At 45.8% G+C, this 115,343-nt stretch carries 117 protein-coding genes, 1 tRNA gene and 2 pseudogenes (1 of these 120 running past the window's edge); 50 read left to right on the top strand and 70 right to left on the bottom strand.

Annotation, left to right across the window (positions count from 1 at the left end):
- The 19 genes from ppk1 to rpoE all read right to left on the bottom strand — a co-directional run.
- Nucleotides 1-94: the 5' portion of a polyphosphate kinase 1 gene (gene ppk1 / locus LPA26_RS14185; protein WP_229008848.1), read on the bottom strand. 1,949 nt of this gene lie to the left of the window's left edge; 94 of the gene's 2,043 nt are visible here — the first part of the coding sequence; it begins with the start codon at nt 92-94; its stop codon lies off the left edge, out of view.
- Between the two features lie 76 nt (nt 95-170).
- Nucleotides 171-1,709, bottom strand: coding sequence for a cryptochrome/photolyase family protein (locus tag LPA26_RS14180; RefSeq protein WP_229008847.1), 1,539 nt, complete (start codon nt 1,707-1,709; stop codon nt 171-173).
- Nucleotides 1,706-1,867 (bottom strand): DUF2256 domain-containing protein, encoded by a 162-nt coding sequence (locus tag LPA26_RS14385; RefSeq protein WP_370634388.1) that lies wholly within the window; start codon nt 1,865-1,867, stop codon nt 1,706-1,708. Before LPA26_RS14385 ends, LPA26_RS14180 begins: the two co-directional genes overlap by 4 nt.
- A complete protein-coding gene (tpiA, locus tag LPA26_RS14170) occupies nt 1,864-2,694 on the bottom strand; it encodes a triose-phosphate isomerase (RefSeq protein ID WP_229008845.1) in 831 nt (276 codons plus the stop codon). The genes LPA26_RS14385 and tpiA (LPA26_RS14170) overlap by 4 nt, the downstream gene beginning before the upstream one ends.
- Nucleotides 2,695-2,834: 140 nt before the next feature.
- Nucleotides 2,835-3,869: a class II fructose-bisphosphate aldolase gene (gene fba, locus LPA26_RS14165; RefSeq protein ID WP_055827484.1), complete on the bottom strand. Its 1,035-nt coding sequence runs from the start codon at nt 3,867-3,869 to the stop codon at nt 2,835-2,837.
- Between the two features lie 11 nt (nt 3,870-3,880).
- Nucleotides 3,881-4,858 (bottom strand): class 1 fructose-bisphosphatase, encoded by a 978-nt coding sequence (locus LPA26_RS14160; protein ID WP_229008844.1) that lies wholly within the window; start codon nt 4,856-4,858, stop codon nt 3,881-3,883.
- Nucleotides 4,859-5,124: 266 nt separating this feature from the next.
- Nucleotides 5,125-5,919 carry a ThiF family adenylyltransferase gene (locus LPA26_RS14155; RefSeq protein ID WP_229008843.1) on the bottom strand — a complete coding sequence of 265 codons (795 nt, stop codon included), beginning with the start codon at nt 5,917-5,919 and terminating at the stop codon, nt 5,125-5,127.
- On the bottom strand, nt 5,916-6,302 hold the full coding sequence (gene acpS / locus LPA26_RS14150) for a holo-ACP synthase (protein ID WP_055827493.1): 387 nt from the start codon (nt 6,300-6,302) through the stop codon (nt 5,916-5,918). Before acpS ends, LPA26_RS14155 begins: the two co-directional genes overlap by 4 nt.
- Nucleotides 6,303-6,412: 110 nt before the next feature.
- The gene (pdxJ, locus tag LPA26_RS14145) at nt 6,413-7,141 is read right to left on the bottom strand and encodes a pyridoxine 5'-phosphate synthase (RefSeq protein ID WP_055827495.1); all 729 of its coding nucleotides are present in this window, start codon (nt 7,139-7,141) and stop codon (nt 6,413-6,415) included.
- Nucleotides 7,142-7,256: 115 nt separating this feature from the next.
- The gene (recO, locus tag LPA26_RS14140) at nt 7,257-8,009 is read right to left on the bottom strand and encodes a DNA repair protein RecO (RefSeq protein ID WP_229008842.1); all 753 of its coding nucleotides are present in this window, start codon (nt 8,007-8,009) and stop codon (nt 7,257-7,259) included.
- Between the two features lie 23 nt (nt 8,010-8,032).
- Complete coding sequence (gene era, locus LPA26_RS14135; RefSeq protein ID WP_055870393.1) at nt 8,033-8,935, bottom strand: GTPase Era; 903 nt, start codon at nt 8,933-8,935, stop codon at nt 8,033-8,035.
- Nucleotides 8,932-9,603 (bottom strand): ribonuclease III, encoded by a 672-nt coding sequence (rnc, locus tag LPA26_RS14130; protein ID WP_055870390.1) that lies wholly within the window; start codon nt 9,601-9,603, stop codon nt 8,932-8,934. Before rnc ends, era begins: the two co-directional genes overlap by 4 nt.
- Nucleotides 9,604-9,608: 5 nt before the next feature.
- The gene (locus tag LPA26_RS14125) at nt 9,609-9,986 is read right to left on the bottom strand and encodes a DUF4845 domain-containing protein (RefSeq protein WP_055870387.1); all 378 of its coding nucleotides are present in this window, start codon (nt 9,984-9,986) and stop codon (nt 9,609-9,611) included.
- Nucleotides 9,987-10,034: 48 nt separating this feature from the next.
- Entirely contained in the window at nt 10,035-10,850 is an 816-nt protein-coding gene (gene lepB / locus LPA26_RS14120) for a signal peptidase I (protein ID WP_055827507.1), read from the bottom strand.
- 32 nt (nt 10,851-10,882) lie between these two features.
- On the bottom strand, nt 10,883-12,676 hold the full coding sequence (gene lepA / locus LPA26_RS14115; RefSeq protein ID WP_229008841.1) for a translation elongation factor 4: 1,794 nt from the start codon (nt 12,674-12,676) through the stop codon (nt 10,883-10,885).
- Nucleotides 12,677-12,814: 138 nt separating this feature from the next.
- Nucleotides 12,815-14,239 carry a DegQ family serine endoprotease gene (locus tag LPA26_RS14110; protein WP_229008840.1) on the bottom strand — a complete coding sequence of 475 codons (1,425 nt, stop codon included), beginning with the start codon at nt 14,237-14,239 and terminating at the stop codon, nt 12,815-12,817.
- Between the two features lie 290 nt (nt 14,240-14,529).
- Nucleotides 14,530-15,483, bottom strand: coding sequence for a MucB/RseB C-terminal domain-containing protein (locus LPA26_RS14105; protein WP_055870381.1), 954 nt, complete (start codon nt 15,481-15,483; stop codon nt 14,530-14,532).
- Nucleotides 15,484-15,500: 17 nt separating this feature from the next.
- A complete protein-coding gene (locus LPA26_RS14100) occupies nt 15,501-15,956 on the bottom strand; it encodes a sigma-E factor negative regulatory protein (RefSeq protein ID WP_229008839.1) in 456 nt (151 codons plus the stop codon).
- A 111-nt stretch (nt 15,957-16,067) separates the two neighbouring features.
- Entirely contained in the window at nt 16,068-16,697 is a 630-nt protein-coding gene (rpoE, locus tag LPA26_RS14095) for an RNA polymerase sigma factor RpoE (protein WP_055827520.1), read from the bottom strand.
- A 209-nt stretch (nt 16,698-16,906) separates the two neighbouring features.
- On the opposite strand from rpoE, the gene nadB reads away from it, so the two are divergent.
- The 3 genes from nadB (at nt 16,907) to LPA26_RS14080 (ending at nt 19,534) form a co-directional block, all read left to right on the top strand.
- Complete coding sequence (gene nadB / locus LPA26_RS14090) at nt 16,907-18,517, top strand: L-aspartate oxidase (protein WP_229008838.1); 1,611 nt, start codon at nt 16,907-16,909, stop codon at nt 18,515-18,517.
- 1 nt (nt 18,518) lies between these two features.
- The gene (locus LPA26_RS14085) at nt 18,519-18,992 is read left to right on the top strand and encodes a thermonuclease family protein (protein WP_229008837.1); all 474 of its coding nucleotides are present in this window, start codon (nt 18,519-18,521) and stop codon (nt 18,990-18,992) included.
- A 62-nt stretch (nt 18,993-19,054) separates the two neighbouring features.
- Nucleotides 19,055-19,534, top strand: a complete 480-nt coding sequence (locus LPA26_RS14080; RefSeq protein WP_055827529.1) for a peptidylprolyl isomerase — start codon at nt 19,055-19,057, stop codon at nt 19,532-19,534.
- 11 nt (nt 19,535-19,545) lie between these two features.
- On the opposite strand, the gene LPA26_RS14075 is transcribed toward LPA26_RS14080, so the two are convergent.
- The 7 genes from LPA26_RS14075 to ybeY form a co-directional block, all read right to left on the bottom strand.
- On the bottom strand, nt 19,546-20,208 hold the full coding sequence (locus LPA26_RS14075) for an ATP-binding cassette domain-containing protein (RefSeq protein ID WP_229008836.1): 663 nt from the start codon (nt 20,206-20,208) through the stop codon (nt 19,546-19,548).
- A complete protein-coding gene (gene modB, locus LPA26_RS14070; protein WP_229008835.1) occupies nt 20,208-20,897 on the bottom strand; it encodes a molybdate ABC transporter permease subunit in 690 nt (229 codons plus the stop codon). Before modB ends, LPA26_RS14075 begins: the two co-directional genes overlap by 1 nt.
- An 18-nt stretch (nt 20,898-20,915) precedes the next feature.
- Nucleotides 20,916-21,698, bottom strand: coding sequence for a molybdate ABC transporter substrate-binding protein (modA, locus tag LPA26_RS14065; RefSeq protein WP_229008834.1), 783 nt, complete (start codon nt 21,696-21,698; stop codon nt 20,916-20,918).
- 108 nt (nt 21,699-21,806) lie between these two features.
- A complete protein-coding gene (locus tag LPA26_RS14060) occupies nt 21,807-22,154 on the bottom strand; it encodes a winged helix-turn-helix domain-containing protein (protein WP_229008833.1) in 348 nt (115 codons plus the stop codon).
- A 6-nt stretch (nt 22,155-22,160) separates the two neighbouring features.
- The gene (scpB, locus tag LPA26_RS14055; protein WP_055870360.1) at nt 22,161-22,709 is read right to left on the bottom strand and encodes an SMC-Scp complex subunit ScpB; all 549 of its coding nucleotides are present in this window, start codon (nt 22,707-22,709) and stop codon (nt 22,161-22,163) included.
- Nucleotides 22,710-22,720: 11 nt separating this feature from the next.
- Nucleotides 22,721-23,506: a ScpA family protein gene (locus tag LPA26_RS14050; protein ID WP_055827545.1), complete on the bottom strand. Its 786-nt coding sequence runs from the start codon at nt 23,504-23,506 to the stop codon at nt 22,721-22,723.
- Nucleotides 23,507-23,543: 37 nt separating this feature from the next.
- Nucleotides 23,544-23,978, bottom strand: a complete 435-nt coding sequence (gene ybeY / locus LPA26_RS14045) for an rRNA maturation RNase YbeY (protein ID WP_229008832.1) — start codon at nt 23,976-23,978, stop codon at nt 23,544-23,546.
- 63 nt (nt 23,979-24,041) lie between these two features.
- Between ybeY and tpiA (LPA26_RS14040) the strand changes: the two genes are divergently transcribed.
- The gene (gene tpiA / locus LPA26_RS14040; RefSeq protein ID WP_229008831.1) at nt 24,042-24,824 is read left to right on the top strand and encodes a triose-phosphate isomerase; all 783 of its coding nucleotides are present in this window, start codon (nt 24,042-24,044) and stop codon (nt 24,822-24,824) included.
- 83 nt (nt 24,825-24,907) lie between these two features.
- Here the strand turns inward: tpiA (LPA26_RS14040) and LPA26_RS14035 are convergent, their stop codons facing one another.
- The 5 genes from LPA26_RS14035 to LPA26_RS14015 all read right to left on the bottom strand — a co-directional run bounded on the left by LPA26_RS14035 (nt 24,908) and on the right by LPA26_RS14015 (nt 29,726).
- Entirely contained in the window at nt 24,908-25,126 is a 219-nt protein-coding gene (locus LPA26_RS14035) for a hypothetical protein (protein ID WP_055827555.1), read from the bottom strand.
- Nucleotides 25,127-25,336: 210 nt separating this feature from the next.
- On the bottom strand, nt 25,337-26,494 hold the full coding sequence (locus LPA26_RS14030) for a cupin domain-containing protein (protein ID WP_229008830.1): 1,158 nt from the start codon (nt 26,492-26,494) through the stop codon (nt 25,337-25,339).
- A gap of 15 nt (nt 26,495-26,509) precedes the next feature.
- The gene (locus LPA26_RS14025) at nt 26,510-27,250 is read right to left on the bottom strand and encodes a hypothetical protein (RefSeq protein ID WP_229008829.1); all 741 of its coding nucleotides are present in this window, start codon (nt 27,248-27,250) and stop codon (nt 26,510-26,512) included.
- A complete protein-coding gene (phoR, locus tag LPA26_RS14020) occupies nt 27,247-28,545 on the bottom strand; it encodes a phosphate regulon sensor histidine kinase PhoR (protein WP_082504840.1) in 1,299 nt (432 codons plus the stop codon). The genes LPA26_RS14025 and phoR overlap by 4 nt, the downstream gene beginning before the upstream one ends.
- A gap of 92 nt (nt 28,546-28,637) precedes the next feature.
- On the bottom strand, nt 28,638-29,726 hold the full coding sequence (locus tag LPA26_RS14015; RefSeq protein WP_229008828.1) for a TIGR03790 family protein: 1,089 nt from the start codon (nt 29,724-29,726) through the stop codon (nt 28,638-28,640).
- A 107-nt stretch (nt 29,727-29,833) separates the two neighbouring features.
- On the opposite strand from LPA26_RS14015, the gene LPA26_RS14010 reads away from it, so the two are divergent.
- The gene (locus LPA26_RS14010; protein ID WP_229008827.1) at nt 29,834-30,529 is read left to right on the top strand and encodes an SDR family oxidoreductase; all 696 of its coding nucleotides are present in this window, start codon (nt 29,834-29,836) and stop codon (nt 30,527-30,529) included.
- A 31-nt stretch (nt 30,530-30,560) separates the two neighbouring features.
- Here LPA26_RS14010 and LPA26_RS14005 read toward each other — a convergent pair whose 3' ends face one another.
- Together LPA26_RS14005 and LPA26_RS14000 are read right to left on the bottom strand one after the other, a co-directional pair.
- Nucleotides 30,561-31,721: a GNAT family N-acetyltransferase gene (locus LPA26_RS14005; protein ID WP_229008826.1), complete on the bottom strand. Its 1,161-nt coding sequence runs from the start codon at nt 31,719-31,721 to the stop codon at nt 30,561-30,563.
- Between the two features lie 119 nt (nt 31,722-31,840).
- Nucleotides 31,841-32,407, bottom strand: coding sequence for an EF-hand domain-containing protein (locus LPA26_RS14000; protein WP_229008825.1), 567 nt, complete (start codon nt 32,405-32,407; stop codon nt 31,841-31,843).
- A gap of 476 nt (nt 32,408-32,883) precedes the next feature.
- On the opposite strand from LPA26_RS14000, the gene ompR reads away from it, so the two are divergent.
- Both ompR and LPA26_RS13990 read left to right on the top strand, forming a co-directional pair.
- A complete protein-coding gene (gene ompR, locus LPA26_RS13995; RefSeq protein ID WP_055827575.1) occupies nt 32,884-33,609 on the top strand; it encodes a two-component system response regulator OmpR in 726 nt (241 codons plus the stop codon).
- Between the two features lie 27 nt (nt 33,610-33,636).
- Nucleotides 33,637-34,950, top strand: coding sequence for an ATP-binding protein (locus LPA26_RS13990; protein ID WP_304437668.1), 1,314 nt, complete (start codon nt 33,637-33,639; stop codon nt 34,948-34,950).
- 13 nt (nt 34,951-34,963) lie between these two features.
- On the opposite strand, the gene cysG is transcribed toward LPA26_RS13990, so the two are convergent.
- Nucleotides 34,964-36,352 carry a siroheme synthase CysG gene (cysG, locus tag LPA26_RS13985; RefSeq protein WP_229008824.1) on the bottom strand — a complete coding sequence of 463 codons (1,389 nt, stop codon included), beginning with the start codon at nt 36,350-36,352 and terminating at the stop codon, nt 34,964-34,966.
- 120 nt (nt 36,353-36,472) lie between these two features.
- Here cysG and miaB point away from each other — a divergent pair, with 120 nt between their 5' ends.
- Nucleotides 36,473-37,810, top strand: a complete 1,338-nt coding sequence (gene miaB, locus LPA26_RS13980; protein ID WP_229008823.1) for a tRNA (N6-isopentenyl adenosine(37)-C2)-methylthiotransferase MiaB — start codon at nt 36,473-36,475, stop codon at nt 37,808-37,810.
- Between the two features lie 3 nt (nt 37,811-37,813).
- A complete protein-coding gene (locus tag LPA26_RS13975) occupies nt 37,814-38,764 on the top strand; it encodes a PhoH family protein (RefSeq protein WP_229008822.1) in 951 nt (316 codons plus the stop codon).
- 270 nt (nt 38,765-39,034) lie between these two features.
- On the opposite strand, the gene LPA26_RS13970 is transcribed toward LPA26_RS13975, so the two are convergent.
- Together LPA26_RS13970 and LPA26_RS13965 are read right to left on the bottom strand one after the other, a co-directional pair.
- Nucleotides 39,035-39,649, bottom strand: a complete 615-nt coding sequence (locus tag LPA26_RS13970) for a glutathione S-transferase (RefSeq protein ID WP_255659352.1) — start codon at nt 39,647-39,649, stop codon at nt 39,035-39,037.
- Complete coding sequence (locus tag LPA26_RS13965; RefSeq protein ID WP_229008820.1) at nt 39,649-40,665, bottom strand: quinone-dependent dihydroorotate dehydrogenase; 1,017 nt, start codon at nt 40,663-40,665, stop codon at nt 39,649-39,651. Before LPA26_RS13965 ends, LPA26_RS13970 begins: the two co-directional genes overlap by 1 nt.
- A 149-nt stretch (nt 40,666-40,814) precedes the next feature.
- Here LPA26_RS13965 and LPA26_RS13960 point away from each other — a divergent pair, with 149 nt between their 5' ends.
- On the top strand, nt 40,815-40,943 hold the full coding sequence (locus LPA26_RS13960) for a DUF3149 domain-containing protein (RefSeq protein ID WP_082488045.1): 129 nt from the start codon (nt 40,815-40,817) through the stop codon (nt 40,941-40,943).
- Between the two features lie 84 nt (nt 40,944-41,027).
- Here the strand turns inward: LPA26_RS13960 and LPA26_RS13955 are convergent, their stop codons facing one another.
- Nucleotides 41,028-44,897 carry a DUF3683 domain-containing protein gene (locus LPA26_RS13955; RefSeq protein ID WP_229008819.1) on the bottom strand — a complete coding sequence of 1,290 codons (3,870 nt, stop codon included), beginning with the start codon at nt 44,895-44,897 and terminating at the stop codon, nt 41,028-41,030.
- A 92-nt stretch (nt 44,898-44,989) separates the two neighbouring features.
- Between LPA26_RS13955 and LPA26_RS13950 the strand changes: the two genes are divergently transcribed.
- From LPA26_RS13950 to LPA26_RS13915, 8 genes are all read left to right on the top strand, one after another.
- The gene (locus LPA26_RS13950; RefSeq protein ID WP_229008818.1) at nt 44,990-45,496 is read left to right on the top strand and encodes a TlpA disulfide reductase family protein; all 507 of its coding nucleotides are present in this window, start codon (nt 44,990-44,992) and stop codon (nt 45,494-45,496) included.
- A gap of 3 nt (nt 45,497-45,499) precedes the next feature.
- Nucleotides 45,500-45,910, top strand: coding sequence for a CopD family protein (locus LPA26_RS13945; RefSeq protein WP_229008817.1), 411 nt, complete (start codon nt 45,500-45,502; stop codon nt 45,908-45,910).
- 3 nt (nt 45,911-45,913) lie between these two features.
- Nucleotides 45,914-46,660 carry a hypothetical protein gene (locus LPA26_RS13940; RefSeq protein WP_229008816.1) on the top strand — a complete coding sequence of 249 codons (747 nt, stop codon included), beginning with the start codon at nt 45,914-45,916 and terminating at the stop codon, nt 46,658-46,660.
- A gap of 70 nt (nt 46,661-46,730) precedes the next feature.
- The gene (locus tag LPA26_RS13935; RefSeq protein ID WP_055827604.1) at nt 46,731-47,297 is read left to right on the top strand and encodes a TetR/AcrR family transcriptional regulator; all 567 of its coding nucleotides are present in this window, start codon (nt 46,731-46,733) and stop codon (nt 47,295-47,297) included.
- Between the two features lie 115 nt (nt 47,298-47,412).
- A complete protein-coding gene (locus LPA26_RS13930) occupies nt 47,413-48,384 on the top strand; it encodes a carbohydrate kinase family protein (RefSeq protein WP_229008815.1) in 972 nt (323 codons plus the stop codon).
- Nucleotides 48,385-48,429: 45 nt separating this feature from the next.
- Nucleotides 48,430-48,888, top strand: a complete 459-nt coding sequence (locus tag LPA26_RS13925; protein ID WP_229008814.1) for a glycine zipper 2TM domain-containing protein — start codon at nt 48,430-48,432, stop codon at nt 48,886-48,888.
- Nucleotides 48,889-49,046: 158 nt separating this feature from the next.
- Complete coding sequence (locus LPA26_RS13920; protein ID WP_055870312.1) at nt 49,047-49,832, top strand: GNAT family N-acetyltransferase; 786 nt, start codon at nt 49,047-49,049, stop codon at nt 49,830-49,832.
- Nucleotide 49,833: 1 nt separating this feature from the next.
- Entirely contained in the window at nt 49,834-50,643 is an 810-nt protein-coding gene (locus LPA26_RS13915; protein WP_229008813.1) for a 1-acyl-sn-glycerol-3-phosphate acyltransferase, read from the top strand.
- A gap of 17 nt (nt 50,644-50,660) precedes the next feature.
- Here the strand turns inward: LPA26_RS13915 and LPA26_RS13910 are convergent, their stop codons facing one another.
- The 5 genes from LPA26_RS13910 to LPA26_RS13890 form a co-directional block, all read right to left on the bottom strand.
- Nucleotides 50,661-51,422, bottom strand: coding sequence for a TSUP family transporter (locus LPA26_RS13910; protein ID WP_229008812.1), 762 nt, complete (start codon nt 51,420-51,422; stop codon nt 50,661-50,663).
- Nucleotides 51,423-51,452: 30 nt separating this feature from the next.
- Complete coding sequence (locus tag LPA26_RS13905) at nt 51,453-52,289, bottom strand: symmetrical bis(5'-nucleosyl)-tetraphosphatase (RefSeq protein ID WP_229008811.1); 837 nt, start codon at nt 52,287-52,289, stop codon at nt 51,453-51,455.
- 120 nt (nt 52,290-52,409) lie between these two features.
- Nucleotides 52,410-52,913 (bottom strand): cytochrome c5 family protein, encoded by a 504-nt coding sequence (locus LPA26_RS13900; RefSeq protein WP_055827616.1) that lies wholly within the window; start codon nt 52,911-52,913, stop codon nt 52,410-52,412.
- Nucleotides 52,914-53,089: 176 nt separating this feature from the next.
- Complete coding sequence (locus LPA26_RS13895; RefSeq protein WP_229008810.1) at nt 53,090-54,574, bottom strand: choice-of-anchor I family protein; 1,485 nt, start codon at nt 54,572-54,574, stop codon at nt 53,090-53,092.
- Nucleotides 54,575-54,732: 158 nt separating this feature from the next.
- Nucleotides 54,733-55,872 carry a sugar phosphate nucleotidyltransferase gene (locus tag LPA26_RS13890; protein WP_229008809.1) on the bottom strand — a complete coding sequence of 380 codons (1,140 nt, stop codon included), beginning with the start codon at nt 55,870-55,872 and terminating at the stop codon, nt 54,733-54,735.
- Between the two features lie 155 nt (nt 55,873-56,027).
- On the opposite strand from LPA26_RS13890, the gene LPA26_RS13885 reads away from it, so the two are divergent.
- Nucleotides 56,028-56,104, top strand: a tRNA-Arg gene (locus LPA26_RS13885).
- On the top strand, nt 56,077-56,223 hold the full coding sequence (locus tag LPA26_RS13880) for a hypothetical protein (protein ID WP_229008808.1): 147 nt from the start codon (nt 56,077-56,079) through the stop codon (nt 56,221-56,223). Before LPA26_RS13885 ends, LPA26_RS13880 begins: the two co-directional genes overlap by 28 nt.
- Nucleotides 56,224-56,282: 59 nt before the next feature.
- Here the strand turns inward: LPA26_RS13880 and LPA26_RS13875 are convergent, their stop codons facing one another.
- From LPA26_RS13875 to LPA26_RS14380, 4 genes are all read right to left on the bottom strand, one after another.
- The gene (locus LPA26_RS13875; protein WP_229008807.1) at nt 56,283-57,473 is read right to left on the bottom strand and encodes a hypothetical protein; all 1,191 of its coding nucleotides are present in this window, start codon (nt 57,471-57,473) and stop codon (nt 56,283-56,285) included.
- Nucleotides 57,470-57,919 (bottom strand): hypothetical protein, encoded by a 450-nt coding sequence (locus LPA26_RS13870; RefSeq protein WP_229008806.1) that lies wholly within the window; start codon nt 57,917-57,919, stop codon nt 57,470-57,472. The genes LPA26_RS13875 and LPA26_RS13870 overlap by 4 nt, the downstream gene beginning before the upstream one ends.
- A 4-nt stretch (nt 57,920-57,923) precedes the next feature.
- Nucleotides 57,924-60,800, bottom strand: coding sequence for a hypothetical protein (locus LPA26_RS13865; protein WP_229008805.1), 2,877 nt, complete (start codon nt 60,798-60,800; stop codon nt 57,924-57,926).
- 92 nt (nt 60,801-60,892) lie between these two features.
- Entirely contained in the window at nt 60,893-61,117 is a 225-nt protein-coding gene (locus LPA26_RS14380) for a helix-turn-helix domain-containing protein (RefSeq protein ID WP_370634387.1), read from the bottom strand.
- A gap of 127 nt (nt 61,118-61,244) precedes the next feature.
- Between LPA26_RS14380 and LPA26_RS13860 the strand changes: the two genes are divergently transcribed.
- Genes LPA26_RS13860 through LPA26_RS13850 form a run of 3 tightly spaced genes read left to right on the top strand, consistent with a single transcriptional unit; the run spans nt 61,245 to nt 63,507 of the window.
- The gene (locus LPA26_RS13860; RefSeq protein WP_229008804.1) at nt 61,245-61,478 is read left to right on the top strand and encodes a hypothetical protein; all 234 of its coding nucleotides are present in this window, start codon (nt 61,245-61,247) and stop codon (nt 61,476-61,478) included.
- Nucleotides 61,471-62,685, top strand: coding sequence for a site-specific integrase (locus LPA26_RS13855; protein ID WP_229008803.1), 1,215 nt, complete (start codon nt 61,471-61,473; stop codon nt 62,683-62,685). Before LPA26_RS13860 ends, LPA26_RS13855 begins: the two co-directional genes overlap by 8 nt.
- A 30-nt stretch (nt 62,686-62,715) precedes the next feature.
- Entirely contained in the window at nt 62,716-63,507 is a 792-nt protein-coding gene (locus LPA26_RS13850; protein ID WP_229008802.1) for a hypothetical protein, read from the top strand.
- Between the two features lie 20 nt (nt 63,508-63,527).
- Here LPA26_RS13850 and LPA26_RS13845 read toward each other — a convergent pair whose 3' ends face one another.
- Entirely contained in the window at nt 63,528-63,764 is a 237-nt protein-coding gene (locus tag LPA26_RS13845; protein WP_229008801.1) for a helix-turn-helix domain-containing protein, read from the bottom strand.
- 77 nt (nt 63,765-63,841) lie between these two features.
- On the opposite strand from LPA26_RS13845, the gene LPA26_RS13840 reads away from it, so the two are divergent.
- The 4 genes from LPA26_RS13840 to LPA26_RS13825 are packed head-to-tail and all read left to right on the top strand — an operon-like array spanning nt 63,842 to nt 66,226.
- A complete protein-coding gene (locus tag LPA26_RS13840) occupies nt 63,842-64,675 on the top strand; it encodes a hypothetical protein (protein WP_229008800.1) in 834 nt (277 codons plus the stop codon).
- 47 nt (nt 64,676-64,722) lie between these two features.
- Nucleotides 64,723-65,346, top strand: a complete 624-nt coding sequence (locus LPA26_RS13835; protein ID WP_229008799.1) for a hypothetical protein — start codon at nt 64,723-64,725, stop codon at nt 65,344-65,346.
- Between the two features lie 19 nt (nt 65,347-65,365).
- Nucleotides 65,366-65,620 (top strand): hypothetical protein, encoded by a 255-nt coding sequence (locus tag LPA26_RS13830; RefSeq protein ID WP_229008798.1) that lies wholly within the window; start codon nt 65,366-65,368, stop codon nt 65,618-65,620.
- Nucleotides 65,621-65,647: 27 nt separating this feature from the next.
- Nucleotides 65,648-66,226, top strand: a complete 579-nt coding sequence (locus LPA26_RS13825) for a DNA-binding protein (RefSeq protein WP_229008797.1) — start codon at nt 65,648-65,650, stop codon at nt 66,224-66,226.
- Nucleotides 66,227-66,327: 101 nt separating this feature from the next.
- Here the strand turns inward: LPA26_RS13825 and LPA26_RS13820 are convergent, their stop codons facing one another.
- Nucleotides 66,328-66,759 (bottom strand): ProQ/FinO family protein, encoded by a 432-nt coding sequence (locus LPA26_RS13820; protein ID WP_229008796.1) that lies wholly within the window; start codon nt 66,757-66,759, stop codon nt 66,328-66,330.
- A 280-nt stretch (nt 66,760-67,039) separates the two neighbouring features.
- Between LPA26_RS13820 and LPA26_RS13815 the strand changes: the two genes are divergently transcribed.
- The 4 genes from LPA26_RS13815 (at nt 67,040) to umuC (ending at nt 70,034) form a co-directional block, all read left to right on the top strand.
- The gene (locus tag LPA26_RS13815) at nt 67,040-67,342 is read left to right on the top strand and encodes a helix-turn-helix domain-containing protein (protein ID WP_255659350.1); all 303 of its coding nucleotides are present in this window, start codon (nt 67,040-67,042) and stop codon (nt 67,340-67,342) included.
- Nucleotides 67,343-67,482: 140 nt separating this feature from the next.
- Nucleotides 67,483-68,067: an SOS response-associated peptidase gene (locus tag LPA26_RS13810; protein WP_229008794.1), complete on the top strand. Its 585-nt coding sequence runs from the start codon at nt 67,483-67,485 to the stop codon at nt 68,065-68,067.
- A 100-nt stretch (nt 68,068-68,167) separates the two neighbouring features.
- Complete coding sequence (locus tag LPA26_RS13805) at nt 68,168-68,761, top strand: LexA family transcriptional regulator (RefSeq protein WP_229008793.1); 594 nt, start codon at nt 68,168-68,170, stop codon at nt 68,759-68,761.
- Entirely contained in the window at nt 68,739-70,034 is a 1,296-nt protein-coding gene (gene umuC, locus LPA26_RS13800; protein ID WP_229008792.1) for a translesion error-prone DNA polymerase V subunit UmuC, read from the top strand. The genes LPA26_RS13805 and umuC overlap by 23 nt, the downstream gene beginning before the upstream one ends.
- A 14-nt stretch (nt 70,035-70,048) precedes the next feature.
- Here the strand turns inward: umuC and LPA26_RS13795 are convergent, their stop codons facing one another.
- Nucleotides 70,049-70,441 carry a DUF6232 family protein gene (locus LPA26_RS13795; RefSeq protein ID WP_229008791.1) on the bottom strand — a complete coding sequence of 131 codons (393 nt, stop codon included), beginning with the start codon at nt 70,439-70,441 and terminating at the stop codon, nt 70,049-70,051.
- A gap of 148 nt (nt 70,442-70,589) precedes the next feature.
- Between LPA26_RS13795 and LPA26_RS13790 the strand changes: the two genes are divergently transcribed.
- Nucleotides 70,590-70,877, top strand: a complete 288-nt coding sequence (locus tag LPA26_RS13790) for a nucleotidyltransferase family protein (protein ID WP_229008790.1) — start codon at nt 70,590-70,592, stop codon at nt 70,875-70,877.
- A 368-nt stretch (nt 70,878-71,245) separates the two neighbouring features.
- Here LPA26_RS13790 and LPA26_RS13785 read toward each other — a convergent pair whose 3' ends face one another.
- The 3 genes from LPA26_RS13785 to LPA26_RS13775 form a co-directional block, all read right to left on the bottom strand.
- The gene (locus tag LPA26_RS13785; protein WP_229008789.1) at nt 71,246-71,701 is read right to left on the bottom strand and encodes a hypothetical protein; all 456 of its coding nucleotides are present in this window, start codon (nt 71,699-71,701) and stop codon (nt 71,246-71,248) included.
- A gap of 213 nt (nt 71,702-71,914) precedes the next feature.
- The gene (locus LPA26_RS13780) at nt 71,915-72,406 is read right to left on the bottom strand and encodes an HNH endonuclease (protein WP_229008788.1); all 492 of its coding nucleotides are present in this window, start codon (nt 72,404-72,406) and stop codon (nt 71,915-71,917) included.
- 441 nt (nt 72,407-72,847) lie between these two features.
- Nucleotides 72,848-73,258 carry a hypothetical protein gene (locus LPA26_RS13775; protein ID WP_229008787.1) on the bottom strand — a complete coding sequence of 137 codons (411 nt, stop codon included), beginning with the start codon at nt 73,256-73,258 and terminating at the stop codon, nt 72,848-72,850.
- A 170-nt stretch (nt 73,259-73,428) separates the two neighbouring features.
- Here LPA26_RS13775 and LPA26_RS13770 point away from each other — a divergent pair, with 170 nt between their 5' ends.
- Both LPA26_RS13770 and LPA26_RS13765 read left to right on the top strand, forming a co-directional pair.
- The gene (locus LPA26_RS13770) at nt 73,429-74,016 is read left to right on the top strand and encodes an energy transducer TonB (protein ID WP_229008786.1); all 588 of its coding nucleotides are present in this window, start codon (nt 73,429-73,431) and stop codon (nt 74,014-74,016) included.
- A 1,723-nt stretch (nt 74,017-75,739) separates the two neighbouring features.
- Complete coding sequence (locus LPA26_RS13765) at nt 75,740-76,201, top strand: hypothetical protein (protein WP_229008785.1); 462 nt, start codon at nt 75,740-75,742, stop codon at nt 76,199-76,201.
- 172 nt (nt 76,202-76,373) lie between these two features.
- Here the strand turns inward: LPA26_RS13765 and LPA26_RS13760 are convergent, their stop codons facing one another.
- Nucleotides 76,374-76,979, bottom strand: a complete 606-nt coding sequence (locus tag LPA26_RS13760; protein ID WP_229008784.1) for a TetR/AcrR family transcriptional regulator — start codon at nt 76,977-76,979, stop codon at nt 76,374-76,376.
- Nucleotides 76,980-77,201: 222 nt separating this feature from the next.
- Here LPA26_RS13760 and LPA26_RS13755 point away from each other — a divergent pair, with 222 nt between their 5' ends.
- Nucleotides 77,202-77,504: a hypothetical protein gene (locus tag LPA26_RS13755; RefSeq protein WP_229008783.1), complete on the top strand. Its 303-nt coding sequence runs from the start codon at nt 77,202-77,204 to the stop codon at nt 77,502-77,504.
- Nucleotides 77,505-77,683: 179 nt separating this feature from the next.
- Here the strand turns inward: LPA26_RS13755 and LPA26_RS13750 are convergent, their stop codons facing one another.
- The 3 genes from LPA26_RS13750 to LPA26_RS13740 all read right to left on the bottom strand — a co-directional run bounded on the left by LPA26_RS13750 (nt 77,684) and on the right by LPA26_RS13740 (nt 82,529).
- Entirely contained in the window at nt 77,684-80,737 is a 3,054-nt protein-coding gene (locus LPA26_RS13750) for an efflux RND transporter permease subunit (protein WP_229008782.1), read from the bottom strand.
- The gene (locus LPA26_RS13745; protein ID WP_229008781.1) at nt 80,734-81,843 is read right to left on the bottom strand and encodes an efflux RND transporter periplasmic adaptor subunit; all 1,110 of its coding nucleotides are present in this window, start codon (nt 81,841-81,843) and stop codon (nt 80,734-80,736) included. Before LPA26_RS13745 ends, LPA26_RS13750 begins: the two co-directional genes overlap by 4 nt.
- A gap of 74 nt (nt 81,844-81,917) precedes the next feature.
- Nucleotides 81,918-82,529 (bottom strand): TetR/AcrR family transcriptional regulator, encoded by a 612-nt coding sequence (locus LPA26_RS13740; RefSeq protein ID WP_229008780.1) that lies wholly within the window; start codon nt 82,527-82,529, stop codon nt 81,918-81,920.
- An 83-nt stretch (nt 82,530-82,612) separates the two neighbouring features.
- Between LPA26_RS13740 and LPA26_RS13735 the strand changes: the two genes are divergently transcribed.
- Entirely contained in the window at nt 82,613-84,100 is a 1,488-nt protein-coding gene (locus LPA26_RS13735) for an efflux transporter outer membrane subunit (protein WP_229008779.1), read from the top strand.
- A gap of 158 nt (nt 84,101-84,258) precedes the next feature.
- On the opposite strand, the gene LPA26_RS13730 is transcribed toward LPA26_RS13735, so the two are convergent.
- The gene (locus LPA26_RS13730; RefSeq protein ID WP_229008778.1) at nt 84,259-85,173 is read right to left on the bottom strand and encodes a LysR family transcriptional regulator; all 915 of its coding nucleotides are present in this window, start codon (nt 85,171-85,173) and stop codon (nt 84,259-84,261) included.
- Nucleotides 85,174-85,472: 299 nt separating this feature from the next.
- Here LPA26_RS13730 and LPA26_RS13725 point away from each other — a divergent pair, with 299 nt between their 5' ends.
- From LPA26_RS13725 to LPA26_RS13695, 8 genes are all read left to right on the top strand, one after another.
- Entirely contained in the window at nt 85,473-85,922 is a 450-nt protein-coding gene (locus tag LPA26_RS13725; protein WP_229008777.1) for a cyclophilin-like fold protein, read from the top strand.
- A 39-nt stretch (nt 85,923-85,961) separates the two neighbouring features.
- A complete protein-coding gene (locus LPA26_RS13720) occupies nt 85,962-87,029 on the top strand; it encodes an alpha/beta hydrolase (protein WP_229008776.1) in 1,068 nt (355 codons plus the stop codon).
- A gap of 32 nt (nt 87,030-87,061) precedes the next feature.
- Complete coding sequence (locus LPA26_RS13715; protein WP_229008775.1) at nt 87,062-88,243, top strand: MFS transporter; 1,182 nt, start codon at nt 87,062-87,064, stop codon at nt 88,241-88,243.
- Nucleotides 88,240-88,494, top strand: a complete 255-nt coding sequence (locus tag LPA26_RS13710; RefSeq protein WP_229008774.1) for a LexA family transcriptional regulator — start codon at nt 88,240-88,242, stop codon at nt 88,492-88,494. Before LPA26_RS13715 ends, LPA26_RS13710 begins: the two co-directional genes overlap by 4 nt.
- Nucleotides 88,472-89,299, top strand: coding sequence for a Y-family DNA polymerase (locus LPA26_RS14375; protein ID WP_370634386.1), 828 nt, complete (start codon nt 88,472-88,474; stop codon nt 89,297-89,299). The genes LPA26_RS13710 and LPA26_RS14375 overlap by 23 nt, the downstream gene beginning before the upstream one ends.
- Entirely contained in the window at nt 89,296-89,781 is a 486-nt protein-coding gene (locus LPA26_RS14370; RefSeq protein ID WP_370634385.1) for a DUF4113 domain-containing protein, read from the top strand. The genes LPA26_RS14375 and LPA26_RS14370 overlap by 4 nt, the downstream gene beginning before the upstream one ends.
- Before the next feature lie 58 nt (nt 89,782-89,839).
- The gene (locus tag LPA26_RS13700) at nt 89,840-90,307 is read left to right on the top strand and encodes an RDD family protein (protein ID WP_229008773.1); all 468 of its coding nucleotides are present in this window, start codon (nt 89,840-89,842) and stop codon (nt 90,305-90,307) included.
- A 367-nt stretch (nt 90,308-90,674) separates the two neighbouring features.
- Nucleotides 90,675-90,815, top strand: coding sequence for a hypothetical protein (locus LPA26_RS13695; protein ID WP_229008772.1), 141 nt, complete (start codon nt 90,675-90,677; stop codon nt 90,813-90,815).
- Here LPA26_RS13695 and LPA26_RS13690 read toward each other — a convergent pair.
- From LPA26_RS13690 to cadR, 10 genes are all read right to left on the bottom strand, one after another.
- Nucleotides 90,808-93,090 carry a nitric-oxide reductase large subunit gene (locus LPA26_RS13690; RefSeq protein ID WP_055828607.1) on the bottom strand — a complete coding sequence of 761 codons (2,283 nt, stop codon included), beginning with the start codon at nt 93,088-93,090 and terminating at the stop codon, nt 90,808-90,810. The genes LPA26_RS13695 and LPA26_RS13690 overlap by 8 nt on opposite strands.
- Before the next feature lie 95 nt (nt 93,091-93,185).
- The gene (hmpA, locus tag LPA26_RS13685) at nt 93,186-94,439 is read right to left on the bottom strand and encodes an NO-inducible flavohemoprotein (RefSeq protein WP_055828610.1); all 1,254 of its coding nucleotides are present in this window, start codon (nt 94,437-94,439) and stop codon (nt 93,186-93,188) included.
- 63 nt (nt 94,440-94,502) lie between these two features.
- Complete coding sequence (locus tag LPA26_RS13680; RefSeq protein ID WP_082488117.1) at nt 94,503-94,973, bottom strand: Rrf2 family transcriptional regulator; 471 nt, start codon at nt 94,971-94,973, stop codon at nt 94,503-94,505.
- 953 nt (nt 94,974-95,926) lie between these two features.
- Nucleotides 95,927-97,318, bottom strand: coding sequence for a multicopper oxidase family protein (locus LPA26_RS13675; protein ID WP_229008771.1), 1,392 nt, complete (start codon nt 97,316-97,318; stop codon nt 95,927-95,929).
- A 1-nt stretch (nt 97,319) separates the two neighbouring features.
- Complete coding sequence (locus LPA26_RS13670) at nt 97,320-98,699, bottom strand: TolC family protein (protein WP_229008770.1); 1,380 nt, start codon at nt 98,697-98,699, stop codon at nt 97,320-97,322.
- Nucleotides 98,689-99,954, bottom strand: a complete 1,266-nt coding sequence (locus LPA26_RS13665; protein WP_229008769.1) for a DUF2231 domain-containing protein — start codon at nt 99,952-99,954, stop codon at nt 98,689-98,691. Before LPA26_RS13665 ends, LPA26_RS13670 begins: the two co-directional genes overlap by 11 nt.
- A 560-nt stretch (nt 99,955-100,514) precedes the next feature.
- Nucleotides 100,515-100,931, bottom strand: a complete 417-nt coding sequence (cueR, locus tag LPA26_RS13660; RefSeq protein ID WP_229008768.1) for a Cu(I)-responsive transcriptional regulator — start codon at nt 100,929-100,931, stop codon at nt 100,515-100,517.
- Nucleotides 100,932-100,991: 60 nt separating this feature from the next.
- Nucleotides 100,992-101,186 (bottom strand): heavy-metal-associated domain-containing protein, encoded by a 195-nt coding sequence (locus LPA26_RS13655; protein WP_229008767.1) that lies wholly within the window; start codon nt 101,184-101,186, stop codon nt 100,992-100,994.
- Between the two features lie 68 nt (nt 101,187-101,254).
- Nucleotides 101,255-103,762, bottom strand: coding sequence for a heavy metal translocating P-type ATPase (locus LPA26_RS13650; RefSeq protein ID WP_370634384.1), 2,508 nt, complete (start codon nt 103,760-103,762; stop codon nt 101,255-101,257).
- Nucleotides 103,763-104,098: 336 nt separating this feature from the next.
- Entirely contained in the window at nt 104,099-104,506 is a 408-nt protein-coding gene (gene cadR / locus LPA26_RS13645; RefSeq protein WP_009403731.1) for a Cd(II)/Pb(II)-responsive transcriptional regulator, read from the bottom strand.
- Nucleotides 104,507-104,601: 95 nt separating this feature from the next.
- Here cadR and LPA26_RS13640 point away from each other — a divergent pair, with 95 nt between their 5' ends.
- The 6 genes and pseudogenes from LPA26_RS13640 to LPA26_RS14365 form a co-directional block, all read left to right on the top strand.
- Nucleotides 104,602-105,498, top strand: a complete 897-nt coding sequence (locus LPA26_RS13640; RefSeq protein WP_004364974.1) for a cation transporter — start codon at nt 104,602-104,604, stop codon at nt 105,496-105,498.
- A 3-nt stretch (nt 105,499-105,501) separates the two neighbouring features.
- A complete protein-coding gene (lspA, locus tag LPA26_RS13635) occupies nt 105,502-106,014 on the top strand; it encodes a signal peptidase II (protein ID WP_003821921.1) in 513 nt (170 codons plus the stop codon).
- 21 nt (nt 106,015-106,035) lie between these two features.
- A complete protein-coding gene (locus tag LPA26_RS13630; RefSeq protein WP_229008765.1) occupies nt 106,036-107,325 on the top strand; it encodes an ISL3-like element ISPpu12 family transposase in 1,290 nt (429 codons plus the stop codon).
- A 260-nt stretch (nt 107,326-107,585) separates the two neighbouring features.
- Complete coding sequence (locus LPA26_RS13625) at nt 107,586-108,080, top strand: DUF305 domain-containing protein (RefSeq protein WP_229008764.1); 495 nt, start codon at nt 107,586-107,588, stop codon at nt 108,078-108,080.
- A gap of 29 nt (nt 108,081-108,109) precedes the next feature.
- Nucleotides 108,110-108,313 (top strand): annotated as a pseudogene (locus LPA26_RS13620) (Tn3 family transposase); the annotation flags it as partial.
- Between the two features lie 61 nt (nt 108,314-108,374).
- Nucleotides 108,375-108,589, top strand: a pseudogene (locus tag LPA26_RS14365) (ATP-binding protein); the annotation flags it as partial.
- 505 nt (nt 108,590-109,094) lie between these two features.
- On the opposite strand, the gene LPA26_RS13610 reads toward LPA26_RS14365, so the two are convergent.
- The 3 genes from LPA26_RS13610 to LPA26_RS13600 are packed head-to-tail and all read right to left on the bottom strand — an operon-like array spanning nt 109,095 to nt 114,377.
- Nucleotides 109,095-109,835, bottom strand: a complete 741-nt coding sequence (locus LPA26_RS13610; RefSeq protein WP_229008762.1) for a hypothetical protein — start codon at nt 109,833-109,835, stop codon at nt 109,095-109,097.
- On the bottom strand, nt 109,825-112,389 hold the full coding sequence (locus LPA26_RS13605) for a hypothetical protein (RefSeq protein ID WP_229008761.1): 2,565 nt from the start codon (nt 112,387-112,389) through the stop codon (nt 109,825-109,827). The genes LPA26_RS13610 and LPA26_RS13605 overlap by 11 nt, the downstream gene beginning before the upstream one ends.
- The gene (locus tag LPA26_RS13600) at nt 112,389-114,377 is read right to left on the bottom strand and encodes a hypothetical protein (RefSeq protein WP_229008760.1); all 1,989 of its coding nucleotides are present in this window, start codon (nt 114,375-114,377) and stop codon (nt 112,389-112,391) included. Before LPA26_RS13600 ends, LPA26_RS13605 begins: the two co-directional genes overlap by 1 nt.
- Nucleotides 114,378-115,343 lie beyond the last annotated feature (966 nt).

Genomic DNA, 115,343 nt, shown 5'->3' with positions numbered 1-115,343 from the left:
GGTAATCTTCGCGTTGCGCCAGGGATAATACGCGCGCATTAAAACTGAGGATACTGAGGTCTCGGTCTAATAAAACAGAGGGGTTATTTTTCATGTCAACTATTGTAGCGCTTGGCGACCAGCCATTTATGACAGTTTTATGAAATCGTATGAATCGAAAAATTCCTCGTTTATAACTGCTGTATTTGTTTCAGTCGCTGACTGGCAAATGCCTTGATCGCAGATTGTTCGCTGGCCGTCATTTTGCCCACATGTTGCACCATCAGGCGGGTGCGTTGATTACCAGCCAGCAATGTTTCATGCTTGATTAAAAATGCCCAATACAAAGTAGTGAATGGACAGGCAGCCTCACCTGCTTTCAGTGTCGGGTCATAGCGGCAGTTTGCACAATAATTACTCATGCGTTTGATATAGGCACCACTGGCGACATAAGGCTTGCTGGTGAATCTGCCACCGTTGGCATACAAGGCCATGCCCGCCACATTTGGTAATTCCACCCACTCGACGGCGTCGACATAGACAGCCAAAAACCAGTCTGCGACCTGCTGGGGCGACAATTCAGCCAAAGTTGAAAACAGGCCTATGACCATCAGGCGCTGGATATGGTGTGCATATCCGGTTTCCAGGGTTTGGCCTATACATTGCGACAGGCATTGCATCTGCGTTTGTCCGGTCCAGAACCAGGCTGGCAAATCACGTTCATGCTTGAAATAGTTGGCTGACTTTAATGCCGGCATTTCCAGCCAGTAAACGCCACGTACAAATTCGCGCCAACCCAATACCTGCCGTATAAAACCCTCAACACTGGCAAGCGGCGCCTGGCCTTGCTGGTAGGCCTGCTCGGCAGCGGCAATGACTTCTCGCGGATTCAACAGTTTAAGATTGAGCGCCGAGGCCAGCAGAGAATGCCATAAATAAGGGCTGTCTTGCCACATGGCATCCTGGTAAGTGCCAAACTGCGGTAATTTTTCTGCGATAAAATGCGAGAGCAGTTTAAGTGCCTGTGCACGCTTCACCGGCCATGGAAACTCATCCAGTTTGCCAGGATGATCGGGAAACCGTTTTTTGACTAAGGCGATGACCGCTTGAGTAAGCGCATCGGGTGCAAACCTTGGCGATGGCTTTAAATTTTGCGGACCTTCTTTACCTAAGTGTTCCCGGTTCTGCTTGTCATAGTTCCATTCACCGCCGGCTGGCGCGTCGCCTTTCATCAGCAACTTGTATTTTTTGCGCATGCCGCGGTAAAAATTTTCCATTCGCAAAGAACTACCTTTTTGCTGCTCTGCCCAACGCTGGAACTGCGGGATACTGCACATATAATGCGTGTCCTGCGGAACATCCAGCGCTACATGATGTTCCCTGGCTGTGGCCTGTAATGCCTGCAATACCCGCCAATCACCAGGCTCGCATACTCGCACAGCTTCAGGCTGATGTTGCTGCAACATGGCTCGCCACACTGCAGCCAGGTCCGGGTAATCATGTGATTCGAGTTTGAAATAGGTAAGCGGAAAATGCCTGGCTTGCAAAGCCTCGGCAAAATGGCGCATAGCGGATAAAAACAAGGTAATCCGCTGCCGGTGTGACCAGACATGCGTACTCTCCTGCATGACTTCTGCCATCACAATATGATCCTGAGATGGATCGAATGCTTGCAGGGCGGGGTTATCCAGCGTGAGCTGGTCACCCAAAATGATGACCAGGTTTCTCATGCTGCTGCTAATTTCGCTTGTCGCCGGCAACGTTCGGAACAGTATTTGACTGCTTCCCAGTTATTCTCCCAGGATTTTCGCCAACTCATCTCCCTGCCGCATTGCTGGCAGGGTTTGCTGGGTAAGTGACTTTTGTTGCCTTTAAACGAAGAGATCATGCAACATAGACTGGTGCAGACCTGCTGGATTCCTTTAAGGCCTGTTTTTGCTGGTAGCAACGGCTGGCGGTTTTGCAGATATCCACGAAATCTTCAGCAACCAGCGCCGCACGCCCCAGCAGTCCACCATCGATATCCGGCATCACTAACAGACTTTCAGCGTTTTTAGGCGCCATACTGCCGCCATACAGGATGCGGATCTCATCAGCAAACTCGCGGTCACGCTCGGCAATCATCATGCGGATAAACGCATGCATACGTTGAGCATGTTCAGGCGTAGCATGTTCGCCGGTACCAATCGCCCATACCGGTTCATAGGCAATCACCATATTCAGTTTTTTTGCCAGCGCAAAAGCCTTATCGTCGAGGCCATACACTACATTCAGCATCTGGTTACGCACAATTAATTCGGCCATGCCGCCATCGCGTTCATCCAGGGTTTCGCCTACACAGAAAATCGGCGTCAGTCCGGCATGCAAAGCATTCAGCAAGCGTTTGGTCGCTACCTGGTTACTTTCCAATTTGAGGGCGCGACGTTCCGAGTGACCGACGATAGTGTAAGTGCAGCCAAATTCGGCGACCATTTTTGCCGAGATGCAGGAGGTGAAAGCGCCTTCAGTAAATTGGCTGACATTTTGTGCGCCCCAGGCAATCGCGGAGCCTTGCAAGGCCGACTGCGCCTGGTATAGGTAAACATAAGGGATGCACACAGCCGCATCAACACCTTCAAGATGATGCAGTTCTTGTTTGAGCCGATTCAGCAGGCCCTGATTTTCCAGCAAGCTGCCATGCAGCTTCCAGTTACCGACAACTAATTTTTTGCGCATGATGTAAACCTTTCTATCATGCCCCCTTGATTAGGATTATATTTTTAAGAGCAAGCGGGTAAGTTGGATGATGTTTTCGGTGCCAGTTAGCTGGCAACGTTATCATCTATGGCAGCTTTACCCAACAACCGTTCAATCATTTAATAAATGGCGGCCATTTTTTCCAGGGAAACCACTTTGATTTTACCTGCCTGCCCTGCACTGCCAAAGGCTTCAAAGCGTTCCTTACACAGTTGTTGCGCCGCGTTGGTAGCCTCTTTAAAGTAACCCCGTGGATCGAACTCTTCCGGATGTTCTACGAAGTATTCCCGAATGGCTGCAGTCATTGCAAGGCGGATATCGGTATCAATATTGACTTTGCGCACACCGCTCTTGATGCCTTCCACAATCTGGGAAACCGGTACCCCATAGGTTTCCTTGATGTTACCGCCATAATGGCGGATTCTTTCCAGGAATTCTTGCGGCACACTAGAGGAACCGTGCATAACCAGATGTGTATTGGGAATCTTGGCGTGAATTTCCTGGATACGCTTGATGGATAAGGTATCCGCTGACGGCGGACGTGTGAATTTATAAGCACCGTGACTGGTGCCAATCGCTATAGCCAGCGCATCTACTTTGGTCGCTTCAACGAACGCAGCCGCTTCGTCCGGGTCGGTCAATAGCTGGGATTCATCCAGCTTTCCTTCGGCGCCCACACCATCCTCTTCTCCAGCCATGCCGGTTTCAAGTGATCCCAGTACACCTAATTCGCCTTCTACAGAAACACCCACTGCATGAGCAAACTCTACGACGCGCCGCGTCACATCCATGTTGTATTCATAACTGGCCGGGGTTTTGTGATCTTCTTTTAACGATCCATCCATCATCACGCTGGAGAAGCCACTACGGATCGCCATCTGGCAAATTTTGGGAGAAGTGCCGTGGTCCTGGTGCATACACACCGGAATATGTGGAAACTGCTCGATGGCTGCTTCTACCATCTTGCGCAGAAAGGACTCGCCAGCATAGCCACGTGCCCCAGCCGAAGCCTGCAAAATAACCGCACTGTTTACTTCGTCAGCAGCTTTCATAATGGAGATGATCTGCTCCATATTATTGATATTGAAAGCAGGATAGCCGTAACTATTTTCGGCGGCGTGATCGAGTAACTGCCTGAGGGAAATCAATGCCATGCAAAACTCCTTTATTCTGTGGCTTGCTGGTGATATTCACGCAAGCGCTGGATTTCTTTTTTGGACCCCAGTAAAACCGGGACCCGTTGGTGGCAGGACGTGGGTTGTATTGCGAGGACATCTTCCAGGCCAGTGATGCTTTCACCGCCCGCCTGTGCCACTAGCAGGCTCATCGGGTTGGCTTCATACAATAATCTTAAACGCCCGGCCTTGATCGGCTGTTTATTGTCGCTTGGATATAAGAACACACCACCACGCGCCAGGATGCGATGCACATCCATCACCATACTGGCGCACCAGCGCATATTGAAATCACGGCCGCGTTCACCTTCTGCGCCTTGTAAACACTCATCTATGTAACGCTTCACTGCTGGCTGCCAGTAACGTTGATTGCTGGCATTGATGGCGAATTCGGAAGTCTCAGCCGGAATTTCGACCGTTTGCTGGGTAAGTACAAAGCTGTCATTTTCATGGTCAAGCGTAAATACATGTGTACCCTGGCCTAGCGTCAATACCATTAACGTCGCTGGCCCATACATTATGTACAGCGCTGCCCGTTGTGCCTGTCCTGGTTGTAGAAAAGCCAGCTCGCCCTGGGTTGCAACACCGGTATTCGGTAATATAGAAAAAATACTGCCGACCACGCCATTGATAGATAAGTTGGAAGAGCCATCCAGCGGGTCCATGCAGACCAGAAACGGTGCATCCACGGTTTCAAAAACAATCGCTTCTTCTGTTTCTTCAGAGACTACACCGGCTACCACGGCAGAAGCACGAAATTGTTCAAGAGCGACTTCATGACTACGGATATCCAGTTGCATCTGGGTTTCACCCTGCACATTCGTGCTGGTGGTTTTCTCGGTCACCCCTTGTAATGCGCCTTGCTTGACCAGGTCAGCAATCTCAATACCAGCCTGGGCTGCGTGCCATATCAGCACGTTCAATGCATGATTCAGTGAAACCTGTTTCAGAAATACATCCAATTGCATGGCAGATACCTTTGTTATGGTTTTAGCGATACTTGCAGCGAAACTTTAACCCACCTTCATGCGGCCCTAAATAAAGAAGACAGACTGGAAACCCCTGCACTAACCTCAATCAGAAGTTTAACTATGCAATGTCTATGCCTGTTTTCTATTCGCTGTTTTCTATTGGGTAGACGTTACATCTTAAAGATTGTTCAACAATCTTATAACAGTAGTGTGTCAATTTACGCCAAACTCACTGCGAAGCGCAAATTGAATTGAAAAGAGGATTAGTGCGAAAACACTAATTGTTGCAGGGCATGCTGCGCAGCGATAAAGCCGAAACTGGCAGTGACACAAATACTCGAACCATAACCGGCGCAATTGAGGCCGGTCAATCCTGCCTGGGCATCACAGGCTTCGGCTGGTTTTTCCACCGGCTCATCGGAATACACCGCAGTGATGCCGAATTTGGCTGATTTTTTGTTATTACTGGCTTTGGGGAAACCATGATCACGACGCAACTGATTACGGATTTTTGCCAGCATACGGTCGCCATGCACATGTGCCAGATCCGCCAGTTGGATACGCGTCGCATCGAGCTTGCCGCCAGCACTACCCACCACAATCAGCGGCAATTGCTGCTGATGGCAATAATTGGCCAGTGCAATTTTCGATTTGGTATCATCCATGCAATCGACCACCATATCCGGGTGCATTGCTAGCACCGCTGCCATATTTTCTGCTGAAATAAAGTCCTCGATCTCGACCACGTCACAGGCCGGATTAATCTGCGCAATCCGCTCATGCATGGCAGTGACTTTGGCTTTACCTACACTTTCATCCAGCGCATGGATTTGCCGATTGATATTAGATACCGAAATATTATCCAGGTCGACCAGGGTCAGCTTGCCCACGGCATTGCGCGCCAGTGCTTCTACTGTCCATGAGCCAACACCGCCCAGGCCTATCACCAATACATGCGCCGCTTGTAGTTGCTGCAAGCCTTGCTCGCCATATAACCGACGCACGCCGGAAAAGCGGCGTTCATTATCTTCTGCCACGACTGTATTTGCTAATGTCACTTGCTTACGGTTTCCAGTACGACATAAGCCAGCGCCAGATTTTTCTCGTCGCTGATACTGATATGTGACTGGTGGATATGATGTTGTTTGAGGAAGCCTTGTAATGTCGCGGCCAATTGCAGCAGTGGCCGACCCAGCGCATCGTGGGTGACAGCAATATTATGAAAGCTGACATCGCCGCGAATGCCGGTGCCAATCGCTTTGGCAAAGGCCTCCTTGGCGGCAAACCGCTTGGCAAGAAAGCGCGCTTTTAACTGGCTGGCCTGGTAATCCGCCCATTCAGACTCGGCCAGAATGCGTTTGGCAAATGGCTCACCAAACTGGTCCAGCGAGGCTTGAATGCGCTCGACTTCAACAATATCAGTCCCTATTCCAAAGATCATTTGACCACCTCGCAAAACAATTTTGCATTGATATTAGGCATCGCCAAATACTTTTAACAGACGCATTCGTATGAATGACTCACTGCAATTATAAAACTGGATGGGCTGCATTACCTGGCTGAAAACTCTTTCATCAGGGATTTCATCTCACGCACCGCATTATCCCAACCGACAAACAAGGCATGCGCGACGATAGCATGGCCGATATTCAGCTCTTCAAACCCCGGTAAACGCGCGATGCGGTGTACGTTGTGATAATGCAGGCCATGCCCCGCATTGACTACCAGGCCACTGGCTTTCGCATGATGCAGGGCTGCCTCTACTCTGCGTAACTCTTCAGTTTGCGTTTTTTCAGTGTCGGCATCGGCAAATGTACCGGTATGTATTTCGATCACCGGCGCACCGATTTTCACTGCGGCATCGATCTGCGCCAGATCCGGCGCGATAAACAATGACACGCGTATCCCCTGGTCGGACAGTTTCTTGACCGCATGTTCCACTTTGGCGTAGTGTGTGAGCACGTCTAAACCACCCTCGGTGGTGCGCTCTTCGCGACGTTCCGGCACCAGGCAAACATCCTGCGGTTTCACCTGGATCGCGATATCCAGCATTTCATCGGTCACCGCACATTCAAGATTCATCTTGGTCTGGAGCAAAGGCCGCAAAGCAAAAATATCCGCATCCTGCATATGGCGTCTATCTTCACGCAAATGCAACGTAATACTGTCCGCACCAGACTGTTCAGCACGCAATGCTGCCTGCACTACACTGGGGTACCTGGTACCACGTGCCTGGCGAATTGTGGCGACATGGTCAATATTCACACCTAATTTCAACATATGTTCTTTCGATTGCTTTGGCTGGCTGCCACGTTTTTTTTGAATTATAAACTTAGCCAGCGGATGCTCTCAACAATCTGGCTATTTAAGGCTTTTTATTTCACGCTAGATAAGCTTAGAAGCTTTGCAGATCGACCAGCAACTGGCGGGTATGCAAGGGCTTTTCACCAAGGTAATGCTGTAACAAATAGCGCATCAATTGCTTGCTTTGCACCTGTGTGGTTGTGTTGCTGTAACTTCCACGGGCCATATCCAGCAAGGACCGGCCCTGAATCAGCACACCATTCTTGGTAACGTTTAAGGCACAAGCGCCATAGTCGGCTTCGAATCGATAGGTTTCTTCGGCATGAATAATCTCGCCATTTTCATCATGCGTCAGTGGCACGGCATAACCCAGCTCTTGCAACATTTTCAATTCAAACCGGCGCATGATTTCTGCCAGTTGGCCACTGCCGGTTTCGTGGGTAAGCGTAGAAAGTATTTGTACGGTTTCGGCATAATACTCAAACAGTTGCACATGCGCATCGTCGCGCGGCAGCAGGCGCAACAGCAGCTCATTCATGTAAAAACCGCACATCAGCGCGTCGCCTTTAAGTAAGGTCAGGCCAGTCAGCCATTCCAGGCCGTGCAAGGTTTTGAGTTCATTTTTACCTGACCAGGTGCCAGCCAGTTGCTGAAAGGATTGCAACATACCACGCATGGCTGAAAGCGGACGACGGGCGCCTTTTGCTACGCCTGCAATCCGTCCAAAATCGCGGCTGAACATTTCAACCACCAGGCTGGTTTCTTTGAAAGGATACGTGTGGAGAATAAAGACTGGCTGTTGCGATTGCTTGAGTGCAGCAACATTAGGGATGCTCACAGCCATGATGCGACCGCCAGTGCAGGCGACTAAAACCCTAGGCTTTTTAATGCACGCTCGTCATCTGCCCAGCCACCTTTAACCTTGACCCAGGTTTCCAGGTAAACTTTGGAGCCGAACAGCTTTTCCATATCCTGGCGCGCTTCTGTGGAGATTTGTTTGAGTTTCTCGCCACCCTTGCCAATGATCATGGGTTTCTGGCTGTCTTTATCGACAATAATCACAGCAAAAATGCGACGAAGTTTTTTGACGGTTTCAAACTTTTCAATTTCTACCGTCATTGAGTAAGGCAACTCATCACCTGCCAACCTGAATATTTTTTCGCGAATTAACTCGGCGGCTAAAAAGCGTTCATTCTTGTCGGTGAGTTCATCTTCACCATATATCGCTGGCTGTTCCGGCAAATGCTCCCGCACCGCGTCCAGCAAGCCATCCAGATTCTGGTTCTTTTTTGCACTGACCGGGATGATACCGGCAAACTCAAACAGCAGATCAAAGTCCTGGATCAATGGCAATAAATTACCTTTATCCCCCATCAAATCTGCTTTATTCACTACCAGCAAGACCGGCTTGTTCTTAGGTAACAGTTTCAGGACCAGCTCATCTGCTTCGCCCAGCTTCATCGGCTCGATCACGAACAGCACCACATCAACCTCAGACAATACCTGGGTCACTGTTTTGTTCAGGGTTTTGTTTAAAGCATTGATATGTTTCTGCTGGAAGCCCGGCGTATCCACAAACAGGAATTGAGTATCCTCAGTGGTATGGATGCCGAGTAAACGATGGCGTGTGGTCTGCGCCTTGCGTGAAGTAATGGCTAACTTCAGGCCCAGGATATGATTCAGTAAGGTAGATTTACCAACGTTTGGCCGGCCAACGATAGCAACGGTGCCGCAACGGAAATCTTCAGTAGGTTCTATATGTTCTGTCATGATTGAATTTTTTCCATGGCGAGCTTGGCCGCCTGCTGTTCTGCCACGCGGCGGCTAGTGCCGGCACCAGTAGTAGTGATATTTAGTTTCTTGATAAAGCATTGCACGGTAAAGGTCTGTGCGTGTGCCTCGCCTTCGATAGACGCTACCTGATACTCGGGCAGGTCCATCTTTTTACTTTGCAGGTATTCCTGCAATTGTGACTTGGCGTCTTTATCAATCACCTTCGGGTTGATAGTGGTGAGTGTTTCGCGGTATAGCAACGCCACCACTTGTTCGGCGGCTGCAAAGCCGCCATCCAGGTAGACTGCACCGACAATGGCTTCCAGCGCATCCGCCAGGATAGAAGGCCTGCGCCAGCCTGCGCTCTTCAATTCACCTTCACCGAGTTTGAGTGCGTCGCCAAGATTCAGTGTAATAGCGATCTCGGCGAGGCTGGCTTCTTTTACCAGCTTGGCGCGCAAGCGGCTGAGGTCTCCCTCTGGTATATCAGGGAATAAATTAAATAACTGATGCGCAATAATAAAGTTGAGCACGCTATCGCCTAAAAATTCCAGGCGTTCGTTATTGCTGGCCGAAAAACTGCGATGTGTGAGCGCTTGCTGCAGCAACTCAGGCTGCGTGAAGCTGTAACCGATGCGGGTCTGTAAGACTGGAAGCGCGCTCATCTCACCTACTGTGATGCTTTGCTGGCCGCATCAAAATCGATCAGCAAACTGATAGTGTCTGTGAGGGGAATCGTTTTTTGGTAACGCACAGCTACAGCACCGCTGGCGATAGTCAAATCGCGGCCTTGCACGGTCTTGATCATATCCACATGCATCTGGCGGTCAAACGCGGCACGGATATCGGCATCACTTTGCAGCATAGGGTCATGCGCCAGGCGGTTGACAGTCGATTGAATCGAGAAATATTCCATATAGGATGGCAACGCTTTCAGTGCCACCATGCCCAGAATACCCACTGCAGTTAACACCAGCAGAAAACCGATCAAGCCTAACCCGCGTTGCGGCTTTGCTGAAGTCTGCGTTGAAATATGAGAACGTTTCATATGCCATCTCTCCACAAATGGTGATTGCCTAAACGATGACGACCGACATTAACCGATACTTTGCCCGATACGACGCCACTGGTCAAAGTTAAACCAGATAAAAAACGCCCGACCAACCAGATATTTCTCTGAAACAAAGCCCCAGACACGGCTATCAGAACTATTGTCGCGGTTATCGCCCATGGCATAGTACTGGCCTTCAGGCACAGTGATCGCTTCGCCTTGCATTAAGCGGTCACCCAGGCTGCCAGGGCTATACTGATTCATGATGTCATGGATCAGTACATCATGTTTGACATCGCCCAACTGCTCCGTCAGGCGTGAAGCAGTCACATCCACCGCGCGTGAACTGCCACTTTCGTCGTTCACATTCAATGCATATTTATAGGGCTCAATGAAATCAAGGTTAATGACTTTGTCATTGATAGTCAGCTGTTTGTCACGGTATTGAATTTTATCGCCCGGCAAACCCACCACACGTTTAATGTAATCAATCGATGGGTCTGGCGGGTAATGAAACACGAATACGTCACCACGCTTAGGTTTATCCACCGGATAAAACACATTGTTCAGGATAGGCACACGTAAGCCATAAGTGAATTTGTTAACCAGAATATAGTCGCCAGCCAGCAATGTCGGCATCATGGAACCGGAAGGAATTTTGAACGGTTCAACGATAAATGAGCGCACCGTGAACACCAGCAGGATGACCGGGAAAAAGCTTTTGCTGTATTCCACATACCATGGATCAGGCACATCACCCAAGGCACTTGCCTGGCGTTTTTTGCGCAGGACCAGGATATCCAGCAACCAGATAGCGCCGGATACCAGCAAAATCACCAACATAAAAATTGCAAAATACATGCTCGTTCCCTGTAGAAAGCGGGGTTTCCCGTTTATTTATCTTCAACGCGCAGAATCGCCAGGAAGGCTTCTTGTGGAATTTCCACATTGCCAACCTGCTTCATGCGTTTTTTACCTTCTTTTTGTTTATCCAGCAATTTGCGCTTACGCGTAATATCGCCACCGTAGCACTTGGCAATCACGTTTTTACGCATGGCCTTCACGGTTTCACGGGCAATGATGTTAGCCCCAATTGATGCCTGGATGGCAATATCAAACATCTGGCGAGGAATCAGTTCGCGCATTTTGGAGACCAGTTCACGGCCACGATAAAGACTGTTTGCACGATGCACAATCAGGCTTAAAGCGTCGACGCGCTCTCCGTTGACCATGATATCCAGCTTCACCAGATCGGCGGCACGGAACTCCAGGAATTCATAGTCCATCGATGCATAACCGCGTGAAACAGATTTCAATTTATCAAAGAAATCCAGCACCACTTCGTTCAGCGGCATTTCGTAACTCAGCATCACCTGGCGGCCCATATACTGCATATTGCGCTGGATGCCGCGTTTGTTATTACACAAGGTCATCACCGGCCCGACATAATCTTGCGGCATCAACAGATTGACCACAATCATAGGCTCGCGAATCTCTTCAACCCGGGAAGGCTCAGGCAGGCGGGACGGATTTTCAATCTGCACCACTTCACCGGTTTTGAGCAACAGCTCGTAAATCACGGTAGGTGCAGTGGTGATCAGGTCCATATCGTACTCGCGCTCCAGGCGCTCTTGTACGATCTCCATATGCAGCAAGCCTAAGAAGCCACAACGGAAGCCAAAGCCCAGTGCAGTCGAGTTTTCCGGCTCAAACTGCAGACTTGAGTCATTCAAGCTCAGCTTTTCCAGTGCGGTGCGCAGACCTTCAAACTGGTTGGACTCAACAGAATATAAACCGGCAAACACTTGTGGCTTAACTTCTTTAAAACCAGGCAGAGGCTCAGAAGCCTTTCTACCAGCTAAAGTGACCGTATCGCCGACTTTAGCGGCTGCAAGCTCTTTAATACCTGCAATAATAAAACCTACTTCACCTGCGCTTAATTGCGGGCGTTGCAGCGACTTTGGTGTAAACACACCGACTTGCTCACACAAGTATTCAGCGCCGGTTGCCATCAGGCGGATTTTATCTTTGGCGCGCAATACGCCATCAACCACGCGCACCAGCATCACTACGCCTACATAGTTATCAAACCATGCATCAATCACTAACGCTTTTAAAGGACCATCGACATCACCTTTTGGCGGCGGGACTTTGGCAACCACTTCTTCGAGCACATCGCGTACGCCTTCGCCGGTTTTGGCGGAGCAACGCACAGCATCGGTGGCATCTACGCCAATCACATCTTCAATCTCTTGGGAAACGCGTGCCGGGTCGGCAGAAGGCAAATCTATTTTATTCAGGACAGGGGTAACTTCAACCCCCAGTTCAATCGCGGTGTAACAGTTAGCTACACTTTGCGCCTCAACACCTTGTGAGGCATCTACGACCAGCAAAGCGCCTTCACAGGCAGAGAGCGAACGGCTGACTTCATAGCTGAAATCCACATGCCCTGGCGTATCAATCAGGTTGAGGAAATACGTTTCACCGTTGTTGGCTTTGTATTGCAGGGCGGCGGTTTGCGCTTTAATCGTAATACCGCGCTCACGCTCGATATCCATACTATCCAGCACCTGCGCTTCCATTTCGCGCGCCTCCAGCCCACCGCACATTTGAATGATGCGATCAGCCAGTGTCGATTTGCCATGGTCGATGTGGGCAATAATCGAGAAATTACGAATATTCTTCATGTTCTGCTATAGGTTGATTACAAGCAAGAAAGGCGCTTTACGCGCCTTTCCGAATTTGCTGGCATTTTACAGCAAACGCCTATTTATCAGGGATTTATTTTAAAACACTGAATGTTTGCTGCGCTTTAAAACCCATATTTATTTGCTTACCTTGATAGGAACATACAAAGTATTTTCGCCTCTCAGCACCAGCACTGCCACCGTTTTTCCGGAAGGCACAGCGTTGATCTGCTTATTGAACAAATCTACACTTTGGCTTTCATTGTTGTTCAGGCCAAGAATCACATCACCACGGCGGATACCTGCTTGCGCCGCTGCACCGACGCTTTCAATCACCAGCAAGCCATTTTTTCCATTCAGCTTTTTCTTTTGCTGTGGTGTTAATTCACGCAAGGTAAGGCCGATTTTATTGGATTCTGATTTAGAAGGCTCTTTGCTCGAAGCAGGGGCTTCGGCTTGCTCGTTTGGCATTTCACCAACGCCTAACTGCAGTGTCTTGCTGGTGCCTTTACGCACAATTTCCACTGGCACGACTTTACCAGGTTTGATTGAAGCGACAACACGCGGCAGATCACCGGAAGTTACAATTGGTTTACCGTCAAACTTAAGGATAATATCGCCAACTTCCAGACCACCTTTGTCTGCGGGACTATTTTTTTCCACGCCGGCAATCAGTGCGCCACTGGTTTGTTTCAGGCCAAAAGAATCCGCCAAATCTTTAGTCACCTCCTGAATACCAATGCCTAACCAGCCACGTGAAATACGGCCAGTCGCCTTCAACTGATTGGAAATATCAATAGCTACATCAATCGGGATGCTGAATGACAGCCCCATGGAGCCACCACTTTTGCTATAAATCTGGGAGTTCACACCAACCACTTCACCGCGCAGGTTAAATAGCGGACCGCCTGAGTTACCAGGATTAATCGCAACATCGGTCTGGATAAATGGAACATAATTTTCTTGTGGAAGGGCACGACCTTTGGCACTGACAATACCGGCTGTCATGGTGTTTTCAAGGCCGAAAGGAGAACCAATCGCTGCTACCCATTCGCCGACTTTCAATGCACTTGGATCACCCACGACTACTTTAGGTAAGCCAGTTGCTTCAATTTTAATCAGGGCAACATCGGTACGTTTGTCGGCACCAATGATTTTTGCCTTGAATTCGCGCTTGTCAGACAGCTTTACCAGCACTTCATCAGCTTCACTCACCACGTGCGCATTGGTCAAAATATAGCCGTCACTGCTGATGATAAACCCTGAACCCAATGACTGCGTTTTGTAGTCCTGCCCGCCTTCCTGGCCCGGCATACCAGGCATACCCGGAATACCGAACCGGCGCAGCAATTCTTGCAGATTTTCATCATTAGGCATGCCAGGGAAACCCATCCCACCGCCACCGTGAACTACCGAGGTAATGCTTATATTAACCACTGTAGGTCCTTGTTTTTCTGCTAGCTCTGTAAAGTCAGGCAAATCCTTGGCCTGCGCCGGCATGACAAACATACTCACTGACATGGTGCATGTCAGAAACACTGCAGAAATCCATTGCTTCATCATGATTTTTCCTATTATTTAATCAATTAATTCAATATTTTCAAAGACTTATTCATAGCAGCCAAACAAGAAAGCCTCGTCACTGTTAAAACACTTTCTACATATGGTGATTACACGCACAAAAACAAAGAGCTTTCATTTGACAATCACTCCACAACAATACGCCAGACGTTACCAGCTCATCCAATATTGATTCATTAGAGGAATTTGTCATGAATGAGGAAATATCAGGGATGAAAATAATTCTGGGAGTGCATGCAGCAAGGAGGACAGATAGAAATCATCAAGTTTGATTACTTCTTAAAAGTCACCTGCTGCGCAATTTGCTCAACGGTTTGCGCCGGCACTTCACCTACAACCACCAATTGATAGCCGTTTAAGACATGGGCGTATACATTGGTCGAACCCATGGTTTTTTTGCCAATGCGAGGTTGCATGCCTTTGATCACAGGCTCAACAAACAGCGACACTGAAGCAAGGCCATCAGAAAAAATTAATTGTTGGACTGGCACCGTACGACCCGGGACCCGCAAGCGGATCTGGTCTACCTTTTTATACCCGGCAGGCAGGTTTGCGATTACCAGATTATTTTCCACATGGGTCAAATCGGTGGTGTCATCCATCACATAAGGTTTGGAAGCGTCGATCTTGGGTTGGAACCAATCCAGGTCTTTGGTTTGCAACATGGATACCTGATTGAAACCGATTTGTTCCAGGGTATGACCTTGCACATCCAGCATGCTCATCTTCAACAACAAGCCATATTCGCTATCAGACCAGACGCGGTATTGATAACGCAGGTTGTCATTGGGGATCATGTCGATTACTTGAGCCAGACGCCCGGCAATCCGCTCCTGGCCAACGAATTTCAACTTGTAGTTTTGCTTAAGAGGTTGAAGCTGGGTCGGCAGCATGGCCGGAAAGAGGTTCTGACCACGCCGCTTTTCGATCACTACCTTGTCATTTTTTGCATTAAAAATAACAATATCGTCACCTTCGCTAAACACTTCACGCGGACGGCCATCAAGGACGACATTGCGGGTAAATTCACGGCCGGCTTCATTGATATGGGTAATTTGAACGGAGCGAATAATCGCTCCGTTATGATAGATAAATAATCCCTGGTAGTTAAGCTCCCTGGCTGCAGAAGCTGTTTTCTGCATAGTGACCCATAAATCTTCATCTGCGACTGCCTGTTGGCAGAGCACTAACGCAAATACCGCACGAATTACAAACTGCACAGACATACCAATCACAGTTAAAGCTATTCGCCAGCGTAAGTTACATTATGAATATAGTACGTCGCACTATTAGGTGAGTAATTGTGATGCGCCATGACATATTGATCAGTTTCACTGTCAGCAATTTGCACCGAATCAACAGTTGCAGGCTGGTTGAGCACAAACATACCGACAAAAAAAGCAGCTGCTACAGACGCTGCAATAGACCAAACGTATTTACTGGGTCGTGACTTTATTGGAACCACTGACTCTGCAGCAGCTCTTGGTGCCAATACCACAGGCTCATCACTCAGTTCTGCCATGATGCGGCTGGTCATATCGGGTTGCACCCAACACTCTTCACGCATCACATCGCGAATCACATGATACTCCTGCCAGGCTTGCGCTACTTCGCCAGTAGATTTGGCCGCGAGAAATATATGTTCACAGCGTTCAATATCGGCTTCGCCGTCGATTAAAGCGGATAATTGCTGCTTCATAATAACCCCAAGTCAATCAATGTTTTTATGTTAGCATTTAACAAATTGTTTGTCATAACACCCATTATTTAAAAGTTTACATCAAATGGCTGCACTAATAGTGTTACCGGATTACCAACGTTTGTGGTTTGGTGTGTCCAGCAATGGTCTTAATTTTGCAGCAATAGTCTCACGTGCACGGAAAATACGTGAGCGGACAGTGCCAATCGGACATTGCATCACTGTCGCAATATCTTCATAGCTTAAACCTTCAAGTTCACGCAATGTAATCGCTGTGCGCAACTCTTCAGGCAACGCGGCAATCGCATCATTCACGGTTTGCGCGATTTCTTTAGTCATGAGAGAGGTTTCAGGCGTCTCCATCGTACGCATGTCCTGACCCTCATCGAAATTTTCTACGTCTTCAATTTCAACGTCCTGCATCACCTGTGGCTTGCGTCCCATAGACACCAGGTAATTTTTGGCAGTGTTAATGCCAATACGGTATAACCACGTATAAAAGGCACTATCACCGCGAAAACTATGCAATGCGCGATACGCTTTAATAAAGGATTCCTGTACCACATCCTCTACTTCAGCCTGGTCGCGGATCATACGCGACAATAGTCTTCCGAGCTTACGATTGTACTTTTCGACCAACAGGCCAAATGCACGTTTATCGCCCTGCTGGGCACGTTCAACCAACAGTTGGTCGAACTCTCTATTCTCAAGCTGTTTGGCGTTTGCCGCCTGAACAGTCATATCGCGATGACTCCCTTGGGTAATTTTATGATTGGGAGTAGTATACGCTTTTGTATTGCTTTCGACGAACCCGGTGCGCGTTAACGCCTCTAATTTTGTTGTGTGTAACATCGTCTCATCCCTTATTTTTGCCTGCGATTGCAACATGCAATACAGACAAATTTCTGACACGGCTTTTTCTACAAAAGTTCCTCTGCCTTTACAACAATATGAATAAAGTATTTGATGTCCTCATAATTGGCAGCGGATTGGCTGGTCAATCTCTGGCCCTGCGGCTGGCTGATAATTACCGTATTTGCATATTGAGTAAACGCGAGCTTTCTATGAGCGCCAGCAACTGGGCGCAAGGTGGCATTGCAGCGGTACACAATAGTGAAGATTCAATCGAAGCGCATATTCAGGATACTTTAGATGCCGGTGCCGGACTGTGTGATAGCGAAGTCACCCGTATGGTGGTCAATAATGGCCGTGCCAGTATTGAATGGTTATTGCAGCAAGGGGTTAACTTTACCCGCGAGCCTGAAGATGACCGCCTGCACCTGACGCGCGAAGGCGGCCATAGTTACCGCCGGGTCGTGCATGTGGCAGATGCCACCGGTCAGGCGGTACAAACCACCTTAACAGACCGCGTACGTGAACACCCGAACATCACCGTTCTCGAACACCATATTGCAGTCGACTTGATCACCACGCACAAGCTGTTCCAGCAAACGGCCACTGATGGCCCTAATCGTTGCCTGGGTGCGTATGTACTCAATAGCCAGACCGGGCATGTGACTACGCTTTCGGCGCAATATACAGTGACTGCAACGGGTGGCGCAGGCAAGGTTTATCTTTACACAACCAACCCCGATATCAGTACCGGGGACGGTATTGCCATGGCATGGCGGGCTGGTTGCCGCGTCGCAAATATGGAGTTTGTGCAGTTTCATCCGACCTGCTTGTACCACCCGCACGCCAAATCTTTTCTGATCTCGGAGGTATTGCGCGGAGAGGGCGGATTGCTGACCTTGCCAGATGGCACACGCTTTATGCATTTGCATGATGAGCGGGCAGAACTGGCGCCACGCGATGTGGTCGCGCGTGCGATTGACTTTGAGATGAAAAAACGCGGGCTGGACTGTGTTTATCTGGATATCAGCCATAAGCCGCTGGAGTTTATCCAGTCGCACTTCCCCAACATTTACAAACGCTGTTTACAACTTGGGATAGATATCAGCAAGCAGCCGATCCCGGTCGTGCCCGCTGCGCATTACACCTGTGGTGGCGTCATGACTGATATGCATGGGCGCACCGATATTGATTGCCTGTATGCAATTGGCGAAACCGCCTGCACTGGCTTGCATGGCGCGAACCGCCTGGCAAGCAACTCGCTGCTTGAGTGCCTGGCATTCAGCGAAAGTTGCGCGCAAGACATTCAAGCCTCTGGTCAGCAGCCTACCATTTCACTACCGGACTGGGATGAAAGCCGCGTCACTGATGCCGATGAAGAAGTACTGATTACGCACACCTGGGATGAATTGCGTCGATTCATGTGGAATTACGTCGGCATTGTGCGCACCACCAAAAGGTTAAGCCGGGCTTTACATCGCATTCACATGTTGCGCGACGAAGTACACGAGTTTTACAGTAACTTTAAAGTAAGCCACGACCTGATTGAACTGCGTAATTTGTTACAGGTGGCAGAACTCATCGTCCGCTGCGCAATTGAGCGCCAGGAGAGCCGTGGACTGCATTACAGCAAAGATTATCCGGAGCTGCTGCCCGAGGCGATCCCCACCGTATTAACGCCAGAAAACTACACCAGCCTGCTGGATTAATATGCCAAATATCTGGCTGTTATTACTGCCTTTTGTGCTTAGCATTCACGCGCAAGCTGAACCCGTTTTGAAAAAAGTCATTGATGGCGATACCGTTATCATTCTGGACCAGGGTAGAACTTACCACCTGCGGTTGCTGGATATTGACGCGCCTGAATCCGAGCAAAGCTTCGGCAAACAATCGAAACGTACCCTGATGGCACTTTGCAATAGCAAGATTACAGTGCAGGCCATCGGCACAGATCCTTACGGACGCACCCTAGGCCATTTATACTGTAATCACACAGACGCCAGCCAATATCAAGTTGCACAAGGGATGGCCTGGTTTAACAGCCGCTACTCATCTAGGGCAGAATTAGCATCATTGCAACAACAAGCGCAGCAACAAGCATTGGGTCTATGGCAACAAACCAACCCGACTCCCCCATGGCTCTGGCGCAAGCATTTTGGTCAACATTATCAACAGCGAGAGTGACACCATTCCGGCAATATCCTTTAGAATAATGTTTTATTACCGGATAACCTAGGACATTTCACATGCAAGTAGCAATGAACACCGTAGTCAGTATGACTTACAAACTACAGAACACTGATGGCGAAACACTGGAAGAAAGCCAGCAACCGGTGGCCTATCTGCACGGCGGTTACGACAATATTTTCCCTAAAGTTGAAGAAGCCATGCACGGTAAAAATGTAGGCGATGTGATTGAAGTGAGCCTGGATCCTGAAGATGGCTTCGGTGAATACGATGACGGCCTGGTACAAATCGAGCAAGCCAGCGCTTTCCCAGCTGAAGAGTTAAAAGTCGGTATGCAGTTTGAAGGTGAAGACGAAACAGGCGATGTGATTTTGTATACCATTACCGATATTGCGGATGGCAAAGTCGTCGTTGACGGCAATCATCCTTGGGCGGGTCAGCGCCTGCTGTTTACCGCGACGATTAAAGATGTGCGTTCAGCAAACAAAGAAGAAATCGAGCATCAGCACGTACATGGTGCCGGTGGTCATCATCACTAAGCTTTAAAGTTTCAACCCGGCTGGCGCAATTGCCCTTGCGCCAGCACTAATACTTCGTTGGCAATCTCTGTCACTTCCTCCCGCACATGGCTGACATACACAGTCGGCAATCCAAAAGTAGTGATTACTTTTCTGATGTAAGGCAGTACCTGCTGTTTCAATGCATCATCCAGGCCACTTAACGGTTCATCCATAAGCAGTACAGCAGGCTGGCTTAGCAAAGCGCGGCCAATCGCAACGCGCTGTTTTTCACCGCCGGATAACTGGCCAGGTTTGCGTTTGGTGAGCGTGCCGATATCCAGCACATGTATGACTTCTTCCATTGAAATGGAAATTTTTCGTTTCGGCATGCCATACACTAGATTCTGCTGCACATCCAGATGTGGAAATAAACGCCCATCCTGAAATACGATACCTACCTGCCGCTGCCATGGGGGACGTTTGATCGCTTTTTTTGAATCAAACCATACCTGCTGATCACTTTGAATGATGCCGGAGGCAGGCATTAACAAGCCAGCGATGTTATGCAACAAAGTAGTTTTTCCGCAGCCGGAGGCGCCCATAATGCCGAGGCAGTCGCCAGGCTTCAAATCAAACCTGGCTTCAACGGTAAACACAGGCTGTGTCGCCGCGACAGCATAAGGCTTGTTGATCTGAATATCTACATGCAGCATCAGCGTTGGCTCCTGATCAGCCGTCTTTCCAGCCATTGACTGGCGAGCAACGCGAAAATAGATACCAATACACTCAAAATTACCAACCTGAGCGCAGCGGCATCTCCCTCGGGAGTTTGCGTCAAACTGTAAATCGCCAATGGTAAGGTGCGGGTTTCGCCTTCCAGATTGCCGGCAAAGGTAATAGTCGCGCCAAATTCGCCCAGGCTACGGCTAAATGCCAGGATGCTGCCCGTGAGCAGTCCATGGTAAGACAATGGCAAAGTGATAGTCAGGAATACCCTGATTGGAGATGCACCCAGTGTTTGGGCGGCCTGCTCCAGAAGCGGATTTACCTGGAGCAATGCCTGCCGGATTGAGCGCACCATCAAGGGAAACGCCATCACCGCCGAGGCAATCACGGCACCCCACCAATTAAAAGTGAATTGAATATGAAACTGTTCATATAGCCAGGCACCGATCCAGCCTCTGCGGCCAAGCAATACCAGCAACATATAGCCCAATACAACAGGTGGTAATACCATAGGTAAATGCACCATCGCATCCAGCAGCGACTGTCCCCAAAAACGTTTTTTGGCTAATAGCCACGCCATTGCCATTGCCGGTAAAAGCAAAATAACCACGCACCAGGCCGCTACTTTCAGCGAAAGCAGCACGATGGAAAGTTCGGCAGGCGACAGTGTCCACATGGTAATTAGAACAATGGCTTACTCTGCAACGACTGGCTTGAAGCCATAAGAAGCAAGTAATTTTTTAGCCTCGACTGATTGTAGATACTTATAAAACGAGGCAGTTGCGGCGGATGCCTGCGGCAATAATGCCATCGGATACACAATAGACACATGGCTGTTTTCAGGGAATTCACCAGCAAATTTTACCTTGTTTGAAGATTGTGCATCGCTGGCATACACGATACCCACATCACACTCATCCCGCTCGACCAGGTTCAATGTGGCACGTACATCTTGTGTACTGACCAACCTGTTTCTTACTTTTTCCCACCAACCCAGACTGGTCAGCGACTGCTTGGCATAAATCCCGACCGGGACTGACAGTGTATCGCCGGTGCACCAGTAGCCAGGCGCCTGCTGGTTCACATCTACAGATGCCTCGGCTTTTATGTTCAATGGCTTGGCTAGTGGCGTGATCAGCACCAGGCGATTACTCAGCCATGGTTTGATAGTGGCATTTTGTAGCAATTGCTTGTCTTTCAGGTATTGCATCCATTTTTCATCGGCAGAAATAAACATATCACCAGGTGCACCCTGTTCCAGTTGCTTGGCAAGAGTACCCGATCCACCATAGACTGGCACGACTTGCACGCCAGCTTGCTGGCTATAATGCTTGACCAATACATTCATCACATCGGTCAAGCTGGCTGCGGCAAATACTTTAATTTTCCCCTCTTCTGCGTGCGCCAATGCATTGACCAGGCAAAGACCTACCAAAGCGCTCACATAAGACAAGTGCAGCCAACCGCATTTTTTCATATTTCCATCCCGTTTAATCATTAAGAAAATGCTCTTGCGCAACAATTGTCAACATTCAGTAATGCTACCATCGTTATATCCGTACATGCATTACGACACTCAAAAAAATTACGCTTTTCTCAGGTGCCGTGTAATCAGGTCAAGTTCATCTGCGGATGCCTCTGCCGATTTTTTTAGAATCTGTTGATATGCACCAATAAGCGATTTGCCGAATTCAGTTACTTGCGCACCACCACCATGCGTACCTCCCGTAGAGCTCAGCACAACAACCTGGTCAAAGCAGCGATTCATGACATCCACCAGTTCCCAGGCCCTGCGGTAAGACATCTGCATTTGCTTGGCCGCAGCTGAGATGGAGCCATGTTGTTCTATCATCAGTAACAATTCTATTTTGCCGGGGCCAAGCGCTGTATTACCTTCATGACTAATACGGATTTTAAGTAATGAATCCCGCATCACAAGTTATTCCAGCGGAATTTCTGCTTGTGCAAACGCTTCAAAGGGCGGCAATTCTGCCAGCGAACGCAAATCCAGGTCATCCAGAAAATGTTTGGTAGTTGCATATAATGATGGCCTGCCGGGCACTTCACGTTGGCCGACCACGTCGATCCAGTCGCGTTCCTGCAACTGGCGAATCACATTCGGGTTTACCGCCACACCGCGGATCTGCTCAATATCGCCACGCGTTACGGGCTGGCGATAGGCAATAATAGCCAGGGTTTCCATCACTGCGCGTGAATATTTTGGTTGTCGTTCAGGGTTCAGGCGCGAGATATACTCGCTGTATTCCGGCTTGGCCTGAAAGCGGTAGCCGCTGGCCACTTGCACTAAATCCAGTGTTTTATCCAGCCAATCTGCTTTTAGTTCGTCCAGCAGCATGCGCAGCGTAGCGCGTTCCATGCGTCCGGCAAACAATTTAAGCAAATCATCTAGCGCCAACGGCTGCGGCGATGTCAGCAACGCCGCTTCCAGAATCTGCTTCATCTCCTGGATATTATCCGGATCACGCACTATATTCCTCCTCAATCATGCGCATTCGCCTGCACATAAATGGTCCCGAATGCTTCTTGTTGCGTGATACGGATCAGGCCTTCTTTTGCTAGTTCCAGCATCGCCAGGAAACTCACTACCAATTTAGGCACGCCATCCGTTTCAAGGTCAAACAACTCATCAAACCGTAACACCGTTGCCGTGCTTAAACGACGCAATAACAAACTCATATGCTCACGCACCGAAAGTTCTGCCCTGCCAAGTTTGTGGTGCTGGTTTAGCTTGGCGCGTTTGAGTACATTACGCCAGGCCTCCACCAGGTCATCCAGGCTGACCTCGGGAGGTTTTACCTGGCTGATATGCTGGTAATACGCGGCGGCGACATCAATCTCTTCACCCACTTTGGGCAATGCATCCAGCCGTTGTGCAGCCAGCTTGATGGCTTCGTACTCCATCAGGCGCCTGACCAGCTCCGCGCGTGGATCATCCTCTTCTTCCACTTCAGTTGGTTTAGGCAACAGCATGCGTGACTTGATTTCAATCAGCATGGCTGCCATCAGCAAATAATCTGCGGCCAACTCGAGTTTAATGGCTTTCATTTTTTCGACGTAAGCCATGTATTGGGCGGTCAGCTGCGCCATCTGGATATCCAGGATATCCAGGTTATGCTTGCGGATCAGGTAAAGCAATAAATCCAGTGGACCTTCAAACGTGTCCAGGTAAACTTCCAGCGCATCCGGCGGTATATACAAATCCTGCGGCAGCTCAGAGAGCGTTTCACCTTTGATTTTTACCTGGCTGTTTTCCAAGATATCCATGTGGAGATTGTAACGATTTAAGTACGCAGATTAAAGACTATTCAACATAGGGGTTGGCAAAGCCCAGCTTCTGCATGGCGGCCATTTCCATCGATTCCATCAGCGCTGCTTGCGCATCTACTTCATGGTCATAGCCATGCAAATGCAAAACGCCATGCACAGTCATATGCGCATAATGCGCCAGCAACGTTTTGCCCTGCTCGATAGCCTCTCTCGCAACCACTGGCGCACAAATAACGATATCACCCATCAAGTGCGGATGTTCGGTAAGCGGAAACGTCAGCACGTTGGTCGCATAATCCTTGCCGCGATAAGTCGCATTTAATACACGCCCTTCTTCTGCATCCACAATCCGGATAGTCACGCTGGTATCTACACGTAAAGCCGCACGCACCCAGCGCCTGAATTCTGCCTCGGTAGGCAGGTTGTTTTCTTGTGAGGCGAGTTGCAAGGAAAAATCAAGTTGCGGCATAGGGTCAAGTTTTCCGAAAAATATCCGTCATTATAAGAAGAAAACCCTTATAGGAACCGTGTGATGTCGAATCGCCCGAAACTGGTGGTTGCCAATCGCAAAATGCACGGCAGCTTGCCCGATAATCAACAATTCATGCAGAGCCTGCTGCTGCATACCCAGCAGCATCATGCCCGCTATGCGGTTTGCCCGCCGCACCCGTATCTGTATCAGGCACAACATATCCTGCAAAACAGCCATATTGCCTGGGGCGGACAAAATATGAGCCGCTTTGAGAAAGGTGCTTATACAGGCTCGGTTTCTCCGGTGATGCTGAAAGAGTTTGGTTGCACCTATGTGATTATCGGCCACTCAGAACGCAGGCAGCGGGGGCATGACAGTGATGAAAGCTGTGGTGAACGGTTTGAAGCGGCGCTCAAAGCCGGGCTGACACCCATATTGTGCATAGGTGAAACGCTGGAGGAGTATGAACAAGGTGAAACCGACCTGGTGGTCGTGCGTCAATTAAATCCGGTGATTGCGCATGTAGGGATTCAGGCATTATCCAAAGGCGTGATTGCCTATGAACCGGTATGGGCGATCGGTTCTGGCAAAGCCGCTACACCACAACACGTGCAAGCTATCCTGTCATTTATCCGTGGGCATATTGGATTGCTGGATGAACAGGTAGCAGAAAAAATGGATCTGCTTTATGGCGGCAGTGTAAATCCGAGTAACGCAGCACAATTACTGAGTATGCCGGATGTAGATGGCGGTTTGATTGGCGGCGCTTCTCTGGTTGCAGACGACTTTATTCGCATTTGTCAGATTGCTAACGAGTTAACCGACTTGAAAACTGCAGCTTAAATATTTAACTGATGTGGCACAAAATAAAAAAGCCGACTTGCGTCGGCTTCTCTATCATCAGGTAATTCAGATTACTGTCTGAATTACTTAGCTTCTTCAGCAGGAGCAGCTTCAGCAGGAGCAGCTTCAGCTGGTGCAGCCTCAGCAGGAGCAGCTTCAACTGGAGTTTCAGCAGCTGGTGTTTCAGCAGCTGGAGCTTCAGCAGCAGGAGCCTCAACAGCAGGAGCCTCTTCAGCTGGTTTTTCACCACAAGCGGTCAAAGCCAAAGCCAACAATGCAGCCAACAATGCAGAACGTGTCATCTTTATTTCCTTAGTATGTATGAGCAAAATTTTGTGTACGGCACAATTCTGATATGCAAGAACTCGCCGAGTAGAAAAATTGTATCAGTAATTTATTAAAAAAAGAATGTAAGTACAATCAAAAACAGAGGATTTTTTTGCATAAGAACAACAACTCTGCATTTTTTGACAAAAATATGTCGCAATTGGTTCAAATTAGCGCTGCGAGGATCATATTTCGCCCAAATGCAGATAGCCAAGCAGGTACATATCACGCAGCCAGGCAAGCAACATCTTGGCATTCTCTGAATGAAAAAGCCGTGCGCCCAGTTGTCGTTGATTAGCCAGTGAATTGAGTAAATGCCCACATTCATCAGCCAACTCAACAACTTCACCATTGATAAAATACTGGCCTTGCCAATGCAACATCTGTGTTTGCAGGTCCAGTGTAACACCTGACTCGCGTACTTGGTCAGTAAACTTGGCCAGGCTCAGTTTGCGGTTTGGCGTAAAAACCACATAGGATTTCGGCTCAGTGAAATAGCGGGCCAGAAATGGCCCCAACGCTTCCGGCTGCCAGGTCAGCCGTTGCAGCATGCCACTTACCCGCTTCACCATTGCCTGGTCAATTGCCGTAGCATCTAAAACTGGTTGCAATTCGGGATCCCGGTACAGCTCATCCGACAATCCTTCCTGGCGGCAGGCATCCAGGAATTCCACTGCCAGTTCTCTTGCTGCCGGTGCACGAAACCCAATCGAATAGGTCATGCAATCATCATCTTCAGCCACGCCCCAATGGGCTATATTTGGCGGCAGATACAGCATATCGCCAGGTTCCAGCACCCATTCCTGCTCGCTGACAAAATGTGAAAGGATACGCAAGGGCGCATCCGGAATCAGGCGCAAGTCATCCTGCTGACTGATAGACCAGCGTCGCTTACCCGCACCTTGCAGGAGAAAAACGTCATAACTGTCGATGTGCGGCCCCACGCCTCCACCAGTCGGTGCATAGCTGACCATGACATCATCCAGCCTGGCTGTTGGTATAAAATTAAAATGTGCCAGTAAAGCTTGCGCTTCGGGCAGGATGTGATTCATGCCCTGAACCAATAATGTCCAGTGCTGCGAGGGCAGCGCCGCGAAATCATCTTCTTCAAACGGGCCGTGCGCCACCTGCCAACCTGCTCCTGCATCCGCATGTTCTGGATCAAACTGAATCAGCCTTGATGGTACTTCTGTTTCACAAGCCAAACCAGCCAGTTCATCCGGTGTCAGCATGCCTTTAAAACCGGGGATTGCGCCACGGATCAGTAACGGCTTTTTTTGCCAGTATTCCGTCATAAATTGCGTCGGGGTCAAACCGTTAAGTAGGGTCAGTGCTTCTTGCATGGCAGTATCTAATACTTATCTAAAAGGGAGGAAAGGCATAGTGCTAATGCTTTGGGTCAGCCTTGAAATAAAGCGTTGCGATTTTTCCGCCAGCATGAAAGCCAGCAAATCGGTGCGGGCTATCAGCTTGCTGAATTCACGCTCAAAACTCAGGTTCTGGCCATCCGTTTGCATGCTGTTGGTCAATAACAATAGTTCGCCGCGCGCATTTTTGGCGGTGCCTAGTTTCCATACAGCAATTTCAATATTGCGCGCTGCATTGTACAAGTTTTGCGGCTCAATACTATCGATCAGGAAAAAAGCGGATTTATTGCCGTGCGCTCGGTATAACATGGATTGCATGCCCACGATCAGTGCCAGCACACGGTCACCACTGAATTGTGGATTCAAAGCCAGCTTGATTGCTGCTGTGTCTTGTGCACCACCTAAGGCCTCAAACCGCCATTGATGTGTACTTACCTGATCAAATACCTGTGTGGCAATCTGGTCCGGGGTGCCTAGCCCAGATTTGTGCGCTTCTGCAGGGTTGCGTTTGTAGAGCTTCAGCATTAACAGGCGCATGCTGGCTGCATTTTCGCTATATTCAATATCCGCCAGCCGGTCAGTGTCATTCTTAATTAACTGATGCAGGGTGTTGCGGTCCTGCCGGATGGGTAGCGGCTTACCATTTGGGGAATCGACATAACCACCGCCAGGATTGGTACTGCAGGCGGCAAGCAACAATATGCTCATCCAGCTGCAGCCCACCCATTTCATGCCACAAGCACCCTTTGGGCCGGGAATATAATGCTGAAACGGCTGCCGTGCCCCGGTTCACTTTCCACTTTCAAAATCGCCTGGTGATGATGCAATATGTGTTTTACGATCGACAAGCCAAGACCTGTGCCGCCGGTATCACGGCTGCGCCCGCTATCTACGCGGTAAAAACGCTCGGTTAATCTGGGTAAATGCTGGGATTCGATGCCGATGCCGGTATCCTGCACACTAAATACCACTTGCTCATCCTGCATCTGCCAGAAAATATCAATATTGCCGTGCTCCGGCGTGTAACGCACCGCGTTGCTGGTCAGGTTGCTCATGGCGCTGAATAACTCACTGTAGCTGCCGCGGATATTCACATTGGCATCATTATGTAACGTCACTTTATGCTGGCCATGACTTAACGCCTTCGCATCTTTCAATAACTGATTGAGCATAGGTTCCATCGCAATATCGATTTCATCCTTGAGCGTGACATTATTCTCCAGACTGGACAATGTCAGCAAGTCTTCAATGATGCGCCGCATGCGGGTGGTTTGCGCCTGCATCATCTCAAAATAAGGTTGTATATCGGCGGAAATCTCGCCTTGCATATCGCCGATGGTTTCCAGGAAACCACCCACCACGGTCAAAGGTGTGCGTAACTCATGCGACACATTCGCAACGAAATCGCGGCGCATGATTTCAGTTCTTTCCAAGGCTGAGATATCGCGGCAAATCAGCAACCGCTGCTTGCTGGCAAAAGGGATAATTTGTAATTCTAGCGACACATCCGGGCTGCGCCAGGATTTGAGCTTCAGTGGCTCGCTGTAATCTTCGCTCTGCAAATACTGCACGAACTCAGCCTGACGTAATAAATAATAGATAGGCTGATTTTCATCATGCTGGCGTTTCAGGCCCAGGCGTTGTACAGCTGGCTCGTTAAACCACTCGATTTCATTGCGGTGATTAAGCACCACCACGCCATCGGGCAAGGCACTTGTAGCGTGGCGTAATCTTTCCAAGGTACTGCTGAGCTGGCTTTGGCTACGCGAATGACGGCGCATTTCCTGGTAAAGGTTGGCAAAGATGTCTTCCCATATACCTTTGCCATTGGGCATGAAGTTGAGGCCGGGTTTTAGTGACCATTGATATAGCCGGTGCATCCAGTAAAGATGCCCCGCCTGGTAAGCAATAATACCTGCTGTAAATACTAGCCACGCAGTGTCGGCGCTAGTGGCCCAACCCAGGATCAGGCAGCAGAAAGACCAGAAGAACAGCAGCCAGAACGCTTTCCAACGAATATCTTGCACAGGCAACACCCAGAATACAGATGGCTGGGATTATACGACACATACGCGACAGGATTGTGACGTGCATCATTGGCTTGAGAAACGTCTGTTTTTTACTCCAGCGTCATGGGCGCAACTTTGGCATAAGGTTTGGCTAATGGCTCGCCTACAAACACGCCTTGCATAGGCCATTTCACGCTTTTCCAGTAAGCCTCTATCAATGTTTCACCTGCCAGGTAATGTGCCATGACCACCTGGGGATTAGGAAATTTCTGCCAGTAATTACACGGCTCTGAAACCGTGCCATAACTACCGGTCACGCCAGCATCCAGCCAACGGGTGGCAGGCATTTGGTAAGTGCTGGTCAACATTCCACCGGTCGAGGTTAAATGATCCGCAATCGCTCCAGGCAAGTAGCTATTGGTCAGCATGTAATCCACATTGGCCTGACCGGTAAAGTAGAACATCACGTCTTTTTCTTTTTCCAGCGCTTCCTGGCTCACTGTGTGCAAAGTGAGACGCTTGGATTTGATCGTCATACCATCCGGGGGGAAAAACGGTTCCCGCGGCTTTGAGCGAGCTGTATCCTTGGTTTTGAGGAAATAGCCGTTCGCTTCATTCAAGCTGAATTCACTTAAGGTGCCGCGGTCAATCAATGCTTTGGCTGCATCCACACTGGTAATCGGCAGTAGCATGGATAAACGGATATGATGATCTGCCCAGGGGCGCAAGGATGAACTGTTGAAATAAGGACTGTCACGCCCCGGATCGCAGGTTTTCTTACATTGTTCAAGATCCAGGCCTAGAGTCAGTGCACCAGTGAGGCTATTACACTGCACAGCAAACGGGGTTTTCCAGACTAACAAAAGCACTTGCTGATCTTGAAGTTTACCTTCAATCTGGCTTTTTAAAGATTCAAATTCGGCCACAGTCAGGGAGTCTTTGGCACGTTTAGGCAGCTCTATGCCTATCAGGTTAGCGACTGGCACCTGGCGTGCCTGCAAGTAATATCTGGCGACTTCTTCGCTTTGCGCATCATTGATATTGTAAATAACGGCAACATCTTCGGACTTCAACAGGGACGGACGGGATCGCAACTGACGACTGATATCCGCTGCACCTGCAATAGCCTCTACAACCATCAACATGCCTAATAGACACAGCCCAAAAGCATGAGCACCCATTCTTCTGTTGAAACGCATCAATACCAACCACTCCATTTATGCTTATAAATATACAACTCAGGCAAAACTAACCACGTAAAATTCAATCATATCCCAGATTAGCTTAATTTCAGGAGATGAAATCAATGACGACTTCGCAAACTGTTTTGATTACCGGCGCTAACCGTGGTATCGGGCTTGAGTACGTCAGGCAATATGCGCAAGAGGGTAAGACGGTTTACGCCACCGTTCGCGATATGGCTCAAGCTGTTGAATTACAGTCACTCGCCGCCAACTATGCCCGGATTCATTTGCTGGCATTAGATATTGCAGATATCAGCGCCATTCAAGCACTGGCTCGCGAACTGTCGGATGTATCTATTGACATCCTGATCAGCAATGCCGGTGCTTACCCACCAAGCCGCTTTGGTAAAACCGACCCACAGACCTGGCTGCAAACCTTTCAGATAAACACACTGACCACTTATTACCTGGCGGAAGCTTTTCTGCCGCATTTGCAACGTTCCGATCAGGCCAAATTAATTGCCATGACCAGCAAAATGGGCAGCATGACGGACAATAGCAGTGGTGGTGAATACATATACCGCAGTACAAAAACGGCACTCAATATGGTGGTAAAAAGCCTGTCGCTGGATTTGCAACCATTCAACATTATCGTCGCGGCGCTACATCCGGGCTGGGTGCGGACTGATATGGGTGGCCCGAATGGATTGATCGATACTAAAACCAGCGTGGCAGGTTTACGGAAAGTGATTGCCGGGTTGGACCGGGCACAATCCGGTGAATTTATTGCTTACGATGGCAAACTGGTACCTTGGTAATCATAAAGTCGCGCAGACTTTTTCATTTTCATTATATTGCCTCAGGCAATGCTTTATATGGGCTGCGCTCTTCAAGCTCATCCACATAATGCTGCATGGCAGTTTCTTCTCTGGATAAAAAGCGCGCCACACTCTGGTGAAATTCTTCATGTGCTAGCCAGTGATAAGAGCAGGTGGTATATGGCAGGAATCCACGTGCTAATTTATGCACGCCTTGTGCGCCACCCTCAAAATAACGTATTCCTTGCGCGATGCAAAAAGCTTGTGGCTGGTAATAACACAACTCAAAATGCAGGCACGAAATATCTCGCAGGCTGCCCCAATAGCGGCCATACAGCGTGCTATCGCCCTGTATACACAGGCTAACGGCGATATCTTCATCTGATTGCGCCGCAATAAATAGCAACACATTGTCAGGCATATCGCGCGTAATCTGTTCAAAAAAAGCAAAGGTAAGGTAAGGCTGGCTGCCATGCCGATGATAAGTGTTGCTATAACATTGATAAAACAATACTAAATCCGCTTCAGACAACTGATGGCCGTTGAGCACACGGCATGTCACACCTTGCTGGGCGACCTTGTTACGTTCCTGCCGGATTTTTTTACGCTTGTTATGGCTGAGTACTGCCAAAAAACTTTCCCAATCTTTGTAGTTTTGGTTTTCCCAGCGGAATTGCACACCTTCGCGGCGCAGAAGGCCTTGCGTTGCACAATACGTTGCCGACAATGCATCCGGAAAAAGAATATGCGTTCCAGACAACCCATGCTCTTCACAGAGTTTGCGCATGTGCCTCAACATTTCTGCTACCAGCTGTTCAGGCTCTGTAATATCCGGATGCACTAATAAGCGGGGGCCAGCGACAGGTGAAAAAGGAATGGCAGAGATCAGCTTGGGATAATAAGTGCCACCGGCTTGCTGGTAGGCATCTGCCCACGACCAGTCAAATACATATTCGCCATACGAATGGGTTTTAATGTAGCAAGGTGCGGCGGCTACCAATTGTTCACCATCAAGCACCGTCAGATGGTAGGGAATCCATCCACTCTCATGGTCTACTGATGAAGAAGATTCAAATGCGTGCAGAAACCTGTAATCGAGCATCGGATGCTGTCCGGCCAATGCCTGCCAGGCCGCAGGTAAAATATCCTGCAATCCACGAGACCAGGTAAAAGATAAACGGCTTAGAGACATGATCAGTGGCGGGTAGATGTAATTTCCAGTGAAGGAAAGTATACCCTTATAACCAAGGTTGTCAGAAGATTATAGGCAAGCCAGAACAACTCACATGGCACATGCAAGCTGAGTCAATATTAACTTGGGCGTTTACGCTGGCTTGAGCCGTCTTTGCCAGAAGAATTCACGGAACTACTTGCTGGAATCACTGCAGAGTTAGATTTTGACTTGTTTTTGGCTTTGCTATCGAGATCGGCATCGGTAGATGCAGATTGCTGTGCTTCGGTTTTAGATTCAGCTTCACGTTGACGCTCGACCATTTTCGCGTAAGCATTTTCAAGCTCATCGAGCGTAATCACACCATCACCATCGAGATCTACATAAGAGAAATGGCGTGCTACCTGAGGCAGACACAAAGTCGCTTCTTCACGATCCAGCGTATCATCATTGTCACGGTTACATTCATTAAAGCGCTGGGAAATGCTGTCATGCATCGCTTTACGCTTTTGTAACATCAATTGATGGTCGGGGTCGGTATTACGCGCATATTCACTCAGCGCTTTGCGCAGTCGCGCACGGTCTTCGGGGCTGAAGTTGTGTTCTAATGTTTTGGTAAGTCCGGTATCTTCATTGTCTATCACCCGGTTATCACTTAACCGGATTGGCAGTTTGAGATCGGCAAAGGCAGGTAGTGCTAGCAACATGGTCGTTGTTAGCAAAAAAACCTCATTGAAATGTTTTATCGCTCTAAACATCCACACCTATACATAAGATCGTATCTTTACCTTTTCGAGACATTTTAAAGCCGCAAACGCTAGACTTAAAATTTACTTAAAAAGATAAGTTGGAAAAATGCCGGATGACTTAAAAAGTCAGGCTGCATACCATAACGCAACTAAAGTCCGTTCATCAACAGATTTAACACAAAATAGCGCTTTTCAAGCCACTACTGTTAATAAATGGGCATTTATCATGCATTACGATTGTAAATGCAATATTTCATTGCCACCGCTATTTGTAACCAATTTGTAACCGCCCCATTTCATGCTCCATGCAGCTTGGAGTATAATAGCAGTCGATAAGTTTAATCACTTCAGCCGTTTTATCATCCAGTCTCCTGTAACCGTTATTTCGGCTTAACGCGTTAATTGAGACGCCAGTTTTTGTGTAAAAGGTTCGTATGGCAGAACAGTTTAAAAAAATATTGATGGTCGATGACGACTTGCGCATGCGCGAACTTTTGCAGCGTTACCTGACTGAACAAGGGTTCAATATCAAGTCTGTGTCTGATGGCAAAGAGCTGGATAAAGCCATGGCAGCCGAAAGCTTTGATCTATTGATACTGGACTTGATGTTGCCGGGCGAAGATGGCCTCGCCATCTGCCGTCGTTTACGCGGCGCTAACCATGTGACACCGATCATCATGCTGACTGCCCGCGGCGATGAGGTAGACCGTATTGTCGGCCTGGAAATGGGTGCGGATGATTACCTGCCAAAACCTTTTAATCCACGCGAGTTGCTGGCAAGGATCAATGCCGTGCTCCGCCGCCACGAAATCACGCCCAAACTGGCAACTGAAGATAAAAGCTCAGCATTTCAGTTTGGTGAATTTGTGTTTGACGTCAACACCCGCAGCCTGAGTAAAAATGGCACGGCCATTACCATCACCAGCGGAGAATTCACTTTATTGAAGGTATTTACCGAGCACCCTAGGCAACCACTTTCACGCGACAGGCTCATGCAGCTTGCGCGCGGCCGCGAACTGGATGTATTTGACCGCAGCATTGACGTGCAAGTCTCACGCTTGCGCCGCATTATTGAACCGGACCCGGCACATCCACGCTATCTGCAAACCATGTGGGGCTTTGGTTATGTATTTATTCCTGATGGCGAATCGCCGCAGTAATCTACTGCATCACTCGCCATAGCCCTCGTGCGCTTACTGCCCCGCAGACTACTCTCCCGCATCATGTTGCTGATTGCCATTTTACTGGCAGTCAGCATCTATGCGTCGCTCAAGATTTTTGATTATTTCGATCGCGAACCGCGTGCAACTGCAGCCGCATTACAGGCAGTCACGATTGTCAATTACACACGCGCTTCGCTGATCGCCTCACACGAAAACCGCCGCCTTGCCCTGCTTTCAGAACTATCTGGGCGAGAAGGTGTGCGTGTCTATGCAGCAGATTTCCTTGAAGATATTGAGCCATTACCTGCTGATCCTTTCATCGCCCTGATGGCGCAAAAAATCCGTGACAGGCTGGGTGAAGAAACCATCATCACCGTCAATCACTATGATATTCCCGGTCTTTGGATCAGTTTCAATGTCGGCCAGGATGACTTCTGGGTAGTGATCCCCAAAATCCAGGTTGACAGGCCTTTCCCTTGGCACTGGCTGGGCTGGGCGGCGGTAGTTGGGCTGTTGTCGTTAGTTGGTGGTTACTTGCTTACGGCCCGTATCAACCGGCCACTGACCATGTTGGTACATGCCGCAGAACGTTTACGTAATGGCGAACCGGCCCCGAAACTGCCTGAAGATAGTGTGGAAGAACTGCGAGAAGTAACGCATACCTTTAACGAAATGGCCGAGTCACTGGCCAGGCTGGATGCAGAGCGCACCTTGCTGCTGGCTGGGGTTTCGCATGATATCCGCACGCCACTGGCGAGATTGCGGCTGGCGGTAGAAATGCTGCCGCAGGAAGCCGACTATATGAAACACGGCATGATCGAAGATATTTCCGATATGGACAATATCATTCACCAGTTTCTGGATTTTGTGCGCGGTGTTGAAGGCGAACCCACACGTATGATGGATATCAATGATCTGTTACGTGCATTGTCGGAAAGGCAATTGCGCGCAGGGCGTGAGTTAAAAATATCTCTAGGCCCAAAGTACTTTATCCCTATCCGGCCACTCGCCATGCAACGCTTGCTCGATAACCTGGTCGGTAATGCCTATAACTATGGCAAAGGTAAGGTAGAGGTGCGCAGCCAGGTGATGGCAGATAAAATCGTGGTGAGCGTGCTGGACAACGGCCCTGGCATTCCGCAGGAGCATGCAGAGCGCTTGTTACGTCCGTTTGAGCGTATGGATAGCGCACGCAACAAATATGAAGGCGGTAGCGGGTTGGGACTGGCCATTTGCAACCGTATTGCTAAATTGCATGGCGGCCAACTATTCCTGCTCAACCGGCCAGAAGGCGGGCTGGAAGCCAGGTTGTCGCTGCCTATCTTGCCAAATACTTAGTTACTTTTAGCTGTTAACCCTCTGGCGTAAACCAGTTCAAGCGTGCCCTGAGTTTGACCACTTCGCCGATAATCGTCAGGCTAGGTGGTTTTAATCCTGCCTCTGCCACATCATTAGCCAAGTTAGCCAGTGTAGATTCAACTACGCGCTGTTTCTGGGTAGTACCTTGCTGTATCACAGCGGCCGGCATATCAGACGACACGCCTTGCGCTATCAACTTTGTACAAATTTGCTCCAGTCCGACTAAGCCCATGTAAATCACCACAGTTTGTCTTGGGCGCGCCATCGCTTGCCAATCCAGGTCTACCGTCCCATCTTTCAGGTGGCCGGTAATAAACAGGCAAGCCTGCGCATAATCCCTGTGCGTTAAAGGAATTCCGGCATAACTGGATACACCATTTGCAGCAGTGATACCTGGAACTACCTGGAACGGTACCCCATGTTGCATCAGCGTCTCGATCTCTTCACCACCGCGGCCGAAAATAAATGGGTCGCCGCCTTTTAAACGCAACACCCGTTTACCTTCTAAGGCCAGCCTGGCCAGCAAGGCATTGATCTCCTCCTGCGGCAGGGTGTGCTGGTCACGCGACTTGCCGACATACACCAGCTCGGCATCGCGCCGCACCAGTTCCATCACTTCCTTACTAACCAGCTTGTCATAAACGCAGACATCGCATTGCTGCATCAAGCGCAGCGCGCGGAAAGTCAGCAAATCGGGATCACCGGGCCCACCACCAACCAGATAGACTTCTCCGCGTGCGGGGGCATCGTCACTTTGCGTTAGTAACTCACCGAGCAATTCCCTCGCCGCCTGCTCCTGTCCTGACAATACCCGTTCCACCAATGGGCCATTTAACACATTTTCCCAAAACCGCCGACGGCTCTGCGTGGTGGAAAATCTGGCTTTAACTTGGTCACGGAATTCGCCAGCGATGGTCGCAATCCTGCCATAAGCAGCGGGCAGCATGGTTTCAATTTTGCTACGAATATGGCGGGCAAGTACCGGTGCATTACCTTCGCTGGAAACCGCAATGACCACCGGGCTGCGGTCAATAATCGATCCCATGGTAAAGGTACATAAAGCTGGCGCATCCACTACATTGACCGGGATATTCAGCCGTTTGGCAGCCACTGAGACCGCCTCATTCACCACCTCATCATCTGTTGCTGCAATCACCAGGCAGGCACCGGTCAGCTGTCCAGGCGAAAATGAGTCCCGCACATATTCAATCTCATTTTTTTCCAGCATCTGCCGTAATTCAGACGTTAACTCTGGCGAGATAACAACCACATTACCCTGCGCTTTTAGCAACATGGTGACTTTGCGCGTCGCCACGTCGCCGCCACCTATCACCAGGCAGCGACGTTGGGCAATATTGAAGAAAATCGGTAAGGCTTGCATGCAAGTAAGATTTTTTTTAGATGTAACCATTTTACCGCAGTCCGCGTATTGCGCTGCCGATTATCATGCCAGCCACAGTCAAATAAGCTAAAATACTGTTTTGATTTGAAAAAATGCTAGATGAAGCAGGACAGCGGTAAAAAAATATTCATTAAATCGTTTGGTTGCCAGATGAACGAATACGATGCTTCACGCATGGTTGACCTGATGCATGAACACGACGGTATGACCCAAACCGACAATATGGAAGAGGCCGATGTCATCTTGCTGAATACCTGCTCGGTACGTGAAAAAGCTGAAGAAAAGGTATTCAGTCACCTAGGTCGCATGATTCCGCTTAAAGAAAAAAATCCCAACCTGGTGATCGGTGTCGGTGGTTGTGTTGCCAGCCAGGAAGGCGATGCGATTATCAAACGCGCACCGTATGTTGATGTAGTATTTGGTCCGCAAACCTTGCACCGCTTGCCTGAACTGATCAAAGCCAAACGCCTAGAAAATAAACCTCAGGTCGACATTACCTTCCCCGAAATTGAAAAGTTTGACCATTTACCACCGCCACGAATTGAAGGTGCCACCGCATTTTTAAGCATTATGGAAGGCTGCAGCAAATATTGCAGTTTTTGTGTAGTACCTTACACACGTGGTGAAGAGTTTTCACGCCCGTTTGAAGATGTACTGACCGAAGCCATTCAACTGGCGGAACAAGGCGTGAAAGAAATCACCCTGCTTGGACAAAACGTTAACGCTTACCGCGTGCAATATGAGGGCATAGAAGCGGACCTAGCGATGTTGATTGAAACGGTAGCAGAAATACCGCAAATCGAACGTATCCGCTACACCACCAGCCACCCGAATGAAATTAACGAACGGCTGATTGCCTGCCATGCCAATGTGCCGAAACTGGCCAATCAATTGCACCTGCCCGTACAAGCGGGTAGTGACCGTATATTGATGGCTATGAAACGCAACTACACTGCCCTGCAATACAAAGGCCTGATCCGCAAACTGAAAATGGCAAATCCGCAATTGACGATTACCAGCGACATCATTGTCGGCTTTCCAGGCGAAACGGAAAAGGACTTCCAGGCTACGCTCAAGTTGATGAAAGACGTCGGTTTTGATTACAGCTTCAGCTTCCTCTACAGCCCTCGCCCCGGTACCCCGGCTAGCTATTTGCCGGATGAAACACCACAAGCGGTCAAGGCTGACTGGTTAAAACAATTACAAACCGAGAACGAAGCAAACGGCGATGCTATCAGCCGTGCCATGCTGGGGACTGTGCAACGGGTGCTAATTGATGGCCCATCGTGGAAAGACCCAAGCTTGCTGGCAGGTAAAACCGATAATGGCCGCGTAGTGGACATCGCTGCCGATGCACGTTTTATCCACCAGATGGTCCAAGTAAAAATTACCGATGTCTACAACCCGCATCGCCTCGTTGGCGAAATAGTGAATTAAGTAATGGAAATCACCCTAAAACCTGAAGACAATCTGATGCTGGCCAATTTGTGCGGCCCGCTTGATGAAAATATCCGCCAGCTGGCGAATGGCCTGGATATTGATATTAACCGTCGCGGCAGTACCTTTCATTTGACCGGCACAGATACCAATATCCGACTGGGTGCGCAGATGCTGGAAAACTTTTATGCGCGCTCAAAAAAACCCATTGAGCTGGAAGATATTCAATTAGGCCTGGTAGAGATCGACAAGCTAAAGCCTGAAGAGGTCGCATCGACCAGTATGCCAACACTAATGACACGCCGTGGAGACTTGCATGGCCGCACCCCTCGTCAGGTCAGCTATCTGCAGCAGATCCAGGATCACGACATCACTTTCGGAATAGGCCCCGCCGGTACTGGTAAAACTTACCTCGCCGTTGCCAGCGCCGTCGATGCGATGACGCGTGATCGTGTCAAACGTATTGTGCTAGTGCGTCCTGCGGTAGAGGCAGGTGAGCGCCTGGGCTTTCTGCCTGGGGATTTGAACCAGAAAGTGGATCCTTACCTGCGCCCCTTGTATGACGCGCTATATGACCTGGCGGGTTACGATACGGTGAACAAAATGTTTGAGCGCGGTGCGATTGAAGTGGCGCCACTGGCTTATATGCGCGGCCGTACCTTGAACCAGAGTTTCATTATTCTCGATGAAGCGCAGAACACCACACCTGAGCAGATGAAGATGTTTTTGACCCGTATTGGTTTTGGTACCAAAGCGGTGATTACGGGTGATGTGACACAGATCGATTTACAACGTCATCAAAAGAGCGGCCTGGTCGAAGCGCAGAAAATCCTTAAGGAAGTTAAAGGCATCGCGTTTACGCAGTTTATGTCGCAGGATGTGGTCCGCCACCCGTTGGTGCAGAAAATTATTAATGCTTATGAGAGGTTTGAGCTGAATAGTGAGAAGAATTGATTTCTTGGCATTAGTGAGAGACTGCTTTTCGCCACTCGGCGAAAAGTAATGTCGAATTGGAACGCTGAATCATCCAAAGAAATAGCTTTTAGACCTTCCAGAAAATGCGACACTAGTTCTCTATTGCTACTAAGCTAAGCATGTCCTTTCCTAGCTTTCCCCTTGCAGGTCGCAATGGCGTTCCGCAGGTACAGAGCATGCTCTGTGAAACCCCTGCTAAATCCTCCACTGAAATGACGATTTATTCGCCCGCACAATCACGCGCCAAAACTAACGCTCAATATAAGCCGGGAATTTCTGCATCACCTCAGCAAACAACTCTCCTTCCATCCATCCCGCCAGCCAATCCCGCAATCTGGAATACGAACTCCGACCAAACCACTCCGCATCCACCGCCGCAAACTGCCGGATAAACGGAAAAATCGCTACATCCGCAATACTGGCGGAATCCCCCAACAGAAAACGATGCTCAGCCAGCAAAGTTTCCAGCCTTTGCAAAAACTGCTCGCCCTGCTCACGATAAAACAACACTGATTGCTCCGGATAACGCTCAGGATATTTATACCTGTCCAATGACTTCTTAAACTCGCCATCATTAACACTGATCAGCGAATCGGCCATCACCATATTGAATTTAAGCCATCCACTCGGATCATTTTGCTGTAAAGCCCAGCGCATAATATCCAGGCTCTGCTCCAACACTGCTCCATCAGCCAACTGTAATACCGGCACGGTAGCTTTGGGCGATATCTGCAACAAGTGCTGCGGCTTCTCACGCAGCGAAATCTCACGCAATTCCACTTGAATCCGTGCTGCCCATATCGCCATCCGGGCTCTCATCGCATAGGGGCAACGGCGGTAGGTATAGAGTATTGGCAGCGACATTAAAGTAATGCGCGGCGGCAATCTTTGATCAACTGCGGCCCTTTATAGATCAACCCGCTATATAACTGCACAAGGCTCGCACCTGCTTCGATTTTCTCTTTAGCATCCTCACCACTCAAAATCCCGCCCACGCCAATAATCGGAAGGCTGTTTTGCAAAGAGGCTGACAATGTACGGATGACCTGTGTAGCGCTATCCCTTACTGGCGCACCCGATAAACCACCGGCCTCTTCTGCGTGCTGCAAACCGGCGACTGCATCTCTGGCCAGCGTGGTGTTAGTGGCAATCACGCCATCGATTCTATGTTGCATCAACAAACCGGCAATTTCTTCTACCTGCTCTGTAGTTAAATCAGGCGCAATTTTCAAGGTAACAGGCACATATTTGCCATGTACTTGCGACAGGATATTTTGTTCAGCCTTCAAGGTCGCCAGCAACTGGCTCAGCGCATCCTTTTCCTGCAATGCGCGCAGATTTTTAGTGTTGGGTGATGAGATATTCACAGTGATGTAGCTGGCATGTGCATATACCTTACGCATGCAGGTTAGGTAATCTTCAGCTGCGCGCTCATTAGGGGTATCAAAATTCTTGCCGATATTGATACCCAAAATACCTTTAAATTTCGCCGCTTTTACATTCTGGATCAGATGATCCACACCTTTGTTATTAAAGCCAAAGCGATTGATAATGGCATGCGCTTCTGGTAAGCGGAATAAGCGCGGTTGCGGATTACCCGGCTGTGCGCGCGGTGTCACCGTGCCTACTTCGACAAACCCAAATCCAAGCGCGGCCATACCGTCGATCACCATGGCATTTTTATCCAGGCCAGCCGCCAAACCTACCGGATTAGGAAAATTCAGACCCATCACTTTTTTCGGTTGATCAGCCAGATGACGGCCTGCCAACGCCAACAATCCCAACTGCTCTGCGCGTTTAAGCGAGTTCAAGGTCAGGTCATGCGCTTTTTCGGCATCCAGTTTGAATAATAACGGTTTTAATATGGGGTACACGTTCATCAATTATTTCCGGTTATTGGCGCGTGAAAGTGATTTCACACTATTCAGCATGCATCAGGTTTGCGTTATATCAAAAACGCTATCGGCATAAGAGGCCAAAATAATCATCAGAGTCATTGTTGCAAGTATTACCACTCACAGGAGGACATATGAAAATTCTGATTGATTTACTCTCTACCGACTACGGTTTGATGAGCCTGGTCGTGATTGCCATCATAGCTATCGTGATGACCTGGGCCGGCATATACGTTTACGTCCAATCGCGAAAGTCATCATAATTTAAGTGATGTACCATCACTTTTTAATAAACTGATTCAGTTGCTGATTTAATAAAACCCCGCATTTGCGGGGTTTTATCGAAGTTACAGAAGTACCTTCTCGATACCGCCGTTATTGGCTTTATGTATGTAGTCTTCCATCCAGTTTTCGCCAAGAATATGCTTGGCCATTTCGACCACAATATAATCAGCCTCAATACCGGTGTCATCGCCATAACGTGACAGACCTTGCAGGCAGCTTGGGCAAGATGTGAGAATTTTCACCTGCTGCTCGGGTGCTCCGACAGTCAGGCCCATTTTCTCCATGCCTTTCTCAAGCTCTTCCTGCTTGCGGAATTTCACTTGCGTGGCAATGTCAGGTCGCGCTGCAGCAAACGTACCGGACTCACCGCAACAACGATCATTCAGCGCCACATCCGTCCCCATCAGCTTATTGGTGACTTCCAACGGCTTATAGGTCTTCATCGGTGAGTGACATGGGTCGTGATACATGTAACGCGTCCCCGTGACGCCTTGCAGGCGCATGTCTTTTTCCATCAGGTACTCGTGGATATCCAGCAGGCGGCAGCCCGGGAAAATCTTCTCGAACTCGTATTTCTGCAACTGATCCATACAAGTACCGCAAGACACGATTACCGTCTTGATATCCAGGTAATTCAGTGTATTGGCCACGCGGTGGAAAAGCACACGGTTATCTGCCGTGATTTCCTGGCCTTTGTCGTGGTTACCCGCAGATGTTTGTGGATAGCCGCAGCACAAGTAGCCTGGTGGCAACACGGTAATCGCGCCAACCTCGTACAGCATGGCTTGTGTCGCCAGGCCAACATTAGAGAACAGACGCTCTGAACCGCAACCGGGGAAATAGAACACGGCTTCCGAATCTTCGCTCACCTTTTGCGGATTGCGAATGACCGGAATCATGGTGTCATCTTCCACCCCTAGCATCGCGCGTGAGGTTTTGGATTGCATTTTCTTCGGCATCGGGCGATTGATGAAATGAATAACCTGCGCCTTTATATCTGCTTTACCAACGGTAGCTGGCGGTGCCTTTTTATCTTTCAGCAGGCCAAACTTCTTCGCCAGGCTGTTGGCGATATTAATCGCCTTGTAACCCATCTGTATCATGCCGGCGCGCACCAGCTTGATGGTAGCCGGATCCTTGGCGTTCAGGAACAGCATGCCCGCTGCGGTACCAGGGTTGAAATTCTTCTTACCCTGTTCGCGCAAGAAATTACGCATTTTGATCGATACATCGCCAAAGTCGATATTGACCGGGCACGGCTTCTCGCAACGATGGCAGACCGTACAATGGTCGGCTACATCGTTGAACTCGTCGAAGTGCTTGAGTGAGATACCGCGGCGCGTCTGCTCTTCGTAGAGGAAAGCCTCAATCAGCAGTGACGTACCCAGGATCTTGTTACGCGGTGAATACAACAAGTTGGCACGTGGCACATGGGTAGAACACACCGGCTTACACTTGCCGCAACGCAGGCAGTCAGAAATATCATCGGCAATCTCGCCAATGGCAGATTGCTCCATAATGATGGATTCCTGCTCGAGCAGGCCGAAGCTTGGTGTATAAGCGTTTTCCAGGCCTGAGCCCATCAACAGCTTGCCTTTGTTGAAGTGGCCTTTCGGGTCGACCTTATTCTTGTAAGTGGTAAAAGTATCAATGGTCGCCTGATCCAGAAACTCCATTTTAGTGATACCAATGCCGTGCTCGCCAGAAATCACGCCATCCAGCCCACGCGCCAGATCCATAACGCGTGCCACGGCTGCATGCGCATCCTGCATCATGCCATAGTCGTCTGAGTTGACCGGGATATTGGTGTGCACGTTACCGTCACCGGCGTGCATGTGCAGCGCAATAAACACGCGGCTCTTCAATACCGTTTTCTGGATTTCGTCCAGTTTCTCAAGTATGCGCTGAAACTCACGGCCAACAAAAACATCCGCCATAGGCCGCTTGAGTTCGCGCTTCCAAGATACGCGTAAATCATATGACTGCACTGCACGGAATACATTTTCATACTGAGCAAATGGTTTCCCCATTTCCCCAAGCACGCTCACTGGTTCATCCAGCGTATTTAAAATCAAACGCCATTTTGCACGAAGTTCACGCAGTAATTGCAGCGCAATATCCCGCTTGGATTTCACACCTTCCGGATCAGCATTACCATCTTCATCGGGCTGCAGTGGCAGGTCGCCCTGCATAAAGGTTTCTAGCGCATCCACCAGCCGCAATTTGTTCTGGATCGATAATTCTATATTGATGCGCTCAATACCATCAGAATATTCACCCAGGCGTGGCAATGGAATCACCACGTCTTCGTTAATTTTGAAGGCGTTGGTATGCCGCGCAATTGCTGCGGTACGTGAGCGGTCCAGCCAGAATTTCTTGCGCGCTTCGGCAGAGACTGCAATAAAGCCTTCGCCATTGCGTGCATTGCACATACGTACCACGGCTGAAGCGACTTCGCCAACTGCATTTTCATCATCAGATGCGATATCGCATAACAACACCATTTTCGGGCGTTGCTGACGCGCAGCCTTGGTGGCATAGCCGACCGCTTTTACATAGCGCTCGTCCATATGCTCCAGGCCTGCCATGATCACGGCAGGCTCTTGCTTGGCGGTAGCATCCAGATAGTCTTTGATTTCAACAATGGCCGGCACGGCATGGGAAACATTGCCGAAAAATTCCAGCGCGATGGTACGCACGTGTTTAGGCATGCGGTGCAAAATGAATGTGGCTGAAGTAATCAGGCCATCACAACCTTCTTTTTGCACACCAGGCAGACCAGACAGGAATTTGTCGGTCACGTCTTTACCGAGGCCAACTTTACGGAAGCTAGGCCCGGGGATTTCAAGAATTTCCGGTTCGGCCAGCAGATTCTTGAAGCCGATGTCATAACGGCTGATTTTAAAGCGCGCCAGTGGGATATCGTGAATCTTGCCCAGGTTATGGTCTAGACGTTCAACTTCCAACCAAGTCGCATCCGGCGTCACCATCCTCCATGAAGCGAGGTTATCCAGCGCGGTACCCCAGAGCACGGCTTTTTTACCACCTGCGTTCATGGCAACGTTACCGCCGATACAACACGCATCAGCAGAAGTTGGGTCACACGCAAACTCTAACCCGGCTTCGGTAGCTGCATCCATCGCACGGCGGGTCACTACACCGGCGCCACACTCAATGGTGGCTACCTGGCGGGCAACACCCGGTAAGGTGCGTATTTGCACGCCAGTGTGTTTGTCCAGCTTTTCGGTATTAATCACTGCTGACAATGGCGTCAGCGGAATCGCGCCACCGGTGTAACCGGTACCGCCTCCACGTGGAATCACGGTCAGGCCAAGCTCGATACACGTGCGGACCAGGTAGGAAATTTCAGCTTCAGTATCCGGGTTGATCACCACAAACGGATACTCTACGCGCCAGTCAGTGGCGTCTGTCACATGCGAAACACGCGCCAGGCCGTCAAACTGGACGTTGTCTTTGCGGGTAAATTTGGTCAGTTTTGCCAGCGCTTTTTTGCGCAGGTCGGCAGTTTGCTTAAAGTCATCCGCAAACTTTTCGACCGCTTTGGTCGCGGCTGCAATTAGCTTTTCAACCTTGTCATTGCTACCGCTACGCTCACGGATAGCAGAGATGCGGTGATACAAGGCATCAATCAGCGCTTTGCGGCGTTTTGGATTTTCCAGCAAGTCATCTTGCAGATAGGGGTTGCGTGACACCACCCATAAATCGCCAAGCACTTCGAACAACATGCGTGCGCTGCGGCCGGTTTTGCGCTCGGTGCGCAAGACATTCAGTATTTCCCAAATCTCTTCACCAAGAAACCGAATCACGATCTCACGGTCAGAGAAGGAGGTATAGTTGTACGGAATTTCGCGCAAACGCGTAAGAGGAGTAGAATCCGAATTGAGCAATTCTGCGGTCACTGGTGCGTTCATTGATAATTTATCAAAAGCAAAAGTGAATTATATCATGCTGAGGTCGGCTCAAACACGTAGGCGCTTTAGGGTTTTTAATCTCAAGAAACATTATGTCGAAATACTTCTCTTCCTATAAAAAATGGATCATGCCTTTAGTGGCGCTGGCGTTATTCATCGGCCTGGCGATAGCAGTGATGCAAAAACCACAAGCGCCAGAAGTGACCTTCACTACCCTGGACGGCAAAAAAATCAGCATGGCATCGCTGCGCGGCAAAACCCTGCTGGTCAATTTCTGGGCCACCGACTGCCCAGGCTGTATCAAAGAGATGCCGACACTGATTGAAACTTACAAGAGATATAAAGATAAAAATTTTGAAGTCATTGCGGTGGCCATGCCTTATGATCCTCCAGCCCAAGTACTGAATTACAGTCAGGAAAAAGCGTTACCCTTTGCTGTAATGCACGATGGTTTTGGCGAAATGGTAAAAGCCTTTGGCAACGTTAACCTCACGCCGACTGCATTCGTATACGACCCACAAGGCCGCCGCCTGCAAAAAGTGATAGGCGAACTGGACTTTCCCAAATTGCACGCACTTATAGAACAGCAGGCACGCTAACTCATGTTATGGATTAAAGCGCTACACCTTATTTTCATCACCAGCTGGTTCGCCGGGCTTTTTTACCTGCCGCGTATTTATGTGAATATGGCGATGGAAACAAATACGCAAGCCTATGCGCGCCTGTTGTTAATGGCTCAAAAGCTTTACCGTTTTATGCAGCCACTTTCTATCCTTGCATTGGCTTTTGGCATATGGCTATGGCTTGGCTACGGCTTTACGGGCGGCTGGCTGCATGCCAAACTCTTACTGGTATTTTTTCTGCTTGGCTATCATCATTATTGTGGCAAACTGCTTAAACAATTTGCGGCACACAGCAACCAGCGGAGCCATGTCTGGTTTCGCTGGTTTAACGAAATTCCAATAATCCTGTTATTTGCCATTGTCGTTTTAGTGGTAGTCAAACCTTTTTAATCCATGCTGGACTCACTACTTCAATCAGAGTGGTTGATTCGCATGCTGGATAAATCCGGCCAGCAGCCAGTGCAAAAATTGCTGGCATTGTTTTCTGTGCTTGATGATTTACTTTCCAGCCCGTTGACTGCGAAAAATCAACCCGCCCCATCCGCTTCAACAGCTGACCGCTTACAGAAATTTCTCACGACACAATCTCAAAAAGCCGGCGCACGCCTGCCGGAGATGTTGGCAAACCAGTTATATTTTATGGCGATCAGCGCTTGCCAGGAAAAACTTCTACATCCGGATTCCACTGCCTTGCAGCATGCCCGGCAAGCAGCACAGGCATTGATTAAAGAGCAAACCACCCGTGAAATTAACTGGCTGGCAGTTCGTAATTACGGCATCGTCGCCACAGCATTATGTACCGGCATGCTTGCAGGCCACTTCTGGCCATCAACGAAGAGTATCGAAATCAGTATGGCACATGCTGCTGAGCAACCTGAGCCAGCGCCCAACCCATTTTCGCTGGAAGCCAGTCCTTCAGAAACTGCTGCCATTTATGGCCGCCTGGAAACCATGAAACATGGTGAATGCCGCCTGCTTGAAGCACTGCAACTGCCGGAAAAACTAAAAAGCGTGTATATCGAAAATGTCATTAACGGCCATGTCACCACCAACCGTGATGAGCAGGTGCTGGTCAACCAGTTGCTGGACCAGGTGCAATGCAATTACACCCCAAAACTGATGGCTAACTCTAAAAGCTAACGCCAGCCATATTTTCATTGCTAAATGACTGTGACTATACTGTTTAGTATAGGGTGCTATAATCAGGCATATGAGCGTACTCAAACAAAAAATCCTGCAAGTATCAACGGACTTATTCCAGACCCGTGGCATCAACTCTACCGGAGTAGATACTATTGTAGCGGTCGCGGGCACCACCAAGATGACGCTCTATAAATACTTCGAAACCAAAGAAGAACTCATCCTGGCAGTGTTGCAGCAAAGCCACCAGGATTTTCAAACCTGGATGAACGATAAACTGGGTGGTTTGAGCGACAAGCCTGACGAGAAAATTCAGCAACTGTTTGATTTTATTGAAGAGTGGGTAACTTCGCCTTCCTTTGTTGGTGTGGCTTTTATTAAAGCTTCTGCTGAATTCCCCAGTGAAGAAAACCGTATTCACCAGCTTTCATCACAGCAATCACGCGAGTTCCGTCTGTTCATCAGCAAGCTTGCACAAGAAGCAAATATTAAAGATGCCGAAGGTTTAGCCCTGCAGCTTTCCATCCTGTTTGAAGGTGCGGTACAAGCAGAGCAAATCAAGCGCGGTTCCGGCGCCATCAAGTCCGCTAAAAAAGCAGCCAAAACCTTGATTGATATAGCCATCAAGCAATCCTGAAATAATCAGCCTCATCGGGCACTCAGTCTTGTCAAAGTTTAAGTAAGACTTGCCAGCTTAAAGGCTGGCAGCAATAATAGCCGCTATTATCACAACCCCTTTTTGACCACACTAAATGAAGATTTTAATTTGCGGCTCTTTGGCCTATGACACCATCATGGTGTTCCCCGACCAGTTTAAAAACCACATCCTGGCGGACAAAATTCACAAGCTCAGCGTGGCTTTCCTGGTACCGGAAATGCGCCGCGAGTTTGGCGGCACAGCGGGCAATATTGCCTATAACCTGCAGTTACTGGAAGGCCAGCCGCAGATTATGGCTACCGTAGGTGATGACTTTGCGCCTTACCAAAGCTGGCTTGATCAACATAAGATTGATCGCACACATATCAAAACCATCAATGGCGCTTTTACCGCGCAGGCATTTATCACTACCGATATTGATGATAACCAGATCACGGCATTCCACCCTGGTGCCATGCAAAACGCCCACGCCAACAGCGCCAAGGATGTAAAAGATGCGGTACTGGCGATTATCGCGCCGGACGGGCGTGATGCTATGTTCCAGCATGCCAAAGAGTGCCATGAAGCCGGTATTCCGATAATGTTTGATCCCGGTCAGGGCCTGCCAATGTTTAATGGCGAAGAATTACTCTATTTTATTGAGCTGGCAGACTACCTGGCAGTGAACGATTATGAGTCTCAGGTCATCCAAGATAAAACAGGACTTACACTTGAGCAACTTGCCGGCAAAGTGAAAGCACTGATTGTAACGCTGGGTGGTGAAGGATCACATATTTATGCTGATGGTCAACGTCATGAAATACCGTGCGTTAAAGCAGAAGCAGTGATAGATCCGACTGGCTGTGGTGATGCTTACCGCGCTGGTTTGTTGTACGGGATTGCTCGTGGCTGGGACTGGAAAACGTGTGGTCGCCTGGCAGCAACGCTGGGCGCGATTAAAATTGCACATCGTGGTGGTCAGAATCACAAAGCCAGTCGCGAAGAGATTGAAAGTATTTATAGTCATGCGCTGGTACAGGATGCAATTAAGGAAGACCCGTCATTAAGCCGTCCCGCATCAAGCTAGGCCAATATTGAGCTAACAAAGAGAAAATAGTACAGGAGAAAACACATGAAAGTGCGTGCATTAAAGTGGGTTGCTGTAGTGATAATGGTAGGATTCTTAGGCGCATGTGCCAGTTCTAATTCCGGTAGTGTGTATTCGCGCGACGAAGCACGTAAAACACAGACAGTGAAAACCGGTGTGGTAGAAAGCGTACGTAGCGTAAAACTGGAAGGTACCAAATCTCCGGTAGGTACCGTTGCCGGTGGTGCTGTAGGTGGTATCGCGGGCAGCAGTATTGGTGGTGGCAGAGGCAGCATTATTGCAGCGGTAATTGGTGCAGTCGCTGGTGGTTTGGCTGGTTCAGCGATTGAAGAAGGTGTTACCCGTAAAAATGCCTACGAAATCACTGTTAAGCTGGATGGCGGTAACCTGGTTTCTATCGTGCAGGAAGCGGATGAACAATTCGCGCCGGGTGACCGTGTACGTATCGTTGAAAATGGCTCAACCTCACGTGTAAGCCATTAAGTCCTTAATCACAAGTAATTTAGCAAATAAAAGAGCGACCTGGTCGCTCTTTTTTATTGCCGTACAAAGCTATTTTCGTCACACAACTGTCACGACTTCGTCACCAATCGTTCACATGCCAATCCTATCATCTCGCTAAATCACCAAGGAGAAGCGGGATGTTTGAACAAGATTTGCAACCTGGCATACATCAGTCTGATATTCAAAGCAGCATCCATAGCGCGCGCAAACCGGCGACCTCACTGAGCGTTGCACTAGCCACCAGTGCAGAAGAAATCACCGAAGCTCAGCGTCTGCGCTTCCAGGTATTTTCCGAAGAAATGGGCGCGCATATCAAAAGCCAGAACGGATTGGATGTAGACGGCTTCGATGCCTTTTGTGACCATTTACTGGTCCGTGACGATGCCACACAACAAGTGGTAGGCACTTACCGCATCCTCAACCCGATGCAGGCCATGCTGGCTGGCGGCTATTATTCAGCCGGTGAATTTGATTTAAGCAGACTGTCGCCATTGAGTGACCGTACCGTCGAAGTGGGGCGCGCCTGCGTACACGCAGATTACCGCACCGGTGGCACGATTACCATGTTATGGGCGGGACTGGCCAAATACATGATGGCGCGCCAATATGAATACATGATCGGTTGCGCCAGCATTTCCATGCATGATGGTGGTCATATGGCCGCTTCATTGTTCAGTAATTTGCGTGAAGAGTATCTTTCACCGGCTGAATACCGCGTATTTCCGCACAACCCGTTACCGATTGAAGCACTGGATCAATCATTGCCGGTCACCTGCCCGCCGTTGATCAGGGGTTACCTACGCCTGGGCGCCTACATTTGTGGCGAACCAGCCTGGGATCCAGCTTTTAATACAGCGGATATGCTGGTATTGTTACCTCTCTCCCGCATTAATCCCAGATATGCAGCGCATTTCCTGAAATAATTTGCCTAAGAATCATATAACCAACTTACAGCGACGCGAAGCGCCTTTTCTAATCCGCGGGTGGCGCATCGCCCGTATCAGCTTGCATGTACTGATAGGCTTAACCTTGGCGACACTGGTGTTGCCAGTAGCCAATCGCAGCGTGCGCATGGCGATCATTCAATGGTGGTGCCGCCGTTTATTACGCTGTTTTAACATCACCCTGACCACCAGTGGCACCGTGCCAGGTAAAGACACGCATGGCGTATTATTTGTCGCCAACCATATTTCCTGGGTAGATATTCATTCCATCAACAGCTTATTGCCGGTGCGTTTTGTTGCCAAACTGGAGGTGAGAAACTGGCCGGTATTTGGTTATCTGGTGAGAAAATCCGGCACTATTTTTATTAACCGCACACGCCAAAGGGATGCTGCACGCGTTGTGCAGTTAGCCAGCAATGCCTTAAAGCTGAGGGATAATTTATGTGTTTTCCCGGAAGGGACCACCACAGAAGGTGACCAGGTTTTACCTTTCAAAAGCAGCCTGATACAAGCGGCTATTGATGCCAACACTATCGTGATTCCGGTGGCCATTTGTTATGTGCAACCTGATGGCAGCATTAACCACGCGGCGGCCTATGCCGGTGAAACCACCATGATTGAATCGATGCTGGCGTTTATTCATATGCGTGCGCCAACCGTGCATCTACATTTTTGCCAACCGATTATCGCCAGGGAGTTGAGCCGTCAGGCACTGGCGGAAATGGCCCATGCCGAAATCACAAGTGTGCTTTACAAGTCACCTGCGCAATACCAGCAAGCTGTAGCCTAGCTTACAAATATAATTAGCTAGGCCACATAAGCTTGCCAGCCAGCTTTTAACACCAATAGCGTCACCATCACAATAAACACCCTTCGCACCAGCAATGCACCATGCTTGAGGGCGAGCGAGGTACCCAGCACACTCCCGGCAATATTGGCTGCTGCCATCGCCAGACCTGCTTGCCACCAGACGTGACCGGTTGCCGCTAACAATATCAGTGCGGCCAGGTTAGTTGAGGCATTCAATACTTTTGAGGAGGCAGAGGCATGTAGGAAATCCACACCCAGCCAGCGGATCAGCAAAAAGATAAAGAAACTCCCGGTGCCAGGGCCAAAGAATCCGTCATACCAGCCTATTATCCCGCCTATGCCCATGGCTAATAACAGGCGATTGCGGTCTGTACGCATGGGGCTATGCAACATACCGAACTGACGATGCTTAAAGGTATACAACAACACAAAAACTAAGATCAGCGGTAGTAGCTTGCGCAACAATTCCGGATCGGTTTTAGTTAAAGTCCACGCACCTAACCATGAACCGGCAAATGCCACCAGCGCAGCAGGTATTAGCCACGCCCAGTCCAGTTTTACGCGCCTGGCATAACGTGTAGCGGCCACTGCAGTGCCAAACACACTTGAACATTTATTGGTGCCTAGCAATAAAGAAGGTGGCAATGAGGGATAAGTAGATAACAGCGCAGGCACGGTCACCAACCCTCCCCCGCCAACCATGGCATCCATCACACCGGCCAAGAACGATGCCGCAACAACCAGCCATAAGTCCATCATACTGACGGTACGTTCACACTGAAAAATCCGTTAATCACTGCCACCTGCCGCTGGCCGGTCTCGTGCATCCAGCCCCACTTGCCGGATACTTTTGTCATCCAAATTGTAAGCCGTCAGCTGGCGCCCCCATAAACATCCTGTATCGAGTGCTACGACGCCATCGCCTTGATGCAACCCGAGCGCTGACCAATGCCCGAACAGAATCGTTTGCATGCCGGCCGAGCGCCGTTCAGGAATCTGGAACCAGGGATAATAATCGGCAGGCATATCAGCCACTTCGCCTTTAAAGGTGAACTCCATCTCGCCTTCTACATTGCACAAACGCATACGGGTAAACGCATTTACAATCGCCCTCAACCTGTCCATGTCCACCAGCGCATCGTTCCATTTCGCTGGCGTATTGCCATACATTGCAAACAGGAATGTTCCGTAATCAGCACTACATAAAACGGCTTCCACTTCTTCGGCCAATCGTTTGGCTTTACTTAAAGTCCATTGCGGATACAGACCGGCATGCACCATCGCATAGTCGTCTTCCAGCACCATCAATGGTTGCTGGCGTAACCAATGTAATAATTCGCCACCATCGTCGGCAGCAAAAATGTCGGCCAGGGTATCAAACCGATGTGGCGGACGCACGCCATGCGCTACTGCAATCGCATGCAGTTCGTGATTACCCAATACCAGTTTGATCTGGTCTTTATGCTTGTAAGCCCAACGTAAAACCTCCAGCGAGCCATTGCCACGATTGATAATATCGCCTACCAGCCACAACTGGTCATGCGCGGGCTGAAAGTTGATTTCAGCCAATAAATCCATCAGCGAGTAATAACAGCCCTGAATGTCACCAATTGCAAATCTTGCCATGCCTGTCACCTGCGCCCGTGTATATACTTAAATAGTTCGCCTCTAACCTGCACTATAAACAAAGAGGAGCTTGAAAACAAAAAAGCCGCTTGTGAAAGCGGCTTTTGAAACTCGTAGTATTTATTTCTTCAAACTTGCAGCATCAAATTTTGCTCCGGCCTGATTCGCCATGTAAGCCACGGCATCGGCTACCTCATGATCAGTCAGGTCAGCGCCGCCTCCACGTGGTGGCATGCTACGGATACCTTCAATCGCATGTTTCACCAGTGTTTCGTAACCTTGTGAAATACGCGGGCCCCAGTCACCGGCATTACCGATTTTTGGTGCACCTAATGCCCCTGCAGCATGACAGGCAGAGCAAGTGACTTTAACAATCTCTTCACCGCTTTTTTCTACATGCTCACCAGCGTCTGCAGCCACTTCCACAGTAGCAACCGGCTGAATGTTTGCGGCTATTTTTTGTTCTGCCGCTTCTGTAACTTCCTTAGCGGGAGCAGGTTTTTCACTGCCAATCACGCCAAAAAGATAAGCCAATAATGACACTAACAGAGTGAATCCAATAATTGTGCCTGGTATCACAATGATTAACTCTTTGATGCTTGAACCTTCCTTGTACCCCGACATATCTGCGCCCCATTGATTTTGAAATGACCTGCGCGATTATAACGCAGAACCCAGTGTCATGAAATGTAACATGGCTTGAGGCCGCCCGCACACCTTTAAAGGCCTTGAAAACAAAACAGCCAGGCAATCAGTGCCCGGCTGCATGAGTCTTACTGCAAATGTTATTGTGATTTAGCTTATTTCTGACGGCGACGCATCGCGCTCACTGCTAACAGGCCCAGGCCCAGCATTGCGGCTGACGTTGGCTCTGGCACTGCGCTGATGCTGTAAAGCGAAGTGGTGTTAGAACCCTCGTTCGCAAATGCCAGGTAAGATTTACCGTCAAACGTAAACGCGGTCAATCCTTCCGGTGCCAGATCACCCGTAGACACTATCATGTCGATAAAGCTGACTTTAGTTGGGTCAGTTATATCAAACAAAGCAATCGCACCAGTGGTGGTTCTTTCCAGGCCAACCGCAGCAATGGTGCGGCCATCTAATGTAAACAGCTCAACACCTTCTGGCTCTACGCCTTTGTCGCGGCTGCGGCCATCATCGTAAATGCCACGGGCTGCGGCTTCTTTATCAAGAATATCGCCACTGTCATACACCAGGGCACCATTGGCATCACGGATGCTGAATGAACGAGCACCTGCCGCATACAAATCGCCGGGTGAAGAATCAGTATTGGATACACGGATATTCGCCAGCTCGCCGGTCGCACCTAATGAACTGGCTGCTGAACGGTCACCGTCATCTTCACGGAAATCACCTTCATTCGCCATTACCAGGTAGGTTTTGCCACCAGCAGAGTAGGTATCAATGCCATCTGGCATGTAAAGGCCTTTGACGTTGGCATTCACAAAGCTGACAGTACCATTGTTCAAAGGGTCCAGCGTATTGCCCGGCTGGCTGAAATCTTTAGCGCCCAGGCCAACCACATTGGTAAAGGTGTTGGTGTGCAGGTCCAGAATACCAATCGCATTGGCTTCCTGTAATGTTACATAAGCCTTGCTGCCATCCTGGCTCACCGCAATATATTCCGGTTCAAAATTCATGCCGGTATTGGTGCGGATATGCGAACCTGAAGTGGCCACGCCATTCAATGTCGCAGTCGCAGCCACAGTCCGTGAAGCCACGTCAATCACAGTGACACTGCCAACAGGATCATTCGCTGCGGCGCCATAGTTACGTGGCACATCTGTACCGATACGTTTGCCATAAGTATCTGGCGTACCTTCGTTAGCCACCAGAATTTTTGAACCGTCATGCGTAAATGTCAGCATGTCTGGCAACGCGCCAACAGTAAAGCTGTTGGTGCCAGCGGCCAGGCTTCTGCTTGAAGTGTCATACAGTTGAACGATACCGGCGTTGGTACGGGTATTATTTTCAATCGCAAATGCGGCCAGTCCATTTTTGATACTGACGCTGTTAATACTGCCGAAAGCGCTGGTATCAATACGTTGCACCAGGCTACCTGTGCTGGCGTTCAATACATCCACACCTTTCACACCTGCTACCCAGATGGTGTTGGTAATAGCATCATAGGCTGGAATTTCAGCCAGATAGCCGCTACCACTATGGGCAAAAGACCATTCCTTGCTGATTTGATAAGTTGTCGCGGCCTGCGCAGCACTCATGGTGCTTAACGCTAATGCCAGCATTAAAGTGATTTTTTTCATTTTGGTATCCTCTCTCAAAGACCTTAGAGGATACGTAGCGAATATGACAAATCCTTTAAACTCACATGTCAAACAGAAGTCAACGGACTATATAAAACCGCTAACAACCATAATTCATCAGCCTGAAAACAATAGACTTGTGAGCGCACACTCTCACATCACAGCCGGGCATAAGCATAATTCTGCGGATACACCACTTTTTCGCGGGCATCGGTCCAGATAATGTCGCAGTTCTCATCGTCGAAATGCACCATGCGTCCATTGCGGTCCACACAATACTCACCGCAGACGATACGCTCTTCCACTTTGTAATCCTGGGCGATACGCGTGTAATCAAACAGGATAGAACGGATCACCGTACTGTCGCGCTGGATATGGCATCCGTTGCTGATCCAGGTCGGGCCGATAATGCGTGCGTTCTTGTCCACCCTTGAACCGGAACCGATATATACCGGCCCTTCAATATGCATATGTTCCCAATCAATATGCACATTCAACCCGACCCACACCCCCGGTTTGATTTGCTTGCCGGGAATCGGCATCGAAGGAAAAAAGCCCTGCATCATCTGTTGCATCACCAGCCAGTAATCCGCCACCACCCCGATATCAATCCAGTTAAACGGATGCTGGATCGCATAAAAAGGTAAGCCGCGCTGCACCAGCAACGGGAATAGATCAGAACCGATATCAAACTCGCTGCCAACAGGAATCAGGTCCAGCACTTCCGGTTCAAAAATATAAATACCGGTACTCGCCCAGTTAGACCGCGCCTCCAGCTGGTTAGGTTTTTCCTGGAAAGAAATAATGCGCCCTTCCTGGTTAGTCACCACCACGCCATAACCGGAAACCTTATCCATAGGCACCTGCATGGTCACCAAGCTAGCGAGTGCGCCCTTCTCTTTATGCTCCCTTACTGCCCGCGTGATATCCAGGTCAATCACCGCATCCCCGCACAACACAATGGTCGTTTCATCAAAAAAACCACTGAAATCCTGGATCTTGCGCATACCTCCCGCAGATCCAACCGCATGAGGCACCACCTGCCCATCAATAATATCGCCCTCAAACGAGTAGCCGATATTCACGCCGAACCTATGGCCGTCCTCAAAATAATCCTGGATTTTTTTGTGCAGGTAACTGACGTTGATCATGATATCCGCCACGCCATGCAAGGCAAGATGCTCAATCAAGTAAGCCATCACTGGCTTGCCTAACACGGGAATCATAGGCTTGGGTAATTCATAAGTGAGTGGCCGCACCCGTGTACCCTTCCCCGCAGCCAAAATCATCGCTTTCATAATGCACTGTCCTTAAATAACTTTAACGTTTCAACGGACAAGCATAGTCAGGCACTATGACAAGATTATTTCAGGCTACTTATGCCAGCACAGCCTTAGAAAAAGGCGGCTAGCGCGCCAAGACAAGGAGACTTATTTGCTATAATGGCAGGATTGCGCCCGTAGCTCAGCTGGATAGAGTATTGGTTTCCGAAGCCAAGGGTCGTGAGTTCGAATCTCGCCGGGCGCACCAGTCAGAAAAGCAAAGCCAAGATAGTGATTACTAACTTGGCTTTTTTTGTGCCCATTTTGTGCCCGCTATGTGCCCAAGTCGTGCCTACCATTTATCCCATCATTGGTGAAGTTGAATAATCGACCATTAGTTCTAGTGCCTTTTAGATTATGTTCAAACCAAATGTTTATTGAAGCCCTCAACGTCTATTTATATCTGGTATACCAGATCGAATAGTTAGAGCAACAAAGCGTGCAGATAGTAGACAGCCAATCCGATGGAAATGATCTCCTTTATTCTTGCCTCCATCGTCAACAACAACTTTTGCTGCAAAGAAAACGGGTTTATTTACCGCATGCCTAGCTGCCTCATAAATTGAATAAACTTCCATATCAAAGCCGGCCAGTTTTCGCTGGCCAACTGACAATACTGAAGTTCTACCATCCTCTGCTATAACAGCACTTCCACTGCTAGTAGCAGCCTCAGGTTTGATATTACAAGATACTCTCTCTCGTCCATCGGGCACTTCTGACCTACCAGGATCCAAATCATCAGTGATTGATTTTTTCACTAGATCATCCGAACAAAGCTCTATGAGTTTATTGCGCACCTCAACATCTAGCTGCACGTCATAATGCTCAGACTTGAACCCCTGATTACTCCACTTACCAGCATCATGCTGATGACAAGTTTGAGTGATCAGCAAATCATAAATTTCTGACTCTCCTGGGACACCTCCACAAATACCACTCATACAAATCAACCGTGGTTCAAATCGCTCCAAAGCCATTGTTGCAACAACGGCAGCCGCAACAAGCCCCATTCGATGGGCAATAACAATTGCCCCTTTATAATCACCAATTTCAATCTCTCTACAAACCAATCCAGAAATTGTTTTGATTGGACCCCATTTATCTGTTAAGCCTTCAAATGCAGCAGCTTCTTTTTCTAGTGCACATACAATAACAAACTCAAATTTCTTCCTCGGCTGGGCTGCAAGAACTTTTAACTTCAGAGCCTCTTTCCATTCCCCATGATCATTAAATGGTATTACATTTATATCGACTTTATTTAAATCATGAACAAAATCACCAGCATCCAAGTTTTGTCGAGTCAAAACAATAGTTGGAGTAGAGAATGATTTGCTTGAATAATCTCGCGTAGTTGATACCAAGGACTCATGATGGTCTTCAATCGTACTATCCCTAGGGGAACGTGGCACTAAAAGATCCAGTAAAATGAGATCAAACCTTGTGCTTATAATTGCTTTGGAGTAATCAAACCAATTTTTTTCTCTTTGAATACTACAATCAATACCTATTACTTCATGTATGTATTTTTCTATCTCATCAAATTTTGTATCTTCATCTTCCAATATCAGTAATTTCATAGCTTCTCCAAAATGGAAGTAACCTCAGTCTTCCATTTATTATCGTTTTCTTGGTACCTTACACATCCAGCAACTTTAATATCAAATTTTTCGAAAATTTCATGCTGAGCATCCTCCACCGCGATTGGTACGCTTTCAATTTCAATGTCAGGATACTGTGTAAGAATGATGCACTGGGTATTATTATTCGAATGCTCTATCTCGAACAAAACATCAAGTCCACCAGATGAAAGTTGGAATGGTGAACCTGCACCCGCTTCAGGCTCATGACTATGAATAGACATATCAAGAATAGCCAAATCAAAATCGAAATCGGCTAATAATGTGGAGGCCTCGGATAAAGCATGGCAATCAGTAAACTCTATCCGGTCTGAAAATATATCTCTTAAGTGGCTTCGAATACCTTCCATTTTGAACGGATCATCTTCGACAATCAGACATTTCACGTACTCAGTGTTCAAGAACATAAGCCAACCTAACCTTCACTTCGTTACCTACAACCTCGTACTGTTCTAGTACAAAATCTTGTCGCTTATGCGCTAATAACTTAAGTTTTGATATACCACTTTTCCCCTGATAAAGATTTGCATCCTGAAAGTCAGCATTTTTTCGCGATTCAATAATGTTTGATACTTCCAGCGGATCATCAGATGGTTTAATCGTAGAAGATAACTCTACTATTAAGCGTTTTTCTTTACCTGGAAGGATCTCAAATTTTCTTTTAACGGGCTGATTTCGATCAGCGTGCATAGCAGCATTTGCAACCACGACTGCCAGTGAATCGTAAACTAGATGATAGACATCCCCAATTAACTCAATTTCGCCTTCACTACAATCATCAGATTGAGGATTAAAGTCAGGTAAAGTATCTCTTACTTCAGCGACTGTTGCATCAAACAATAAAGCCACAGATGCTTTAGGAGCTACTATTGATGGGCGTTTAAACCAACCAAACATCTTTGATAGTTTATGATCTATCGATAGCTCAAGCTCTCGAATAAAAGCTTCTGCTAATTTTTGATTAGTAGGAGATGCAGCTTGCAGAACTTCGCTTTTCAAGAAATTCAAATTTTTTATTGGCCCCTGCTGCGCTCTTAAATATTTTGTAAAAGCCTCAAGATCAATCTCGGCTAATCTCCAGCAATAATCAATTATAGTTTTGTCTAGACCATTGGTAGAAGTTGTTTCTCCGTAATTGTTGCTGATACTCTTGACTGCGGCACTCAAAATTTCCTGCTTGATCGGACTGTTAACCTCGGGCTGAAGTAAACCAAATTGCTTTGTCTTAGACTTAACATGCAATCGATCCCTAATAATGCCCTCTATAGTTTCATTATACAAATCCTTCCAACTATTCCACTTAGCTGCAAATAACGGGGTCCGAAATAAAGGCTGAAATTTTTCTTTATTTTCTATCGCGTTAATTACGCCAGAATAAAGGTGACCATGGAAAGTACCATGGCGGATACGTCTTCCAATATAAGATGCAATACCAAATATAGGATTTGAACAAAAAGCGTTATAACATTGCGTCATAATAAATGTGAGAATAGTTTCATCGCATGTTACCGAGATTCCTTTTTTCCCGGCTCCATTTGTTGATAGTGCACTATTCAACTCCATCATCATTTCATCCTCAATCCAAGATGAGAATCTAGAAGGATCTACATAAATTCTATGATCATCAATTTCATTACGAACTCGATTAAGTTGGTGATCAATTCTTACTGTACGAGCTCTTTCAAGATAATGATCATCAGATTTGTATTCAGCCATCCATTCATGCAATGAAGCCCGAATTTCAGGAATATCTGCTCTATGTGGCGCTAGCTTATTTAATTTAGCCAAGAAATCCTCTGTGGCAATATCATAAATATACTCTGCAACGTAGGGATGAGTGATTTCGTATGCCTTGACTAGTTTGACAAGTGACCCCTCATGCTTTTTTATGGTTATATCCTCAAGTAACTTTCTTAAATGAAAGCTATCCAATTCGTTTTTACTGCGCTTACCTAGTAACAAAAGAAGTATAAGTCTGACCAATTCGTCTTGAGCAAGCTTTGCAGCCATACGTACAGCCTTAATTGGAATTGTACGGGCAAGGTCGCGAGTAAGGCCCATCAATGAGAATAAATCATCCTTTTCAAAACCTATTTGTCCTTCCGATTGATTTAACCAAAAATTGAAAATCGCGGAACGTGTGATTGAACCTGAGAGCTCTAGATTACCTAACACTCTGTAAGAATGTTTTGTAAATTGTGTCTTCCCAACTAAATCGCTTAGAGTTGTTTCTTTAACCCATGCATGAAGTAGTGGCAATAATGTATCGGGCACATCATCAATTTCTTCCCTCGACGCATCATAATAGTTATCAATGAGTAAACGATATTTACGTATCGGTTCATATTCGAGCCATGCACTACTCTGTTTGTAAAAAGTATGCTCACTTTCTGAATCACTTGCGTCATAAGTTGCAACTAGTTGTTCAAAAAGCTTTTCATCACCTAAAGAATTAGCAATTGATTTAATTCCAGGATAACTTTCAATATCAAACAAATGAGAGTTAAATTTTGCCAGCACGACAGCGTCTATTAAAGAACAACGCTCCACATCAGAAAGGAAGTCTGATAAATCAACTTCATCTCTAGCAAAGGGCTGAACAGCTAGTCTAGCTATTGCCCTACTGTAGCGATTTATTGCGCCACGATCTTGAATATTTAGTATTGATCTTTTGATGGTCAGAATCTGCTGATCAAGAGAATAAGAGTGAACCAGGGAAACAACTGAAAGTGCTTTTAAACCTGCCTGCTGAACGAGCTGTTCAATCTTGTCATCTTCTAGCCCTTCAGGAATATTTTCTCTAATTAACACAATACGCCTCAGAACCGTATGGCTCCATCCACTTTCCTGAATCGTAGATACTATTAGCTTACGACATTCCAGAATATTCTTTTGGGCATACTCCTTATCAATTTTATACAAAGACTCGCAAAGCGCACTCAATCTAGCATGATGTGTAAGTACATTTGTTTCAATTATCTTCAGGATTTTATCTAGTCCAATCCGGTTACGAGTCTGAAGCGTGTCGAAAAATGGTGGCGTTTTAGGAAATGGTTTAGATTTTTCCGAAACCTTTCCATTAAGAGGTAGATTGAGAATCTCATCAAGAATCTCTGACTGAGTATTACTCATACTACTGCGCAACCTGGTAAGGCTTCCAATAGTATTACCCTCGGTGTTACTCAAAATTGATCTAAGTTTATTCCGAGTTTTTTTATCTAGTGACTGTAATTTTTCAGTTCTATTTTTATCTTCGGCTCTACTCATTCTTATTCTCTAACTTTGTATTTTTTAAACTTAGCGAGGTTCAGCTAGGTTAACTCCAAATTTAAGGTGGCAAAAAAAATGTCGTCAATGGTTCACTGCTCAGGAATATGCTCCACTAAATCTTCAATCCTGCAATCAAAATAAATACACAACTTATCTAAATTGTCAGTCACCGTGCTATAGCCCTTGTGATTAATCATTTTCGATAATGTCATTCGGTTAATACCTGTCGACTCAGCCACCTCAATTAATGTAATTCTTCGACCTTCTTTGAATTGCTTATCTGATAACAACTCATTTAACAAAAATCTAATCATCTTAAATGCTCAAAAAAATAATAATTTGATAATAAATAGTTGCAAATGATGATCTTTATGATAATATTAATTATCAAACGGATTCATTATTAATCGTTTGCCACTTTTAACTAACATGGAGCATAGCATGAATGGAACTTACTTAACCACTGAGGAACTAGCAATGCGGATCAAATACGACGCCCGCACTATCCGCAATCAATTGAAAGATAGTGTGTTGATTGAGGGCACTCACTATATACGCCCATTTGGCCGGAGAAAGATTCTTTATATTTGGGAAGCAATCGAACGGGACTTACTAAGTATGGCAGCAAATCTTAATGCCGTACCAATGAAAAATGGCGGTTATTGCTATGGCTAGTATTCGAGCCAGAAAAGATAACGGACTGTTGTTCTTCGATTTTAGATTTGAGGGTAAACGCTATCGCGAACAGACATTACTTACCGACACTAAAGCTAATCGCAAGAAAATGTCGGAAATTCTGGGAAAAATTGAATCTGACATAGCTAACAATACTTTTGATTACCGCAAGTACTTCTCAAAAGGAGCTTCATCAAATAATACAGCACCAATTGCTATTACAGATTCAGATGCTAAAGATCGAATGCCTATGGTTACCTCTCCGGTCTTCAAAGACTTCGCTGAAAAATGGTTTGATGAATGCAAGATTGGCTGGCGCAAAAGCTATGTGCAAACTATGCGTGACACCATCGATAAGCATTTGGTGCCTTACTTTGGAGAGAAGGTAGTCAGCAGCATCCGTCGTGAAGACATTCTTGACTTTCGTTCGCAACTCGCCAAAGTCCCAGGACGAAAAGGTCAAACACTCTCTGCACGTCGCATCAATGCCATTGTATTGGGATTAAGACAAATTCTTAATGAGGCCGCTGACCGCTATCACTTTACCTCACCAGGTCAAAGAATCAAACCCCTCAAGATCAAGCGTCTGGATATCAAGCCATTCACGCTTGATGAGGTGAACTTGATCCTTAAAACCGTGAGGCCAGACTATCGCGATTATTTCATCATCCGCTTTTTCACCGGTATGCGCACAGGTGAGATCCATGGGCTGAAATGGAAGTATGTTGATTTCAAGAATCGGCAGATTCTGATTCGAGAAACCCTGGTGGGTGATGAGATGGAAGAAGAAGGTAAGACTGATTTATCCATTCGCGAAATATTTATGTCTGACGTGGTGTATGACGCATTTATGCGTCAACGTGAAGTCACCAACCAATCTGCGTTTGTGTTCTGTAATTCTGAGGGTAAGCCTTACAACCTGAACAACTTGACCAATCGAGTTTGGTATCCCCTACTCCGTTATTTAGGCCTGGAATTACGTAGACCTTATACCTCCCGTCATACAGCGGCCACTTTATGGCTCGCTGCAGGTGAGAATCCAGAGTGGATTGCCAAGCAGATGGGACATTCCACAACTGAAATGTTGTTCCGTGTTTACAGCCGCTATGTCCCAAACCTCACCAGAACTGATGGCTCGGCATTCAACCGCTTGCTATCCGGTAACTTGGTTGTGCCATTAGCCTCAACCAATCTGGCGAAAAACTAGCAGACAGTGCATATAGGAAAGGATAAACAAATGAAGTTTTTGAAGGCAATTGAAAATACCCAGTTAATGGCAACGTGCAGTATCTACAACCTGTTCAGAATCCAGCATATCTCCTGCGAGAAGAACCCTGACTCTACCTATATCTATAAGGCAACGCTCTATAGAGATTTCCGTACCGTTCGTGTTACCTGGTTATCTAAACTTGAACGTAAGGATATCAGCTATGGCGTATTGGTTCGTGCTGTATGGCTGACTAAAAAAGTATTTTTGGAAGGAACCAATATTATTCAAAACGTCAGCTCAGTAGGCATGCTTCTAGAAGGCGAAGGTTTGGATACGACGTTGATTCCAGCCTGGATGCAGGATGGTTTTGCAGTTGGTGCATTGTTGAGAACCATCTCAAGCCTGCCATTGGAATATAACAGACTAATTAACCAGGTACTGACTAATCACTATACGCTTTATCACTTTCTCAAAACACCGTGGTCATTAAGTGGTGAGTTCAAAGCTCTGGGAGGCAACCTTGAGAGGACGCTGCTACAGCTGGATTTTCTGGAATCGGATCGGGTTGCTCAGCGCTTGATGCGCCCTAAAGAGCAACTGATGGCTGCGGTCATCCTGTTAGGTATCGGTCACTACAATCAGTTTGACTATGACACCCGCACGAATTGCTACAAGAAACGCTCAGCCAAAGGTAAGCATGATCCAAGAGAGGTAGCCATTGATCTAATCAATGAAGCCAGAAGACCGCTCAATATGAAAGATCTGCTCACGTTTGATCGACTGATCAGTGTGATCATGAATCTGGATTTTGAGTACTGAGTTTAAGCAGGGAAACTGCTTCAGGCAAAGCTAGGCTTATCGGATAAGAGGTCATGCAGTTCACACTGCAATACCTCTGCTATCCGACACAGGATTGATACAGACGGATTGGCAATCCCACGCTCCAACTGACTGACATATGTCCGATCAACCCCGGCTAAAAGTGCCAGTTTCTCCTGAGACGTATTCAAAGCTTTTCTGCGCGCGATGATGTTGCGCGCCAGATTGGCTTGAATCGTTTCCAGCATTGAGGACATGCCCCATTCTTTTATGAATGAGATTAACAGTCCACGGAATATAATCTACAATAAGCATGAATCTAATAAGGATAATTATGCCAATCAACCTTTTAGTCGTTGCCCTACTTTCACTATTTTTAAGCAGCTGCAGCTCTGCGCCAAGCAAAAGTGACACTGCTCCCAAAGATCTTATTCAGCAATACCATGCTTTCTACAAAGCAACCATTGGTCAAATCTTTGATGCTGAGAAGGTCAAGAAGTGGATGACGTTTGATTCAGAATTTGGTGATACCACAATTGATGGTGTGCACGAATATCGCCGTCTCTGGTGCTCATCACTACCTGTGTCTGAAATGAAAAGACGTACCTTCAATATCGCCATAGATTACTGTTATCAGTTGGGTGGCGATATGCATGACAGATGGTGTCGTTCCAAGGAAGACAAACCACTGTTCTTTATGACTGCAGGAGACTTGAGTTTCTTTGGCCCATCGACCATAGAGCAATACTGTCATCCGAACCGGATTTTCTCATTGGTGGTTTCCACTTCTGAAGGTGCGAAACCGGAAGACTGGAATAACAGAGTGAAAAAAGCCTATGGTTATACCAGTATGGCAACAATCAAGGACCAAGAAAGAAAAGCGAAAGATAATGCTTATCAGCAGTCATTGAATCGAATGCATGACGCAGAAGCCAATGCAACATTGATTCTAGCCAGAGGCGTTGGTCGAAGGGCTTGCAAAAATGTTGGCCAATGGATGTATTCAGGCATTGTCAACAAGATCGAAGATCAAACAATCCATGTGTATGTGGATAGGAAGAATGTTGGCAGAGCGCAAGACCCACGCTTTACCCCCAGTATCGCCGTCGATGCAGCCAACAAATGGTATCCATGTGATACGGATGATGAATTGAATCTACACAAGTAACCCCTCGAAAAGAATTTCTAGTAATCGACATAAAGGGAGAACCAAGCATGAAGTATCTTTATCTTTTAGTACTGTTCTTAAGCAATATGGCACATGCCAATTCGTACAATCTGGTGGATTATGGCGGCTACACGCTTGATCAGAATTCAAGCCTGGAGTGGCTGGATACCAGTTTTACTAAAGGAAAATCCTATAATCAGGTATTAGACTTGCTGGGGAGTGGCCAATCCCTAGCTGGATGGCGTTATGCGACTTATGATGAGTTCAAGCAGATATTTACCAGTCGCGGGTACAGCTTTGAAGGCACATCCAAACTGACTGCATCAACGCCAACGGTTGATGATGATTTGTTTTTTATTACGTTGATTGATGCCTTGGGTGCCACGGATACGCGCTCGACCAGAAAAGACCTGCTGGGACTCACATCAGAAGACTATAAAAACAACAATGAAGACTCCCAGTATTATGGATTCATCAGGAGCACCTATAACACAAACAATATAACCAGCTATGCGAACTTCAGTCGTTATGAAGATTCGGCGTCTACTGCCACCCTGGCCTCTTTCCTGGTGAGAACCGCTACGCCGGTACCAGAGCCTGAATCAGTAATCATAATGCTGCTGGGATTGATCTATATCTCGCGTAGGGCTAGCCAAAGCAATTTGAAATAATCTTGATAGGAGTTGAGTGATGAAAGATGAGACAGAGCCCGTTTATCCACCTGACGATGGATTGCCCACCCCGGAACAATTGTCTGCGATTTCTCGATTGGTTCCACAAGACATTAAGCTGAAACTGCTATCTAGTTTGTTTGAAGAAACCAGAGAAGAGCAAACAGTTGAAACAAACGAATACAGCTTTGCCGAATTAATGTCAGCGGTCACTGAAGAAAATAAGCATGAACGCATCGACTTTGGAAAATCAACTGGGCGAGAGCTTCTTTAGCATCATCAATACTCTCAGGAGATCATAATGAGCTTTAAGATTCAAATTAGCGTTGAGACATCTGAGGAGCTTGTACAGAGTTTATCAAAGGTAGGTAGGGATTTAGATGCCGGAAAGTTTCCTGCAGTGGTTAATGAATTAACCTATCTGAGTTGGGAACACATGCTATCTATTTTTACTCCAGAAGGACAAGCCATCATGGAGGATTTTAGACGAAGGCATGAAGTAGGTCCTGACGCTATTGGAGGTGATTTCATTGGATTGCTGAGTGAAAGTACTCATACCAATGCTACTTTAGAAGAAATCAATGAGGCAACCTCCCAGAGATGGTCTGAAACGGGTAAGGATAAAAGCACAGTCTTGGAAAGACCAGCCACAAAAGAAGTGCTTCAAAAAGTAGCTGCATCATCAAGCTCAATAAAAGTGGCGGATTTAAATGTATTTGATCCTGCCGATTACATTAACGATGCTGAAGATGTGATGCTTTATCTAAAAGATACCCTAGCGGAAAATAACCCTATTTCTTTAGCAGAAGCTTTAAAAGTAATATTGAGGTCTGATGGTATAAATAAGTTGATTGGAATCAGTGAGCTTGGAAAAGGCTAGTAAAGAAATAATTAAAAAATCCATCCCACTGTAGTGATTTAATTATCAATGCTGCTTCAAATATATTGAAAAATCTATAAATCAGTTGTAAGAGTAGCCATTTATGAAGCTGTTTGTTTAGCTTTGAAATGTTTGCTAGCCATCATGCGCGCCTGCGCAGCTCCATTAGCCTCTACAGTTCCTGCAGGATTTCCTTCCAAATCAATACGCACAGCCCCCTCTTTGGTGACTGACCAATAACGTGGGCTTTTGCACCACGTTTTTACAGCAAGTTGGAGATCGTCTTTGGAAATATCTATTTCCTCAGACCGTGCTTGAAGGTCATCAAGAATACCAACTTTTAATGGCATTTTAGGAGATGGATTTTTTGGGAATGCGAGAGGAAATAACTTTTGCAAGCGGCCAATAATTAAAACCACTTTATCGACTGGTTCAGACTTCGGTTGCTTAAGCTTTTCAGCCTTTAGAGGTTTCGATTGTTTTGACTCTTCAGCAAGTTGCTTTTTCAGTTCGGCGAGTTGTTCAAAGCCCATTGGATATGCTTTCAATTTATTAGAGACGGATTTTCTCACATTTAAGAGATAACTATAAATGATGTTGGCATTCCAATCTGACGAAAAAGTACTTTACAGTTCACTCTTATGCTGACGCTGCTCAGCAAGCCATGTACCGCATCGAAAGGCGCCGAGTCGTCAGGTGCGTCGAGTTAACCCTGAAACTCTTTGTGAAATTGTTTAATAATTTCGATCTCTTCAGGAGGGGCTTCCCATACAACTTAGGACAATTGAACGCTTCAGAACTTAGAAGACAACAATGTCCACGCTTTCAAAGAGATTGAAGGAAGCACGCGTGCAAGCAAAACTCTCGCAAGAGCAGTTAGGGTTGAAAATTGGACTTGAGCCCGAGTCGGCTAGTGCGCGAATGAATCGCTATGAGCTAAGTAAGCGAGTGCCTGCATTTGAATTAGTAGAGCGGATTGGAATAGTGCTTGGTTTACCAGTAGCATATTTCTATGCGGTAAATGATGATGAGGCGCAGCTACTAATTAAATTTCATAAACTGAATGCTGCACGGCGTCAGGAAGTGATGGGGTTTATTGATGAGATATCTGCTTAAAATTGCAGATGCTTTAGAAATGAAACTAAGTGAAGTTTTAATTAGTTGCGATCTTTAATTCTTCTCCTTTCAAAGTGATTGTTATACTGTGATTCATGTGTAGCAATTTCGAGCCAATTAAAATCCACAGAATTGATTGGGTGAAGCATCATTTTGGGTGTGACCTGCCTGTTAGTGATTGGCGAGCCGAAACCTATCCAACGTACTCCGCTCCTTTCATTTATATGAAAGAAAATGTAGTCCGATGCGATTTAGCGCAATTTGGCCTTGTACCCCATTGGGCCACAGATAAAAAGAAATTTGGGTTGAAAACCTACAATGCCAGGTCTGAAACCGTTCATGAAAAACCTTCTTATAGATCAGCATGGCGTGAGCGAAGATTTGGCCTGATCTTAACCGAGCGCTTTTACGAGCCCTGCTATGAAACTGGTAAAGCTGTCAGAACAGGTATCTATCGCACTGATGGTGAACCAACTGCAATTGCTTCTATCTGGGAACGAGTTATTGATAAAGAGACTGGCGAAGTGCTGATGTCTTTTTCAATGCTCACAGTGAATGCAGACAATCACCCGTTAATGCGTCGGTTTCACAAACCTGGAGACGAAAAGCGGTCAGTGGTAGTGATTGAGAATAAGAATTTCGATGAATGGTTAAATGCATCCCATGAACAAGCGAGACATTTAATCAGGCTCAGTCCTAATGGCTATTTAAGCTCAGATACTTAATTGCTACTCTTCCACTTCCTAAAAAAGTAGTTTTTACCTATTGAGAAAAACGCTTTTCTGATGCTATCATTGAACGCTGTTACATAGTTCAAAAGATACCATGACCAAAGGCGGCAAAAGACCCAACTCTGGCCCTAAGCGTTCAATGAGCCCATTCGGTGAGAAGACTTCTGTTATCAGAGTACCTACCAGCATCAAAGCTGATGTATTGGTGTATCTGGACGCCTTCAAAAAGAACAAAGCTAACAAGACATTACCACCATTGGATTTACTGCAAGCCGCCCCCCATCCTGATTTCTTAGCAAGGCCTTTATACAGTGGGAAAGTTACTGCTGGTCAGTCTAGGTTTCCTTCACCAGCACAGGACTATGAGCAAGACTTTTTAGACTTAAATAAAGACTACATTACCAATGCAGCATCTACTTACTTCTTTAACGTTAAAGGCAATTCAATGGAGGGAGCGCATATTCCTGATGGTTGTAGAGTGGTGGTTGATGCTTCGATTAAGGCAAAGTCTTCAAGCATAGTTGTTGCGGCTGTAGATGGTGAATGGATGGTTAAGAGATTGTTCAAACGCGGCAATGTAGTGAAGCTGTTGTCAGAACATCCAGATCACCCACCTATCACGTTTGCAGAAGGCCAGGAGCTAATGATCTTTGGGGTGGTAACAAGTGTCCTCTATCGACCAAAATGAGTTGGTATATGGACTGTTTGACGCAAACTCATTTTATGCGTCATGTGAGAAAGTTTTCAGACCTGACCTGAGTGATAAGCCTGTCGTAGTGCTTTCAAATAATGACGGCTGTGTGATCGCTCAAAGTAAAGAAGCTAAAGCACTAATTGAGCTTTGGATGTGTAGGCCGTGGTTTGAAATTCAAGAAGATGCGAAACGACTAGGCATTATTGCGTTTTCATCCAACTATGAGTTATACGCCAATATGAGTAACCGTTTTATGAGTACGCTCAGTCAGTTTGCTCCCAGGCAAGAAGTGTATTCTATCGACGAATCTTTCTTAGACTTCACCGGCATGCATCGAGACTGGCTAGCTTACGGTAAAGAGATTAAAGATACCGTATTGCAATGGACGAAGCTGCCCATTTGTGCGGGCTTTGGTCGTACGAAGACACTCGCCAAACTTGCCAACCATTGCGCTAAAAAAATGCCTGATATGCATGGGGTATGCGACCTTGTAACCATGCCTGCCAAGGAACTCGATAACATCATGCTATCCCTTCCTGTCTCCAAGGTTTGGGGGGTGGGCAGCAGGCTTGAGAAAAGGCTTAATGATCTTGGTGTAGATAATGTACTAAGACTTAAACGGGCAGACCCTAAGCGTGTACGTGATAAGTTTGGCGTTGTACTTGAACGTACTGTCCGAGAGCTTAATGGTGAACCCTGGCTAACTCTTGAAGAGATGCTTCCTCAAGCTAAACAAGTGATGAGCTCTCGGTCATTCGGTAACAGACTGTCCACTTATAATGAACTAGTAGAGCCAATCAGTTTCCATGCATCCAATGCCACTCAAAGAATGCGGACAAAAGGTTTGTATGCCAATGCAGTGTTGGTCTTTATCCAAAACAGTCCACACGATCAAGCAGAGTACTACGGGCCTAGCTTGGTAATTCCATTGCCAGCTCCTACGAACAACATGATGCAAATAACAAATGCGGCGTTATGGGGGCTTAAAAAAATCTATAAGAAGGAGGTTTACTACTTGAAGTGTGGAGTCATGTTGATGGACTTAGTGCCTGCAGGTAGCCAGCAAACGGATCTATTTGGTTATTCCAAGCAAGACGAGAAGTCTAGCAACCTTATGTCAACTATTGACCGGATCAACAGCAAGTACAGTCGTGGCACTATCAAACTGGCATCTGAGGGCATAGATAAGTACTGGGCAATGCGAAGAAACTTAAAGAGCCCGGATTACACTGGAACATGGGCAGAGATTCCGACAGCCTACTGTTAGTCTCCACGCTAGGTTTAGTCAGATATTTGTTTCGAGAAACTCTTCTGCCAATATCGCGCATTTCTTACAGCACGACCAATCTTTTCAAGTTCTTCGAAATTTTGACTGATAAATAGTCGCTCGCTGTTAGATAGTGTTTTGACAAGAACTCCGTGTTTAGGTCTAGCAAAACCCCACAACGCCATGCCGGATAACAACAGACTAAGTCCCAATTCGGCCAAGACACCTTTTAAGAACATCAATCCCAAACCACCGAAAATACATACTCGGTATATTGAGCGTCTAGGTTCAATAATTACGTGGTCTACAGTAATGATATTTCGGATGTCGTAGGTATCTTCATCAATAAAGATTAGACCCTGGGTGACATCAACACCTTCAAAAGTTGATACTTTGATTTTCTCCATAAGTATTCCAAGTGTCGAAATGCACTTTTCTCAGTACTAATTATCGTACCATTTATTAACACTAGAATAAAATGAAGGAGAGTTGATTGGATATTCTTAATCCAGCTATTATTGAATACCTACAAACTAAAAAAGAGTGAATCCATCTATGAAACTCTCAGATAAGATAAATGCTAACCGTGCAGCTATTATCAAAATAGTTGAATCTAATAACACTCTGTTCCCACGACTCATTACTGATGACTTAGACTTTGACTTGGGTGAAATGCATTTAGATATTGTGGTTGATCGCACTTCTGAATTCTCACCTGAAGACATTGGCAAAATTCAAACTCAATTGGAAAGTTTGCTAGGTGTATCTGTAGATGTGATTACTCCCAATCGATTGCGTGATGAATACCGGGAAAGAGTTTTGGCCTCCGCTGTAGCAATATAAAATTACAATAACCTAGAAACTCCCGCCTTAATAAACCCTACTCCCACACCAAGCCAATATAACGGCCAACGATCTCAGTCGGGATTACCGTCGTACCAGCCAGCCCATCTTTGCTTGCCTATGACTCAAGGCGTGCAACTATGGGTAGGCTTTTGGGCTGCAGATGGGTGAACTACTGAAGTGGCTAGAGTACCAACTGGCTAAAAATCCTGAAAAGCCGGAATTCTGAAAACCTGAAACTCAAATACTTTTTTGAAATTGGCGTAATGCTGAAAAACTGAATTCTGAAACGCTTTTCGGCATTGAGAAAAGAAAAACGGCTCACATTTCTGCAAGCCGTCTTTAGTATTTATACCCGTGTATTAAATTCAGATAAAGTGCCAAACGGTAGTAATTAGAAAAAAGTAACAAAGTAGGAAAATGGAAACTGATTTGAGGTGGTTTTTGGATGCCAGCTTTATAACTTTGATTTGGTGCAAATCAAAGAGCCTTGCTTTTTGAGTATCCGGATCTTCGAGTTTTCTTTTGATTAATTCCTCTAATTCCTTCGTCTTTGTAGAAAAAAGTCTCGTGTCACTAAATTTTAAAGCGATTCTGTATGTAAATAAAATAAAAGTTATCGAAAACGCCAGAATCTGAGATGGGGCATGATTAACGCTCCAGCAACCTAGGGTAGCCAAGAAAAGCCAAATACCCTCACTATTTAATGATGCCCTGTACATATCTATATGGTCTTCAAATTCAACGAGTTTCTTTTTTATTTCTTCGTTCTGAGCTTGATAATCGATGTTCTTCGGTTTTTCTTCTTCGTATTCGGTTTGCATATATTTTATTTATCCTTTAATCATAAAAGAGTTATCTGATGCTCATTTGAAAATTTATTTTTTTGCCAATAAATAACTTAACTTGATTTTAGCAGCAAGGCAACCTGTCTTACGCACTTATAGCCTTGTAGGTTACTCCCACGCCAAGCCAACATAATAGCCAACGATTGTCACCGGGATTATCGTAGTATCAGCCACCCCCCAATTGCCTGCCTATGGCTCAAGGCGAGCGACTATGGGTAGGGTTAGTGGCTGCGAGTAGTGTGAGTTCCAGAGAGGACTCGAAATAGCCAACTGAAAATTACAAAAATCGTGAAATGCTGAAAAACTGAAATCTGCAAATCTTTGACTAGGCTCGCCGAACAATCTATTAGTCACATTAGAGTGCCACCTCCCTTGAGCCTGTCTCTTCATAACATGATTCTTAAAAGAAATTGAATCAAGTGATTTTTTGCGCTTGTGTCGTTTTTGATTGCAGTAATTACAAGCAGCAGCAATATTGTTTTCAACATCAGTGCCGCCATCTTGTTTTGCTGTTAAATGCTCAGCAGTACATTGAAGGACTTTAGCTTGCTCAATGCTAATTTGATATGTTTTAGCGAACTCCTGAACGTCGTCTAGCCATATAGGCTGTTCACAATAAATACACAGTCCTGCTTGCTGGATATAAGCTTTGAAACGAGATTTGGTTAGGGTTGTTGGCACAGCGAGCTCCAATAAATAAAGGGAACCCCACTTGCCTAACAATGAGAACAAACTGGGAGCCAGTCGAGAAGCTCGTATCTGGCCAAAACGATACGCAAACAATGAGACGTACTGGATACTATATTATTCAATTTACTTGGATCTTACAAGGCATCCACATGGATCAATCAAAACTCTCACGCCAAGCCAACATAACGACCAACGATCCTCACCGCATCGTATCAGCCAGCCCCAGTTTGGCTCCCTATGGCTCAAGGCGAGCGACTATGGGCTAGATTTGAATCTAGCGACTGGGTGAGTTTTGGGTGTAAACTGTAGTTGCGATTTGACGACCTGACCAACTCGACGTTGCCCACTCAGCCATATAGCACATCGAAAAGCGACAAGTCGTCGAGTGCGTCGGGTGAATCAGTAAAACAAGAATATTTTGGTGCTCAATTCTTAGCACTTAATAAAGTCACCAGAGTAAATTAAGCCTATACCTGCTGGTAGATCAAGAACAGATGACCACAAGACTCCAGCTAAGGTCCACTTAAACTTTTGGCTCGTATCCAATTGCCCACTATAAAAGATATGAAATAACATACTCCATTCAACAGCTCGAATTGGCAGCAAAATTAAGAAATAAGAGAAAACGAAATATTCGTCTTTGAGAGATACATTCAAGAACTCTAATCCCATCACTACTAGACTAAAAAATAGACCAAATACGAACCCTAGAAGCAATTTAGCAAAACCAACTTTAATTACTGACTGAGATGAGTTAAGTCTTTTATTGATGAAGCTAGCTGCAATCACATAACCAACTAACTTTATAAATGTGAATACCAGAACTGAATAAGTGATATCCATAATCCACCCTTATTTTTAACTCACACCAGTTTACCTCACCCAAAACAAAAAAGACCCAAGGCGTTAACCTTGAATCTCTCATAATGTACTACTCACCTAAAATAACAGTGACTGTTTTCGCCTGAATAAATCTATACTTTAGTAATGCTTAAATAAAATAAAGATTAAAAATGAACAGCTCTAAGTCCGAAAATTGTAACAATCTTAAACACAGCATTTTGTTTATATGCTTATGCTATTCTATTTTTGCTTTTGGAGGATCTACACCCGAATTCGATAAGACAAACTCAAATGCATTAGAGATGCCGACAAATCAAGAGGAAAAACTTAAAAAAGTATTTGAAGAATATAAAAAACTATTTCCCATCGCCACTAATTTACCAAATACAGAGGAAGCCAAAAAGGAATTCAAACCACCTAAAATAATATCCAGTAGTACACCTACCTATCCAGATTCATTAAGAAGAAGAGGAATAGAAGGGGAAGTATATGTTGCTTTGTTAGTAGATGAACAAGGACGAGTAATTGATACTTTTATTGTTCAGTCATCGAATAAAAACTTGAACGAAGCGGCAGTTCAGTGTGTTATGAGTTGGCAATTTTCTTCAGCGCTAGTTAGCGATATTCCGAAAAAGTCAGTAGTAATTGCACCTATTACATTTCAGATAAATCAGGGAAATTCCGATGCTAATAATGGCTCTTCCACAAGCCATCGCCCCATCAATTCTGTATTGCCAAATTTACAATATCTTCCATAGACCAATATTCAAAAAACAAAAAAGACCGAAGCGGTTAAACTCGAGCCTCTCACGATAAAATGCCCACCTACAATCGAGCCTGAATATCAACGACTAGACACTCCGCCCGGACAACTCCAGACTGCCACCCCAATCCAACATAACGGCCAACGATTACCACAGGGATTACCGTCGTATTAGCCAGCCCCTGATTGCTTGACTATGCCTCAAGGCGAGCGAGTATGGGCAGAGTTTGGGGCTGCAGGTAAAATTGATGCGGACTGAAGTGGAAAGTGAGAGTCGATGAAGTGACGAACTTATAAAGTGGTGCTTTATTTAACAAAACTCAATGCAAACATCGCAATAACAACAAAAATATTCAGGTAAGAAAGATAGTAAACGCACTTCCCTAAAAGACTATTTTCTTTCCTTATGTTTTTCATTACGTCCATATAGGAACCTCTCCTAAAGTAATCCCTTTTGCTGAAAGGAATACAGCAAAGTAATTGAAGAACAATCCCTATCGCAACAATACTGAAAAGAACGGTTGTTAAATTTTTTATGCTCATGTGTTAAATCTAGCTTTGCTAGTTGAGAAAAATTACCAGAACATCAAACACAATTTCAACTTCGCACCTATTCAGACAAGATAAATTTCCACTCTCAAATCAACATAACGACCATTATCTTTGCTGGATTGCCGTTCTCTGAACCCAATTACTTACCCAGCTCTGCAAAAGGTGTTATAGCTTCTATCTCATAAATAACTTCAGGAACGTACCAGTCGTTATTACCATCCACACGCAAACAGTTAAAGACAAAAATATTATTAGTCTGTCACTTTTGGGTATGTTTGTGTCTTCAATGTAAGTATAAGAATTAGAATCATGTGAAACCTCCTGTTTGTGCAAACCATGCTTAATCATGAAGTAAAAAGAAATGAGGATAAAAAAAGATGGAATGTACAACATAAAAAACTTTATTAAGGGAACATGAGATTTGACGAACAGTATATTTAGTATAAAAGTAAAGATTACAGTAGCAATCGAAAATCTAGACTCATTCTTCTTCTGTAAAAAAGTATGTGTATTTTGCTGGCTCATATAATTTTATTACTTCGCTCGTATTCACAAAGTATTCATAGTTTACCTTACCCAAAACAAAAAAGACCCAAGGCGCTAACCTTGAGTCTCTCTATAAATGGTGGCCCCTCTGTGAGTCGAACATAGCACCAACGGATTATGAGTCCGGCGCTCTAATTAAATAATTTAGCAATTGAGAAAAGAAAAACGGCTCACATTTCTGCAAGCCGTCTTTTGTATTTTGGTAGGGTGTGCGGGGATCGAACCCACGACAAACGGATTAAAAGTCCGCTAACCTACCACTTTCCTAGTTAACATTGTTTCAGGCTAAAAATAACTGATCGATATTCTGTTCTGAAGCTTCAACCCAATGGAATCTTTATTGACCAGTGCCCACTTTCATCCTCTCGGGCGCACCATATATAAAAGCAAAGCCAAGATAGTGATTACTAACTTGGCTTTTTTTGTGCCTAATTTGCGCCCATCCTGTGCCCAACATGTGCCCAGGTTTTTTATCTTCTAGAGATACTCTTTAATTTTGACCATTGCAGCTCGTGCCCAGCATTAAGATGAACCTCAAGCATCGAAGCAGGATAAGTAGATGCAGATTGCATTGGTTACCTGTTACCTGACTCCATTTAGATAACGGCCAGTGTATTGCAGTGATTACATACACAAATGCAGCCTGTGATGAAATTAAAAAAAGACTTGAGTTTGATCCGTTAGTCGAAGTTTCAACCATTCATTCCTTTGCTTGGAGCCTAATTGGTGGTTTCAATAGTGATATAAAGTCTTGGCTACGCATTAATTTGGCGAATGAAATTAATGAATTACAAGAAGCAGCGTTAAAGGGGCGACCTGGAACTAAGACTGCTATCGAACGCGAAAGATCAATTGCTAGCAAACAGCGCAGGCTTGTAAGAATTGAGACAACTCACAAATTCATCTACAGTCCGACTAGTGATAATCGTGGTAGAGACTCATTAAATCACGCAGAAGTTATTGCCATCACTGCTAATTTTTTATGTAATAAACCCATTCTTCAAAGTATCTTAATCAATCGATTTCCTGTTCTTTTTATTGATGAAAGTCAGGACACCAACAAATCCCTTATATGTATTTAAATAAACACAAGACACGTATTAAGTTTAGTTACTGTACTTCGTAATTTTTAACTAATTTTTCAAACCGTTTATATTTCTGGGTTTCCATGGAGTTAAATAGTCGACGTATTTTGATCTAGTAGTAGTTGCAGTGCTTTAAATTATGCAACAGGTAAAAATTTTGATATTCCAGCTATAAAGTCATGTTCATTTTCAATGGGATTAGAGCAAGATCAATAGTGTTCTTGAGATTCTCCATTGATGATCCATCCTTTGAGCGCATGGCCAAACCATTAATGACCATCAGATAAAATTCCGCTAACTCTTCAACATCAACGGTACTCTTCAATTGGCCAATCTCTACCGCTTTACGAAATCTTTCGATAAGTAAATTTTTATACTGTTGCCTCAGGGACTTCACCTCTTCAACTATATGGGAATGTTCCGGTGTCGAATTGATTGCTGAAGTCATGATCAGACAACCATTCGGGGTGTCAGGATTTCTACTAAGCCACGCGCTTTCTTTCAGCAACTTAGAAATGGCAACAAATACATCCGTTTCAGATTCAAGGGCTTTTAAAGGCCCTTGTTCAATCATTTCTTTATAAGCATTCAACGCCTCTAGGAATATTGCATCCTTATTACCAAATGCAGCATACACGCTCGGTCCCTTGACCCCAATGGAATCAATAAGATCACCCATGGTGGTGCCTTCATAACCTTTGTCCCAAAAAACATACATTGCCCGTTGCAGAGCTGCCTGTTTATCAAAAGTTCTTGGTCTACCAGCTGGCGCCATGAGCTTCCCCATTAAAAAATGAATAAATATATAACCCATATTACATATTTAATAAAGAACTCACAACTATTTATCAAAAAAATTCAATTCTCGATCAATTATGGTATTTATTTACCCATAGGTACATATTCTTGTTGACAAGCTGATTGGCTTAAATAATAATGTAATCCAGGTTACATTATTCATGTGGCTTAATTAATCAACTTCTCAAAAGGAATTTTTATGACTTCAGCCTCACTTCTCAAAACTACCATCGTCGCTTCAATGCTTGCAGTTTCAAGCATGGCTATCGCTGCTGATAGCACTTTCCAATCTGAATTTGTTAACAAAACATTATTAGGAAATTGGAAACCGCAAACAGTATCTTCCAACGATCAAGTCAAGAGTGTTGACGCTTCAAAGGATCGTTTTATGGACAACATTCTGGGTAGATTCAAAATTATCACTCCAGCAACAAAAGTTGCTAATCTTAAAATCGATGATTCATTGAAGCGCTACACAGAGCAATTTGAGCATACGAATTAATTAAAACCATCTTCTTAATTTGCATATCCACCCCATAGTTGCCTATGGGGATTTTTTTGCCTATTTTATGAAAAGACCGGCATAGTATTTTCATGCCGGTCTTGATTAACCAATGTTCAAAAGCTCAGAATAAAACTTCATCTTAAATTGGTCATGACTTTAGTAAGTGCATTGTTGGTTTATGCGCCTTTCTTTATCTTGAACCAGATTGCATACATAGCAGGTAGAAAAACCAAAGTTAAAACAGTCCCTGCTAAAGTGCCCCCAATCAAAGTGTAAGCAAGGGTTCCCCAGAATACTGAATGCGTTAATGGTATAAAGGCAAAAATAGCCGCCAGAGCAGTTAAAATGACCGGCCTTGCCCTTTGTACTGTCGCTTCGATAACTGCATCAAATCTTGTCATACCTTCGCTTAGATTATGTTCAATCTGCCCAATCAATATAAGCGTATTCCGCATCAAGATTCCAGATAGAGCAATAAGTCCGACCAATGTATTAATCCCAAAAGGTTGTTGAAAAATGATCAGCGTTGGGACAACTCCAATCAGCCCTAAAGGACTGGTGGCAAAGACCATCATCATCGCTGAAATAGAGCGCACTTGCAGAATAATCACGACTAAAGTTAACGCAATCATGATTGGAAACAATGGCAATAAAGCTTCTGTTGCCTTAGCAGACTCTTCGATGGCTCCCGCCTCATCAATCTTGTAACCCGATGGGAGTTTAGAAATAATAGGTTCTAACTGCTCCTTAATCTTGGTAGAAACATCCGGTGGCTGTAACTCCTCCGAAATGTCCCCTCGAACAGTAATAGTTGGTGACCTGTCACGACGCCTTAAAGTCGAATCTTCCATTTTGATTTCGACAGTACCCACTTGCGACAACGGCACTTTCTGTCCAGCAGATCCAACCAGAGTAAAACCATTAATAGCGCTCGGATTAAGTCGTATATTTCCAGCGGCACGTGCTACCACTTGTACGGTCCTGATATCTTCGCGAACAGTAGTAATGGGTAACTCGCACAATAAAAATTGTAGTTGTTGTGCAACACTATTTGAGGTGAGTCCAACTGCCTCGATACGATTTTGATTGAGCGTGAAGTGTAAAATGGGTGCTTTTGCGCCCCAATCGGTATTGACTGTGCGCATCATCGGACTAGCCTTCATTACTTGCTGAACCTGATATGCAATTTCCCTTACTTTCTCGGTATCAGGTCCAGAAACACGGAAGGCCACTGGAAATGGAGAGTATGGTCCAAAAACTAATTGGGTGACTCGAACACGTGCTTCAGGAGCAAGTCCGTCACTGATAGCCTTTCGTAAACTTAATTTTAAAGCTTCCCGCTGATCCTGCGAGTCAGTTCGAACTACAATTTTGGCGAACGAAGGGTCTGGGAGTTCTGGAGACATTGCCAGGTAAAAGCGAGGCGCTCCCTGACCAATATATGATGAAACAATTTTTGCCTCGTCTTGTTTTTTGAGCCACTCCTCAACCTTTGCTGTTGCCTCGCTTGTTTGCTCAATTGAGTTTCCATAAGGCATTTGAACTTCAATTAGTATTTCAGGCCTGTCTGAAGTAGGGAAAAACTGTTTCTTTACCAGACTCATGCCAAGAATGGCGGTTACAAAAGCGCCGATAACAATGATAGTCACTAACCATTTTCTTTGTATGACAGTACCCAGTAAGCGTCTAAAGCGATTGTAATTAGGAGTACTGTAAATTGCCTGATGACCGCCCTCAATCATTTTTATATCTGGCAACATTTTCACGCCTAGATAAGGCGTAAAAATAACAGCAACAACCCAAGATGCAATGAGAGCAGTACCCACAATCCAAAACATATTGCTTGTATATTCACCTGCTGTCGATCGTGCAAACCCGTTAGGCATGAAACCAATGGCTGTCACTAATGTTCCGGACAACATAGGTGCTGCAGTATGGCTCCAAGCGTAAGCTGAAGCTGCGACACGGTCGTAACCTTCTTCCATTTTTACTACCATCATCTCGATGGCTATGATGGCATCATCAACTAATAAGCCAAGCGCTAAAATTAATGAACCTAATGTAATCCTGTCAAAGTTTTTACCAGTGGCAGCCATTACTACGAACACTACGGCTAAGGTCAAAGGAACAGCAGCCGCAACGACAAATCCGACTCTCCAGCCCATACTGATAAAACTTACAATCATCACAACAAGTAAAGCCACAAAGAACTTGACCATGAACTCATCAACCGAAGATGAGATATTGACTGCCTGATCGGTTACCTTAGTCAAACCAATACCTAAGGGAAGCTCAGCATTTATGGCTGATACTTCAGAATCGAGTGATTTACCCAGTTCAAGGCCATTCCAACCATCCCGCATTACAATGCCTAACAGAACAGACGGTTTGCCATTATTACGAACCATGAATGTAGCTGGATCCTCGTAGCCTCGCTCAACAGTAGCAATATCTGATAGTTTAATCGTGCGATCTTTAGCAGAAATTGGCGTGTCTCGTATTTTCTGAAGCTGGTCAAATGCCCCATCTATCCTCACAAATACCTGCGGGCCATTTGTCTCAATTGAACCGGAGGGAGTAAGCGCATTTTGACTGTTTAATGCGGCAAAAATTGATTGTGGTGCTATGCCTAAAGTAGCGAGGCGCTCATGCGAAAATTTAATGAAAATCCGCTCTGGCCTTTCGCCGATGATATTCACCTTTTTAACGCCAGGAACATGTAATAGTTTTTGCCGAAGCTTTTCTGCATCCCGAACAATTATACGATGAGGCTCAGTTGGGGAGGTTAGTGCGAAAAGAGCGAATGTTACATCTGCATATTCATCATTTACTAGTGGACCTATAACACCTGCAGGTAAGTTTTTTATCTCATCGCTGATTTTTTTTCTGGCCTGATAAAACTCCTCTTGTACTTGGGATGGTGGAGTGCTATCTAGTAATGTAACCGTGGTGAAAGCTAACCCAGGTCTAGTACTCGTTTCAGTTCTATCATACCAGCGAAGCTCTTGCATTCGCTTTTCGAGTTTATCTGCAACTTGATCTTGCATTTCCTGGGCTGTAGCCCCTGGCCAAGCCGTAATAACTGTCATGATTTTGACAGTGAAGGGAGGGTCTTCAGCTCTTCCCAATTTAAGAAATGCGATTACACCGGCTACAGAAATTAAAAGGATCAAAAAAAATGTTATTGAGCGTTCGCGAACTGCGAGAGCTGATAGATTGAATGCGCTCATTTAGCATCTCCAATGACCGCAGGTTTGATAGCTTCATTACTTTCTAGCCTGACATGATCTCCTTCATGCAAGAGATGTGCTCCAAGCGTTACTAACAAACTTCCAGCTGTTAAATCACCTTCAATTTGTGCAAAGTTATCGTCTAAGGAAATTATCTTCACAGGTTTCCATTTCACCTGTTCCTTATTAATCAACCAAAGACCTGGTCCCCTACCAAAATCGTATATAGCTCCGAGAGGAACTTGAAAAATACTTTTTGAAGCATAGATGTTGTGCGGAAGTTTAATGGTGACTGTTGAACCCAACGGAGCATTCTCTAAACTGCCTTGAAGGGTATATCTAGCTTCAAAGGTTCTGGCAACAGAGTCTGCAACACTTGAAAGTTGTCTGAGCTTAGCTGTCGAGAATCCTTCACTGCCATACAGTTTTGCATTACCGGTTGAGCCTATTGCAGGTCTCAAGGTTTCTGGAAGATACACAACCGCTTCTCGTTTTCCAGCATGTGCAATTCGAACTACAACCTGCCCTGCCGTTACAACTTGCCCCGGCTCAGCCATTGTTTCCATAACAACGCCGTCAGCATCTGCCACTAACAATGCATAGCTAGAGAAGTTTCCAGCAACACCTGCTTGGGCTTGGGCTGCTTTTAGTTCAGCTTTTGCGCTCGCAGCAGCGGCTTTGATCTTATCGTAATTGGAAGCAGATAAAGCGCCAGCCTCCACCAAACCTTGGTTTCTGATTTCATCTTCAGTTGTCTGGTCGGATTTTGCCTTCGCCGCAGCAACCATCTCTTGCTTGGATTGCATCTCCAGGAGTAAATCCTTGGAGTCGATTCGCATAAGGGGTTGACCTGCTTTGACGGATTGACCTGCATCTACAAGTCGCTCTAAAACTTTCCCGGATACGCGAAAACCTAAATCACTCTGAACCCTGGCAGCAACCGTCCCCGTGAAACTATTTGGATTGAACTGCGCTAATTGAACAGTCCCCACACGAACAAGTGGAGGTTGAACTCTAGGGTCAGGATTATTTTTTTCTGCGCAACCAAGAATAGCTAAGGAAACAATTGCCATAATGGCAATTTTAAGACGATAAACACGAAGCATAAAAACACCCCCCAAATAAAGTTATGGGGGTGATTTTCATACAAGTGACTATTTTAGTCAATAGTCACTAATGATTAAGGAGCTAAGCTTCTCAATATTAACGCTGAGAGTAAACCGGGCGCCTCTTTAACGAGATCCAGGTTGTGCTGCATCAGTAAAGGATTTATAAATCCTTTCATCGTCAGATAAATTGACTCTACAGTTTCATCTAGAGGCGTTTTTCTTTCAAAATCCCCAGACTCTCGCCCTTCGCGCAAAATAGCTTCTAGAATGTTTTTTATTTCACCTTCGTAAACAATCGTTGGTGGCCACTTTTCACTTGCAGCGTAAGTGACTATTTCATAAAGCTTATAATCCTGAAAAAATAATTCCAGCCCAGAGTCAACTAACCCATTGAATAGTATCCTAAATTTCATTGGCGGTGAGGTGGATTCTTTCAACTTGCTATTCACGCTAGCCATTATTGAATCTAAACACCTAGCACAAATGACTTCGCCGATGGCCTGTTTAGATTCAAAAAATTTGTATACATAAGCTTTCGAAAATCCAATTGATTTTGCCAAATCTGAAACCGTGGATTTGCCATATCCGTATTGACTGAAGTGTTGGTTAGCTGCTTCGACAATTTGGTCGCGCACATCATGGTCAACGGGACCCCTAGCATTATTCGAAATGATTTTTTTCATATGAGTACGATACCTGTACATTAATAATTTGACAACTTGTGACCAAATGATAATATAGTCACAAATTATTCGGGTGAGATTTTATGTTGATCAACAGGTTTTCTAAAATTGTATTTTTTGCGGTTAGTTTAGCTGCTTGTGCCGTTGGCCCTGAATACCAAAAACCGAAAGTAACACTCTCAAATGAATATAGTGATAAAAACAAAGTTGAGCAACGTGCAGCCGCCACAAGCACTAACTTGGAAACATGGTGGGATGGATTTAATGATCCATTGCTCACGCGGTTTGTCTTACTTGCGTTTGAGAAAAATCTTGATCTGGCACAATCTACGGCACGAATTAATCAAGCGAAATCGGGACTCAGACTAGCAGATATTGCTTTATTACCCTCTGGTAATTTGTCAGCAACTGCGGCAAGAAATCACCAATCTCTTGAAACCCCATTAGGCCAATTATTGAATGCCACACCCAACTTCAATAGAAACGTCAGTTTTTATGAGACAAACCTAAGCGCATCATGGGAAACCGACCTATTTGGCGGTTTAAAACATGAACAAGAAGCAGCAATAGCGGAGTATCAAGCTTTTGAAGCAAGTAAGATAGCAACTCGGCTTTCAGTAGCTGCGCAAACGGCTGATCTGTATATCAACATTCGTAATTTACAAAATCGGATTGATATAACACGGCAACAGCTTGAGAAACAAAAGAAACTTCTTTCAATTGTAGATATATTGAATAGGAGAGGCTTAGCTGCAAAACTAGAGGTTTATCAAGCTGAAAGTGCCGTCTCACAAACTCAATCACAAATACCTGCACTAGAAGCTAATTTGGACATGAAAATGAATGCCTTGGATGTAATCCTTGGGGTGTCTCCAGGTACATTCAGATCTGAGCTTTCATCTAAGCAGGCAATTCCAACCCCTCCACAAATATCGTCTATCGAAAATCCGTCTGATCTATTGAGGAGAAGGCCTGACCTAATAGTTGCAGAAAAGCGCCTAGTAGCTAGTAATGCAAGAATTGGAGCTGCTATATCTGAATACTATCCAAAGCTCTCAATTACAGCATTAATTGGAAGTGCAACCGCCATTTCATCAGGTAATTTATTTAGTAGCAATGCCAATCAGGCAACCGGTGTACTAGGTTTAAGATGGCGTCTATTTGATTTCAAAAGAATTGATGCTCAGGTGTCTGTTGCTAAAGGTGTCGAGGCAGAGTCAATTGCAAAGTATCGGCAGTCAGTATTACGAGCCACCCAGGATGTGGAGGATTCATTTACCACCCTGATAAACAACGAAGAGCAAACATTAATTTTAGGACAAGCAGAGACTTCATTGTCGAATGCGCGTAACTCAGCCTTTGCAGCTTATGAAAAAGGTACTGTAAGTCTTATGGAAGTGCTACAAGCTGACGAAAGTTTATTGAAAATGACTAATGCAAAAGTTCAAGCTCAATCCGAGTCTGCGCGCGCCGCGGTTGCTGCATTCAAATCGTTAGGGGGTGGGTGGGATTTTGCAGCGGCGGCGGCCAGCTCTGAAAAAAATGTATCTTTGGTTACATCACCAAATTAGGACTTATTTCGAAACCACCAATGCCATTCTGAGTCTTCTTATTTACGAGAGTCCAAAATAAAAGTAGATGATGAATTCAAAGTTTGCTAAAAATGTCCCAACCATAAAAGAATTACACATAAATATTAGATACCACATGCCCGCAAAGCATAAAGATCTTAACTGCTAGATTTAGGCGCACCACTCAGCCTTAACGACTCTATTACCAATTTTAATGCGGGAGTTTGTTGCCTTCGATGTGGATAGTAAAGATGAAACCCGGGATACTCTATGCTGTAATCTTCGAGTACCTGAACTAAATACCCCTGTGCAATATCTACCCCAACCAAATCGTGGGGAATATACGCGATGCCCAAATTGGCACGAACAGCATCCAAAATATGATACGTTTCATTAAAAACCCATTGGCCATCAACTTTTATTTTGATTTCCAATCCATCTTTTTCCATTTCCCAAGAATAGATACCGCCTTGCGTTGATAATCTGAAACCAATGCAATTGTGTTGTGATAAATCTTTAGGACTATACGGCACTGGATGTTGATCAAAATACTCGGGAGTTGCCACCACCACCATTTTCATCGGCTCACTAATTCGCACGGCAACCATACCGTCCGCTACCTTGTTGCCTAAACGTACACCAGCGTCAAAACGTTCAGCCACAATATCTACAAAACCACTGTTAGCTGTTAATTCAATATTGATATCAGGAAATTTTTTGGTTAGTGGTGCCAATTTAGGCAATAGAATTTCTTTAATGGCATGAGCACTGGCATTAATTCTAAGTGTTCCTGCGGGAGAGTCTCTTAAACCGGTGAGCAGCGAAAGCTCATTATCGATATGGTCAAAACTAACACTGACAGTCTCTTGCAATCTTTCTCCTGCAAGGGTAGGCGAAACACTGCGCGTAGTTCTATTTAGCAAAAGCATTCCTAAACGTGCTTCCAAACCCCTCACAGTATGGCTCAAGGCTGACTGTGAAACACCCAATTTCCCTGCGGCTTTGGTAAAGCTACCCTCCCTCACCACCATAAGAAATGCATACAAGTCGTTATAGTTTTCCTTACCAATCATACTCACACCCGTTTTGTTTTAAAACAAGCATATATACACCCAAGTCTAGGTAAGTATATTCATGAGTGATTTTCATAAGTCTAAGCTGTCTTGAGTGACTAATTCTAGAACACTAATTTGATTAGAATAGCTGTAACCAATTGAATGGTTGCGAATATTTTTTTTGTAAAAACTCATGAATATAGATCCTTTTAAATATAACCAATTGTAACTTATATTGAAAACTAATCAATTTAGCGAAAGAGGTGAATGTGAACCAATTAAATAACCGTGTCCGTAATTGTTTTTTTGGAGGCTGTATGACGGCAATGCTGACGCTTAGTTTTAATGCTTTGGGCCAAGATGCAGTCAATGCAAAGCAAAATCTAACCTCAGGGAGCAATGCAATGAAAATTCTTATACAAATTGAAGGCCATCAGCAGCAAGTGATAGCGATTTTAAATAAATCACCTGCAACACTCGATCTAATGAAGCAACTGCCACTCACTTTGGAACTGGCTGACCATGCTGGTACTGAGAAAATTGCATATACGCCTCGACCACTTTCCACCCCAGTCGATGCAGACAGGTATGAAGGAAAAGCTGGAGACATCACTTATTACGCCCCATGGGGCAATCTCGCCATTTTCTACAAAGACTCTGAAGTGGGTAAGGCTGACGGCCTTGTTTTTCTAGGGAAGTTGGATTCAGTTCCTGAAGTTCTTTCTCAACTCAAAAAAATAAAAGTACTGATTACTAAAGTGAAGTAATCAGTTTCAACCCTTCAATAACTATTCGGAGAAATCAAAATGAATTTTTTCAAACGCAAAAAATTTTTAGGGATACTGACGGCCATGACAATTCTAACAACAACAGGAATACTTTCTTCAACACCCGCAATTGCGGCCGATATGTCCAATGGTGCAGCCAATTTCTACAAAAGCGACAAAGTCACCGTAATAAAAGTCAGATTTAAGAATCAGTACAACATGAAAATCGTTGGCAATCTTTTCTTTCCGAAAGGGATGGATCAGAGAAATAAAAGTCCTGCCATTATTGTGGGTCATCCTATGGGAGCGGTGAAGGAGCAAAGCTCAAATCTTTACGCCCAAAAGCTTGCAGAGCAGGGATTTGTTGCATTAGCGATCGATAACTCTTTTTGGGGGGAAAGTGACGGAAAACCACGCAATGCAGTCCTGCCAGATATTTATTCAGAAGCCTTCAGCGCCGCTGTCGATTTTCTGGGAACAAGAGTATTTGTAGACAGGGAGCGTATAGGAGTTCTTGGTATATGCGGTAGTGGTAGCTTCGTCATCAGTGCAGCGAAAATTGATCCCCGCATGAAAGCCATTGCAACAGTAAGCATGTACGAGATGGGCGCAGCCAACCGTAATGCACTCAACCATTCGCAAACCCTTGAACAACGCAAACAAATCATTGCAGAAGCCGGTCAGCAACGTTATGTAGAATTTACGGGCGGTGCAATTAAATACACAGGCGGGACGGACCATAAAATAGACGCAAATACGCACCCTATTCAACGTGAATTTTATGATTTTTACCGTACGCCACGTGGTGAATTTACGCCAGCGGGATCTTCACCTGAGCATACAACCCACCCCACACTATCCAGTAACACCAAATTCATGAACTTTTACCCTTTCAATGACATTGAGACGATTTCACCTCGTCCCATGTTATTTATTACAGGTTCAGAGGCGCATTCTAAAGAATTCAGTGAAGAAGCCTACCGCCTTGCAGGGCAACCAAAAGAGCTCGTCATCGTTCCCGGTGCAGGTCACGTGGATTTGTACGACCGCGTTAACCTGATTCCGTTTGATAAATTGTCAGCATTCTTCAAAGCTAACCTTAAGTAATTACTTTATTTAGGAATGAATTAAAAATCTCTATGACAACTACGGCTTTCAATACCACCCCTGAAAACAGGCAGGGCTGGAGCGGTGTGTTTGCGATGTCACTTGGGGCATTTGCCCTGGTGGCATCGGAGTTCATGCCGGTTAGCCTATTAACCCCGATAGCAAGTGACCTTCACAGTACCGAAGGTCAGGCTGGTCAAGCGATTGCGATTTCAGGTGCATTCGCTTTGGTGACCAGCCTCTTTATCTCATCGCTAGCAGGAAAATTGGATCGTAAAATCCTGCTTTTACTACTGATGTTGTTAGTCATCATTTCAGGAACTATCGTAGGCATTGCGCATAATTATGGTGTGTTTATGGTGGGGCGGGCGCTGATTGGGATTGCTATTGGAGGCTTCTGGTCTATGTCGGCCGCAACGGCCATGCGACTCGTTTCGAAAGACAAAATCCCAAAGGCGCTTGCAATCGTTAATGGAGGAAATGCCTTAGCTACAGTCATTGCCGCGCCTTTAGGAAGCTATTTGGGCGGTATCATTGGTTGGCGTGGTGCTTTTTTCTGTGTGGTGCCAGTTGCAGTCATTACATTCTGTTGGTTGTTAATTAGCTTACCTGGCATGAAGCCTATGAATAAATCAGCAACAGGAAACATCTTTAAACTAATGATGATGCCTCAGGTAGCGATTGGCATGGTAGCGGTGAGCATCTTTTTCATGGGCCAGTTCGCACTATTCACCTACTTGCGCCCCTTCTTAGAGAGCGTAACACATGTGGGGGTCACTACACTTTCGTTAATGCTTCTTGCGATGGGAGTTGCAGGCTTCGTCGGTACGCTTTTGATTGGTGCCTTCTTGGAAGATTCGCTGTATAGAACCCTTATGATCATTCCATTATTGATGGCAATCATCGCAATAGCGCTAATTATCTTTGGGTATTCAGTACTAATAACAGCACTATTACTAGGAGTTTGGGGATTGGTAGGGACTGCAGCCCCTGTAGCTTGGTGGACATGGCTTGCTAAAACACTACCCAACGATGCAGAAGCAGGTGGTGGATTATTTGTGGCAATCATCCAACTTGCGATTACCACTGGTGCAACGTTCGGTGGCATCTTGTTTGATCTGAGTGGATATCGTGCTACTTTTTGGATGAGCGCATCGTTATTAATCACTGCAGCAATACTTGCATACTGGACATCTCGCATCAAGCTTAGATGATTGACGTTGGAATCTATCCCGGCTCAAAACTTATTGTAAATAAAGCATTAGGACCGAAAGCCAAGTCTTCCAATATTGTGATTGCTATTGTGGATGGCGAATATGTAGTGAAGCGCTTATATAAACGATTCAAAATCGTGCGCCTTTTATCAGAAAATAAAGCTAAAGCGTATCCACCCATTGAGTTCTCGGAAGGCCAGGAGCTGATGATTTGGGGTGTCGTGCAGCATGTTATTACTTCCTTTACTTAGTAACGTATTCAGACGGGTTTTCGCACTCGCTGATGTCAACTCAATGTATGCCTCTTGTGAAGAGGTATTCCGTCCTGACATTCGTGGCAGGCCCGTTGTCGTCCTATCTAATAACGACGGCTGTGTCATTGCACAGAACAAGCTTGCCAAAGAGGTTCTGGAAATCTACATGGCTAAACCCTTCTTTGCAATCAAAGAGGCTGCAGAAAAACTTGGCACGGTTGTGTTCTCATCGAACTACGAGCTATACGCCAACATGAGCAACCGGTTCGCGGCCATTCTTTCCAGATATTCTCCTCATATCGAAAAATACTCAATTGATGAGACTTTTCTGGAAATGACAGGTATGAATGTCGATTACACCGATTACGGCCACAAAATGAGAATCGATGTCTGTGACTCAGTCGGATTACCAATTTGTGTTGGTTTTGGCTACAGCAAGACGCTGGCGAAACTGGCAAATCATTGCGCCAAGAAGCAGGCTCGCTGGAATGGGGTTTGTGACCTGACCAGTGTCACAGATGCTGAGCTGGATACCCTCATGCAAGAACTTCCAATCTCCAAAATATGGGGCATAGGAAGTCGCATGGAAAAGCGCCTCAATGCAGTTGGCATCCATGACGTGTTACGACTGAAGCGTGCAAATCCCAAGCGTATACGCGATCACTTTGGTGTATTGGTGGAACGCATCGTAAAGGAGCTGAATGGCGAGGTGTGGCTAGAGATGGAATACGAGCTGCCTGAAGCTAAACAAGTAATGAGTTCACGGTCATTTGGTGAGCGATTTCCACCATGGAGAAAATGAAAGAGGCAATTAGCTACCATGCATCGATGGCTACTGAAAGAATGCGGAAGAAGAATTTATATGCCAATGGCGTCTATGTTTTCATGATGAATAGTCCACATGACAAGGCAGTGTTTTGTTCCAGCAGCTTGTCCGTAGGTTTACCAGCTCCCACTAACTCGACACTGAAAATTAATGAGATGGCACAGGCCATACTTCAGAGAACCTTTCAGCCTGGTGTTTATTATCAGAAAGCCGGAGTAATGTTGCTGGATACAGTGCCGGCAGGCGGCCGTCAAACCGATCTGTTTGGTTTTACAGAGCGAGATGAGAAGGCCGAGTCGCTGATGAATGTCATGGACAAGATCAATAACAAATTTTCTAGAGGGACTATCTGGCTTGCCTCTGAGGGTGCTGATGAAACTAAGGATTGGTCGATGCAGCGTAACTTTAAGAGCCCCAACTACACCGGGGACTGGAATGAATTGCTTGAAGTACGATAATTTACATTAGCTCTTATGTAAAATTATTGGAAATTAACTAAAAATAAAGGGAGTGGATATGCAAGCTGAAGATTTGGAATATGTAGGATTCTGGCCGCGTGTAGGCGCAGTTTTGATTGATACGATTTTGGTTTTTATGGTTATTGGACCAATCCTCACAGCATTCTATGGTGACAAATACTGGTCTACTGAGGGGCTTTCACAAGGGCCAATGGATATATTGTTATCCTATCTATTTCCAGCTGTAGCAACCGTGATTTTCTGGGTAACAAGACAAGCCACACCGGGAAAAATGGCGATTTCAGCAAAGGATGTAGATGCCAGAACTGGCCAAAGCATGACTACCGGTCAATCAATTGGTAGGTATTTCGCATACTTTGTTGCAATGATTCCATTCATGCTTGGAATCATTTGGGTAGGAATTGATGCACGTAAACAAGGTTGGCATGACAAACTCGCAGGTACTGTTGTTGTACGCCAAAAGAAAAAGCAATCAAGCAATCCAGTTACCTTTGAAAGTAATTAAACTGCTCTAAATAGAGTGATTGAAGCCCCTGGTTACGGGGCATTTTTTCATGACACTTAATAGGTCTAAGCTAGAGGAATGCAATTAAGTGATTCAATACAACGACTTTACAGCGTTACTGAATCGGAAATAGAAATGCTCATATCCATAACTCATCACATTCCATGCTTACAACAAGTGGCTTAGGCTTTCAGGGCCAAACACCTCTCTATTGATTTTAGCAGGGCTTACTCCAAGCTCAATTAGCGTTTTGTATTGATCATCCATAAATGGTGTGGGGCCACAGATGTAAAAGCTTCCATTTAAATTCTGACTATTAAGCACCATCGGTAGATTCATTCTGCCATTTAAAAAGTCGGTATTCGGTATGGTTGCTGAAGGCGTTGAAACTGAAATACAGGCGAAACTTCTCTCTGAAAAAGGGGTGAAATACGTACAAGGTTGGCTATTTTCTAAAGCACTATCAGCAAGTAATTTTGAGACTTACCTGGAAAAAAATGCTAATTGATCTCACCTACGTTTTGCTTGGAGCTATCTTCTTCAGTTTTTGGATTCAACCACAACTCTAAAATAAACCAACAAAGAGATAAGGCTCCAATGCTAAAAATGATGTCTCCAGGCACTCTCATCCATACTAAAGTATCAATGATAGGTTTTTGCATGAAATCAGCAGAGCGAGCATACCAATATCCATGATCAATCGCTGCCAAAAGTTGCAAAGTCCCAATAGGTAAAAGCGTCAAAATAGCCATTAATGCGAGCCCTATATTGAGTGACCAGAAACTGACTTTTAACATTTTTTCGTTCCATATTAAGTCTGGCTTTATTCCTCGAATGCAATACAACACCAAACCTATCCCTAGCATTCCATAAACACCGAATAAAGCAGCGTGGCCATGCAGTGGAGTTAAATTTAGACCCTGCATGTAGTACAAAGATAAAGGAGGATTCACGAGAAATCCCAATAGTCCTGCGCCCACGATATTCCAGAAAGAAACTGCAAGGAAAAACATAATCGGCCAACGGTAACGCTGCATCCAAGCTGTAGCGTGACCAAGTTGATAATAGTGATAAGCTTCAAATCCAATATAAGCTAAAGGGACAACTTCTAAAGCGGAAAAACTGGCACCTAGTGCAAGAACAGCCATGGGTGTTCCACTAAAATATAGATGATGTAATGTTCCTAGCACGCCACCAGCCATGAAAATGATGGTGGCAAATAACACTGCTACTGTCGCTGTTTTAGTAGGCAACAAACCCAGCCGGGTGAATATTATGGCTAATACAGCAGTAGCAAAAACTTCAAAAAAACCTTCAACCCAAAGATGGACCAGCCACCAACGCCAATACTCAATCGTAGATATATGACTATGTTCGTTTGAAATCAGGGCTGCGCCGTAAAATAATCCAATCGCTATTGTAGAGAGCATTAATAATGCAACTATCGAACGTGATTCACTTTTAACTCGTAAAACAGGCCATAGAGATCTAGCGATTAAAACTAGCCAAAGAATCAACCCAACAAATAAGTACCATTGCCAAAACCGGCCCATATCGGAATATTCCCAGCCTTGATGACCAAACCAGAAGTTATACTTCAAACCCATCTTTTGCATAACAGCAAACCATTGCCCTGTGAAAGAGCCAATGACAATTGCAATTAATGATATCCATAGGAAATTGACTCCCATACGCTGGTATTTTGGCTCATAACCAGAAATTGCTGGCGCAATATATAATCCGGTAGCTAACCAAGCTGTTGCAATCCATAACACGGCCAATTGCGTATGCCATGTACGAGTCAAAGCATAGGGTAGAATTTCGGATAAATTGAACCCGTATTGTTGCTGACCTTCTATTTGATAATGTGCCGTGATACTACCGAGTAGTATTTGTATCAGGAATAAGCTAAGTAATAACCAAAAGTATTTTGCAGTCGCTCTCATCGAAGGAGTCACAACGATAGATCTCAAAGGATCATTTATAGGTAAAACTAATTGTTCTCTGGAATGATGTTGTGAAATTGCGTGGTGCCACCCTAATAAAGCAATACCTGCTATTAAAAAAATTACGCTGAAAGCAGACCAGACAAAGGTGCTTGCTGGAGGTTTATTTCCAACTAATGGCTCGGAAGGCCAATTATTAGTATAACTAATTTGACTGCCAGGTCTGTTTGTTACCGTCGCCCAAGATGTCCACCAGAAAAAGGCTGTGAGAGCATGGCGATTTGCTGCATTAGGCACAGTGTTATTTCGCATTGCGTATGATTCTCGTAATGAAGCTGTACTACTCTCGTCTCCAAATAATTTTTGGAAGTGAGCTTGAACCTTCAAGATTGCCCTGGCTCGATCCTTATCGAATGTAATAATTTTGGTTTTTTCATTGAATGTATTTAGACGTATTCGGCTTTGCAGTCTGCCTTGAAGTTTTGCCTGATTTTCTTCAGACAATTGTGCATAATTTAAATTGTCACCACTGCTTTTTGCCCAGATGTTCAGCAATGCAATTGCTTCCCGATGAAGCCAGTCTGCACTCCAATCTGGGGCCACATAACTACCGTGCCCCCAAATTGATCCTAACTGCATACCTCCAAAAGACTGCCAGACCTGACGACCTTTTTGAATATCTTCCAAGGTGTAAATTATCGATCCACTTTCACTCAACACTTTCTCGGGCATTGGGGGCGCTTCACGATAGATTTCGGAACCTGTCCAGAGCAAAGCACTAAAAGAAAGAACTAATAGTGTTCCGAGATAAATCCACAACCTTTTCGTAACGTCCATAAAATCCCCTGGGATAATGAATTTCGATTTGAATTCTAAAATCAGGCTGATTTTAATGAACTCGTGATGACAAAATTTTCAATCTATAGCAAGTCTTAAACTGGGCATTTTTTTATTGCCGACGGAGGTGATAAATCTTGCCGGGGACCGAAAAATTCGAAATGCACTTGTGCCGCAGGTATACCCCAACTCAATAGTTCATGATAAATACCTACCATGAAGGGCTGTGGGCCGCAGAAATAATAATCTGCGTCACGAGTCGGGACGAAAGACTCAATTAGGATAGCGTCGATAAAACCTTCATCTACATTCCCTTGTGAAAGCAGATCAGTATTTATGGGCTTACTATAGCGGTAATGATTTTTGAAATTGGAATGCTCTTCAGCCAAGCTATCTATGGTTTTTTTGAAAGCTTGAGTGTTTTCATTCACATTCCCGTGAATTAATATTATTTCTCTGTTGGGCATTGTCTCTATAGCGCTCAGCAACATACTGAGTATCGGCGTGATTCCTACCCCAGCTGCCAACAAAACTAATGGCCGTTCGTGTTTTTCAGTAACATCAAGGAAAAACTCTCCGCACGGCGGGGCTATCTGAAGTGTCGCACCTACGTCTATATCGTTATGCAAAAAGTTTGATACGTAACCTTCGGGAGTATCCGCCTTCAGACCAACTTCTCTTTTAACACTTATCCGAAACCATGGTTGACCTGGTTTATCCGATAAGCTGTAATTCCGCATAGTTGTTTGGCCATTAGCAGTTTTTACTCTTACAGTAATGTATTGACCAGGTTTGAATTTCGGGAGGTCACTGCCATCTTCTGGCACGAGATAAAAAGAAGTAATTAAATCACTTTCTTTTTCTTTTTTAGTCACTAAAAATGACTTGAAACTTTCCCATCCCCCCGGCATATTTTTATGTTCGGTGTAGATTTGTTTTTCTCGACCGATCATTATTTCCGCTAAAAACCCGTAAGCTTCACCCCAGGCCTTAATAACTTCATCACTTGCACCTTCTCCAAGTACTTCACGGATTGAAGCAAGTAAATTTTCACCAACAATTGGATAATGTTCTGGCTTAATTTGTAATGAAACGTGCTTTTGCGCAATTAACTCAACTGCGCCGCCTAAAACTTCAAGATTGTCGATATTTGCCGCATAAGCACATATTGCACCTGCCAAAGCTTTTTGTTGCAGGCCAGCTTCTTGATTCGCCGGATTGAAGAATGGCGCAACTTCAGGGTTATTGGAAAACATTCGTTTATAAAAATGCTTTGTTAAGGTTTCCGCGTGCTCTTGCAAGATAGGCGCTGTAGATTTTACAGTTGCTATTGTTTGATCACTCAACATGATTTTCTCCATCTAATATGTAATTCAAGGCCACTTGTGACAGTGCTGTGTCCAATACCGTAACTAGTGAACTGCTGAATTATTCAAAAATATTTCTATAAATCCTCTATGCATATTGCCGATCTCATTAGCCGCCAAACCATCTGTGACATCAGCTAATGTGTATTGATCCAATACAATGAAGAATCCTGCATAAGCACTTTCCAATATTTGCTTTAGGGCACATACATTTTTGAGTCGGCATTGCAGCTTATTGCAATCTATAACCTCAACATGGCCTTCTAGAACTCTAAGTACCTTACCTAATACAATTTCGGACGGTTCAATTGCCAACCTAATTCCGCCAGACCTTCCTCGAATCGACTCAATCCATCCATACTTAACTAGTTTGGCAGCCACTTTAGCAAGGTGATTTCGGGGGATATTAAATTGGTCCGAAACTTCAGCTAAAGTAACTGCTGGAATTGTTGATCTCTCTTTCGAGAGATACATTAAAAGGCGTAAGCCAATATCTGAGTACTGAGTTAATTGCATGGGATTAGTTTAATTAATATGCATTTTAAATGCAAATTAAAAATTAAACCTAACAATTCAAGATTAAGGCAATGCTATTACTGTAATTGGCGCTTCAACAAGGAGAATTTAAATCAGGGATTTGTCTAAAGGCTACGCCCAGACAATATGAAAAAGGTCACTTACGTTGAGATTAGGATGTGAGAACTTGACTATTATCCAATGGCTTTCAAAAGATTTTGCAAGTCCATTCAATTGTTGCCGATACAGAGATTTTGAAACCTCTAAGGCTTTCAAAATCTTAGTTAAGTAAAGAATATCTTTAGAAGCCAAAACGGATTTCTCCCCAACTTTTGTAGTTATTAGGAGTTCATAAGTGTGTATTCCATTGATTTTGAGCAGTCATTCCAGCGTGTTGAGCAGTCGTTCCAGTTCTAATGAGCAGCCCATATGAATCCTACTAAATATGTCTTATTACAGTTCAAAACTCATCTCGTTATTATGCTGTAAGGTTTCCATAGAGCCTGCTTAGTAACTTGCTGTACATACTTTCTTCAACTTGCAACAGGTTAAAATGTTCAAAATGGGAGTTTCGGTATGAAGAGGGATTATGACTTTAGTTGCTGTACTCATCATAGTTTGCTCAAGCCTTGACCGTGCCCACTCCGGCGGCACATAAAAAAACGGCTATCATCATGATCGCCACACCGGTAGGTATCACTGTCATTAATTTGGGGTGTATATGGCTAATTTTAAAATTAAGACACCAAAACCACCAGATCGACTACAGAATTTGTAAACGTTACGTCCGCTGGGTAAAACAAAATGGGTTAAAGCACATTGGCGTTCGAATTATGGAACACATCAAAAGGAATGGGTTTTAGGCTATTGGAGTAAGTAACAAAACGGCTTGCGTATTTGCAAGCCGTTTGTCTTAGTTTAGAGCAATACCCAAAGTCTAAGCCACAACGATACTAATGACCAGAATGGTTAGTTGGTTTTCTGACATTGACTTCCAACTCACCTTCAGTATGAGGCTTTTGACGTTCAACCTTGGTTAGATCCACTTCAACGGCATGAGCTACCGTGCCGCTTGGATGTTTATAATCACCTGGATTTTTATAGTCATTTTTAGCGAGTCCATCTCGGACTTTCACGGTCGTAAACATCCCACCCATTTCAAGTGATCCAAACTGTCCGTTGCCCATCATCATGGGTAACGTGTTTTTTGGGAGTGGCATTTGCATCTCGCTCATTTCAGCCATTTCAGACATTCCTGTCCCCCCCATAGACATATAATCAGGTACAAGATTAGTGATCTTTTTCATCAAATCATTCTGCTTAACACCAATCATTGTCGGAAAGTCATGTCCCATAGCATTCATGGTGTGATGGCTTTTATGACAATGGAAAGCCCAGTCCCCGGGTTCGTTAGCAATAAACTCAATAGCACGCATTTGCCCTACAGCTATATCGATCGTCACTTCTGGCCAGCGTGCAGTTTTTGGCACCCATCCACCGTCAGTGCCTGTGACTTCAAACTCATGGCCGTGAATGTGAATTGGATGGTTTGTCATTGTAAGATTTCCAATCCGTATTCGCACATGGTCATCCTTACGGACCACAATGGGATCAATTCCTGGGAAGGCCCGGCTATTCCATGTCCATAAATTGAAATCAAGCATGGTATTCACTTTAGGGGTGAAGCTGCCCGGCTCAATGTCATATGCATTCAGTAAAAACACGAAATCACGGTCAACAGGCATGAATTTCGGATTTTTTGGATGCGTGATCCAACTTCCCATCATTCCCATGGCCATTTGTAGCATTTCATCCGCATGAGGGTGATACATAAATGTGCCGGGGCGTTTGGCTTCGAATTCATACACAAATGTTTTACCCGGCTCAATGGCGGGTTGTGTCAGCCCGCTGACCCCATCCATACCGTTGGGCAAGCGCTGACCATGCCAGTGCACACTTGTTCTTTCTGGTAACCGGTTTGTCACAAAAATACGGACACGATCACCTTCAACAACTTCGATCGTTGGACCAGGGCTTTGGCCGTTGTAGCCCCAAAGATTAGCTTTCATACCGGGCGCAATCTCTCTTACGACAGGTTCCGCAACAAGGTGGAACTCTTTGACACCATTGTTCATCTTCCAGGGAAGGCTCCAGCCATTCAAAGTGACGACCGGCTGATATGGGCGTCCTGTACCTGGATATAGTGGCTCTTGTGTATTTGCCACCTCAGAAGTGATGATTTCTGGGATGGCAGCTAATGCCACTTTACTTACCGCACTGACTGCAACGCCAGCCATGCCAAGTCCAGCATATTTAAAAAATTTTCTTCTATCCATAGTTGTCATCTTATTGACCTTCCATCAAACGAGGACTGGCGACTAAAGTAGCTTGCAATTCAGCATCAGCTAACCAGAAGTCACGTAATGATTCGATATAGCCTTTTACGCTCTGTACTTGCGCCCTGGCATCGCCAAATAATTCAAATGGGCTTGTGAGCATGCCGTTGTAGCGTAGTTGGTCCTCATACAATATGCGTTTGCGTAAGGGCACAATCTCATCGCGGATGTGACGAGTGACATCATGTTTGGTGCGATAGGTGTTATACCGCTCACGAATCTCTGATTGCGCATTAATAACCAACTGTGCAGCTTCCTGTGCGGACTGCATGTACATAGATTCTGCACGCGGCACTTTGGCCTGACTCCAATCAAACAATGGTATTTCAAATGAAATATCGATACCCTTTTTATAAGGCTCACCCCTTCTGCCTTCCAATACGCGTGCAGGGCCTAGTTCGATAACATTAATGAACCGCGTAGTTTTGGTCAGTCCAAGCTGATTAGCCAAAGCATCCATTTCAGAGCGCTTAACCAGCAGGTCCAAACGTTGTTCATAGGCATTTTGTTCAAAAGCCTGTAACTCCGAAAGAGATTTAGGCAGATCAGGTAAACGGGATTGGATTTTGATCTCTGAGACTTTCACACCCAGCTGTCTGGCCAGGGCCTCATATGCCTTAACTTCAGCGTTTCTTGCATTGGCATATTCAAGGGCTGCATCAGCATAGAAGCTTTGCTCACGTATCTGCTCTAATCGATTCCAGTTGCCGGTTTCATGCAGTCGTTTAGCCAACTCTGCACTTGCCTCTGCAGACTCTTTCACTTGTGCGCTATATTTAGCCAATTCAGTGGCGGCCACAGCATTGAAATACGCAACACGTGTCTGATAGGCGAGTTTCAGCACCTCTATGGCGGTAGATGCTTGTGCCTGGGCAAAACGTCTTTTTTCAACCTCTACAGCTTTAGGCATAGTGATCAATGAAAAGACGTTGAACGTGAATGCCTGCTCAATCTTATACTCACCACCATTACGGGCATAAAGCATAGAGAAGCGCGGATTAGGCAATCGGCCTGCCTGTACAAGGTCTGCTTCCGAGATGCCCAGTTCGTAGAATGAAGCCTGTAGTCCTTTGTTGTTATAAAGCGCCACCTGTACTGCACCCTCTACATCCAAAGGTTGTGTGAGCAATGTCTGAGTCTTGTCCTGAAGGGACTTCTTTGATTCTTCAGTCTTAGCCCATTCATAATCTTGTTTCAGGTGCGGTTGAGTTTGTTTTTGTACCTCATTCATACCGCCATCTTTTGTGAAGGTCGCGCACCCACTTAATAACAAGCTTACGGCAACAAGAATGGCACTGCGTGCTCTGAGATTCCCAATATTAGTGCTCATGTGAACCTCCTTCAGATGATTCATGTTGATGACCTGAATGGCTGTCTTGAGCTGGCATTTCTGATTCACTTGCCATACCATGGTGATGTCCAGCATGTTGATGGCCACCAGAGGCAGGAAAAGATAGAACACCAATGCCATGACGATAGACTACTTCACCACCCAGCCATGCCGTTGTCGCGACAGACATGGATAAACCAGCCAGGCAAACTAATACAGGAATGGACATCGGGCTCTCCTGACGCGATTTAAACGAGTGCCAGATTGCAAGGAGCACTAATCCAACAGCAGTAGGGATTGCCCAGGCTCGATGCAACAACATGGCAGCATGGCCAGCATCATCGTGATTCATGGTTGAGTTGAATGCCAGCCAACCAAAACCAACGGCAGCCACAGCACTCACAGCGGCTAGTATCAATACGTAATATCCTGCGGCGGCTAATGAAGTGGATGATGCAGATTGGCGAAACAAGCGAGCAGCTAGGCCTAAAATGAATGCCACTATGGTCAACGCAATTGGGAAATGCACGACTGCCGGATGCAAATTTGGAATAATTTGGAAATCGGTGTGCTCTGAGGACACTTCTGGTTTAACGGCTTCTGAAGACTCATGGATATGGCTTGAGTGATCTTCTTCCGCAAGCTCAACCTCTGAATTTCCATGCTCATGAGTCATTGATACAGCCTCTTCACTATCACTTCCTGAATGACTCATATTTTGCATGGAGTGATGATCCATACCAGTATGGTTCATCATGGCATGGTCGTGAGTGTGTGCCGACATTTCAGGTGGAGATGATTTATGATCCATGCTTACCATGCTGTGGCCCATATCCTCAGCCTGACTATTCATGTCATGCATTTTGCTATGGTCCATCCCCGGCATGCTGTTATGATCCATGCCTTTCATATTGCCATGATCCATGGGTGGCATCTGAGACTTTGAGTCATGTGAAGCATGCGTATCGCCATGAGACATACTATGTCCCATCGCTTCATGACTCATTGGTTGATCCGAGGAGTGCTGCATACCCGACATTTGATGTCCTTGGTCTGCAATCGAAGAATCTAGTGATTTCCAATCTGTTTGATTGTCACTATTTGTCGCCTTGTAATCTTCAAACGTTGACTGGTATGGCGCGGAGATTTCTTCCGCAAATGATGCGCCAATACCCAATGCTAATGTCATCGCAAGACATAGTACATATTGATAGAGAGAGGCAAGCCAGGCTCTCTTTGGGGTAGGAAATTTCATATAGACCTCTCATTTAGAATTCCCAACAACCATTGGAAACGCATTCTTTTGCCTGCCGTGAGCAGGAAAAAGCATAAGTTTGGTGGCTAAAGACCTGATAGGACTTCAGCCAATAACATACTAAATGAGGATAAAACGCGGAGGTCGCTCAGGACCGGAGGATATGTGGCTAGTGAAATCTGGGTTGATAAAACCGATTGCCGTACCTGCAACAATCAAATGATGCTTCAGGTCATCACCCGACGCTGCAAAGACGAGGCCTGAACAACAGACTGAACATTTGGAACAATGGTTACAAGCGTGTTTAGTATCATCTTGATGTTTGTGAGCATGACTCTCCGCAGCACCCTCGTGGTGTTCATGGCTATGACCACTAACACTTTCATGGATGTGCTGGCTTTGTGGCTTCTCACAATTCATCATGCTGACCGCTGCAAATCCCTGCACCGGTAGAATGATTGCGATGAGCCAAATAGCGAAGATCTGAATGAGTTTTCTCACGATGTGGTTATGATAACCCTAAATTAAAAATGATTCAGTGCCAAACTGAAATTTTCCTATTATGAAATACCCTTTGTTTGATTAAGCGCAAGTTGCTCCAGGATTGGGCACTCTGGGCGATCATCCCCATGACAGCAATGTACAAGCTTTTGTAGCTCCGACTTAATCGACATCAAGCTTTGAATCTTTTGGTTTAAGGCTTCAACATGGGCATTTGCTAATTCTTTCACTTTACTGCTTGGCCGATGCGGGTCTTGCCATAAGCTTAATAATTCCTCAATTTGCTTGATAGAAAAGCCTAAGTAACGGGAATGTCGAATAAAACTCAACGTATGGATATCTTTTTCAGAATATTGACGATATCCAGCAAAAGTTCTTGAAGCGGGAGGCAACAAACCAACGCTTTCATAATGCCGGATCATTTTGGTCGATATACCTGACGCCTTTGCAGCTTGCCCTATATTAAATAAACTCATCATTATGCCCAAGTGATAGATAAAAAAGCCTACTGATCTAGCTCAGCAGGCAGATGAGAGTTATTCACTCGCAGGTGGAAACCCTGCATCTATGAGTGCTGAAACGATCTCGTCTTTCGCAACGCTGCTTTCAACGTTGACCGTTCTGGTTGGAGGATCGGTAGTAATGCTCGCTTCTGGGTCTATGGCTTTAATGGCACTTGTCACACCTCTTGCACATCCACCGCAGGTCATATTTTCAATATGAAATTGCATATCAACTCCTTAGTCATTAATGGGTAGTGATAAAAGCTTAAAGCTTCCAACAATGGCAAGGTCAAGCATTATTTATTCATAGATTTTAACGGGTGTAATTCCACTACGGATGGCTTGAATGTGCGTAAGCGCAAGGCATTACCTAAAACGAACACGCTGGACAAAGCCATTGCTCCGGCGGCGAATACTGGTGATAGCAATAAGGCCCAAGCAGGATAAAGTGCACCAGCAGCTACCGGAATCAAAGCCGTGTTATAGGCAAATGCCCAGAACAGGTTTTGATGAATATTCCCTATCGTTGCCTTGGATAAAGCAATCGCATTCGGCACCCCTTGCAGATTTCCAGACATTAAGACTACATCTGCTGATTCTACAGCTATATCTGTACCGGTCCCGATTGCCAGGCCTACATCTGCTTCTGCCAGCGCGGGTGCATCATTAATGCCATCCCCCACAAAAGCGATCTGCCCGTAAATGGCTTTCAAGCGACGTACAGTGTCAACTTTCCCCTCAGGCATGACCTCAGCAATGACTTCATCAATACCAAGCTGGCGGGCGATTGCATGTGCGGTATTGGCATTATCCCCAGTAATCATAGCCACTTTGAGACCTAACTGATGCAGTGCGGCAATTGCACCCGGTGTCGATGTTTTTATAGGGTCAGCGACTGCAATAATACCAGCCAGCTGACCATTAATAGAGGCGTATAAGGGTGACTTACCCTCTTTACCCAGTCGCTCAGCAGTTTGTGCAAAGACGTTCAAATCTAACCCCAGCTGTCGCATGAAGCGATCAGCTCCCACTTCAACGAGAGCACCTTCAACATTTGCTCTTACGCCCATACCAGTCACAGACTCAAAGTCTGTTAAAGACGGTAGCGACTGTCCATTTTCAGAGGCAGCGGCCACAATAGCGTGGGCGATTGGATGCTCAGATTTAGATTCAACCGCCCCGACTTTTGCAAGAAGACTAATCCGCCCAAAGCCCTCCGTAACTTCAAGGTCGGTAAGCACTGGCCGTCCTTCTGTTAGCGTACCAGTCTTGTCCACTGCGACGACTTTGGCATCCTTGAGCAACTGTAATGCTTCGCTTTTTCTGAACAATACGCCCAGTTCGGCACCTCGCCCGGTTCCAACCATGATTGAAGTTGGTGTGGCCAGCCCCATGGCGCATGGACAAGCAATGATCAACACGGAGACTGCATTCACTAATGCGAAGGTCAACGCAGGGGATGGACCAAAAATCATCCAGCTGATAAATGTGAGCAAAGCAGCACCCATGACGGCAGGTACAAACCACATAGTCACTTTATCTACGAGCGCCTGTATTGGTAGCTTAGATCCTTGTGCCTGTTCCACCATACGTATGATCTGAGCCAGCATGGTTTGATTACCAACGGCTGTCGCACGCATCTCCAACATCCCTTTCTGATTAACGGTGCCGCCGACTACAGAACTACCCACGGTTTTCTCAACAGGGATGGGTTCACCAGTGATCATGGATTCATCAACGAAACTTTTACCATTGGTGACTTCACCGTCTATCGGCACTCTCTCACCTGGTCGTACTTCGAGCACATCATTGAGCACCACTTCATTGATAGGGACATCCAAAAAGAGATGATTGCGCATGACATGCGCTTCTTTGACCTGCATTTTTGCTAGGCGCTGGATTGCTTCGGAAGTGCGCCCCTTGGCACGGGCCTCCAGAAAACGGCCAAGTAATATCAAAACGACAATGACTGCAGCCGCTTCATAATAGACATTGACGGTTCCTTCAGGTAACAGACCGGAAGCAAAGGTCGCGACCATTGAATATCCGAAAGCCGCAGCAGTACCTACTGCTACGAGCGAATTCATGTCTGGAGCAAACCGAAATAGAGCTGGAAAGCCCTTTTGGTAAAAGCGCCTACCGGGGAAAGCCAATACCAGAGTCGTTAACACGAACTGGATGTACCAGCTATATTTCATTCCGATCGTGTCCATAATTAACTCATGAACACCTGATATCAAATGTGCCCCCATTTCCATCAGAAACACTGGTAAAGACAATACTGATGCCAAAATGAAGTCCTGCTTCAAGTTGAGTAGTTCAGTCTCTTTTTTACTCTCTGCTACACCTTTTGACGAGTATGAAGAGTCGATAATCTTAGCTTCGTAACCGATACGCTCGATTGCGGAAATCAAATCTCCTGAACCGGCAGAACCATAAATGGAGGCACGTTCAGTGGCCAAGTTAACTATTGCTTCAACGACCCCTGGCACAGATTGGAGGGCCTTCTCGACACGCCCAACACATGATGCACAGGTCATGCCAATAACATTGAGCTCTATCTTGGATGTTGGAACTTCATAACCCACTTTATGAACCGCTTCGATCAAGGCAGTGCGATCCACCTCTTCGGCAACTTGAATAGTCGCTCTCTCAGTCGTAAGGTTAACTGAGACACTCTTTACGCCAGGGACCTTTATTAAGGCGGCTTCAACTCGGCCCACGCAGCTTGCACATGTCATCCCTTCGATTGGAAGTGAGAGATTTTGGATTGCATCACTTAAAGTCTTTTTAGACATGCTCATAATCCGGAACTTGTATTAAATATAAATCAGTCTAAAGCTTCCCACAATGGGAAAGTCAATTGATTTTTATTTTAAATTAAAGAATCCGATGAGGTTACACTTTAAGCCAGATCAAACAACGCCTCCTGTGAGTAGCATCATAACTTGCAGTTTGGACCTCATAATGTGCAACTTTAGACTCCACATACTGCAATTGCACAAAACTGTTAATTTGAGTCGCAGATGAGTACTATTTAGCTTAGATTTTTTGGGTAAGCGGATTAAATGGTTGATCTTACCTTTGCATGAGAGTGAGACAGACCGGCATCTCATCGGATTATCTGGTTGATGCTTCACCTACTGCTGGTGCATGTTTCCTTCGCTAATTCCAGCAAGAACCCCACATGCCTCAACTTCCCGGTCATCGTTGCAACTCGCTCTCAGTGAAACGAGTTGTTTCTCAAGCGCTTGCAGAGCGGTTATCTGCGACCGCACATGAGAGATGTGATCATCGAGCAAGGCGTTGACGGCGGTACAAGGCTGATGAGGGTCGTCCTCATAGCTCTGTAGTTCGTGAATCTCAGCCAGTGACAGGCCCAGGATTCTGCAGCGACGGATGAAGGCCAGCCCCTCACCATGCTTCTCGGTATAGACACGGTAACCGTTGTCCTGCCGATCAGGCGGCGGCAACAAGCCCTGCTGTTCATAGAAGCGGATCGTCTGTGTTTCGACCCCTACCAACTGCGCCAACTGACCAATGCGCATCAGCCTCCTCCCCAACGGATTCTTTACTCTATTGACCTTATAGTAGCTTTATAGTTTTAAATGGTACCACAACATTGTTCAAGTGGAGTCGTATCATGAGCAAATCCTGTGGTGGCGCCTGTGGCGGTGATGCAACGTCCGCAGCGGATACCGATATACAGGCCTCCTCCGAGGCGCCAGGGAGATGGGTCAGTGTTTATGCCGTGCCGAAGATGGACTGTCCATCAGAAGAACGAATGATTCGCCTAGCCCTGAACGGCTTTGAGGAGATTCGGGCGCTGTCCTTCGACTTGTCGAACCGCCGGCTGAAGGTCGTGCATGACGGCGAGGTCGAGCCCGTCACCTCGAAACTGAAGACCTTGGGGCTAGGCGCCTCGCTTCAGGAAACCGTCGCTGCAAATCCGGAGACCATCAAGGCCGCCGAGTTTTCGGCAGCTTCTGCTAAGCAAGAATCCGGGACCCTGCGCTGGTTGCTCGGCATCAATGCACTTCTGTTCGTGGTGGAAATGACTGCCGGTCTGATCGCCCGGTCCACCGGCCTGATTGGAGAATCCCTGGACAATTTTGCCGATGCGGCGGTGTACGGGCTTGCCCTTTATGCGGTTGGACATAGCGTGAAAATGCAGGTACGTGCCGCGCATCTTGCTGGTGTACTGCAACTGATCTTGGCTGTGGGCGTGCTCGTAGAGGTGGTGAGACGCTTTGTATTCGGTAGTGAGCCTGAATCGCTGGTGATGATGGCTATCGCATTCGTCGCATTGATTGCCAATACCAGTTGTCTGCTGCTCATATCCAAACATCGGGAAGGCGGGGCGCACATGAAGGCAAGCTGGATATTCTCGGCCAACGACGTGGTGATCAACCTGGGGGTCATCACCGCCGGCGCCCTGGTCGCGTGGACCGGTTCCAATTATCCGGATCTGATTATCGGCACCATCGCGGGGGGCATTGTACTTAACGGTGCCAGACGCATTTTGGCGTTGAAGGGTTAAATAATGCTCATTATTGGCAAAAAGCTCTCGCCGTATGCCCTATTGTCCATATCGGGCCTGCTGGCAGCGTCTGATCAGGCTGTAAAGTGGCTGGTGCAGCAATCAATGGCCTATGGCGAGTATGTTTCGGTGACCCCGTTCTTTAACTGGGTGCACCTATGGAACACCGGTGCCGCATTCAGTCTTTTTGCGAATGGTGGAGGCTGGCAGCGCTACTTTTTTATCGGAATCGCGGTAGTGGTCTCGATTTTTCTGATCAAGCTGATCCTTGAAAATCGTCATAAAGGAGAAGCCATCGCTTACAGTCTTATCCTCGGTGGCGCCATGGGCAACCTGATTGACCGGGTCTTTCGCGGCTATGTTGTGGATTCCTTTGATTTCTATTGGCGAGACTGGCATTGGCCGGCCTTCAACCTGGCTGATATTGCAATTGTCCTCGGTGCCTTACTTTTCGTTTCCAGCAGCTTGTTGGGTAAAAAAGCAAACACCAATGCCGAGTCGGATGGATCTGACTGACACCTACGCCTATACAACACCATGACCGAACTTCCCGACAACATCCTTCACCTGCCGCAATACCAAGTACTGGGCTGCAAATCAACCGACGACGAAATGCACTTCCAGGTGGACGTGCCCGATCCCATCGCCTGCGAGGAATGCGGCGTGCAGGGTGAGTTCGTACGGTTCGACAAGCGTGACGTTCCCTATCGTGATCTGCCCATCCACGGCAAGCGGGTCACTCTCTGGGTGGTCCGCCGCCGATACACCTGCCGGGCCTGCAAGACAACATTCAGGCCCCAGCTACCGGAGATGGTGGACGGATTCCGTATGACACTGCGGCTGCATGAGTACGTGGAGAAGGAATCCTTCAACCACCCCTACACCTTTGTGGCGGCACAGACCGGCCTGGACGAGAAGACGGTGCGCGACATCTTCAACGCCCGCGCCGAGTTCCTGGGGCGCTGGCACCGCTTCGAGACGCCCCGCATCCTGGGCATTGACGAGCTATACCTGAACAAGCGCTACCGCTGCATTCTGACCAACATTGAGGAGCGAACCCTGCTCGACCTGCTGGCCACCCGCCGCCAGGACGTGGTGACCAACTACCTGATGAAGCTGAAAGACCGGCAGAAGGTCGAGATCGTCAGCATGGACATGTGGAACCCCTACCGGGCAGCGGTCAAGGCTGTGCTGCCCCAGGCCCGTATCGTGGTCGATAAGTTCCATGTGGTGCGCATGGCCAACGATGCCCTAGAGAGAGTGCGCAAGGGCCTCAGAAAGGAGCTGAAACCGTCCCAGAGCCGGACTCTCAAGGGAGACCGGAAAATCCTGCTGAAACGCGCTCACGAAGTCTCAGACCGGGAGCGCCTCATCATGGAGACCTGGACAGGCGCGTTCCCGCAACTGCTGGCCGCCTACGAGCACAAGGAGCGCTTCTACGGCATCTGGGACGCCACCACACGGCTCCAGGCAGAAGCCGCCCTGGACGAGTGGATAGCCACCATCCCGAAGGGCCAAAAGGAAGTCTGGAGCGATCTGGTCAGGGCAGTGGGAAACTGGCGCGAAGAGACCATGACCTACTTCGAGACGGACATGCCCGTCACCAACGCTTACACGGAGTCCATCAACCGACTGGCCAAGGACAAGAACCGTGAAGGGCGCGGTTACTCCTTCGAGGTGATGCGGGCACGAATGCTCTACACCACGAAGCACAAGAAGAAGGCACCGACTGCGAAGCTCTCTCCTTTCTACAAGAAAACCATCGGTTACGGACTGCCGGACTTCGCAGAGGAACTCAACTACGGAGTCGATCTATCAACCATCTGAGGGTGGTATCAGATTGATGGGGTGAAGGTGCCCCATCAACCATTAAATCCGTATACCCGATTTTTTTAAAACCCGCCTTGATATGCCAGTTGCACAATAAAATGAACCCGCTATATGGGGTCGTCTCAGAAAATGGAAAATAAAGCCCGTTAAGACACTTCAAGCTATGGGATGACTCCATTGTCATCACGGGGTACAAATGAACTGCCTGACTTGAAAAAGTGTCTTTGTTAGATTGATAACCCAACAAGGAGAAGCTAATGGAAAAATCCTCTTCATCTAATCAAGGCCATGCGATGGCATCGATGAAATACACAACATTTGCACAAATGATTGCGGCTGGAACAATCATCATGTTTGGCCTGATGTATCTAAATACCTATTCTCTTGATCACGTTTTCTTTAGCGAAACTCGGGCCTATATGGCCCTTATCATGGGGGCTACCATGGCTGTGGTAATGCTAGCCTTCATGTGGAAGATGTATCCCAACAAGGGGGTAAATCTCTCTATTTTTGCGGCTAGCGTCATTGTCTTTTCCGTTTCCTTGTGGCTGGTACGCAGCCAAACGACTGTTGATAATTTAGATTATATGCGAGCGATGATTCCTCACCATTCCATCGCTATTTTGACCAGCGAGCGGGCAAAGATCACTGATCCGAGGGTTCGGAAATTGGCGGATGAAATCATTGCCGCACAGCGCAAGGAAATCGGCGAAATGAAAAGTTATATTCAAGATTTAGAAACGAAAAAGTAGCGTGTCGCGGTTTAGTTTCGGCAGCCTCGGCCGCCGTTGTGCTGTGGAACACGGTCTGTCTGGTGCAGCGCATGCGCTGCGTGGCAACGGCAATGCCGTCGATGAAACGCTGTTGCAGTACCTGTCGCCGCTGGGCTGGGAACACATCAACCTGACCGGCGATTACCTCTGGCGCAGCAGCGCCAAGATTGGCGCGGGCAAGTTTAGGCCGCTGACCTCTGCAACCGGCTTAAGGTGCTTTATTTTCTGTTTTCTGAGACGACCCCTATATGCGGGTTTTTCTTTTAGAGGTTACTGTTTACAACTCAATATCCATTTGATCAATGGCATGATTTATATCCTTACCCACACTTGCGGATGCCATCCTCGACCAGGTGGTACACCAGTCTCATGTACTGCATTTGAAAGGGGAGTCGATGAGGAAGCTGCGAGCAAAGAAAAACTTACTGACCGCTAGTTGGGCCTCAAGACCCAGGCTCTTGTTTATAGTCGAGAAGGAGCTTGGGTGATCAACTAAACAATTGTCATCCAACTGCTCAATTCAACTGGAATTACTGCTTAAATTGAACTGGAATGAGTGCTCAGCATATATTGGAATTAATGCTCATCTCATAGTAGTAAACACAATAAGCAGGGTCACGAGCAGAACATATAAAAGCGCCAGCATACATTAGAAGCCACCCACGGCAAAGAGTGAGCCTTCCTGAAGTAATAAAAGCATGCCTATTAACATACATAATATTCCTAAGCTGGAGATATTGTTTTTTTCGACACACGGAATGATTTTATGTCGTCCATGAGGTAAGTTCTGCCATGAATTACTAGCCTGGACATACTCGAACAAGAGTGACTGAAGCACTCGGTTGAACTTTTTGTTAAGCTGACATAAAAACAAAAGGCTACGAATTAACGTAACCCTTTGATTTATAGTGATTTTATGGTGGCCCCTCTGTGAGTCGAACACAGCACCAACGGATTATGAGTCCGCCGCTCTTGGAGTATCCAACTTAATATTCATGAAGCTACGTGATACAAAAGAATATGATTAGTGATAGAGTCCCTGAAACAAAATGCGTCCATCATCAACAATTTCTTAGGTTTTGATCTGAGGGCTTGAACACAAGTCAAAAAGAACTGATCATCAAATAATTTTTTTTCAATCTTCAAAAAAGTAGTTTTACTCCGCTTGCTATCTGACACAGAGTCAGAAATTAGCTTAATCTTAAAATATTCACTGTGAATATAGTCAATTTTGAATTCAATTTGTCTAACATTATGATCGGTTACATAAGGTGCCATAACTGGGAAAGTCATTGAGTAAGGCTGACCTGCCAACAGTAGGTTTAACGTCTGCCTTTCATGTTTTTTCATCAAAAGCATCATTCTTTGGTCAGAGTCACTGAGATAATCGTTCGCAGTTTGACTGATCGAAAAAGTCTGATATGCCAAAAGTCTCATCTTTTGCGGAAGCTTTTGTATATGTTCAACAATTTCAATCGCAGCATTATTTAAAGAGCTTTTATTTTGGTGCAGCAAAATGAACTGAGGCTTTCTGATTAAGAACAAAATCAATGAAAGACAGTCCTGTGATACGAGAAGCTCGCAATCCAGATCACATACCAACAAGTCTATTTGCGGGATATAAATCTTAATTTCTGCGACGAACTGTTCAATTTTTTCGTCCAACTCTCCCCGATCAAAAGCCACACCTGGCTTCAATAGAGGGACCTCGAGCAACTTTACTCTATCTCTCACTATCAAACTCCCGCAGTACAGCTATTGAGAATAGGATTGCGTTCAACCCACTAGTTGAGAGTGTTGCAGATTTAGGCATTACATTTGTCAAAATATTTTGACTGGAAAATAGAAGATATGCGTATGGCCGGCCCCCTCTCTGACCAACTTCGAAGGTAGGGACAGTTAAATGGAAATATTCAAAAAAGCATGCTTGCAGCATTTTTAAATAATGCCGATTGCATGCATTGGTATACGCGATGGCCACTTGGTTTTTGGGTATGTTCAGCTGAGCAAGCAGCTTTAGAAATTGATCTGCGCGGAGTTGATCCTCCAAAGAAAAGTATCCATTTTCAATGAGCCGCAACCAAGCATTAATTCCAGCAGAAAATGATCGAAAACTCTTCTGAGCAATCTTAATAATTGTCTTTTCTTTAGCGAAGTAAGCTTTAGCAAACCATATCCAATCAGCATTCTGCAGCTCACGAACTACCAGCTCCGTTGAAAAGCTGAAATCAACACGACTATTAGAACAATCGCTCAAAATTCCTTTTGCGATCCGCAATAAATCGTTGATATCCTGCACGGATAGTGACTGTCTTAATGCAATTATCTCTAAGGAGAGTTCTCTCTGAACATCTGAAAATATATTCAAAATATTAGAAAGATTTATCGTGGCGTTACTACTTAAGAAAGTGGGAGGATTTGGTTTAGACACCTTCCGGTTAACACTTACATCTTGAACATCGACTTTGCAAGAGAATGAAAATATGGACTGCCACTGCACAGCCTGTTTATCACTCTCACTTCTAGATGCCTGCTTTCGAAGAGCACTGGAAGACTTATGTGACCATCTTTCTGCCACTCTATACGAAATCTTCAAGTTCGATATGCCACGGTCAATTGTTTCCCTTATCGGCCCTTCGTATCGGTGCATGTATTCTGAAAAACTCGTTAATATCGAATAATGTCCAAAGTCTGATGACAATTGGTGCAATGAATTTGTTAGTGTGGAAGTGCCCCCTACCATTGGCACAATAAGTTCGGAGGAAACTACAGTATGGGCAAGGGTATGAAATCGGATCGACACATCACCTGTAGCAGACTTCAGTAAATGATTGGCGCAGGTATATAGCTTTGAAAGACTATATATCTTGCCTATTCGATTGGGATCTCCAAATAGATACTCCCCCATGGAGGCCAGCTCATCCTGCCTGTAACGTACCAGCTCAACAAATTCAGGAAATTGATCGATTTTAAGATCAATACGTCGCTTTGAGTAGATGGACTTTGTTCCATGAATGTTAACCTGAACAACATTATCCAAAATCTGAGCATCTCCCACTCGTAACTTCAGGAGCTCATTAATTCTGAATCTTTTTCGAAACGCAACATTGAACATCGCCTTTAGACAGCGTCCGAGTCTAGGGTCAAGTGAAGCGTTAGCTAACCAAGTTTGAATAAGTTCGTATTCATGCTGCCAGAGAACGTTTGCTAGCGGGATAGATAAATTAACTTCATCATGATATTGTTTCTTTAGAGGAGGGACATCCAACCAGCCTACCAAAAAGTGGTGCCAAGATTTAATCGCAGAGGCCATAGTACCTTGGCTAGTTGGCATCACATTAGCCATCAACCCATCATAAACTTCTTCAAACGTTGATAACTCCCATCTTTCAAAATCTTTGCTCTGTAAAGCCGAAAAAATAGGCACGACAAACACCTTCACATAACCTATTATTGTGTTGACGGCAGCATTCGAGCGATTTTTTGTGCCATTTAACAACAGGTGAATTACCCAAGCTAGTATTAATGATGTCAAAGGTCCGGCTTCTATCGCATCACTCAGCTTGTCTAAACATTGCTGTAGCTTCCTAGACTTGTACCCTTGTTGATCATCAACATTTTTGCGTTTAAATAGCTCAGATATTTCATTTACCACAGTAGGATTTTTATCCTTGCCTTGCGGCTCGAGCCAACCTTCAAGAGATTGATATAAAGCTCCTTCAAGGGTTATATCTTCTACATCGGCCTCTGCAGCTAATGCCTGCTTTGTCTGCAACCTAGCATAACAATCATCCGAGAGAGCTGTCATTGGTACGATGCCCTGAGAATGATCCACTGTTGGACCAGAAGCAACCTCTGAAACCCATGCAACCTGGTCACGTGTAAACATCTGAAGTGCTAACTCAGGCGCTTCACGATCCAAATAATGTTCGGCCAAGCATGTAAGGGGCAACTTCTGCACCAGAGCCCAATCCGTTCCAGATAGCAGCCTTAAGGAGATACTTCCCAATTGAATTCTTTGCTGCCGGTTATCTTCATCAATCCAGCCAAGTCCTATCTTGACCCCTTCGTATCTCAAGGGCTGCGATAGCATGGCTTTTTTTAAGTCACCCACTCGTAACCCATCGAACGCAAAAAGACTGAGAAAAAGATGTATGTGCGCAGGAAGCTCAATCTCAAGTAACCGCAGTTGAAACGCCTCGAATCTAGTTGCTCCATTTTCTTTCGATAACTGGGTGATCCGATTGGATTTTGATAAAGCTCGGTTTAGAGTACTTTTCCTCATCATTACCTCCTGGCAAGGCCATGAAGTGGAGAAATACGAAGCTCTTGCAATACTTTTTCCTGTGCCGTTGAAATCGCTTTAATGAATTCACGCAGCACAAAGTCTGAATCAGATGCCCAGCTCAACACACCCGATACCTGGTGTCTTAAGTGTGCTGCCGAAAAACGAGATGAAACGCCCACTTGAGAGAATTTAGACTCCCAATAGTGTCGTGAAAAGTTTTCTACCAGAGAAATATTCCAATTACTTGCAACGCTTGCGACACTAACGCTATACGGGCGATTCGCTACGACAAATAGTGCTGAGTCTTTGTATTCAACAACCCCTTTCAACAAGTTGATGAATTTTTTATCACTAAAATTTGCTCCTTCAAGACGAGCAATCAATTTTGCACAATGTATTCGCCAATAAGCTAGCTGCTTTGCGAGTAAAGGAGTGACAGCAACAGGTAAGGCCGAGGCATCACCCAATACATGTTTATCATCAATGATAACGTAACTTTGGGACTCTTGAAGCTCTCGACTCAGCAACGGAATGGGATTTGAGTTTCTCAACGCCAAGCAATAAATCGCACATGTTGCTGTGTAATTGCAAAACACATTATGAAATTCAAGAAGCTTTTTTACACTGCAACGATTTGATGGCCTTAATGACTCAACATTGCTTGCCAAGTGCTCGAAAACTTCAGTTACAGCTTCATCTTTCACAACTACCTTTGAACCAAATGCCAATCCGTCTGCGAGAGGTACACTCGCCCCCCACCCTATCGCGGAATAAAAGGTCTGAGTTGCGTCCCAACTGGCTTGTCTAGTCGTCCGCCTGTAATAAGCTTTGGCACTAGCAATCCCTCGAAAATCACCAGATAAGACACACGCATCAAATGGATCAATCTGACAATACCTAATCGCAAATGGAGCTGTCGTTTTAAGAAGGCGGGCTGATTGATTACTAGTTTTCTTTTTTCTAGGTTCAACGCCAACCAGGGTTTTAATATCCTGTGCGTCGGGATTTTTTCTAAGCAACTCCAAGAGTGATTTTGCAATAAACTCAGGTAAGGGTTTCACAAGCGTACTAGATGATTTTTCAAAATGATTAGTGCCGCTTTTGGCCTGGGCACCATTGGGGAATATTTCAGACAAATCAAACAAGACTGTTCCATTTGAAATATCTATAACAGCTATCCAATCATCAAGACTGTGACTCAATATCGGAGTTAGTAAGACAATATCTGGCGTCAATCCCGTTATGAGCGACAAAGTGTCAACCAACGCATTGGGACACCCTTGCTCCACCTCCTGAAAAAGCTTTGCCGTTATATTTAAATATTCGCCATGTGTCATTGCGCTCCAGCCTAAAATTGACTGACGATCTTTATTAGACGAATAGATTTTTTGACAATAGTAATGGGACCGAATTTTATTGTTATAGGACTTAGTCTCTCCAGAAAATAACTCTCGTCCCCTATTCAACAATTTGGCAATAGCTTTTGGTTCTGAATTAGCTAACGTCCCCTCACCATCTCTAATCAAGTGCCAAAGGGTCCCTTCTATGTTGGCTGCGACATTTCGTCCAGATAATAAGAAACTACAGAATGCGCCTACATATTTCAAAATGTCATTATTCGAATTCAAATCGTCACATGCTTCAATCAGCTTCCACTTCCTGATTTTCATTGAGTGCCGTTCACTGATTGAAGCTGTCACATAATTTAAAGAGTGTTGTTCTCTAATCACCTCAACTTCAGCAATGGCTAACCCAATGGAATGCCTCAATTCCCTATGAGGCTCATTTGTCCCACCGCAATACCTTACAAAAGCTTCTAGCGTTTTGCCAAGGCCGCGCAAAGCTTGATCTAACTTGACCTCTTCTGGAAGGAATGCACCGAAACGGTCAATAAGCAACCGCATAGCATCCTGACCCTCAAAGGTCATACGCTTTAAATTAAAATCAATGACTCCAAAATCTTCATCTAAACACTCAACATTGTTCATAACTAACTCCTCGATAAAAAATCCGAAAAAAAAGACGCAAAAAATCCCGAGGCGCAATAGCAGCGTCGGGATTGATGGATTAATTCAAATAAAACTAATTGAAGTTTTTACAAAGAAGAATTAATCAGGGCTGGTCTAAATTCACACGGACTAATCGAGCCCGTCCAATTTTGATTCGGACCATTGTTTGAGTTTAAGGTCTCTATATTAGATTTACTTAAACTGTATAACGACTGATAAATCAGTAGTTCGGCAGGAGCCTGTAATTAAAATTTCGGATAGTCCGAAATTGGCATTAAGCCACTTTTTAAAAATGCTTTTTTATTTATGTGCTTTTACTTGCACTAAAAAAGTGTAGATTCGAACCTACTTAGATGTCAATCAAAAAATTAACCAAGGGTCGTCTTTTTGAAGTAATCTAGTTGGTCGAAAACGCAGATTGAAACAGCATTTGTGACAAACATGAAAAGTGCATTTTTTCAAATTACATAATTGTCACAATTCAAATTAAATAACTATATGTTTTTATTGATTAAGATAAACTTTTAGATAATTTAAAATCATGTAATTGATGTATATGTACATCAATTTTTTTAGTTTCCGAAGCCAGGTCGTGAGTTCGAATCTCGCCGGGCGCACCAGTTTTCAATAGTGATACAAAACCTCCTCACTCTGCACCTCTACAAAGCTGCAAAAGATTCGTGAATCTTTCCAAACTGTGCTACTGACATGGTAATAGGTTTGGTATAAATTACCTTACCGGCTCTTACCGAAGGCTTTAAGCCACCCGACTCGCCTGCCTCTTTTCTGTGGACTTTGCCACCTGTTGGTCAGCGCCTCAATCTCTTGTTTAAATCTTTAGTTTCCTAAAGCCATGCCCGTATTTGCCGCTTGGCGAATATCATCTAACAACGCGTCATCCACGTGGCTTTTAAACAAATCACGATAGGCCTGCGCTCTTTCTAG

The organism is Methylophilus sp. Leaf408 (assembly GCF_916856905.1).
Lineage (GTDB): Bacteria > Pseudomonadota > Gammaproteobacteria > Burkholderiales > Methylophilaceae > Methylophilus.
Note: the sequence above shows the minus strand (reverse complement) of the source record. Positions and strands in the feature narration are given on the sequence as shown.

Excerpts from the sequence above, each read along its gene's own strand:
- LPA26_RS13745 (WP_229008781.1), bottom strand. The coding sequence starts at position 81,843 with ATGCTTCGTGTTTATCGTCTTAAAATTGCCATTATGGCAATTGTTTCC.
- LPA26_RS14000 (WP_229008825.1), bottom strand. The coding sequence starts at position 32,407 with ATGTTGCTAGCACTACCTGCCTTTGCCGATCTCAAACTGCCAATCCGG.
- tpiA (WP_229008845.1), bottom strand. The coding sequence starts at position 2,694 with ATGCGCAAAAAATTAGTTGTCGGTAACTGGAAGCTGCATGGCAGCTTG.
- LPA26_RS13965 (WP_229008820.1), bottom strand. The coding sequence starts at position 40,665 with ATGAACGTGTACCCCATATTAAAACCGTTATTATTCAAACTGGATGCC.
- LPA26_RS13935 (WP_055827604.1), top strand. The coding sequence starts at position 46,731 with ATGAGCGTACTCAAACAAAAAATCCTGCAAGTATCAACGGACTTATTC.
- LPA26_RS13790 (WP_229008790.1), top strand. The coding sequence starts at position 70,590 with ATGAAACTCTCAGATAAGATAAATGCTAACCGTGCAGCTATTATCAAA.
- LPA26_RS13690 (WP_055828607.1), bottom strand. The coding sequence starts at position 93,090 with ATGGACGTTACGAAAAGGTTGTGGATTTATCTCGGAACACTATTAGTT.
- LPA26_RS14110 (WP_229008840.1), bottom strand. The coding sequence starts at position 14,239 with ATGATGAAGCAATGGATTTCTGCAGTGTTTCTGACATGCACCATGTCA.
- cysG (WP_229008824.1), bottom strand. The coding sequence starts at position 36,352 with ATGCAAGCCTTACCGATTTTCTTCAATATTGCCCAACGTCGCTGCCTG.
- LPA26_RS13775 (WP_229008787.1), bottom strand. The coding sequence starts at position 73,258 with ATGGATATCACTTATTCAGTTCTGGTATTCACATTTATAAAGTTAGTT.
- LPA26_RS13740 (WP_229008780.1), bottom strand. The coding sequence starts at position 82,529 with ATGAAAAAAATCATTTCGAATAATGCTAGGGGTCCCGTTGACCATGAT.
- LPA26_RS13735 (WP_229008779.1), top strand. The coding sequence starts at position 82,613 with ATGTTGATCAACAGGTTTTCTAAAATTGTATTTTTTGCGGTTAGTTTA.
- LPA26_RS14180 (WP_229008847.1), bottom strand. The coding sequence starts at position 1,709 with ATGAGAAACCTGGTCATCATTTTGGGTGACCAGCTCACGCTGGATAAC.
- LPA26_RS14035 (WP_055827555.1), bottom strand. The coding sequence starts at position 25,126 with ATGACACGTTCTGCATTGTTGGCTGCATTGTTGGCTTTGGCTTTGACC.
- LPA26_RS14060 (WP_229008833.1), bottom strand. The coding sequence starts at position 22,154 with ATGCGGGATTCATTACTTAAAATCCGTATTAGTCATGAAGGTAATACA.
- LPA26_RS13670 (WP_229008770.1), bottom strand. The coding sequence starts at position 98,699 with ATGAGCACTAATATTGGGAATCTCAGAGCACGCAGTGCCATTCTTGTT.
- LPA26_RS13940 (WP_229008816.1), top strand. The coding sequence starts at position 45,914 with ATGCTGGACTCACTACTTCAATCAGAGTGGTTGATTCGCATGCTGGAT.
- LPA26_RS13770 (WP_229008786.1), top strand. The coding sequence starts at position 73,429 with ATGAACAGCTCTAAGTCCGAAAATTGTAACAATCTTAAACACAGCATT.
- LPA26_RS13830 (WP_229008798.1), top strand. The coding sequence starts at position 65,366 with ATGAAAGATGAGACAGAGCCCGTTTATCCACCTGACGATGGATTGCCC.
- LPA26_RS14380 (WP_370634387.1), bottom strand. The coding sequence starts at position 61,117 with ATGATTAGATTTTTGTTAAATGAGTTGTTATCAGATAAGCAATTCAAA.
- LPA26_RS13840 (WP_229008800.1), top strand. The coding sequence starts at position 63,842 with ATGCCAATCAACCTTTTAGTCGTTGCCCTACTTTCACTATTTTTAAGC.
- LPA26_RS13855 (WP_229008803.1), top strand. The coding sequence starts at position 61,471 with ATGGCTAGTATTCGAGCCAGAAAAGATAACGGACTGTTGTTCTTCGAT.
- LPA26_RS14005 (WP_229008826.1), bottom strand. The coding sequence starts at position 31,721 with ATGTCTCTAAGCCGTTTATCTTTTACCTGGTCTCGTGGATTGCAGGAT.
- LPA26_RS14105 (WP_055870381.1), bottom strand. The coding sequence starts at position 15,483 with ATGTCTGTGCAGTTTGTAATTCGTGCGGTATTTGCGTTAGTGCTCTGC.
- LPA26_RS13650 (WP_370634384.1), bottom strand. The coding sequence starts at position 103,762 with ATGAGCATGTCTAAAAAGACTTTAAGTGATGCAATCCAAAATCTCTCA.
- acpS (WP_055827493.1), bottom strand. The coding sequence starts at position 6,302 with ATGATCTTTGGAATAGGGACTGATATTGTTGAAGTCGAGCGCATTCAA.
- ompR (WP_055827575.1), top strand. The coding sequence starts at position 32,884 with ATGGCAGAACAGTTTAAAAAAATATTGATGGTCGATGACGACTTGCGC.
- LPA26_RS13955 (WP_229008819.1), bottom strand. The coding sequence starts at position 44,897 with ATGAACGCACCAGTGACCGCAGAATTGCTCAATTCGGATTCTACTCCT.
- LPA26_RS14030 (WP_229008830.1), bottom strand. The coding sequence starts at position 26,494 with ATGCAAGAAGCACTGACCCTACTTAACGGTTTGACCCCGACGCAATTT.
- ybeY (WP_229008832.1), bottom strand. The coding sequence starts at position 23,978 with ATGCCGCAACTTGATTTTTCCTTGCAACTCGCCTCACAAGAAAACAAC.
- LPA26_RS13835 (WP_229008799.1), top strand. The coding sequence starts at position 64,723 with ATGAAGTATCTTTATCTTTTAGTACTGTTCTTAAGCAATATGGCACAT.
- LPA26_RS13860 (WP_229008804.1), top strand. The coding sequence starts at position 61,245 with ATGAATGGAACTTACTTAACCACTGAGGAACTAGCAATGCGGATCAAA.
- LPA26_RS13665 (WP_229008769.1), bottom strand. The coding sequence starts at position 99,954 with ATGAAATTTCCTACCCCAAAGAGAGCCTGGCTTGCCTCTCTCTATCAA.
- LPA26_RS14010 (WP_229008827.1), top strand. The coding sequence starts at position 29,834 with ATGACGACTTCGCAAACTGTTTTGATTACCGGCGCTAACCGTGGTATC.
- modB (WP_229008835.1), bottom strand. The coding sequence starts at position 20,897 with ATGTGGACACTGTCGCCTGCCGAACTTTCCATCGTGCTGCTTTCGCTG.
- fba (WP_055827484.1), bottom strand. The coding sequence starts at position 3,869 with ATGGCATTGATTTCCCTCAGGCAGTTACTCGATCACGCCGCCGAAAAT.
- LPA26_RS13630 (WP_229008765.1), top strand. The coding sequence starts at position 106,036 with ATGACCGAACTTCCCGACAACATCCTTCACCTGCCGCAATACCAAGTA.
- LPA26_RS13815 (WP_255659350.1), top strand. The coding sequence starts at position 67,040 with ATGTCCACGCTTTCAAAGAGATTGAAGGAAGCACGCGTGCAAGCAAAA.
- LPA26_RS13825 (WP_229008797.1), top strand. The coding sequence starts at position 65,648 with ATGAGCTTTAAGATTCAAATTAGCGTTGAGACATCTGAGGAGCTTGTA.
- LPA26_RS13900 (WP_055827616.1), bottom strand. The coding sequence starts at position 52,913 with ATGTCGGGGTACAAGGAAGGTTCAAGCATCAAAGAGTTAATCATTGTG.
- LPA26_RS13895 (WP_229008810.1), bottom strand. The coding sequence starts at position 54,574 with ATGAAAAAAATCACTTTAATGCTGGCATTAGCGTTAAGCACCATGAGT.
- miaB (WP_229008823.1), top strand. The coding sequence starts at position 36,473 with ATGAAGCAGGACAGCGGTAAAAAAATATTCATTAAATCGTTTGGTTGC.
- LPA26_RS13675 (WP_229008771.1), bottom strand. The coding sequence starts at position 97,318 with ATGACAACTATGGATAGAAGAAAATTTTTTAAATATGCTGGACTTGGC.
- LPA26_RS13805 (WP_229008793.1), top strand. The coding sequence starts at position 68,168 with ATGACCAAAGGCGGCAAAAGACCCAACTCTGGCCCTAAGCGTTCAATG.
- LPA26_RS14370 (WP_370634385.1), top strand. The coding sequence starts at position 89,296 with ATGAAAGAGGCAATTAGCTACCATGCATCGATGGCTACTGAAAGAATG.
- LPA26_RS13600 (WP_229008760.1), bottom strand. The coding sequence starts at position 114,377 with ATGAACAATGTTGAGTGTTTAGATGAAGATTTTGGAGTCATTGATTTT.
- LPA26_RS13785 (WP_229008789.1), bottom strand. The coding sequence starts at position 71,701 with ATGCAAACCGAATACGAAGAAGAAAAACCGAAGAACATCGATTATCAA.
- LPA26_RS13905 (WP_229008811.1), bottom strand. The coding sequence starts at position 52,289 with ATGGCAAGATTTGCAATTGGTGACATTCAGGGCTGTTATTACTCGCTG.
- LPA26_RS13640 (WP_004364974.1), top strand. The coding sequence starts at position 104,602 with ATGAGCAAATCCTGTGGTGGCGCCTGTGGCGGTGATGCAACGTCCGCA.
- LPA26_RS13755 (WP_229008783.1), top strand. The coding sequence starts at position 77,202 with ATGACTTCAGCCTCACTTCTCAAAACTACCATCGTCGCTTCAATGCTT.
- LPA26_RS13970 (WP_255659352.1), bottom strand. The coding sequence starts at position 39,649 with ATGTCGCTGCCAATACTCTATACCTACCGCCGTTGCCCCTATGCGATG.
- cueR (WP_229008768.1), bottom strand. The coding sequence starts at position 100,931 with ATGAGTTTATTTAATATAGGGCAAGCTGCAAAGGCGTCAGGTATATCG.
- LPA26_RS13725 (WP_229008777.1), top strand. The coding sequence starts at position 85,473 with ATGACGGCAATGCTGACGCTTAGTTTTAATGCTTTGGGCCAAGATGCA.
- nadB (WP_229008838.1), top strand. The coding sequence starts at position 16,907 with ATGAATAAAGTATTTGATGTCCTCATAATTGGCAGCGGATTGGCTGGT.
- LPA26_RS13920 (WP_055870312.1), top strand. The coding sequence starts at position 49,047 with ATGTTTGAACAAGATTTGCAACCTGGCATACATCAGTCTGATATTCAA.
- LPA26_RS13795 (WP_229008791.1), bottom strand. The coding sequence starts at position 70,441 with ATGGAGAAAATCAAAGTATCAACTTTTGAAGGTGTTGATGTCACCCAG.
- rnc (WP_055870390.1), bottom strand. The coding sequence starts at position 9,603 with ATGAGCGCGCTTCCAGTCTTACAGACCCGCATCGGTTACAGCTTCACG.
- LPA26_RS13695 (WP_229008772.1), top strand. The coding sequence starts at position 90,675 with ATGGTTGCTGAAGGCGTTGAAACTGAAATACAGGCGAAACTTCTCTCT.
- rpoE (WP_055827520.1), bottom strand. The coding sequence starts at position 16,697 with ATGACTGTTCAGGCGGCAAACGCCAAACAGCTTGAGAATAGAGAGTTC.
- era (WP_055870393.1), bottom strand. The coding sequence starts at position 8,935 with ATGACAGAACATATAGAACCTACTGAAGATTTCCGTTGCGGCACCGTT.
- LPA26_RS13875 (WP_229008807.1), bottom strand. The coding sequence starts at position 57,473 with ATGAAATTACTGATATTGGAAGATGAAGATACAAAATTTGATGAGATA.
- LPA26_RS13715 (WP_229008775.1), top strand. The coding sequence starts at position 87,062 with ATGACAACTACGGCTTTCAATACCACCCCTGAAAACAGGCAGGGCTGG.
- LPA26_RS14080 (WP_055827529.1), top strand. The coding sequence starts at position 19,055 with ATGCAAGTAGCAATGAACACCGTAGTCAGTATGACTTACAAACTACAG.
- LPA26_RS13960 (WP_082488045.1), top strand. The coding sequence starts at position 40,815 with ATGAAAATTCTGATTGATTTACTCTCTACCGACTACGGTTTGATGAGC.
- LPA26_RS13975 (WP_229008822.1), top strand. The coding sequence starts at position 37,814 with ATGGAAATCACCCTAAAACCTGAAGACAATCTGATGCTGGCCAATTTG.
- pdxJ (WP_055827495.1), bottom strand. The coding sequence starts at position 7,141 with ATGTTGAAATTAGGTGTGAATATTGACCATGTCGCCACAATTCGCCAG.
- hmpA (WP_055828610.1), bottom strand. The coding sequence starts at position 94,439 with ATGTTGAGTGATCAAACAATAGCAACTGTAAAATCTACAGCGCCTATC.
- LPA26_RS13890 (WP_229008809.1), bottom strand. The coding sequence starts at position 55,872 with ATGAAAGCGATGATTTTGGCTGCGGGGAAGGGTACACGGGTGCGGCCA.
- LPA26_RS14050 (WP_055827545.1), bottom strand. The coding sequence starts at position 23,506 with ATGGATATCTTGGAAAACAGCCAGGTAAAAATCAAAGGTGAAACGCTC.
- LPA26_RS14375 (WP_370634386.1), top strand. The coding sequence starts at position 88,472 with ATGTTATTACTTCCTTTACTTAGTAACGTATTCAGACGGGTTTTCGCA.
- LPA26_RS13625 (WP_229008764.1), top strand. The coding sequence starts at position 107,586 with ATGGAAAAATCCTCTTCATCTAATCAAGGCCATGCGATGGCATCGATG.
- LPA26_RS13850 (WP_229008802.1), top strand. The coding sequence starts at position 62,716 with ATGAAGTTTTTGAAGGCAATTGAAAATACCCAGTTAATGGCAACGTGC.
- recO (WP_229008842.1), bottom strand. The coding sequence starts at position 8,009 with ATGGCTGTGAGCATCCCTAATGTTGCTGCACTCAAGCAATCGCAACAG.
- LPA26_RS13760 (WP_229008784.1), bottom strand. The coding sequence starts at position 76,979 with ATGGCGCCAGCTGGTAGACCAAGAACTTTTGATAAACAGGCAGCTCTG.
- lepB (WP_055827507.1), bottom strand. The coding sequence starts at position 10,850 with ATGTATTTTGCAATTTTTATGTTGGTGATTTTGCTGGTATCCGGCGCT.
- tpiA (WP_229008831.1), top strand. The coding sequence starts at position 24,042 with ATGTCGAATCGCCCGAAACTGGTGGTTGCCAATCGCAAAATGCACGGC.
- LPA26_RS13605 (WP_229008761.1), bottom strand. The coding sequence starts at position 112,389 with ATGATGAGGAAAAGTACTCTAAACCGAGCTTTATCAAAATCCAATCGG.
- LPA26_RS14075 (WP_229008836.1), bottom strand. The coding sequence starts at position 20,208 with ATGCTGCATGTAGATATTCAGATCAACAAGCCTTATGCTGTCGCGGCG.
- LPA26_RS13680 (WP_082488117.1), bottom strand. The coding sequence starts at position 94,973 with ATGCAATTAACTCAGTACTCAGATATTGGCTTACGCCTTTTAATGTAT.
- LPA26_RS13865 (WP_229008805.1), bottom strand. The coding sequence starts at position 60,800 with ATGAGTAGAGCCGAAGATAAAAATAGAACTGAAAAATTACAGTCACTA.
- LPA26_RS13910 (WP_229008812.1), bottom strand. The coding sequence starts at position 51,422 with ATGATGGACTTATGGCTGGTTGTTGCGGCATCGTTCTTGGCCGGTGTG.
- LPA26_RS14100 (WP_229008839.1), bottom strand. The coding sequence starts at position 15,956 with ATGAAGCAGCAATTATCCGCTTTAATCGACGGCGAAGCCGATATTGAA.
- LPA26_RS14385 (WP_370634388.1), bottom strand. The coding sequence starts at position 1,867 with ATGATCTCTTCGTTTAAAGGCAACAAAAGTCACTTACCCAGCAAACCC.
- LPA26_RS14015 (WP_229008828.1), bottom strand. The coding sequence starts at position 29,726 with ATGCGTTTCAACAGAAGAATGGGTGCTCATGCTTTTGGGCTGTGTCTA.
- LPA26_RS13845 (WP_229008801.1), bottom strand. The coding sequence starts at position 63,764 with ATGTCCTCAATGCTGGAAACGATTCAAGCCAATCTGGCGCGCAACATC.
- cadR (WP_009403731.1), bottom strand. The coding sequence starts at position 104,506 with ATGCGCATTGGTCAGTTGGCGCAGTTGGTAGGGGTCGAAACACAGACG.
- LPA26_RS13700 (WP_229008773.1), top strand. The coding sequence starts at position 89,840 with ATGCAAGCTGAAGATTTGGAATATGTAGGATTCTGGCCGCGTGTAGGC.
- LPA26_RS13945 (WP_229008817.1), top strand. The coding sequence starts at position 45,500 with ATGTTATGGATTAAAGCGCTACACCTTATTTTCATCACCAGCTGGTTC.
- LPA26_RS13720 (WP_229008776.1), top strand. The coding sequence starts at position 85,962 with ATGAATTTTTTCAAACGCAAAAAATTTTTAGGGATACTGACGGCCATG.
- LPA26_RS13930 (WP_229008815.1), top strand. The coding sequence starts at position 47,413 with ATGAAGATTTTAATTTGCGGCTCTTTGGCCTATGACACCATCATGGTG.
- LPA26_RS13820 (WP_229008796.1), bottom strand. The coding sequence starts at position 66,759 with ATGGGCTTTGAACAACTCGCCGAACTGAAAAAGCAACTTGCTGAAGAG.
- LPA26_RS13950 (WP_229008818.1), top strand. The coding sequence starts at position 44,990 with ATGTCGAAATACTTCTCTTCCTATAAAAAATGGATCATGCCTTTAGTG.
- LPA26_RS14025 (WP_229008829.1), bottom strand. The coding sequence starts at position 27,250 with ATGAAATGGGTGGGCTGCAGCTGGATGAGCATATTGTTGCTTGCCGCC.
- LPA26_RS13730 (WP_229008778.1), bottom strand. The coding sequence starts at position 85,173 with ATGATTGGTAAGGAAAACTATAACGACTTGTATGCATTTCTTATGGTG.
- LPA26_RS13655 (WP_229008767.1), bottom strand. The coding sequence starts at position 101,186 with ATGCAATTTCATATTGAAAATATGACCTGCGGTGGATGTGCAAGAGGT.
- lepA (WP_229008841.1), bottom strand. The coding sequence starts at position 12,676 with ATGAAGAATATTCGTAATTTCTCGATTATTGCCCACATCGACCATGGC.
- LPA26_RS13750 (WP_229008782.1), bottom strand. The coding sequence starts at position 80,737 with ATGAGCGCATTCAATCTATCAGCTCTCGCAGTTCGCGAACGCTCAATA.
- LPA26_RS14160 (WP_229008844.1), bottom strand. The coding sequence starts at position 4,858 with ATGCAATTGGATGTATTTCTGAAACAGGTTTCACTGAATCATGCATTG.
- LPA26_RS13710 (WP_229008774.1), top strand. The coding sequence starts at position 88,240 with ATGATTGACGTTGGAATCTATCCCGGCTCAAAACTTATTGTAAATAAA.
- modA (WP_229008834.1), bottom strand. The coding sequence starts at position 21,698 with ATGAAAAAATGCGGTTGGCTGCACTTGTCTTATGTGAGCGCTTTGGTA.
- LPA26_RS13925 (WP_229008814.1), top strand. The coding sequence starts at position 48,430 with ATGAAAGTGCGTGCATTAAAGTGGGTTGCTGTAGTGATAATGGTAGGA.
- lspA (WP_003821921.1), top strand. The coding sequence starts at position 105,502 with ATGCTCATTATTGGCAAAAAGCTCTCGCCGTATGCCCTATTGTCCATA.
- LPA26_RS14125 (WP_055870387.1), bottom strand. The coding sequence starts at position 9,986 with ATGAAACGTTCTCATATTTCAACGCAGACTTCAGCAAAGCCGCAACGC.
- LPA26_RS14085 (WP_229008837.1), top strand. The coding sequence starts at position 18,519 with ATGCCAAATATCTGGCTGTTATTACTGCCTTTTGTGCTTAGCATTCAC.